General features: G+C 47.5%; 79 protein-coding genes, 1 tRNA gene and 1 pseudogene. 46 read left to right on the top strand and 35 right to left on the bottom strand.

Going from position 1 to position 100,779, the window contains the following annotated elements; genetic code table 11:
- The first annotated feature begins 170 nt into the window (after positions 1-170).
- The 7 genes from M2133_RS04190 to M2133_RS04160 all read left to right on the top strand — a co-directional run bounded on the left by M2133_RS04190 (position 171) and on the right by M2133_RS04160 (position 6,549).
- Positions 171-1,253, top strand: a complete 1,083-nt coding sequence (locus M2133_RS04190; protein WP_277464714.1) for an efflux RND transporter periplasmic adaptor subunit — start codon at positions 171-173, stop codon at positions 1,251-1,253.
- 9 nt (positions 1,254-1,262) lie between these two features.
- Positions 1,263-4,475 carry an efflux RND transporter permease subunit gene (locus M2133_RS04185; RefSeq protein ID WP_277464713.1) on the top strand — a complete coding sequence of 1,071 codons (3,213 nt, stop codon included), beginning with the start codon at positions 1,263-1,265 and terminating at the stop codon, positions 4,473-4,475.
- 1 nt (position 4,476) lies between these two features.
- The gene (locus M2133_RS04180; protein ID WP_277464712.1) at positions 4,477-4,788 is read left to right on the top strand and encodes a hypothetical protein; all 312 of its coding nucleotides are present in this window, start codon (positions 4,477-4,479) and stop codon (positions 4,786-4,788) included.
- A gap of 2 nt (positions 4,789-4,790) precedes the next feature.
- Positions 4,791-4,976 (top strand): DUF2892 domain-containing protein, encoded by a 186-nt coding sequence (locus M2133_RS04175; protein ID WP_277464711.1) that lies wholly within the window; start codon positions 4,791-4,793, stop codon positions 4,974-4,976.
- Positions 4,977-4,986: 10 nt separating this feature from the next.
- Complete coding sequence (locus tag M2133_RS04170) at positions 4,987-5,526, top strand: helix-turn-helix domain-containing protein (protein ID WP_277464710.1); 540 nt, start codon at positions 4,987-4,989, stop codon at positions 5,524-5,526.
- A gap of 368 nt (positions 5,527-5,894) precedes the next feature.
- On the top strand, positions 5,895-6,077 hold the full coding sequence (locus M2133_RS04165; protein WP_277464709.1) for a type II toxin-antitoxin system HicA family toxin: 183 nt from the start codon (positions 5,895-5,897) through the stop codon (positions 6,075-6,077).
- Positions 6,078-6,141: 64 nt separating this feature from the next.
- Positions 6,142-6,549 (top strand): pilus assembly protein HicB, encoded by a 408-nt coding sequence (locus M2133_RS04160; protein ID WP_277464708.1) that lies wholly within the window; start codon positions 6,142-6,144, stop codon positions 6,547-6,549.
- Positions 6,550-6,565: 16 nt separating this feature from the next.
- On the opposite strand, the gene M2133_RS04155 is transcribed toward M2133_RS04160, so the two are convergent.
- Together M2133_RS04155 and M2133_RS04150 are read right to left on the bottom strand one after the other, a co-directional pair.
- Entirely contained in the window at positions 6,566-8,920 is a 2,355-nt protein-coding gene (locus tag M2133_RS04155; RefSeq protein WP_277464707.1) for an FtsX-like permease family protein, read from the bottom strand.
- Positions 8,921-8,943: 23 nt separating this feature from the next.
- Positions 8,944-9,906 (bottom strand): sugar phosphate isomerase/epimerase, encoded by a 963-nt coding sequence (locus M2133_RS04150; RefSeq protein ID WP_277464706.1) that lies wholly within the window; start codon positions 9,904-9,906, stop codon positions 8,944-8,946.
- Between the two features lie 401 nt (positions 9,907-10,307).
- Between M2133_RS04150 and M2133_RS04145 the strand changes: the two genes are divergently transcribed.
- The 8 genes from M2133_RS04145 (at position 10,308) to mobV (ending at position 18,783) form a co-directional block, all read left to right on the top strand.
- Positions 10,308-11,540 carry a site-specific integrase gene (locus M2133_RS04145; RefSeq protein ID WP_277464705.1) on the top strand — a complete coding sequence of 411 codons (1,233 nt, stop codon included), beginning with the start codon at positions 10,308-10,310 and terminating at the stop codon, positions 11,538-11,540.
- Positions 11,541-11,575: 35 nt separating this feature from the next.
- The gene (locus M2133_RS04140; RefSeq protein WP_277464704.1) at positions 11,576-12,178 is read left to right on the top strand and encodes a hypothetical protein; all 603 of its coding nucleotides are present in this window, start codon (positions 11,576-11,578) and stop codon (positions 12,176-12,178) included.
- 44 nt (positions 12,179-12,222) lie between these two features.
- Positions 12,223-13,779, top strand: coding sequence for an ATP-binding protein (locus M2133_RS04135; RefSeq protein ID WP_277464703.1), 1,557 nt, complete (start codon positions 12,223-12,225; stop codon positions 13,777-13,779).
- Between the two features lie 6 nt (positions 13,780-13,785).
- Positions 13,786-14,187, top strand: coding sequence for a hypothetical protein (locus M2133_RS04130; protein ID WP_277464702.1), 402 nt, complete (start codon positions 13,786-13,788; stop codon positions 14,185-14,187).
- Positions 14,188-14,425: 238 nt separating this feature from the next.
- Entirely contained in the window at positions 14,426-14,767 is a 342-nt protein-coding gene (locus M2133_RS04125; protein ID WP_277464701.1) for a DNA-binding protein, read from the top strand.
- Between the two features lie 11 nt (positions 14,768-14,778).
- Positions 14,779-15,981 (top strand): primase-helicase family protein, encoded by a 1,203-nt coding sequence (locus M2133_RS04120; protein ID WP_277464700.1) that lies wholly within the window; start codon positions 14,779-14,781, stop codon positions 15,979-15,981.
- 202 nt (positions 15,982-16,183) lie between these two features.
- Entirely contained in the window at positions 16,184-17,065 is an 882-nt protein-coding gene (locus M2133_RS04115) for a toprim domain-containing protein (protein WP_277464699.1), read from the top strand.
- 257 nt (positions 17,066-17,322) lie between these two features.
- Positions 17,323-18,783: a MobV family relaxase gene (gene mobV / locus M2133_RS04110; protein ID WP_277464698.1), complete on the top strand. Its 1,461-nt coding sequence runs from the start codon at positions 17,323-17,325 to the stop codon at positions 18,781-18,783.
- Between the two features lie 30 nt (positions 18,784-18,813).
- Here the strand turns inward: mobV and M2133_RS04105 are convergent, their stop codons facing one another.
- From M2133_RS04105 to M2133_RS04085, 5 genes are all read right to left on the bottom strand, one after another.
- Complete coding sequence (locus M2133_RS04105; protein ID WP_277464697.1) at positions 18,814-19,626, bottom strand: hypothetical protein; 813 nt, start codon at positions 19,624-19,626, stop codon at positions 18,814-18,816.
- Position 19,627: 1 nt separating this feature from the next.
- On the bottom strand, positions 19,628-21,070 hold the full coding sequence (locus M2133_RS04100) for a DarT ssDNA thymidine ADP-ribosyltransferase family protein (RefSeq protein ID WP_277464696.1): 1,443 nt from the start codon (positions 21,068-21,070) through the stop codon (positions 19,628-19,630).
- Positions 21,071-21,080: 10 nt separating this feature from the next.
- Positions 21,081-21,710 (bottom strand): hypothetical protein, encoded by a 630-nt coding sequence (locus M2133_RS04095; RefSeq protein ID WP_277464695.1) that lies wholly within the window; start codon positions 21,708-21,710, stop codon positions 21,081-21,083.
- Between the two features lie 106 nt (positions 21,711-21,816).
- Positions 21,817-24,390 carry an AarF/UbiB family protein gene (locus M2133_RS04090; RefSeq protein ID WP_277464693.1) on the bottom strand — a complete coding sequence of 858 codons (2,574 nt, stop codon included), beginning with the start codon at positions 24,388-24,390 and terminating at the stop codon, positions 21,817-21,819.
- Between the two features lie 448 nt (positions 24,391-24,838).
- Positions 24,839-24,912: transfer RNA gene (locus M2133_RS04085), tRNA-Ile, on the bottom strand.
- Between the two features lie 184 nt (positions 24,913-25,096).
- Between M2133_RS04085 and M2133_RS04080 the strand changes: the two genes are divergently transcribed.
- Complete coding sequence (locus M2133_RS04080) at positions 25,097-25,831, top strand: lysophospholipid acyltransferase family protein (protein ID WP_277464692.1); 735 nt, start codon at positions 25,097-25,099, stop codon at positions 25,829-25,831.
- Positions 25,832-25,834: 3 nt separating this feature from the next.
- Here M2133_RS04080 and M2133_RS04075 read toward each other — a convergent pair whose 3' ends face one another.
- The 7 genes and pseudogenes from M2133_RS04075 to M2133_RS04045 form a co-directional block, all read right to left on the bottom strand.
- Complete coding sequence (locus tag M2133_RS04075) at positions 25,835-26,305, bottom strand: MaoC family dehydratase (RefSeq protein WP_277464691.1); 471 nt, start codon at positions 26,303-26,305, stop codon at positions 25,835-25,837.
- A gap of 101 nt (positions 26,306-26,406) precedes the next feature.
- Positions 26,407-28,329: a family 43 glycosylhydrolase gene (locus M2133_RS04070; RefSeq protein WP_277464690.1), complete on the bottom strand. Its 1,923-nt coding sequence runs from the start codon at positions 28,327-28,329 to the stop codon at positions 26,407-26,409.
- Positions 28,330-28,338: 9 nt separating this feature from the next.
- On the bottom strand, positions 28,339-29,472 hold the full coding sequence (locus M2133_RS04065; protein WP_277464688.1) for a glycoside hydrolase family 88 protein: 1,134 nt from the start codon (positions 29,470-29,472) through the stop codon (positions 28,339-28,341).
- A 121-nt stretch (positions 29,473-29,593) separates the two neighbouring features.
- Positions 29,594-31,285 carry a RagB/SusD family nutrient uptake outer membrane protein gene (locus tag M2133_RS04060; RefSeq protein ID WP_277464687.1) on the bottom strand — a complete coding sequence of 564 codons (1,692 nt, stop codon included), beginning with the start codon at positions 31,283-31,285 and terminating at the stop codon, positions 29,594-29,596.
- A gap of 13 nt (positions 31,286-31,298) precedes the next feature.
- Entirely contained in the window at positions 31,299-34,268 is a 2,970-nt protein-coding gene (locus tag M2133_RS04055; RefSeq protein ID WP_346843228.1) for a TonB-dependent receptor, read from the bottom strand.
- A gap of 549 nt (positions 34,269-34,817) precedes the next feature.
- Positions 34,818-38,954: a hybrid sensor histidine kinase/response regulator transcription factor gene (locus M2133_RS04050; protein ID WP_277464685.1), complete on the bottom strand. Its 4,137-nt coding sequence runs from the start codon at positions 38,952-38,954 to the stop codon at positions 34,818-34,820.
- Between the two features lie 145 nt (positions 38,955-39,099).
- Positions 39,100-39,204, bottom strand: a pseudogene (locus tag M2133_RS04045) (PLP-dependent transferase); the annotation flags it as partial.
- A gap of 223 nt (positions 39,205-39,427) precedes the next feature.
- Between M2133_RS04045 and M2133_RS04040 the strand changes: the two are divergent.
- Positions 39,428-41,290 (top strand): biotin/lipoyl-containing protein, encoded by a 1,863-nt coding sequence (locus tag M2133_RS04040; RefSeq protein ID WP_277464684.1) that lies wholly within the window; start codon positions 39,428-39,430, stop codon positions 41,288-41,290.
- An 86-nt stretch (positions 41,291-41,376) separates the two neighbouring features.
- Here M2133_RS04040 and M2133_RS04035 read toward each other — a convergent pair whose 3' ends face one another.
- Both M2133_RS04035 and M2133_RS04030 read right to left on the bottom strand, forming a co-directional pair.
- On the bottom strand, positions 41,377-41,880 hold the full coding sequence (locus M2133_RS04035) for an RNA polymerase sigma factor (protein WP_277464683.1): 504 nt from the start codon (positions 41,878-41,880) through the stop codon (positions 41,377-41,379).
- Positions 41,881-42,142: 262 nt separating this feature from the next.
- Positions 42,143-43,087, bottom strand: a complete 945-nt coding sequence (locus tag M2133_RS04030; protein ID WP_277464682.1) for a hypothetical protein — start codon at positions 43,085-43,087, stop codon at positions 42,143-42,145.
- Positions 43,088-43,273: 186 nt separating this feature from the next.
- Between M2133_RS04030 and M2133_RS04025 the strand changes: the two genes are divergently transcribed.
- Positions 43,274-44,266 (top strand): sugar phosphate isomerase/epimerase family protein, encoded by a 993-nt coding sequence (locus tag M2133_RS04025; protein WP_277464681.1) that lies wholly within the window; start codon positions 43,274-43,276, stop codon positions 44,264-44,266.
- Positions 44,267-44,354: 88 nt separating this feature from the next.
- On the opposite strand, the gene M2133_RS04020 is transcribed toward M2133_RS04025, so the two are convergent.
- A complete protein-coding gene (locus M2133_RS04020) occupies positions 44,355-44,777 on the bottom strand; it encodes a DNA-binding protein (protein ID WP_277464680.1) in 423 nt (140 codons plus the stop codon).
- Between the two features lie 327 nt (positions 44,778-45,104).
- Here M2133_RS04020 and M2133_RS04015 point away from each other — a divergent pair, with 327 nt between their 5' ends.
- The 4 genes from M2133_RS04015 (at position 45,105) to nagB (ending at position 49,149) form a co-directional block, all read left to right on the top strand.
- Positions 45,105-46,001 carry a diaminopimelate dehydrogenase gene (locus tag M2133_RS04015; RefSeq protein WP_277464678.1) on the top strand — a complete coding sequence of 299 codons (897 nt, stop codon included), beginning with the start codon at positions 45,105-45,107 and terminating at the stop codon, positions 45,999-46,001.
- 140 nt (positions 46,002-46,141) lie between these two features.
- Positions 46,142-46,963 (top strand): prolipoprotein diacylglyceryl transferase, encoded by an 822-nt coding sequence (gene lgt / locus M2133_RS04010; RefSeq protein WP_277464733.1) that lies wholly within the window; start codon positions 46,142-46,144, stop codon positions 46,961-46,963.
- A gap of 55 nt (positions 46,964-47,018) precedes the next feature.
- A complete protein-coding gene (locus M2133_RS04005; protein WP_277464677.1) occupies positions 47,019-48,212 on the top strand; it encodes an FprA family A-type flavoprotein in 1,194 nt (397 codons plus the stop codon).
- A gap of 121 nt (positions 48,213-48,333) precedes the next feature.
- Positions 48,334-49,149 carry a glucosamine-6-phosphate deaminase gene (nagB, locus tag M2133_RS04000; protein WP_277464676.1) on the top strand — a complete coding sequence of 272 codons (816 nt, stop codon included), beginning with the start codon at positions 48,334-48,336 and terminating at the stop codon, positions 49,147-49,149.
- Between the two features lie 107 nt (positions 49,150-49,256).
- On the opposite strand, the gene gltA is transcribed toward nagB, so the two are convergent.
- The 3 genes from gltA to M2133_RS03985 all read right to left on the bottom strand — a co-directional run bounded on the left by gltA (position 49,257) and on the right by M2133_RS03985 (position 52,097).
- Positions 49,257-50,750, bottom strand: coding sequence for an NADPH-dependent glutamate synthase (gene gltA / locus M2133_RS03995; protein ID WP_277464675.1), 1,494 nt, complete (start codon positions 50,748-50,750; stop codon positions 49,257-49,259).
- A 55-nt stretch (positions 50,751-50,805) separates the two neighbouring features.
- Positions 50,806-51,615, bottom strand: a complete 810-nt coding sequence (locus M2133_RS03990; protein WP_277464674.1) for a sulfide/dihydroorotate dehydrogenase-like FAD/NAD-binding protein — start codon at positions 51,613-51,615, stop codon at positions 50,806-50,808.
- A 95-nt stretch (positions 51,616-51,710) separates the two neighbouring features.
- A complete protein-coding gene (locus M2133_RS03985) occupies positions 51,711-52,097 on the bottom strand; it encodes a co-chaperone GroES family protein (RefSeq protein WP_277464673.1) in 387 nt (128 codons plus the stop codon).
- A gap of 118 nt (positions 52,098-52,215) precedes the next feature.
- Between M2133_RS03985 and M2133_RS03980 the strand changes: the two genes are divergently transcribed.
- From M2133_RS03980 to M2133_RS03930, 11 genes are all read left to right on the top strand, one after another.
- Positions 52,216-52,776: a sigma-70 family RNA polymerase sigma factor gene (locus tag M2133_RS03980; protein ID WP_277464672.1), complete on the top strand. Its 561-nt coding sequence runs from the start codon at positions 52,216-52,218 to the stop codon at positions 52,774-52,776.
- Positions 52,754-54,004: an outer membrane beta-barrel protein gene (locus M2133_RS03975; protein ID WP_277464670.1), complete on the top strand. Its 1,251-nt coding sequence runs from the start codon at positions 52,754-52,756 to the stop codon at positions 54,002-54,004. Before M2133_RS03980 ends, M2133_RS03975 begins: the two co-directional genes overlap by 23 nt.
- Positions 54,005-54,041: 37 nt before the next feature.
- Positions 54,042-55,316 carry a hypothetical protein gene (locus tag M2133_RS03970; protein WP_277464669.1) on the top strand — a complete coding sequence of 425 codons (1,275 nt, stop codon included), beginning with the start codon at positions 54,042-54,044 and terminating at the stop codon, positions 55,314-55,316.
- 288 nt (positions 55,317-55,604) lie between these two features.
- A complete protein-coding gene (locus M2133_RS03965; protein WP_277464668.1) occupies positions 55,605-56,327 on the top strand; it encodes an MBL fold metallo-hydrolase in 723 nt (240 codons plus the stop codon).
- A 5-nt stretch (positions 56,328-56,332) separates the two neighbouring features.
- A complete protein-coding gene (locus M2133_RS03960; protein ID WP_277464667.1) occupies positions 56,333-56,713 on the top strand; it encodes a VOC family protein in 381 nt (126 codons plus the stop codon).
- Between the two features lie 92 nt (positions 56,714-56,805).
- On the top strand, positions 56,806-57,777 hold the full coding sequence (locus M2133_RS03955) for an ROK family protein (RefSeq protein ID WP_277464666.1): 972 nt from the start codon (positions 56,806-56,808) through the stop codon (positions 57,775-57,777).
- Positions 57,778-57,892: 115 nt separating this feature from the next.
- Positions 57,893-58,411: an NUDIX domain-containing protein gene (locus M2133_RS03950; RefSeq protein ID WP_277464665.1), complete on the top strand. Its 519-nt coding sequence runs from the start codon at positions 57,893-57,895 to the stop codon at positions 58,409-58,411.
- Between the two features lie 38 nt (positions 58,412-58,449).
- The gene (locus tag M2133_RS03945; RefSeq protein WP_277464664.1) at positions 58,450-58,698 is read left to right on the top strand and encodes a hypothetical protein; all 249 of its coding nucleotides are present in this window, start codon (positions 58,450-58,452) and stop codon (positions 58,696-58,698) included.
- Positions 58,695-59,009, top strand: a complete 315-nt coding sequence (locus M2133_RS03940) for a type II toxin-antitoxin system RelE/ParE family toxin (protein WP_277464663.1) — start codon at positions 58,695-58,697, stop codon at positions 59,007-59,009. Before M2133_RS03945 ends, M2133_RS03940 begins: the two co-directional genes overlap by 4 nt.
- A gap of 121 nt (positions 59,010-59,130) precedes the next feature.
- Positions 59,131-62,130 (top strand): tetratricopeptide repeat protein, encoded by a 3,000-nt coding sequence (locus M2133_RS03935; protein WP_277464662.1) that lies wholly within the window; start codon positions 59,131-59,133, stop codon positions 62,128-62,130.
- Positions 62,131-62,135: 5 nt separating this feature from the next.
- Entirely contained in the window at positions 62,136-63,878 is a 1,743-nt protein-coding gene (locus tag M2133_RS03930; protein ID WP_277464660.1) for a TonB-dependent receptor, read from the top strand.
- A gap of 1,395 nt (positions 63,879-65,273) precedes the next feature.
- Here M2133_RS03930 and M2133_RS03925 read toward each other — a convergent pair.
- The 7 genes from M2133_RS03925 to M2133_RS03895 form a co-directional block, all read right to left on the bottom strand.
- On the bottom strand, positions 65,274-66,761 hold the full coding sequence (locus tag M2133_RS03925; protein ID WP_277464659.1) for a RagB/SusD family nutrient uptake outer membrane protein: 1,488 nt from the start codon (positions 66,759-66,761) through the stop codon (positions 65,274-65,276).
- Positions 66,762-66,780: 19 nt separating this feature from the next.
- Entirely contained in the window at positions 66,781-69,990 is a 3,210-nt protein-coding gene (locus tag M2133_RS03920; RefSeq protein ID WP_277464657.1) for a TonB-dependent receptor, read from the bottom strand.
- A 463-nt stretch (positions 69,991-70,453) separates the two neighbouring features.
- Entirely contained in the window at positions 70,454-71,803 is a 1,350-nt protein-coding gene (locus M2133_RS03915; RefSeq protein ID WP_277464656.1) for a TolC family protein, read from the bottom strand.
- 39 nt (positions 71,804-71,842) lie between these two features.
- Entirely contained in the window at positions 71,843-72,949 is a 1,107-nt protein-coding gene (locus M2133_RS03910) for an efflux RND transporter periplasmic adaptor subunit (RefSeq protein WP_277464655.1), read from the bottom strand.
- A gap of 79 nt (positions 72,950-73,028) precedes the next feature.
- Positions 73,029-74,291, bottom strand: coding sequence for an ABC transporter permease (locus M2133_RS03905; RefSeq protein WP_277464654.1), 1,263 nt, complete (start codon positions 74,289-74,291; stop codon positions 73,029-73,031).
- A 107-nt stretch (positions 74,292-74,398) separates the two neighbouring features.
- Entirely contained in the window at positions 74,399-75,676 is a 1,278-nt protein-coding gene (locus M2133_RS03900) for an ABC transporter permease (RefSeq protein ID WP_277464653.1), read from the bottom strand.
- The gene (locus tag M2133_RS03895) at positions 75,669-76,355 is read right to left on the bottom strand and encodes an ABC transporter ATP-binding protein (RefSeq protein WP_277464652.1); all 687 of its coding nucleotides are present in this window, start codon (positions 76,353-76,355) and stop codon (positions 75,669-75,671) included. The genes M2133_RS03900 and M2133_RS03895 overlap by 8 nt, the downstream gene beginning before the upstream one ends.
- Before the next feature lie 671 nt (positions 76,356-77,026).
- Between M2133_RS03895 and rplM the strand changes: the two genes are divergently transcribed.
- The 4 genes from rplM to tsf all read left to right on the top strand — a co-directional run bounded on the left by rplM (position 77,027) and on the right by tsf (position 79,725).
- On the top strand, positions 77,027-77,482 hold the full coding sequence (gene rplM, locus M2133_RS03890) for a 50S ribosomal protein L13 (protein ID WP_277464651.1): 456 nt from the start codon (positions 77,027-77,029) through the stop codon (positions 77,480-77,482).
- Between the two features lie 5 nt (positions 77,483-77,487).
- On the top strand, positions 77,488-77,874 hold the full coding sequence (rpsI, locus tag M2133_RS03885; protein WP_277464650.1) for a 30S ribosomal protein S9: 387 nt from the start codon (positions 77,488-77,490) through the stop codon (positions 77,872-77,874).
- A gap of 139 nt (positions 77,875-78,013) precedes the next feature.
- Positions 78,014-78,877: a 30S ribosomal protein S2 gene (rpsB, locus tag M2133_RS03880; RefSeq protein ID WP_277464649.1), complete on the top strand. Its 864-nt coding sequence runs from the start codon at positions 78,014-78,016 to the stop codon at positions 78,875-78,877.
- A gap of 23 nt (positions 78,878-78,900) precedes the next feature.
- On the top strand, positions 78,901-79,725 hold the full coding sequence (tsf, locus tag M2133_RS03875) for a translation elongation factor Ts (RefSeq protein ID WP_277464648.1): 825 nt from the start codon (positions 78,901-78,903) through the stop codon (positions 79,723-79,725).
- A gap of 137 nt (positions 79,726-79,862) precedes the next feature.
- On the opposite strand, the gene M2133_RS03870 is transcribed toward tsf, so the two are convergent.
- Together M2133_RS03870 and M2133_RS03865 are read right to left on the bottom strand one after the other, a co-directional pair.
- The gene (locus tag M2133_RS03870; protein ID WP_277464647.1) at positions 79,863-82,124 is read right to left on the bottom strand and encodes an amino acid permease; all 2,262 of its coding nucleotides are present in this window, start codon (positions 82,122-82,124) and stop codon (positions 79,863-79,865) included.
- Between the two features lie 6 nt (positions 82,125-82,130).
- Positions 82,131-83,405: a serpin family protein gene (locus M2133_RS03865; protein WP_277464646.1), complete on the bottom strand. Its 1,275-nt coding sequence runs from the start codon at positions 83,403-83,405 to the stop codon at positions 82,131-82,133.
- Positions 83,406-83,600: 195 nt separating this feature from the next.
- On the opposite strand from M2133_RS03865, the gene M2133_RS03860 reads away from it, so the two are divergent.
- Positions 83,601-84,545 carry a DUF4421 family protein gene (locus tag M2133_RS03860; RefSeq protein WP_277464645.1) on the top strand — a complete coding sequence of 315 codons (945 nt, stop codon included), beginning with the start codon at positions 83,601-83,603 and terminating at the stop codon, positions 84,543-84,545.
- 11 nt (positions 84,546-84,556) lie between these two features.
- Complete coding sequence (locus M2133_RS03855; protein WP_277464644.1) at positions 84,557-84,688, top strand: hypothetical protein; 132 nt, start codon at positions 84,557-84,559, stop codon at positions 84,686-84,688.
- On the opposite strand, the gene M2133_RS03850 is transcribed toward M2133_RS03855, so the two are convergent.
- Positions 84,682-87,891, bottom strand: a complete 3,210-nt coding sequence (locus M2133_RS03850; protein WP_277464643.1) for a hypothetical protein — start codon at positions 87,889-87,891, stop codon at positions 84,682-84,684. The two genes, M2133_RS03855 and M2133_RS03850, sit on opposite strands and share 7 nt — an antisense overlap.
- 240 nt (positions 87,892-88,131) lie before the next feature.
- Between M2133_RS03850 and M2133_RS03845 the strand changes: the two genes are divergently transcribed.
- The 3 genes from M2133_RS03845 to M2133_RS03835 all read left to right on the top strand — a co-directional run bounded on the left by M2133_RS03845 (position 88,132) and on the right by M2133_RS03835 (position 91,395).
- Positions 88,132-88,389, top strand: a complete 258-nt coding sequence (locus tag M2133_RS03845) for a DUF4160 domain-containing protein (protein ID WP_277464642.1) — start codon at positions 88,132-88,134, stop codon at positions 88,387-88,389.
- 10 nt (positions 88,390-88,399) lie between these two features.
- On the top strand, positions 88,400-88,747 hold the full coding sequence (locus M2133_RS03840; protein WP_277464641.1) for a DUF2442 domain-containing protein: 348 nt from the start codon (positions 88,400-88,402) through the stop codon (positions 88,745-88,747).
- A gap of 209 nt (positions 88,748-88,956) precedes the next feature.
- Positions 88,957-91,395, top strand: a complete 2,439-nt coding sequence (locus M2133_RS03835; protein ID WP_277464640.1) for a glycoside hydrolase family 2 TIM barrel-domain containing protein — start codon at positions 88,957-88,959, stop codon at positions 91,393-91,395.
- A gap of 44 nt (positions 91,396-91,439) precedes the next feature.
- Here the strand turns inward: M2133_RS03835 and M2133_RS03830 are convergent, their stop codons facing one another.
- Positions 91,440-91,787, bottom strand: coding sequence for a DUF4907 domain-containing protein (locus M2133_RS03830; protein WP_277464639.1), 348 nt, complete (start codon positions 91,785-91,787; stop codon positions 91,440-91,442).
- The gene (locus tag M2133_RS03825) at positions 91,774-92,772 is read right to left on the bottom strand and encodes a kelch repeat-containing protein (protein WP_277464638.1); all 999 of its coding nucleotides are present in this window, start codon (positions 92,770-92,772) and stop codon (positions 91,774-91,776) included. Before M2133_RS03825 ends, M2133_RS03830 begins: the two co-directional genes overlap by 14 nt.
- 238 nt (positions 92,773-93,010) lie before the next feature.
- Between M2133_RS03825 and M2133_RS03820 the strand changes: the two genes are divergently transcribed.
- Positions 93,011-94,321 (top strand): DUF4270 family protein, encoded by a 1,311-nt coding sequence (locus tag M2133_RS03820; RefSeq protein WP_277464637.1) that lies wholly within the window; start codon positions 93,011-93,013, stop codon positions 94,319-94,321.
- Positions 94,308-95,519 carry a hypothetical protein gene (locus M2133_RS03815; RefSeq protein WP_277464636.1) on the top strand — a complete coding sequence of 404 codons (1,212 nt, stop codon included), beginning with the start codon at positions 94,308-94,310 and terminating at the stop codon, positions 95,517-95,519. The genes M2133_RS03820 and M2133_RS03815 overlap by 14 nt, the downstream gene beginning before the upstream one ends.
- On the opposite strand, the gene M2133_RS03810 is transcribed toward M2133_RS03815, so the two are convergent.
- The 3 genes from M2133_RS03810 to M2133_RS03800 form a co-directional block, all read right to left on the bottom strand.
- Positions 95,516-95,953 (bottom strand): LytTR family DNA-binding domain-containing protein, encoded by a 438-nt coding sequence (locus tag M2133_RS03810; RefSeq protein ID WP_277464635.1) that lies wholly within the window; start codon positions 95,951-95,953, stop codon positions 95,516-95,518. The two genes, M2133_RS03815 and M2133_RS03810, sit on opposite strands and share 4 nt — an antisense overlap.
- Positions 95,954-96,074: 121 nt before the next feature.
- Complete coding sequence (locus tag M2133_RS03805; protein ID WP_277464634.1) at positions 96,075-96,839, bottom strand: LytTR family DNA-binding domain-containing protein; 765 nt, start codon at positions 96,837-96,839, stop codon at positions 96,075-96,077.
- On the bottom strand, positions 96,836-98,014 hold the full coding sequence (locus M2133_RS03800) for a histidine kinase (protein ID WP_277464633.1): 1,179 nt from the start codon (positions 98,012-98,014) through the stop codon (positions 96,836-96,838). Before M2133_RS03800 ends, M2133_RS03805 begins: the two co-directional genes overlap by 4 nt.
- A gap of 372 nt (positions 98,015-98,386) precedes the next feature.
- On the opposite strand from M2133_RS03800, the gene M2133_RS03795 reads away from it, so the two are divergent.
- Positions 98,387-99,592, top strand: coding sequence for an MFS transporter (locus tag M2133_RS03795; RefSeq protein ID WP_277464632.1), 1,206 nt, complete (start codon positions 98,387-98,389; stop codon positions 99,590-99,592).
- A 106-nt stretch (positions 99,593-99,698) separates the two neighbouring features.
- Positions 99,699-100,595 carry a metallophosphoesterase gene (locus M2133_RS03790; protein ID WP_277464631.1) on the top strand — a complete coding sequence of 299 codons (897 nt, stop codon included), beginning with the start codon at positions 99,699-99,701 and terminating at the stop codon, positions 100,593-100,595.
- Positions 100,596-100,779 lie beyond the last annotated feature (184 nt).

Raw genomic sequence — 100,779 nt, 5'->3', positions numbered from 1 at the left:
AGAGAACTGCTTACCGAATTTCAAGTCAATTCAAAACAAAATGTCAAAGAGCAATTGGATTTATTTAATTCAAATTTTTAACGCATCAGTACTAATTAAGAATTAAGAATCGAAGATCGCTTAGCGAAGCGTAAAATAATAAGTAGTAAACAAAAAAACGATAAACAGATATGAAAATTTCAAGAAACGCAGTATTAGGTATTATCGCAATATCCTTGTTTTATTCCTGCTCATCGGCCGATGGACAGCAAGAGAAAGGGCAGGCGACCGTAAAAGTAGAAACCTACTCCCCTACACAGTCGGGCAACGACGGCTTCTACCTCAGTGGCGAGATCACCGCCCGGCAAACAGCCGTCATCAGCACCCGCATGATGGGCTTTATCCATAAGATACACAGCAAACCGGGCGATAAGGTTTCGGCAGGACAATTATTGGTTTCGATCAGTAGCGATGAGATCCGGGCGAAAAAGGCACAGGTACAGGCGATGATCACCGAAGCCGAAGCAGCGGCTAAAAATGCGGAACGCGACTACGAGCGCTTCCGGACACTGCATGCGCAAAACAGCGTATCGGACAAAGAACTGGAAAACGTCGCCCTGCAACATACCTCCATGCAGGCCAAAGTAGAAATGGCGCATCAGCAGATGAATGAAGTCAACGCCATGTTGGCCTATACCGATATCCGCGCGCCCTTTGCGGGAACGATCACCCAAAAGATGATGGACGAAGGCAGTATGGCCCATCCGGGCATGCCGATCCTGATGATGGAACAAAACGGCGAATGGCAGATCGTAGCTTCTGTACCCGAAAGTTACATCCCGTACGTAAAAGTAGGCGATGCCGCCCGGATAGAAATCAAATCGTTGGGAACCACCCTGACCGGGAAGGTGTCGGAACTTAGCCCTTCGGCTTACCGCGCGGGCGGGCAATACGCTTTGAAACTGGCGATCGATACGCAGGACCAGACGAATATCCATTCGGGTATGTATGTGAATGTATTTATCCCCCATAAAGTCAAAACGGATACGCCCTCAAAGATCCTGATCGATACGAATTCATTGGTGTACCGCGATCAGTTGACGGGGGTGTATGTGGTAAACGATCGCAATGAAGCCAGCCTGCATTGGGTGCGGCTGGGTAAGACGGTCGGCAATCAGATCGAAGTGCTTTCGGGCTTGAATGCCAACGACAAAGTGGTGTTGCGTGCGGAGAGTAAATTGTATAACGGGGTGAAAGTATCGACATCCAAATAAACGAAAACAATGGAAAACGGAATTTCAGGAAAAATAGCCAAGGCATTCCTTCAGTCGAAACTGAGTATCCTGCTCTTTATCGCTTTTATGCTCTTGGGAATCTTCAGCATCTATCTGATCCCGCGTGAAGAGGAACCGCAGATCGATGTGCCGATGGCGGATATTATGGTAGGCTATCCCGGTGCCACGCCGCAGGAGGTAGAGTCGAGAATTATGCAACCGCTCGAAAAGGTGGTATCGAATATCAAAGGCGTCGAACATATCTATTCGACTTCGATGAACGATATGGGCATGTTGACCGTGCAATTCTTTGTCGGCGAAGATGTGGAGCGTTCGTTGGTGAAGCTCTACAACGAGATCATGAAGAATATGGATCGTATGCCGCAAGGAGCGACTATGCCGCTGGTGAAATCGCGTGCCATAGACGATGTCCCCGCCCTGGCGTATACGCTCTGGAGCGAAGAGATGGGTGCTTATCCCCTGCGGCAAGTGGCCGAAGTGGTAGGCGACGAGATCAAGAAGATACCCGATGTCGCCCAGGTAAATATTGTCGGTGGACAAAGTCGCGAATTGAAAGTGATATTCGACAAAGATAAAATGGCGCAGAACAAGCTCGATTTCGGAGCAATTGCCCAAGCCTTGCAAGCGAACAACGCGCAGATGCAGAGCGGCAATATCATCACCAGCGATCAGGTCTACGCCGTGCAAACGGGTAGTTTCTTTACCGACGTGGAAGAAGTTAGAAGTCTGATCGTCGGCACGAACGACAACCAGCCGGTCTACCTCTACCAGATCGCCGAAGTAGAAGATGGTCCCGAACTGCCTAAACAGTATGTTTCGTTTGGTTATGGCGCGGCGGCGAAAGCCAAAAAAGACGCGATGCCCGATGATTATTCGGCGGTAACCCTGTCGATTGCCAAGAAAAAAGGAGCCGATGCCATGCAACTGGCCAAGGTGGTGAACGAGAAAGTGGAACACCTGAAGAAAGAGGTGATCACCAACGATATACAGGTGGAAGTCACCCGTAACTACGGCGAAACGGCCTCCGACAAGGTATTCGAATTGTTGTCGCATCTCTCGATCGCGATCGTTATCGTCACTCTTTTTGTGATGCTGGCGATGGGCTGGCGCGGCGGATTGGTCGTCTTTCTTTCCGTGCCGGTCACCTTTGCCCTGACGTTGTTTGCTTATTATTTCCTGGGGTACACCCTCAACCGCATTACGCTGTTTGCTTTGGTGTTCGTCACGGGTATTGTGACCGACGACTCCATTGTGATTGCCGAGAATATGCACCGGCATTTCAAGATGAAGAAACTGCCGCCGTTGCAAGCGGCCTTGTACGCGATCAACGAGGTGGGTAACCCCACGATCCTGGCAACGCTTACCGTGATTGCCGCCGTACTGCCGATGGCATTTGTTTCGGGCATGATGGGTCCGTATATGAGTCCGATGCCGATCGGCGCATCCATCGCGATGACGTTCTCCTTGATTATCGCCTTGACGCTCACGCCTTATTTCGGTTATTTATTCCTTCGCCATAAAGATAAAAAAGGCAAGAAACAAGAAGAGAAATCCGAAGAAGAAACGTCGGATCTGCGCCAGACGAAGATGTACCGGTTGTACGCCAAGACGATCACTCCGTTTTTGGAAAACAGAAAATACCGCTGGGGCTTTATGCTTGGCCTGACCGTGATCCTGTTGGCCACCTTCTCTTTGTTCTACACCAAAGCGGTGCCCGTAAAGATGCTTCCTTTCGACAATAAAAACGAGTTTCAGGTTGTCATCGACATGCCCGAAGGCACCACATTGGAACGCACGGCTGCCGTGACCAAAGAACTGGCCGTTTACCTGAGCCGGAACGCGATGGTTACGAATTACCAGACCTATGTAGGTACATCGGCCCCGATCAGTTTCAACGGTTTGGTGCGCCATTACGATATGCGCCGGGGGGAGAACGTGGCCGATATACAGGTCAACCTGGTTGGCAAAGGTGAACGCAGCGAACAAAGCCATGATATCGCCTCTTCCGTACGTGCCGATCTGCAAGCTATCGCAAAGAAATACAACGCCAACGTAAAGGTGGTCGAAGTGCCTCCCGGCCCACCGGTGATGTCGACCATCGTTGCCGAGATCTACGGTCCGGACTACGAACAGCAGATCGACGTCGCCCGCCAGGTGAAAGAGATTCTGGCGACGACCGACAATGTGGCCGATGTGGATTGGTCGGTAGAAGACACACAGATCGAATATAAATTCGAGGTGGATAAAGACAAAGCGATGCGGTTGGGCATCCCCAACGCGCAAGTGGTTCAGAACCTGCGCGCCGCGTTGTCGGGCATGCCGGCAGGCGTCTTGCACCTGCCCGCTTCCGTGCAACAGGTAGGCATTGTATTGCAATTGCCCGAAACCGAAAAAGCGAGTCTCGAAGAGGTATTAAGTCTGAAGGTGGTCAACCCGCAGGGAATGGCCGTGCCGATCAGCGATCTGGTGACGGTGACCCAAGGTGAGAAAGCGAAAAGTATCCAGCGCAAAGACCAGAAACGCGTAGTATTTGTTTTGACCGAAGTGGCCGGCGACCTTGAAAGTCCGATCTATCCGATCACTACGGTATCAGACAGATTGTTCGAGGTAAAACTGCCCGAAGGATATACCTTATCGGAAGAATACAGCGAGCAACCGAGATACGAAGACCATTTCGCCTTGAAATGGGATGGCGAATGGCAGATCACCTACGAAGTATTCCGCGACCTGGGTTTGGCGTTTATGTTGGTATTAATCATTATCTACACCTTGATTGTCGGTTGGTTCCAGAACTTTATCACGCCGTTGGTACAGTTGGCCGCCATACCGCTTTCGTTGATCGGGATTATTCTCGGACACTGGGCGTTCGGCGCTTATTTCAGTGCCCCTTCGATGATTGGCTTTATCGCCCTGGCCGGAATTATGGTGCGTAACTCCGTGTTGTTGATCGACTTTATCGATATCCGCCTCAAAGACGGTGTTCCGTTGAAACAGGCGGTGATCGAAGCGGGAGCCGTACGTACGACCCCTATCATACTCACCGCCGGTGGAGTGGTGTTGGGCGCGATCGTGATGCTGTTCGATCCCATCTTCCAAGGCTTGGCGATCTCCCTGTTGGGTGGAACGATCACGTCGACCATCCTGACGCTGATTGTCGTCCCCTTATTGTATTTCAAAATGCTAAAGAAAAAAGTGAACTAATATGAAACTACTGATTGTATTAAGTATCCAAGAATATCAGGAGCAGGTAGCCCGCCTGCTCCAGGATGCCGGCGTGAAGCGCTTTAGCGTAACCGACATCGTAGGTTATAAACAGAAAAAGGAAAATCCGGGCTGGTTCGCTGCCGATTCCACGAGTGCAAAAACCAACTCCATCCTGCTTTTCAGCTTCCTTGAAAAAGAGATTGCCGACAAAGCCGTGGCGGAGATCGATACCTGCAATCTGGAAACGGAGAACCCCTTCCCGGTACACGCCTTTATTCTTGATGTTGAAAACTTCTCTAAATTATTCTAACGATGAAACGTGAATATATTATCCGTATAGTTGCCGGCACGATGGTGCTGGCAGGTATTTCCCTGGCTTATTTTGTAGCCATCGGTTGGCTGTTGTTGCCCGCCTTTGTCGGCGTGAATCTCATTCAATCGTCATTCACCGGCTTTTGCCCGTTGGAGATGATACTCGATAAAATGAATATCAAATAAGCAATAAGACATGGAAATAAATCGGTTAGCCATTCCTCAGGCCCATGAGCCGGATATGAATAATACGGATTTCTGTGTGTTCTGTCATTATTTGTATTCCTCTATCCAGAATAATTTATCTCAGGAAGAGATATTTGAATTCTTCAAGCAAGGACCAAATTATCTGGAGAATCTGATTCTTTCCAAGTACAAACAGACAAAGAATCACCGCAAATCAAGGCCGGAAGAGTTATTCGACAAGTTCATCAATATCTTGCGGAAGCATTGCTCCACCGAACACAGTATCCGCTTTTATGCCGACAAACTGTTTGTCACCTCCCAATACCTCTCCAAAGTGGTAAAAGACGTCAGTGGCAAAACGGCAAGCGCCTGGATCGCAGAATTCGTGTTGTTAGAAGCCAAAGCGCTCCTCATCCACACCAACCTGAGCATCCAGGAGGTCGGCTTCAACGTCGGATTTGCCGATCAGTCCGCCTTCGGCAAATTCTTCAAGAAAAACACAGGAATAACGCCCAAGAGATTTGCAATGAACACACTCCCTCCCAACTAATCCCCGCCACGCGATCGCAGCGCCCTTCCCCCGCCCGTAAGCGGAGGACTATATGGCCGGATTTGCGGGAGTATTTTCATTCTTTGTGCCGGATTTTGAAAGTGCTGATAATTGTCGACACTTGTGCCGATAACTGTCGACACTTGTGCTGATAATTATCGGCACTTGTGCTGATAACTATCGACACTTGTGCTGATAATTATCGGCACTTTTAGGGTCTGGCTTGTATTCATAATCAAGCCTGCTCTCTTTTTAATCAGTTGCAGAATAACCTTACAAAAACGTTAAAGTAGCAAAAATGTTACCGTTTTGTTTGGATTAAAGTAACGATAATGCTACCTTTGTGTTGCCTATAAGTCCTTTGAGACATGAAAACATCTGAATTGAAAAGGATACTAAGAGCCGAGGGGTGTTATTTTTATAGTCATGGCGGTAATCATGATCACTGGTATTCTCCGATAACGGGAAAAAAGTTTCAAGTTCCCAGACATGACAGTCAAGAAATTCCTAACGGCACGCTAAAGAGCATTAAAAGAAGAGCGGGAATTTAATACCCTTTCTTTGATTCGTTTTCTTATGGATAAGAATTTTTAGTTATACATTTAATGTTGGGAGATGAAAGTATTAGCAATCGTAGAAAAGGGGAATGATGGTCTTTATTCTGTCTATACTGATGCAGAAATAGAAGATCATGGATTTGGTGGATTCGGCGAAAGCGTAGAAGATGCTAAGAAAGATTTTTTACAGAGCATCAATGAGGCAAAGGACATGATCCAACAGGAAAAAGGGTTTATTCCGGAAGTGTTCGCCGATCTCAAAGTAGAGTTTAAGTATGATATAGAATCATTCTTCAACTACTTTGATTGGATCAATGTCAGCAAGTTTGCCATCTATGCCGGCGTGAACGAATCTAAGATGAGGCAATATAAGAGCGGTGTTGCTTTTGCTAACGAAAAGACAACAACTAAAATATTGCAAGCCATAAAGAAACTGGGCGCAGAATTAAGTGCTGCATCCTTATAAACAACTCAAATCAACCTCACTCGTTTTTCACCACGTCGCCCGGGTTTTGGCTGGCGGTCCGCCAGACCATAGAGACAATGGACAATACGGTGACCACAAACACAATCAGGATGATCAAGACATACAGCCACGCATCCATCGAAGTCTGTTTGGCATAGCTTTCCAGCCAGCGCTTCATGATCAGATATCCCGCGGGGAAAGCAATAAGTGCCGCCATGCCAAGCAATTGAAGGTATTCCTTGAAGAAGATATTCATGATATCAACCACTTCCGCACCGTTGACTTTCCGGATGGCGATCTCCCTGCGGCGTTGTTCGCACGTCAGGCTCGTCAATGAATACACTCCGAAAATGGCAATCAGGATACAGACAATCGACATCACAGACAAAAGCGAAAGCAGTGCCCGCTCAGACTTTAAGGCATCTTCAAAATAGTCTTCCATATAGTGGAAGCCAATCTCAAACTCGCCATTGCCGGGAAACTCCTTATGCAGCCATTCGGTAATGGCCTGTTGGGTTTGTTCCCGTTGGCCGTCTTCGTATTTGTAGTAGAACGAATAGAAAATGCCGGGATCGGGAGGAGCAACGATGATGACCGGTTTCATTTTGAGCGTCGGCATAATCAAGAAATCTTTTGCCACCCCTACGACGTTCATGTATTTCGCAGCCTCACCAAATTCCCGCACCGCGGTCTCATTGAATACCACCGGACGGCCACGGAAAGGATCATAGGTCGAAGGGTTGGGGTTGGCGGTTTCACCCGGATGGAAACCTCTACCTTCAATAATATGTATGCCAAAGAAATCAAAAAACTGATCTTCCGCATCGATCTGGGAATAGTTGAAGATGACATCTTCGCCATCTTTAGGCAGCGACACATTTTGGGTGGGGATCATCAAGACCCTGAAAAAAGCTTCAGTGGTCGGGATGGCATCAATGATTCCGGGGATTTGCTTGAACTGGTCGATATGCGACGGCATCAACCGGCAACAGCGCACCTGCGAAAACAAACGGACAACGTTCTGGCGGTTGACGCCCATATCGGTATGGTGCAGGTGGTGCATCTGTTTGATAAAGACCGCGGCACAAAACATCATACCCAGGCTGATCGCCAGTTGCAACCACAGGCTGCTCTTCCGGAACAGGTTGCGCGATCCCGGACTGCCCATGCCTTTGATATTATCGTTCAATGCTTGTTTGCGGAAATACAACACGGGGATACTACCGGCAATAAAGCCGGCGATGATCAATAGACCGGCATAGATCGCCATTTCAGAATAAATACTGACATTCGTATGTCCGATATCGGCATAAGCTTTGAAAGTAGGCAATAGACAGGCCATCAATAGGAAACCGACAACGAGCGACAATACGATCGTCAAAAGGAAATCGATATACAGTGTTTCGCCGATTTGCCAGTTGGACGCGCCATTTACCTTATGCAATGCCAATTCGCGTAGCCGCATCCGTACACGGGTGACATAGAGGGTCAGATGGTTGAACAGTGAACACAGAATCACCAACAATCCGGCTACGGCAAAGATCTGTATATAGGTGAATTTGATATCGGCTTCTACATATCCGGCGGTGACACTGGCAAATTTATTCTTCGACTGATTCATATACCGGAAACCGGTCAAGGACGTCAATAGATACGAGGTCGGCACCGACGATTCGGGCAAGGTCACCTTATCCAATTTATCCTGAAGCACCCGTATATCCGCTCCTTCTTTAAGGCGAATATAGACTTCGCAATTGGGGATATTCCAATTCTTCAGGTATTGTTCCGGAGTGGCATGATGTATCGGGATAGCCGCCTGAAACCGAATATTCGTATTGGCCGGCCAATGGTGCAGGATGGGCATAAGTTCCACTTCCCAACCCGTATGCTGTTTGACCATCTCTTCCGTTCCTTCATGTTCCAGTTCAGGCAATACAGCCATAGGCCGGCCCTCTTGGGGGAGCAGAAAAAAGGACTCCGGCAAATTCAGATTAAAAAATTGATTCACCGCATGATCAAGATGCAGGATGGGTAAGTCTTTCGTCGTACTCATAATCACTTTGGAAATCCGAAAGGCGCAGCCCTCTTCCACCTCCGGATAATTCTCTTCAAGCCATTCCGCAAACAGGTACGAAGAATTATAGTATCGTATCTCATTCGACCCGTTAATCCATTTGAATGGCACCCGCTGCACAACGTATATCCGATCGGCATCCTGATGAAAATTATCGTAACTCATCTCATACCTTATCCACAAGGCGGAAAAAGCAAAACAAACAAACCCTATCGCCAGCCCGATAATGCTGATGATGTTTTGGGTCTTATACTTCCGCAGGTTACGAAATGCAATTTTGAGGTAATGTAGAAACATATATGTCAAAGGTATTTACTTGTTTATCTCACAAACGAAGCCTTTTGCAAATAGTCTGCGCAATCCTTTATTCCCTCAAACTGAGTGCGTCCATCGCGCATACGCTCCATCTCAACAAAATACTCTTGAATCCCATTTTTGTACATCTGGTCAAATATCTTCTCAAACTGAAGGAAGCCGCTCTGTCCTAACACACTTGTATCTTTAATATGCATAATCTTAATTCGTTCCGGGTATTTTTTCAAGAAGTCAACAGGATCACTGCCTCCACGGACGGTCCAATACGTGTCTAACTCAAACACAACCAAGCTGGGATCAGTACCGGCAATGAATAAATCAATGATCTGATCGCCCGGTATAGTCCAGGGATTCTTGTTCTTACCCACATCTTCCGGTCGAAGCAAACGTTCGAATTCCATGTGATGATTGTGGTAAGCATATTGCAAGCCGGCATCCTTGCATATTTGGGCTGCCTCATTAAAGAACTCACAAAGCAGAGCCGCTCTTTCATGCGACATACAGGTTGGCATAGTCGCTTGAACCAGGTATTTAACGCCTAATTTAGCATTGTCATCGGCCGCCCGTTTCCAGTATTCCTTTACTTGAGGCATCATCTCTCGTTTATAATCCAACAACAACGGATTGGTGTGGCCTTCAATATAGGGTTCAATATGGGAGCTTTTCAACACCAAACCGGCATCATTAGCCATTTTCTTAAAATCCATCATATCCACAGACCTGATTTTGCCCTGGTCATATCCGCATAATTCCAAATTGACATAGCCCATTTCCTTTAGCTGCGCAAAACGTTTAGGCAGATCATCATACATTTCCTTTTCAACAGAATATATCTGTAAACCTAATGTTTTATTGTTTGCCACTAAAGGATTAACCGGACTGGCCAATACGCTACTGGATTCACTTGCGAGCATTCCACCGAGAGTAAGTACGGATGCTTTCTTCAAGAAATTACGTCTGCTGTTCATAATGATGGGTATTAGATTATTAATATTTCGCAATATACAACTTGTTTCTGGAATTATAATCGCCAAAACCGGATGATCCCAAAACCAAAAGCACCGCCACGTCACGTTTACGTCATGCTAAAATAAAAAAAGCAGCCACCTCGTCGGTAACTGCTTTATTTTTAATGTGGTCCCACCTGGGCTTGAACCAGGGACTCCCTGATTATGAGTATTAAGAAAATAGTTTTCTTTGATTTCTATATATATTCATTTGTTTTCTAATTTGTTGTGATAGAGTAAGGTAAATAACAAATAAACTTTATCTAAAAACTTGTGTTTTGAAATAATTGCTATATTTGTGTGCAAATTGTGTGCAAATATTCGGTTTGCACACGGAGAGAAACAGATCAAATATAGCGCTTATGTTCAACTATTCAAACAATGGGGTGACGGTTTCTTCCTTTTTCGATAATCGGAGAGCAACTAAGGATAATTTGTATCCTATCAAAATACGTGTCACCTATCAGCGTGTGCGTAAATATTACTCAACAGGTAAGTATATGACCACTGAAGACTGGGAGAGATTGCCTGATACCAAAAATAAGAAAATGCTGTCCATACGCTTGGATATACAGAACACATTTGATATAGTTAAGGATACAGTTCAAGGGCTACTGCATGAAGATGGGTTCTCCTTTGATACATTGAATAGTCGCTTAAGCAGAACGACTTCTGATACCTTAAATTCTGGCTTCAAAGTCAAAATACAAGCATTGTTGGATAATGAACAAGTTGGAACTCATCTCTTCTATCAGGATGCATTAAAAAGTGTCGAGTATTTTGCGGGGGAGAATATTCCTTTTACTGCTGTTACAGTAGACTGGTTGAAACGATATGAAAAGTATTTGCTAAATGCGGGCAGAGCATATACAACTATTGGGATGTATTGCCGGGCAATACGTTGTATTATCAATGAAGCAAAGAGAATCGGGGTTATTAAAGAAAATCAGTATCCATTCGGACATGGAAAATATGAGATACCAACGGGTCAGGGGCGTAAGTTGGCTCTTTCCTTACAGCAGATAAAAGCGATAATTACCTACTCTGATGGAACAGAAGCGACAGAAAAGTACCGAGATATGTGGTTTTTCTCTTATCTGTGTAATGGTATAAACTTTGCTGATATGCTGATGCTTAAATACTCTAACATCCGAAATGGGGAGATTTATTTTTTACGTGCGAAAACTGCCCGAACATCTAAGGTGAAAAAGGAAGTGTGTGCTATTGTAACCCCTGAAATGGAGGCTATTATTAAGAAATGGGGTAATAAGTCCAGAAAGCAGGATGATTATATTTTTGGATATCTTAAAGGAGATGAAACACCTTTTGAGGAGAAAGATGTAGTAAAAGCGGTTACTAAGCTATGTAATAAACGACTAAAGAAGATTGGTACAGCATTAGGCATAGACGGTTTAAGTACCTATTCAGCAAGACATTCCTATGCGACTGTTCTGAAACGTTCCGGTGCTAATATTGCCTATATATCTGAAAGTTTAGGGCATAATGACCTAAAAACAACAGAAAACTATCTGGCTTCCTTCGAAAAAGAAGAAAGGGAGAAGAACTCGAAGTTGTTGACTAACTTTGGAGAATAGAACATTGATATGTATCTGAAACGTAAAGTATAAATATGAAAACGAAAGAGGAGATTCCTTATCCTTCCAAGGAAGTTGTAGATTCTTATATATCGGAATGGAATGAACTACCAGACTATGGGGCTCAAGAAAAAAGCTTAAAGAAGTTATTTCATCAAACATATCCTGAGAACAAAGATATAGATGATATCCTCACAAAGGTTTGTACACTAAATACATTTTACAGTACTCATATTTTCAAACCATATGATATAGCTAAACATATTGAGAGATTGGATATTGATGGGCGATTAAAGGAAGGAAATCCTGACCTCGTAAAAGATATCGCTCAAGTAAAGGGACGAAATTACTATTCTTTTGCTTCGAAATATTGTAGTCATCATTATCCAGAGTTGTATCCAATATATGACAGTTATGTAGAGCAAATGCTGGTTCATTTTCTATGCAAGAGGGGTAAAGTAAGTAGCTTTAGAGATAGTCTCAAAGATTATCGTACCTTTTGTCAGACCATTACAATATTTAGAGAAGAGTATGACTTAACGGGTTATACGTTAAAAGATATTGACCGCTATTTATGGTTGTGCGGAAAGAAGTACTTCCCGAAGAAATACTATAAAAAGAGAACAAACACGAACTGAGTATATGAACATTTTGTAAGTTTGTTCAGAAATAAAATAACAACATGGCAATACCTGTTAATATAGAAAAACTGATTTCCGGCCGCATAGTAGAAAGCGAACGGATTGAATATAAGAAAGGTTGGAATCCGGCAGCAATATATCGGACGATATCTGCTTTTGCCAATGATTTTGAAAATATCGGAGGTGGGTATATTATCGTTGGTGCCGAAGAAGAGAACGGTAGAGCCAAGCGACCGGTTGCAGGTATTCCGACAGAACAATTGGATGCTATTCAAAAAGAAATGATTGGTTACAATAATCTGATACGTCCATATTATGCTCCAAAAATCAGTATAGAGACTATAGACGACAAAAATATTCTTGTGATATGGGTGCCGGCAGGTATGAACCGTCCGTATGAAGTACCGGAAGATGTAACAGCGAAAGAAAAGAAACGACAATATTATATCCGAAGGTATGCCAGCACTTGCATTCCCAATAAAGAAGAACGGGAAGAGCTGATAAGTCTGAGTAACCGGACACCCTTTGACGACCGTATTAATACACAAGCGAGTGTTGATGATATTTCTCCCTTACTGGTTAGAGAATATCTATTGAATGTAGGCAGCACATTGGTGGAGCAAATAGAAACTACACCCTTGATCGATATTTACAGGGCAATGGACTTGGTAAGTGGCCCCGATGAGTTGTTGTATCCGAAAAATATCGCATTGATGATGTTTAACTACCACCCTGAAAAGTTTTTCCCATATTCCCGAATTGAAATTGTTGAGTTTCCAAACGGACTGGGTGATCCTACATTTTACGAAAAACCGGCAATTACGGGTCCTGTTTATATTCAAATACAACAAGCTCTTGCTCAATTACGGAGCGTGGTGCTGAAAGAACAAATATACAAGTTGCCGGATAGAGCTGAATCGCAGCGCGTATGGAACTATCCGTTCCGGGCGTTAGAAGAGAGCATTGTGAATAGTCTTTACCATAGAAATTGGGAGGTAAGAGAGCCGGTAGAAATACGGATACTACCAGATTGCATTGAGATTATTAATCAAGGTGGCCCCGATCGGAGTGTAAAGATGGATGAAATTCGTAGTGGGGTTATTCACAATCGTAGGTATCGAAATCGTAGGATAGGCGACTTCCTGAAAGAACTGGATATGACGGAAGGTCGAGGAACGGGCATCCCTATTATCCGTAAGGAAATGATGAAAAACGGTTCTCCTGAACCTCGCTTTGAAACAGATGAAAATTACAGCTATTTTATTACTACGCTTCCGATGCACCCAGCTTTTGTTAAGAATGACGGTGTTGATGACGGTGCAAATGGCGGTGTTGAATCGTCTGATAAACAGTTGAATAAAATAATAAATATAATTACTGGCGGTGTTGATGGCGGTGTTGATGGCGGTGTTAAAGATATAGTAAGTATTCTACTAAATGTTTCCGGCTTAAATGCTGGCGAAATAGCTGTGCGAATAGAAAAAAGTCTGCGTACAACAGAGCGTTATCTTCAATTATTGCGCAAAAAAGGGATTATAGAGTTTAGAGGAAGACCTCGCACCGGTGGTTATCATCTAACAGATGAAGCTAAGAAATAATAGAATATGCCCCGCCGCAAGAAAATAACCATAAAAGCAAAGGATACTGCTATCTTTGGGCAACTTATAGTAGAATTGTCCAAAAACCCGGAGCTGGCAGCAGACTATGACATGGACTCTATCGAGATCACTATAACCAAGAAATACCAACCTTACATACTGGATGTTGACAAAGCTATCTCCAACCTTCAACACTACTATGCAGCTAACAAGCAATTCATAGAACACTTCAACGGTAAGCCGATTATTTCCAAATACCTTTTAGCAAAGATGATGAAGGTTTCACGTCCAACCGTAGATCAATGGTTAGAAAAAGGCTTTATCTCTCAGTATGTTATGCCGAGTATAAAGGTTACCAGCTTCGATCTAGACGAAGTAATCGAGCAGCTTCGCAAACAAAAACAATAAAAAATCACCTTTTTCCTTTTGACTTTACATCGGTAAGACAACCGCAGACAACCGATGTAAAGCGATATCATCTCTCTTCTGGAGTTGTAGCATTTTGCATCGAAATTGTAGTGTTTGTCTACCCTGTGTAAAGCTATTCCTCATTTTATCACTATTTATATCTGTTTTTACTTTGTGCTATCAATTGATAATTAACGCTGTGACGACAGCTAGTTATTCATTTATAAATAGCATAGTTATGACAAACATTATTCTAACCACGTCCGAGGAACTTCGGGCGATCATTAGCGAAGAGGTATCCAAGGCTTTTCCGCTGCTATCTACCCCAAAAGAGATTCCCGATACAATAACATTGGATACTGCTATCCAAGTGCTTGAAGAGTATGGATATCCTACTTCCAAAGCAAAAATCTACAAACTTACATCTACCGGTTCTATGCCTTTTCGTAAGTATGGTAACAAGCTCGTTTTTTCAAGGAAAGAACTCATCCTGTGGGCAGATGGTCAAACCAAGTCTCATCAGGAGCATATAGCATCGGTCAATCTTACACTTGCCAAGAGTGCCAAACGTAAAAGATAGGAGATTGAACTATGAAAGAAAAAGAAAACACAGCGGAGAAGTTTCTACGGGTTGGTACCACGCTGTATAAAACCGTACATCGACCTCTTATCAGTGGCGATTATATCGAGGAAAAGATTCCATGGAGTTATGAAACACTTCGGCAGGACTATGGCAAGAACAACCTACCGGAGATAGATAAGTATGATGGCTTCTGTATTATTCCTGACCATATTGACTATAAACAGGTACATGGGAAATATCTGAACCAGTATGAACCAATTAATCATGTTCCAACTGAAGGAGACTTTCCGTATATACGCTCATTCCTAACACATATTTTCGGAGAACAACTGGAGCTTGGTTTGGATTATCTACAGATCCTCTACATGAGACCCACCCAAATGCTTCCTATTCTGTTATTGGTATCCAACGAACGGAATACCGGCAAAACGACATTCCTTCGTTTCTTAAAGATGATATTCGGAAAGAATGCCACTTTTAATTCAAATGAAGATTTCCGTAGCCAGTTTAACGCAGACTGGGCACACAGGTTATTAGTCTTGGTGGATGAACTTCTATTGAATAAGATGGAAGACACTGAAAAGATAAAGAACCTATCAACAGCAGGGGATTATAAGATAGAAGCCAAAGGGAAAGACCGGAAAGAGATAGAGTTCTTTGCCAAATTTGTCCTTTGCTCTAACAATGAGAAAAATCCGATTATTATTCCAAAGGAAGAGGTAAGGTTCTGGGTACGCAAGATTAATCCGATAGAAAAGGATAATATCTACTTAAGAAGCTATATGATGAAGGAGATTTCTCATTTTCTTCACTTTTTACTAAATAGGGAGCTATCCACAAAGAATGAATCCCGTATGTGGTTTAATCCTGCTCTATTGGAAACATCGGCTCTTCTCAAAATCAAGAAATATAATACCAATAAGATTGAAGCAGAGATAGCCGCTTATTGCTCGGATGTAATGGATAAGCTTGGAGAGGACAAGATGTTTTGTTGTCCTAAAGACTTTATGGATACTATTCGTGATGCCGGTCTTAAAGCTGACATAACTCAAATACGAAACATCCTTAAGGATGGCTGGGGACTTCGATCTGATAAAAACAGTGATTATACTTTCTATTACATAGGAATAGAAGGAAATCTCATTCCTATGAAAAGAAAAGGAAGGTACTTGGAGGTAAAGCGAGGACTTATTGATGAAATTCTGTTGTAATGTGTTGTCTTATTATTTAAGTCAATGATAATCAAAGAGTATACTATTCCAACAACAACACAACAAACGCACAACAAAATAATCGTTGTTGTGAACAGCCTGCAACGGCATTTTGGTTTGTTGTGAATTTGTTGGGCGAGTAAGAATCTATACAACAGCTATTTATTTCTATTTCACCACAAAACAACAACAAATTTTAATTATGGTAAGTAACGATATAATGGGTATAAGTATACGGGAGTATCTTATACGGATGGGACTTAACCCCGTAAGAGAGAATGATCAGAAAGGGATGTTTCTGTCTCCTTTTAGAAAAGAGACAACGGCAAGCCTAAGTGTGAACTATGTAAAGAACCTATGGTTTGATCACGGGCTTAGTCTTGGTGGAAATATAGTTAACCTGGTATCACGTTTAGAGGGTTGTTCTTTTGCAGAAGCTGCCCAAAGACTTGAAGAGGGTTCTTTTTCTTTTCATAGAAAAGATATTTCTATGCCGGAAAAACGAGAATCAGAGATAGTTATTCGTAAGATGCAGCCATTGGCTAATCCAGCTTTACTAGAATACTTGAAAGAGAGAAGAATCTCTATCGACATTGCAAAGGTAAATTGTGAGGAGGTTTATTATTCGGTAAACGATAAGCCTTATTTTGCTATCGGCTTTAAGAACGATACCGGAGGATATGAACTAAGGAGTAAATACTTCAAGGGGTGTACCTCTAAAGATATTACTTCACATATATTCGGGCAAAGCAGTTGCCAACTATTCGAGGGTTTTATGGATTACCTCTCATTCCTGACAATAAAGAACGGGCAACGTTCACCGACAGATGTTATCGTTTTGAACTCGTTGGCGAACCTACCGAAAGTGCGAAACACACTTGCCGACTACAAATCCGTAGCCCTATTCCTTGATAACGATGAAGCCGGAAAGCGAGCTGTTCAGACTTTACGCTCGGTTTGCAAAGAGGTCATCGACCAGTCTGCGCACTATGCAGAACACAAAGACCTGAACGACTATTTATGCAATCGTTCCGTTCCGAAGCAAGCCGTAATAAAGAAGCCAGGCAGAGGTCGAAAAATGTAATCTGCCGCAGCTACCCCAAGGGCTTTTCAAAAAAGCCATAGCTTATTAGGGAATTTTCTTACGCTATCGTTGCACTATCACTAAAAATTCCCGAATAAGCCAAAGGTTTTCCCCCTTTGGAATCTCCCTTAGCGGTCTCTCGACCGCAGTCGCTTTTAGCGACTATTCAATGTGCGAATTATCTCTCTGCCGGAATTATTCTATCGGCAGGAGTGATTCCCACAAACTAAATTTCAAACAATTTAATTGACATTATCATGGGATATGTTGTTTTCCATTTAGATAAGTCGCCCGGAAATGAGTCTGCCATGACAGACCATATCGAGCGAAAAGTAATACATCCAAATGTAGATCCTAAGCGGATACATTTGAATAAAGAACTCGTTGAGTTTCCCGATGGAGTAAAAGACCGCACGGAAGCTATTCAACATAGATTGGACACTGCAGGGCTGAAACGTCAGATAGGCAAGAATCAGGTAAAAGTAATCCGTGTTATGATCTCCGGCAGTCCCGAAGATATGAAACGGATTGAGGGCGAGGGCAAATTAGATGACTGGTGTCGGGATAATATGGACTATCTGAAGAAAGCGTTCGGAGAAGATAATCTGGTTGCCGCCACTTTACACATGGACGAAACCACGCCACACATTCACGCCTCCATCGTTCCAATAGTAACAGGTGAGCGAAGGCAGAAAAAGCCAAGAAAGAAGCAACAAGAGGATAATCAAGCACTGAAACCTAATGAAGAGCAAAAGCCAAAGCGCACGTACAAGAAGAAAGACCCAAACAGACCACGCTTATGTGTTGACGATGTTATGGCAAGAGAGAAGTTGATAGAATATCAAGATACATATGCCGAAGCTATGGTAAAATATGGATTAGAGCGAGGTGTAAAAGGTTCGGATGCCCGACATATAACTCTAACGGAGCACTATCGTAACCAAACGATAGAGAGTAATAACTTGCAGATAAATATAAAACAGCTCTTGGCGGTAGAAGAAGCCAAGCGGCAACGCATTGAGGAACTCAAACAAAAGGAACAGGAAGCCAAACTGAAATCCATTCAAGCAGAGGAACAAAAACAGCAGAAAGAGTCCGAACTGAAAAAGACAGAAGAGAGCCTCGATCAAGTAAAAGGGCAACTTAAAACCGAGGAGTTTAAGAATAAAGCTGCCGATGTTGGTTCTAATATCATTGAGGGCATAGGCTCGCTTGTCGGTACTTCCAAGGTAAAACGGCAACAACAGGAGATTGAGAGCCTGAAACAGGAAAAGTATGAATTACAGCAAGATATTGAAGGTCTTACCCAAACAATCAGTAGGGAACGAAGCGAACGGCAACAGGAAACAATGCGATTAAAAGCGGAAATACACAAAATTCATGACTGGCTACCTGATACACCTACGCTTATTAAATGGGGAGAGTATTGCCAAAAGATAGGTTTCTCAAACGCTCAGGCGAAAGATCTGATTAATATGAGACTAGTCCAGTTCTCCGGCGAACTATATTCCAGTGAACACAATCAACGATTCACAGCCACTGATGCAGAAGTTAGGTTTGATAGGGGCACAGAAAAACCAACTGGATTTCGGTTACTTCTTAATGGAGTCAGTCTTACCCAATGGTTCAGACAGAAGTACGATGAGTTTAGGGAGGCGTTGGGAATAAAACCCAAGCAGAGGCCAGAGGTAGGAAGAAGTAAGGGTTTGGGGATATGAATCTGCGTATTGTACACTTTGCAGATACTATCATTGTAGAGGTTCAAAAATGGAATAGGAAAAATCATCTAAAGCTATAAAATTTTTTCTTAACAAGGCTCCTATATGCTTTTGAAAATTATACTGATGATTTCTACAATTAATCAACTTGCTGATGACATCATTGTAAAAATCTATGTTGTTTTGAGATGCAACACTAATCAAAAGGGAGTTTTTGGAGACAGTCTGTTGAGCTTCATCTAACTCCATTTGGAACCTCTCTGTATGAGATAATTCATACATCATTAAAACATAATGAGATAAAGAGTCAGTTGCACAGAATACTATTGAGTTTTTATTAATTTGGAACTCTCCACATCCAAATCCTTGCTCACTGGGTTCATCCTTACAATTGATTAGATAAGGAAGATTGTTAAAATCCACCAATTTTGTAAAGGAGTGTTCAAGGTTATCGTCCTCTTTATTATAGTGGAATATAACACTATCGCCATAACTGATCCATCTGCATAAATTGTTTGTTTTCCATACGACGGCAAGAGTTGCAAACGAACCTTCATCATAAAACTTTTTCAAAACCATTCCTCCTGCAATTTTCGCTTTTTCTTCACAGCCGACGTAAAAGGGTTCCCAAATATGTTCTGTCCATTTATTCAATTCCGAGAAAGACGTAATAGGGGTTTGGGGAAGGTTGTTTAATAAGTATGCCGACCATAAATCCGCATATACACCTCCACCTCCGGCACCGTCTGAAACAGCAATAAGAGATTCTTGCGCTATTGCGCAGTCTTCGTTTGTCTGATTTTGTCCCGGTTTGGCAATGCTTATATGATATGCTTTTTTCATTTTATTTGTTTTGGCTGATATTGGTGGGAGTCCCAATATCCATCAATTGAATCAGTGTTGACATATCTGCATTGATAGACATTGCTACATAACGACTATCATTAGATGGATCGTTACGCATTTCTGCGACTTTTTCTGAATAGCGAGTGGGTAACAAGCTGGATAGTTCGTACATCGTAGTAGCCAAACTGTTTGAAGCGACTTCCAATTTATCTGGCGGACAAAGTATACTCATGGTATTATCCGCGGAAATATGGATATTGAACAGAATTACATTACCATCATTCGTGAACATTGACTTTAGTTCATTCGCTTGTTGCAATACATGATCTTTCGTAGCTCCATTGAATTCCCCATCCGTGATATTAATGATCGTAGGAGGATAACAATCTTTATCGTGGTGGTCTACCATCCAATTTCCCAATAGTTCTTTAGCTTTATCAAACGCATGATGCACACAAGTCCAACTCTTTGTCGCATCTGCCTCTATCCATTGTATCTCTTCAACTTCTACTATCTTTGTTCCTTTACGCGTACGTGTCTCTTTGCGAGTCGTTATCCTTTTATAGGGATGATCTTTAAGCTCCGAAGGAGTCACAAAATCCCTACCTTCAAGTTCTCCTTTCCATCCGCTGTAGGCATTTTCGCCATAACCAATTACCGCTATATCGTAGTAATTACGGGTATCACTTCCTTTAATACAGCGCAAAACCAATTCGTTGAGTTGATGATTGACAATTCGTGATACTGCTTCCGACATAGGCATCTCCTCACCATATAATTGAGTTTTTTTCTGCATAGAAACAGATTGGTCTATCAGGAAGATAAATGCAGTTGGAGTGTTTCGGGTTATCTGTGCAGTATAAGGCAATTTGCTTTGCATTCCTTGTGTCGGAATACTAATACCGAAGTTTGCAATATTTATTATGTATTGTAGAGGGATAAAATTCTTTACCAACACTTCAGCTTGGTAAAACATTTGCTCTTCTTCCGGAAGATCAAAATGCTTATTCATTTTAAGTGCATCAAAATGTATTCTATTGAAGTCGTCTATTTCCCCTCCTACTTTTGCTCCATTTTTAGTTGCGTTTCGGTCAGCATACAGAGTATTTGACCAATAAGCTACTTCAGGGTCAATTTCAAGAATTACCGGATTGGAGATGCGCCCATCGTTCATGGCAACATACATCATGGGGTGCTGTGTTACAAAACTTACTCTTACGAAATGTTGCAAATTGTCTCTAAAATCTAAGCTTCTGGATGACTGGCTTCCTCCCGGTTTCTGTATGTGAATACCTTTTTCTTCACAATCTGCCCATGAATACAAACCTCCATTTTGGATGATAGATTCCAAATTATCACGATCGGTGAAATGATATAGCTTTGTTACGCCTTGTTGTTCAAGGATTTTCTTGTATTCTTTCCAATTTGTTTTCTTTTCCATATCCGATTACTTAATCAAACAGCGAAAGCTGTATTGGGTTATTGTTAGTAAAATGGTCTGTCTTTACATCAACTGAGTTTATTGAAACATCATCATAAGGATATAAGCCTTCTACATAAGCTTTGATAAGAAAAGCATGCGATAACGGTTTCTTAGCATTGTCCACATCACTATTTGTATCATAATCAAGTAATACGATAGTTCTTGTCTGGCTTGCTTCCCGCAATCGCTCAATAATCTTTTTCACTTTATGCTCCAACACCCACCGATAAGTTGGAATATATATTTGTTTTCGTGCTTCAATATAGCCCAATAGCTCCGTGCCGTTTACCCCCTTTCGATGTCCCAATGGTTTTCCGTATTTTCGCGATGTTCGTTTAATATTTTTCATCGTGTCGTTACGGAATAGTTCTGTATCAATATCTGTCGATTCAAACACTTTCAGCCCTTGCCAAATTGATTCAACGCAAGAGGCTTCCCATCCATCACTGAAGGGCACAGGAATGCCACCATGAGGATAGAATGGGCTAAAGCGTACTAATCCATCTTCAGCTTTGCTGGTTACATCAGCAATTATTGCATTCGGGTTTTTTTTTAGAATACTTTCCTGTTTCTTGCGTTTGGATTCTATTATAATCATAATGGCTTAATTAATATATTCACATATACACTGTTGCTTCTCTTCTGTTTCGTTAGTTTTAGTACTATCGTTATGCTCTGATTTATAGCAGTTTTTATATTTTCGCTTAGGGTATATCCCAAGAGTTTTCTTCTTCTTCAGCTTTTAGATCGTAATCATACGCCATATACTCATCTTTCTCTACACCAATACCATTTCTATAACAACGTGCAAGGTTATATAGTGCATCCAGATAATATTGTCCATCAAATTCTGCGATTGAATATCCTTCTCTCTCTGCTTCAGTGTAGCATTGAAATGCCATAAATTCATCTTTATCTACACCAATACCATTTTCATAACAATTTCCAAGTTTGTTTAGTGCTTGTGAATTCCCTTGTTTCGCAACTTTTGCGTACCATTGAAACGCTTTGTGTTCATCTTTTTTCACACCAGAGCCAGACCTATAACAATCTCCAAGAGTAATTTGCGTATCCAAATCCCCTTGTTCCGCTGCTTTTGTGTACCATTGAAACGCTTTGTGTTCGTCTTTTTCTATGCCAAAGCCAGACATATAATAATCTCCAAGAGTAATTTGCGCATTTAAACATCCTTGTTCTGCCGCTTTTGCATACCATTGAAATGCCTTATGTTCATCTTTTTCAACACCCTCGCCAAACATATAACACTCTCCGAGGTAATATTGTGCTTCCGAATATCCTTGCTCTGCCGCCTTTTTGTACCATTGAACCGCCTTATGTCTATCATTTTTGGGACCCAAATAATACCTATAGCAATCTCCAAGATGGTATTGCGCAATCGTATTTCCTTGCTCCGCTGCTTTTGTGTACCATTCGATCGCCTTTTGTGTATCTATCTTTATACCAGTGCCATTTTTATAACAATGTCCAAGATTGCATTGCGCAACTGAATCGCCTTGCTCTGCAGCTTTTCTCCACCATTTAACAGCTTTTTGTTCATCATTTTCAATAGCATGTCCATTTTTATAATAATTCCCGAGTTTCAATTGGGCCTTGAGAAGTCCTTGCTCTGCGGCTTTTGTAAACCATTCTACAGCCTTATGCTCATCTATCTCTACACCGGTACCATTCTCATAACATACCCCAAGATCATATTGTGCGTTCGAATATCCTTGCTCTGCAGATTTTGTATACCATTCTACTGCTTTTTCTTTTTCTTCATCTGTACTTACAGTTATACTAAAGCAGTTAAGCTTATTAAATCCAAGCATATATTGCGCAAGTGAATTTTCTTGCTCTGCAGCTTTCGTAAACCATTCAAGCCAATTATTATTACTATTCTTTACACCACGACCATTTATATAACAAAATCCAAGTAGCATTTGTGCGTTCGAATTTCCTTGTTCCGCAGCTTTTGTGTACCAGACAACTGCCTTTTGCTCATCTTTATCTACACCAATGCCATTCGCATAACAAAGTCCAAGTTGAATTTGTGCAGTTGAATATCCTTGCCCTGCAGCTTTTTTGTACCATTTTATAGCCTCCTGGGGATTACTATCCTCTAACAGTTGTCCTTTACAGTAGCAAAAATCTACTTCACGATTGGCTAATATATCTATAAAGTCATTTTTTTCATTAGTAAAAAATTCCTCATCATAACAATAACACTGACAGAGTCCATGATTGGCATTAATATTGCCCAAACGCAATGCCAATTCGTACCACTTAAGTGCTCTTGAATAATTTTTAGGAGCATAATAACCTTTATAATACAAATCTGCTAATTGAATCATCGCATTCGTGTCAGCCTTCTTCGCACGAGTTAATAAGTTACTCTCTTTCTCAAAATCATAGTGAGAATTATCTGAAAGAAGTGAATAGACTAATTGGGTATCCATTCGCCCAAAGGAAGATACAAGCAGGTAGGCAGATAATAACGGTGAAATTCTTTTGTCGTTCAAAAGCGAATCAAATTGATGCAGAAAAGAACTCGTGTCATCGGATAGTAATTCTTCAAACTCACAAGGTTGTACAGCAATAACCCGCAATAATAGTAAGATCAAGACTGCGGCATAATCATCTATATGTTCATCAAATGTTTCAACTGTTCGTCCTCGATATCTGTATAAGGGACTGCCTAATTCCCGTGCTTTTTGTCCTTTCATAGAGGATACAAACATTCCGTCATAATCCAATAATACGATAGAGCCATCTTCTAGTACTAATATATTATCAGGCTTTAAGTCACCATGAGCAAACGGTTGAGGCAATAACCAACATACAAGTTTTTGAAACTCATCTGCTAATTTTTCTCGTTTATAAGCATTATTAATAATTGATTTTAGGTACTCATCAAGGGAAATTCCGTCAATCCAGTCCATTAATATGATAGAAAATTCGGAGACGTCTGTTTGCTTAGAGTCAACAAACAATTCATTATCATAATACTTCACAGGAATCAGATAGTCAGTTTTCACATTATCAAGAGCTTCTGATATCAACTGGTAAGCTTCAGCACGCCCTTTTTGCTCCTTTGTAAAGCATTTTATTGCGTAGTTCTTTTCCCCGTCAGTCATTTTAAAGACCACTGCAAAGTTGCCGCTACTCATTATCGGGTTTCCGTCTTCATCCTTTACAGGGCGAAGATTGTTCAACTTGTCAAAGTTGTCCTCTGGTGAGCGAATAGCTTCAATATATTCTGAAATTAACGGATAGTTCATCTTGTACTAAATGGTTGAATATAAGAATTTATATAGAAATAGAGCTCTGTATAAAACATAAGCATCAAAACGCGACGATATTTTAAGATGTTCATACAGCAACAGATTTTCTTTTCCTTTTTACAAAGTTACAAAAGAATTTATTAGTATGTCGCTTTGACTGTTTTAATGTAGTAAAGGTTGCTTCAATTTTTCCGCGTTGTCTATCTGTGTATTATCAAAATCAATATAGAAGCAGATGACATAGTCTTTTCCTGCAACAAGGGAGCTACCTATCTTTGTGATCACAACCAAATGAAAACCTTAGTAAAGTGGAGAAATTCGCATAAATAAAAAGCAGTTTTTTCTAAACTCCCAATCCCACAAAAACAGCTGTGTGCAAATTGTGTGCAAACGCAAAGCAAAAAGCACCTACAGATTCTTCTGTAAGTGCTTTATTTTTAGGCGGTGGTCCCACTTGGGCTTGAACCAAGGACTCCCTGATTATGAGTCAGGTGCTCTAACCAACTGAGCTATAGGACCGGATCAGAAGGTTTTTCTGAAATCGGGTGCAATATTACGACTTTAATTCGGTTTCTGCAAGTGTTCGGGGGAAAAGTTGAGGGCATAAGGATGTCGGAAACAGGATGCGTCTTGGGCTAATCAGGCTGGTTTGCTTCTGTATTTGGCTTTTATTATCTTTGCCTTCAGTTTTAAGAATCTGAATATGCAAAGGATATTGTCTATACCGCTTTCTGTCGTTTATTACTTTCTCTTTTTCTGTACGTTGCTTATTTTTCATCCGATCCAATGGATTTGCCTGAAGGGGTTCGGGTATCAGGCGCATAAGAAGAGTGTGGATCTATTGAATTTCTTCCTGGTGGCGAATACGTATGTGTTGGGAACGCGGTATAGGATTGAAAACTTAGAGCTTCTGCCCGAAGGGGTGCCGGTGATTATCGCGGCAAATCATCAGAGTATGTATGATATTATTACGATGGGCTGGTTTATGCGCAAGGTGCATCCCAAGTATGTGAGTAAGATTGAACTGGCCAAGGGACTGCCGAGTATCTCTTATAATCTGAATCACGGGGGATCGGTGGTGATCAAACGGGATGAACCGAAGCAGGCGCTAACGGCTATCGCGGGGCTGGGAAAATATATTGAGCAGCATAAGCGAGCAGCGGTGATATTCCCGGAGGGGACACGCAGCCGGACCGGCAAACCTCTGCCTTTCGCGGAGAACGGATTGAAGATCCTCTGTAAGTATGCGCCTTCGGCTTGGATGGTTCCGGTGACGATCAATCATTCGTGGAAGATGACGCGCTGGGGTTCGTTCCCGTTAGGATTGGGGAATAAACTGGTGTTTACCATTCATCCCCCGTTTCCTATTCGGGATATGTCTTTTCCGGAAGTGTTTGAAAGGACGGAAAAAGCCGTCGTGGAGCGTATCGTTCAATAGCGATTAGATATACCCCTCTTCGAAATTATACACAAAAACAATGACGCCGTCGAAGGCGCTTTTCTTGCTGTCTTTGATTTCCATCGTAGCCTTCATCTCCGCTTTGGCGATGCCTCGCAGATTGACGATAGACTGCAGGCTGACTTTCAGGCGAACCTCACTGCCGACAATTACCGGTTGGTTGAATTTTAATTTTTCAATCCCGTAGTTAATCAGTGATTTCACATTATTAACCTGTGCGATTTGCCCCCAGAGATGCGGCAGGACCGAGAGTGTCAGGTAACCGTGTGCGATCGTATTATGAAACGGGCTTTCCACTTTCGCTTTTTCCACATCAACATGGATCCATTGATGGTCAAGTGTTGCATCTGCAAACTGATTGATTTGCTCCTGCGTGATGGTCAGGTATTCCGAAACACCGAGTTCTTTCCCTACGTATTGCTCAAATTCTTTGAAACTGTTTATAGCTACCATATTATTTTCTCCTTTTAGATCTTTTGAGGAGACAAAAATACCTCAAATTCTTTATCGGAACTTCTCTATGGTAGTTTACTTGTATAATTTTAACGTATCTCCTACAAAGAAGGCTTTACTTGCTGTATGCTTCCGTCTTCGTTGAATTCCATCTTGTCGATACATACTTCGCGGTATATCCCGGGGTAGGGCATTCGCATGCCGTTCGGGCGGGAGATCCGGTGATAGACGATGTACCATTCATCGGTTCCGGGCACCTGCAATACAGAGTTATGGCCGGCGCCATAGATCTCGTTCGCATCGTCGCGCATGATAACGATATTATTCTCAGGGATGGTCAATGGCCCGAGCGGTGATTGGGCTGTGGCATAACGTACCTTGTAATTCGGGCTGCCGGTATCGTCTTCCGACCAAAGGAAGTAGTAGGTGCCCTTGCGATAGAACACATACACCGCCTCACGGAAAGTACGGTCGGGTGTCATCACCTTGATCGTGTTCTTTTTGATCGACACCATGTCTTTGTTCAGCTCCGCCCCGGCCATATAGCCATTGCCCCAATAGAGGTAGTGCTTTTTGCTTTTCGGATCGAAGAACACATCCGGATCGATCTGCTGCCCGCCTTTTATCCCTTCGGGACGGAAGTCGATCAATGGATTTCCCGAGTCAACAAACGGGCCGGCCGGATCATCGGCTACCGCTACGCCGATCTTTTTCTCCCCTCCGTCTTGTCCGCCACTGAAATAGTAGTAATACTTGTATTTGTCTTTCCCCACTTTCTTTTCAACGATACACGGTGCCCAGGCGTTACCGTTTGCCCACGTAACATCGGTCCGCAGGTTCAGGATAACACCTTCATCCGTCCAGTCTTTCAGGTTGTCCGACGAGAACGTTTTGAAGTAGTATCCACCCCAGCCTTGGAAGCCGTCGCTTGTCGGATACAGATGGTATTTGCCTGTCTTCTCGGAATAGAGGATCTCCGGATCGGCAAAATAGCCGGTCAATACGGGGTTTTTCGCTTCCGGTATATTCATGCCTTCCGGCATTCCCCATTTGTCGGTGGCGGCTTTCAGTTCGTTGCGCGTGATCGGGATGATGGTACCGTGGCGCGGATGGAAGTCCATACTGATCTCATTATCGATCACCTTGAAGTTATCTAAATCGACACTCTCGCAGAATTGGTATTTCCCTTTCCCGTAGACATCATACATCAGGATGTATTTATCCTGGTTGATTAATTTGAACAGGCACGACCCTTCCACCGCGTCGCGAGTCTGTTGCTTATAGCCCGGTTGCTCAATCCAGCATCCGGAAGTCAGGTTGTCGGTCATCGTGTGTTTGATGCCGTTGCCATGTCCTTCGGTCTTGTAAAACATGTGGAATATACCGTTCTTATACACAATATCTCCGTCGATACAAGACTTCCCGTTTTTGGGGAAGAATAATTGTTTCGGTTCTCCCTCCAGATCCGTGAAGTCCTCGTTGGCATAGGCATAATAAATAATATCCGCTCCGCTATCATGCTGCATGGAGAAGTAGATCATATACTTTCCGGCCTGCGGATCGAAGATGGTTTGTGGAGCCCATACCCTTTTCAGTTCTTCCTGTCCGGAATACTTCTTTTGTATATTGATTTTCGAAGAAGTCCAGTCGACTAGGTTATTCGATTTCAGTAAAACTATGCCCCGGTTGGAGTCCCAGCCCTTGGAGGAGGTCATATCGGTAACAACCATATAGAAGGTCTTCCCGTCTTCCGCGCGCAGGATATGCGGATCGCGCACGCCTCCGGTCTCACTGATCTCTTTCGAAGGGATAACCGGTTGGCCGTTGTTCAGTGCCCGATAGGTATAGCCATCGGAACTGATTGCCAAACAGATTTGCTCTTGTTCTACTTTATTGCCGTTGAAATAAGCGAAAAGATAAGCCACGCAGTCTTTCTCTGCCACGTTGGAGGCGAAATCCTGTGCCCCGGCAGGGGAGGCAAACGATAAAAGAACGAACGATAGGATAAAGGATACAGCTCTCATAGGTATTATTTATTTGTGTGTTTTTTCCAGAAAGCGCACATACTCGCTGGTTGCCAGCAGGAAGGCGCCCACGCCGAAATTGGCCGTTGTCTCAGGACCGACATTATTATGCTGGTCGGCCCGCTCACCGATCGGTTGCACATAACCCACAAGCCCGGAGGGCTGAAGGGCTGTCTCTAACAGATATTTCAATCCGTTACGCATTGTTTCTCCGTAGGCCGACTGTTCCAATAAGCCGTTGTTTACTCCCCAAAGGTAACCATAAATAATAAACGCCGTACCACTGGTCTCATATCCGGGTGCCTGTTCTTTGTCCAGAATGCTCCGGCTCCAGAACCCCTCTTCCTGTTGGGAGGCTTTCAGCGCTTCTGCCATATTGCGGTAAACGGTGATGTATTCGTCCCGGTAGCGGTTCTCTTTGGGCAGGTCGGCCAGCACTTTCGCCAGCGCGGCAAAGACCCAGCCATTGCCTCTGGCCCAGAAGTCTTTCCGGTTATTGCGTGTCTGGTGCTTGGGATAGATATATTTCGCGTCGCGATAGAACAGGCCACTTGTATTGTCGTACATCAGATCACGCGCATAGCTGAAATAGACATAGAGTTTCTCCAGATACTCTTCCTGCTGTGTGATCTTATACAGTTTGGTCATGACCGGCATCACCATATAGAGTCCATCGGCCCACCACCAATAATCATTGCGTGAAGTGCTCATCTGGTATTCCATCACCTCTTTGGCCCGCGCGATCTTATGCTGCGCCGGATCCAATAGGTATAAGTCGGCATACGTCTGGAAACAAGTCTGCCAATCGCCAAAAAGCACGTATTCATCGGACTCGCCATAGCTGTATTTCCAGTTCTTCTTATCTTCCGACTTCGCCCCTTTCCACTCGTTCTTTTCCGCCCATCGTTCGGAATATTCCCGGTAGCTTGCTTCGCCGGTCAGCAAATACGCTTCCATATTGCCGGTATGGTACGCCGCGTTTTCCCAGAAAGCCCAGCCGGGTTCCGGATGAGCTGTCTGCCAGTGGTTGTTTACTTTATGGATAATCCGCAATACCTCCTCCTTATCGGTTGTCTGCGCCTGCAATGTGAATGAACAGGCGAGCAGGCTCAGGCAGAGCAGTCTTTTTTGAAATGTTTTCATCTATTCGCGTGTTTTAATGTATTCCCCAAGTGCGACAAAAGAGGGGGGAGTTCTCACCCCGCCCTCTTTCTAAACAATCGTCTTGCCTTAAGGCTAATCTATACTAATTATTTACAAAGAATCAATAACCCGTGTTTTGCTCCAGATTGGCATCTTTATTCAGCTGGATCTCTGTCAGAGGGATCGGCAGCAAAACGTTGAAGTCCTGGAAGCCGGTGATAACCTTATTGTTCGGGGCATAAGGCTCCACATCGCCATTGAGCGCGATACGTTCCTTTAAGGTATTCGTGCGCACCAACGTCATGCGGCGGTTCTCTTCGGCGATCAACTCACGTACGCGTTCGTCCAGGATAAAGTGAATATCGATATCGGCGGCCGACACCTTGCCCAGGTTCGCGTTTCCTGTTTCCGCGCGGGACTGTTTGAATGCCCGGTCGCGAAGCGCGTTGATATCATCGGCAGCCCCCTGGTTGTTTCCTTGGCGGAAACGGGCTTCGGCACGCAATAGGTAGGTCTCACCCAGACGCATCAATGGCCAGTCTTTCACAATCGCATACCCGAAGTCGTCGGTCGGATCGTAGCCGCCCCATTTGGTTGGATGCGGATAGTTCACGGCCAGTGAGTCGGCCTCCGCCGGGATCACCGGATCGCCCGTCTTAACGGTTACATTCCGTACGCCCGCGTCCTTGGCTACCCGGAAACCTTTAGCGTCGACACCAAATGTTTCTTCATATCCCGGACGGTTGTAATACAACTGACGGCGAATATTATAGTTGGAGTTACGGATATCTCCTTCGGCAAACAGCCCGTATTTCACAAAGTTACTGATACGCAAGCGGCCGTTACCCCGTCCACCGATAGAGTCGGCATTCTGCATGCCGGCATATTTATGGAAAGCAGGTACCCAGTTACGGCGTTGCTGCGGGTTGTCGATCGTACCGCCGTTGACATCGCGGTTATACTCCAGCTGGAACGTCCAGATCGTTTCCGTATTCCCCTGTGAGCGACGTTGGTTACCCCAACGGAACATATCCGCGTAATAGTCGCCCCCTTCGCCGGTGAATTTACCGTAACGCTCCTGGATCAGCTTGTAGTTTCCTTCCGTAATCACCGGCGTAACAGCCTCTTCGGCTTTCTTGAAATAAGACGCGTCACGCATCCCCATGCGCAGATAAGCTTCACCGGCCATCTGGCGTGCCATATCTTTATTGATACGGCTTTCGGTTTTTGCCTGTCCGACGGCCGGCAGGTTCGCGATCGCGAATGTCAGGTCGCTATCGATCAAGGCATCTACCTTGGCCACCTCATCCCGCACGTAGTCGGTACGGGGCACGGTGGTCGATTCGGCGATCAGAGGCACATCGCCCCATAGTATCACCAGCATATTATACGCATAGGCACGGAAGAACATCGCTTCCCCTTTAGCCGCCTGGTCGCCGTTATCACCCACGGAAGCAATGATCAGGTTCGCGCTGTTGATGATCTCGTAGAGTCTTTCCCAAAGATGGCTCACGCCGGCATTCTCCGCGTTCAATTCCTGATAACGGTAGAAAGGCACCTCTACCCCTTGCGTATCACCGGGGGCACCCACATCGGTCCCTACCTGCCAGCATCCGGGAAAACCCTGCTGTCCCGACATCCCCCAGGTAGCGGCATATTGACGGTGCAGACCGATTAATTTCGCGTTGATATCTTCTACTTCCGGACCGTATTTGGAATACATCTTCTCATCCAGGAAGCTGTCGCTGCACGATGTGCCCAACACCAGGGCGGAGGCAGCTAAAACCGTTAAACCTATATTTCTTAGTTTCATTGTTCTTGTTTTTTTAGAATGTTACATTAAGACCAAACACAAAGGTTTTAGTCATTGGATAGTTACTGCTGTCGTAAACTGTTTCACCGCGTGTGCCGTCCCATGAGCTATGCCCGCGTGAGAGTTGGCGTGCTTCCGGATCCCAACCGATCCAGTCGGTGAAGGTAAAGAGGTTACGTCCGCTGACATACATCTGCAACGCGTCGATACCGATCTTGCTGACAATCGTACGCGGCAGGTTATAGCTCAACGTAATGTCTTTGATACGGGTAAAGCTGGCATCGCTGGGGAAGCCGTATCCATGTTTGTTGGAGTTCTTACGCAGGGAGCGCCATTCGTTACTTTGGTTCTCCGGTGTCCAGTAACCGATCTCGGTCGTGGAATTGCGGCGTCCCATCTCATCGCCGGCGATACTGATCAGGGTATTGTTTTTCTTCAATCCCTGTACCGTCTGGATGAATACGCTCAGCGAGAAATCTTTGTAAGTGAACGTATTGGTCAACCCACCGATCCACTTCGGCGCGGTCTGTCCGAGGATCTTCCGGTCGTCGTCGTTGATCTTGCCGTCGCCATTCTGGTCTTTCAATTTGATGTCGCCGGCTTCGGCAATCGGATCCCAATTCTCGTGCATTCCGGCGGCGATTTCATCTTCCTGCCAGATACCCACTTTCTCATAATCGTAGATCACACCGATCGGATGGCCGATAAACCAACGGTTACCCAAATCGTCTTTGCCGTCGCCATAGAGGTCTTTGATCTCATTCTCATTCCAGGAGAAGACCAATGTGCTGTTCCAGCTGAAGTCTTTGGTTGTGATATTGCGGGAGTTCAAGGTGATCTCAAGCCCTCTATTGGCTGTTTCCCCCATATTGGAGTACACACTGTTGTAACCGGACACCTTGGGCAGGTTGCGTTTCAGCAGTAAGTCGTTGGTGGTCGACGTATAGAAGTCGATATTCCCCGACAGGCGGTTGTTCCACAAGCCAAAGTCGAGACCGACATTAAACGATTTCGTTGTCTCCCATGTTAGGTCGCTATTCCCCATCAGGTCGTTGGGCCATAAAGCAGCCGAGCTACCACCGTTCATGGTCAACATGCCGGTGTCCATCTTTACCAATGACTGATAAACGCCGATCGCCTCATTCCCTGCCTTACCATAGGAGAGACGCAGTTTCAGGGTATTCAGCCAATCATTGGATTTCTCCATAAAGCTTTCACGGGCGATGTTCCAGCCCAAAGCAACCGACGGGAATACCCCGTATTTATTGTTTGCTCCGAAGACTGAAGAACCGTCGCGACGTACGGTGAAGGTGAACAGATAGCGGCTGTCGTAGGAATAATTGATACGCCCCATCTGCGATATAGTGGTGTAAAGGTCGGTATAAGAGCTCACTTTGTGCGTTTCGGCGCTACCCATATTGTGCCATTGCAGGTCGTCGTTGATAAACTTCTCCGCTTCGGCTGTCGAGCTCTGGTATTTCTTACGTGACGAAGCGTAGAGCGCGGTCAGGTCGATATGGTGCATGCCAAAGTCGCGGGCATAGGAAAGGATATTCTCCACCGTATAGCTCTGTGTCTCATCGTTGAAGATCTTCGCGTATCCGCTGTTTTTGTTTACCGACTTGCCTTCGTACGTATTGCTGCGTTTGGGCATATAAGCGAAACCTCCGTTGAACTTATAACGCAGTCCTTCGAGCGGTTTCCAGATATTTCCGAAGTTCACCTCTGCATATCCGTTTATATTCATATTGTATTGCCGACGTTCCGGATTGGTTGTCGTCCACATCAAGGGGTTGGTGAACAGGGTCTCACTGTACATCGGGTTGATGCAATAGCTGCCATCTTCTTCATACATACGGGCATACGGGCTCATCGCTTCCGCCATCAGGAAGTTCACCCGGCCACCGTCCCGGTTGTGGGCTACGATATACGTGTTGGTCCCCACCGTCAGGTAATCCGTTACGTTCAGGTCCAGGTTCGTACGTACGGAATACCGTTTGTAGTTGAACCCTTTCAACAACCCTTTCTGGTCCATATAGTCGGCCGATACGTAATACTTCACATTCTCGGCGCCACCGGCCACGCTGACGTTATGGTTTTGGATGATACCCGTTTGAGAAGCGGCGTCGATCCAGTCGTTCTCGATCCCGTTCTGGTAGTTCGCCGATTCGTATTCATTCTTTACATGACCGTCGAACAGGGTCTCACCCGGGTTCTGCGCCACATAATCCGCATACCGTTGCAGGATCTGCTTGCCATCGCCAAACTTCAACTTATTGGTAAAGTCTTCGATCCCGACATAACCGTTGTAGCGGATCGTCGGTTTGCTGGAAGTACCCCGTTTGGTCGTGATCAGGATAACCCCGTTGGCCCCGTTCGTCCCGTAGATAGCCGTTGCCGAAGCATCTTTGAGGATCTCCATCGACTCGATATCGTTCGGATTGATGTCGTTCAAGGTACCTCCCGACTTACTGATGGGGATACCGTCGACCACCACATACGGGCCGGAAGAGGCATTGATCGAGTTACGTCCGCGCACCAAAGCATCGGGCGCGTCGCCCGGAATACCCGATGTCTGCGTGATGGTCACCCCGGCAGCAGCGCCCTGAACGGCTTGCAATACGTTGGTTACCGGCAGTTTCGATAAACGCTCTTTCGCGACCGAAGTAACCGAACCGGTCACGTCGGATTTCTTCTGCACCCCGTAACCGACAACGACCACTTCGTCGAGTGTCTGCGTGTCTTCCTGTAACACAATATTAAGCTGTGTTTGATTTTCAATCCGGATCTCCTGACTCAGGTATCCGATATAAGAGATTTGAAGCGTGGCACCAACCGGTACCTGCAGCGAAAATTCACCGTCATAGTTTGTGATTGTTCCGTTCGTCGTACCTTTCACCGACACATTGGCACCGATCACCGGTTCGCCCGTCTGGTCCGTAATGACTCCGGTGAGCTGTCTGGCTTGTTGTTGGACGACCATACGACGCGCGTCTGTCACATCTGTGTCTATCGCATATCCATACGACAATGGATAAGAAGCGAATAGTGCAATAGCAAAGAAAAAGTTTCGTGCTTTCATGCTTGTTTATTAAAGTTAGACAAAGTATTAAATTCTGGGGAGCAAATAAATGGCATAAACGACACTTATAGGTTTAATTCCGGTTCAAAAAAGGAGAAAAGCGGGGATATGACACGTCTATACCCCTCTTTTGAATAATGATTCGACTCTTATGGGGCGAGGGACTCCGGTTGAAGGCTTAGAGAAGGATGGGAGCTTCCCGGAAAAGGCCGCCGGAGTTTTATAAAAGGCCGGCAGGGTTTCCCAAAAGGCCGCCGGAGTTTTATAAAAGGCCGCCGGCCTTTTAACGACCTGAAAGAGACATTCCCAAATCGTTTCAGCCCCCCCTTTTTTCAACTACCGGTACTTTGCACGCAAACTACTAATATTTTGTCGACAAACTACCGGTATTTTGTTCGCAAACTACCGGTAGTTTGCGAACAAAACATTGGTGTTTAATTTGCAAGGGGATTACGCGTTTGAATCCCTGCGGGATACCGCCTCCGGCACGAAGCGTTCCATATATTCGCTGGGTTGCATGCCGAACTCTTTTTTGAAGCAGACGCTGAAGTATTTGGGGTCGTTGAAGCCGACGGCATAGGCGAGTTCGGAGATGCGCAGATGTTTCTTCTCTTCCATGATGCGGCAGGCGGCTTTCATGCGGATATTGCGGATGAAAGCGGAGGTGTTGAGGCCTGTGAGTGACTTGATCTTCCGGTAGAGCGTGGACTTGCTCGTGCCCATCTCCTGCTGGAACAGATGTTGATCGAAGGACGCGTCGTCGAGGTGGAGATGCACCAGGTCGATCGCCCGTTGCAGGAATTCTTCGTCGACCGTGGTGTAGTTCAGTTCATTGGCTTCGAAGACCAGCTGTTTCTTGAAATCGCGGTTGTTGCGTTCTTTCGCTTTCAACAGGTTGTTGATGCGGGCATGCAGGATACTCAGGTTGAACGGTTTGTTCAGGAAACCATCGGCTCCCGATTCGTAGGCCTCCACCCGGTCTTCTTCCCGGTTTTTGGCAGTCAATAGGATAACCGGTATATGGCTGATCTCCAGCTTGCTCTTTACCTGCTTGCAGAAGTCGATGCCATCCATTTCGGGCATCATAATATCGGAGACGACCAGGTCGATCTCTTCCTTTTCCATCATTTCCAAGCCCTCTTTCCCGGTCTGCGCGGTGAAGATATGGTATTCGACGCTCAAGAGCCTGACCATCAACCGCAACAGATCCTCGTTGTCTTCGATCAACAGTAACGCGTATTTCTTCTCCGCGGTAGGAGCGATGGGCGAAACCGTATCTCCCGGTTCCTCCTCCGCGGCATACGAATAGGTATCGATCTGTTGATCTTCATCGATCTCCTCCGCCTGGTAGTGGTCTCTATGGACCGGGAGGGTGACAATAAACGCCGTGCCTTCGCCCAGAGCGCTCTCAACCACGATCTCGCCGTGATGCAAAACAACCAGGTCGCGCGTCAAGGAGAGCCCGATGCCTGTGCCGATCGTATTGAACTTCCGGTAATCGCCTTCGTAGAAACGTTTGAACAGGTTTTTAGTCTCTTCCGGCGACATGCCCTTGCCGTTGTCTCTGACCGAAAGCACCACCTCGCCGGACGCTTCACGGTAGGCGAGCGAGATCCCGACATTCGAACCGGGCGTATTGTATTTCGCGGCGTTCGACAACAGATTGTAAAGGATCTTATCCCATTTGTCCGGATCGAAATAGACCGGTGGCATTGGATCGTTCTCGAACCGGAAAGTCATCTGCTTCTTTTTAATCAACGGCTGGAAACTCTCGATACTGTTGCGGACGAATTGCACCAGGTCGCCTTGTGATACCTTCAAGCGCAGGTTGCCGCTCTCCGCCTTGCGGAATTCAAGGATCTGCTGCAATAGGCGGATCAACCGGTTGATATGGGCGGTCATTACCTTATACTGTTCATTCAGGGCAGGACTCAACAACTTCACCTCATCCACCGACGCGGAGAGAATGGTCAGCGGTGTGAGAAGCTCGTGGGTGATATTGGTAAAGAACATCAGTTTCGAATGGTTGATCTCATCGCGCTTGGCCTGTTCCATCTCCGCCAGGTGAAGCGCCTGGGTCAGTTTCAGGCGGTAACGGATAAAACGGTAAATGGCATAGAGAAGCAATAATACGATACAGGTGTACAACAGATAAGCCCATCCGGTCTTCCAGGGAGGCGGCAGGATCTCCACGCGGATTGTCCGGATGTGTTCCTCGTCCCAGATGCCGTTGCGGTTGGTCGCTTTCAGCTGGAACGTGTACTCTCCCGGTTCCAGGTTGTTGTAGTAGGCAAACCGCCGGGAAGCATCCGTATATTGCCAGCCCGGATCGAACCCTTCCAGCCGATAAGCATATTTGATCTGCGCCGGAGCGGCATAACCCAGGGCGGCAAACTCGATATTGAAATTGTTCCGTTTGTACGACAGCCGGATCTGCTCGGTGAAATCCGGGGCATGCGGAGAGATTTCCTGTCGCGCTTGGGCAGGCAGCTGATCCCAGGGTTGATTGTATATCTTTATATCGGTCACCCGGACGGGAGGGAAGGCCTCATCGCCCGACATCCGGTCGGGGAAGAAGAAATTGTATCCGTGGTGCCCACCGAAGAACATCTCACCGTTAATGTCGGTAAAAGCGGAATTGCGGTTGAACTCATTGTCCTGCAGCCCGTCGGAAAGGGTGTACAGATGGTGTGTCGCCTCTTCAATCCTGTCGGGGACAGCCAAACGGATCAAGCCGGCGTTCGAAGCCAGCCACAGATTCCCTTTGGTATCCTGCTGGATACTCATAATCGCATCGCCGGGAAGAGATAATGCCTGGTGGACCGGACGGAAGCCATCCGCCTCGGTGTCATACAAGCTCAGGCCGCCGCCTTCCGCCCCTGCCCAGAGGCGTTGCTGTTTGTCGATAAACAGGCAGGAGACCGTGACACTGTTCAGGTTATTCTTCTCCGGGATATATTTCTTAAACTGCAGTTCATCCGCTTTTGCCGGGTCGCCGGTGATGCGGATGATGCCGCCATTGCTGGTCGCTGCCCATATATTTCCCTGCCGGTCTTCCTGCATCGCCACGATAGAGAGGTTGAAAAGCAGGGTGGATTCGGCGTACAGATTACTTAGGTTGATGCCTTCCCCGTCGGCTTTCAATATGCTGATCCCGTTGCGGGTACCAAACCAGGTGTTGCCCTTCGAATCTTCCAGGATAGAGAAGATACACTGGTTGTTGACCCAAGGACAGGCATCGCGGTTCAACAGCCGGGCGCGTTTCCCGCGGGGAGCCGTCTCGTCGTATTCCACAATGCCCCAGTCGTAGGTGCCGATCCAGATCTTGCCCGTCGTGGGCGATTGCACAATGGTATTGACCGTAGGGATACGCCCGATAAAACCGAACTCCTCAGATTCCATATTATAGACGTACTTCCCGGTGATGCGGTTATAGATCAGGAACCCCAGGTTGCCGAGCCCCAGCCATATCAATCCGTTCTTGGCCACCAATACACTGCGGATAGAGGGGTTGTGTACAAACTCATGGGAGAAATCGCTTAATGTATTGATCCCGAAATCATAGTTCTCCGTAACGACATAGTTCACCCCGCCGCCCAGGGTGGCGATCCACATCAGTCCCTGCCTATCCCTCAACAGGAATTGCACTACATTATAAGATATCGCGCTCGCCGAGTTGTCGGGAACATAATTGCGGAATCGGCCCGTTGCCTCATCTTCCAGAATGCTCAAACCGTTGCGGGTGCCCACCCATATCATGCCCGTGTTCAGGTCTTCCGAGATGGAGAATACATACCGATCGGCTAAGCTTTGCGGATTATCCTTGGCGTAGGTGTACGACCGGATGTCGAGCTTTTCCGGTTCGTACGGATTCTGGATGCAGTACAAACCGTTATCCCAGGTGCCTACCCAGATGCGTTGCCGGCTGTCTTCAAATACCGCTTGCGAGGAATTCTCCTTGCTCAGCTGGGGATACGTATAAAGCTGATCAGTGGCGGGGTCATAGCGATGCAATCCCTCCGCCCAGGTGCCGAACCATATATTCCCCCGCGAATCTTCCATCAGTTCTTTGATAGAAGCCCTAACCAACCGGTCGGGTAGGAAAGGCGTACAGGTGTTTGTCGCCGGATCGTATTGCTCGACACCGCCTTCGGTAGCGATCAACATACCTCCCGATCGCGGGAAAAGGATACGGGTGATCAGGCTTTCGCGCAACGATTCGTTCACGATCTTTCGCATCGTGCCCGTGCGTTTATCCAATACATTCAATCCATTGGACGTGCCGATCCAGAGTTGTTTGTCCGCGTCTTCCGTCAGGCTGTAGACATTGTTGTTGTTGAGTAAACCGGGAGTATAGAGATTGGACTTGAAGGTGCGGATCGAATAGCCGTCGTACTGGCAAAGCCCTCCCCGGGTGGCCAGCCAGATAAACCCGTCGCTGTCCTGGAAGATCGAGTTCACCTCGTTGGTCGGCAAGCCGTCCTGGATGGACAGCTGTTCGAAGGTATATGAAAGCGACTGCCCTGCCGATAGCTTAAAGCTTATCAGGCAAAGAACCGCCAGCGTATTCCATAATAGTTTGCGCACACACATAGAAACCGTTTTACCTCTCAATCGTTGGATTCAGACGCAAATATACGGATTAAATGGGATTCTCCGGCCTGTAAGTGTTCAATATACATTAAGGATATGCTGCAGAACATGCGGCATAAGTTTTCGCGGAGCTGACATTCTATTGCAACGCCTGCTTCAGATCCGCCAGGAGATCCTCGATATGCTCCGTTCCGATAGAAAGGCGGACGGTTGCCGATGCAATTGACAGCTTGGGCTCGTTGACCAGTACTTTTGTGATGGCGGAGATCAAACAGGGTTACGGGATATCGATATAAGCCAGTATTGCTCTCGTATTTCAAACAAAAAACTCTACGGCAAGGTAATAAAGATCAGGCAAATATAGTTCTTTTAGTCGTATGTTTAAGATCATTGAAGAAATAATTCTTTAATTAAACTTAATCGATACATTTACACCGTTTAAAACATCTAAACTAAACGACACGAAAATGAAGCCAAGATTGAAAATCAGGGACTTGACCCTCCGCGACGGTCAACAGTCCGCTTTCGCGACACGCATGACTCAACAACAGATTGATCGGGTGTTGCCTTTTTATCAAAATGCCGGTTTTTACGCAATGGAAGTCTGGGGCGGAGCTGTTCCGGACTCAGTCATGCGGTATCTGCATGAGAACCCATGGGATCGACTGGAAAAAATAAAAGCAGCCGTAGGGGAGAGTTCCAAACTGACCGCTTTATCCCGCGGGCGAAATCTCTTTGGTTACAATCCCTATCCCGACAGTGTAATCGACGGATTTTGCCGGGAAGCGATAGACTCCGGTCTGGGTATCATGCGTATTTTCGATGCGCTGAATGATATCAACAACATCAAATCGACCATTAAGTCGGTCAAGAAATACGGAGGCATTGCCGATTGCGCCGTCTGCTACACCATTGACCCGCATTTCTCCACAACAGAACGGTTGAAAGCCCAGCTGAAAGGGAAGAAGCTTCCCCATAAGATCTTCACCGACGACTATTTCCTTACGAAAGCGAAACAGATGGAGGCATTAGGCGCCGATATGATCACGATCAAAGATATGAGCGGATTGATTCCCCCGAGTCGCGTTGCCGCCTTGATCCGGCTTTTCAAGAAAAACCTGTCGATACCTATTGATTTTCACACCCATTGCACACCCGGATATGGTTTAGCCTCCGTTCTTTCCGCAATCGTAAACGGGGTTGATATAATTGATACCAATATCTGGTATTTCGCTGGTGGTCCGGCAGCCCCTCCAATTGAACTGATCTACGTTTTCTGTCAGAAATTAGGCATTGACCTCGATCTGGATATGGAGGCGATAGAAAAGATAAACGGGGAGTTACTCTATATCCGGAAAGAGCTGGAAGCGTATGATGTCATCAAACAATACCCCAACAAGTTCTCCCCATTGAGGGATCAGCTACCCGAAGCCGTTGATAAATTATTCGATACGGCCATCAAAGCCGCCCAACAAAACAACGAAGAGGTGTTGATCCAGGCTTGCCACGGCATTGAAGCTCATTTTGGATTTCCCAAACCCGACGAATTGGTGAAGAAAGCCGAAATACCCGGCGGGATGTACACCAATATGGTCGCCCAGCTCAAGCAATTGAAAAGTGAATTCATCCTGCAACGTGCAATGGAATTGATCCCGCGTGTCCGGCTGGATGCAGGCCTGCCTCCCTTGGTCACGCCGACCAGCCAGATTGTCGGCGTACAAGCAGTGAACTGCGCGCTCGATGAGAAAAACGGGAAACCCCAATACACGAATGTATCCAACCAGTTCCGGAACCTGGTCAAAGGCGAATACGGCGAAACACCCGTGCCCGTCGATCCGGAATTCCGGTTTAAGATTGCCGGTGTACGGGAAGAAACCCCTTACGACACCTCCGCATACGAGATGCAACCCAATCCGCTATTGGCTGATTGCGGCAATACTCCATTGGCAGAAAATAATAAGGAACAATTGTTACTGGAATTATTCCCGACCGTAGCAAAAGATTATCTGATGAAGTTCAAAAAGGAACAGTATCAGAAGATTCATGCTAAAGAAACAGGGATAAACGGGCACGACAACCTGCCGGATACGGATAAAAAGCAGGCGGAAAAGATCACCGGACAGATCATTGCCGCCCCAATGCCGGGACGTATATTTCAGTTATTGGTAAAACCCGGGGATACACTTGCCAGCGGAGAGAATGTTTTAATTCTTGAAGCGATGAAGATGGAGAACAATATCTCTTCACCCTACTCCGGCAAAGTGAAGCAAATACTGGTCAATATCGGCGATTTCGTTCCGGAGGGAACGCCCATGCTGGAAGTTGAATAAATCAAAAAAGGCTATAGATAAACAAAATCTATAGCCTTTTAAAAAACATTTGTATGCCATGTCCTTATCATCGGAGTCGTATTTTCTTATTTATATGCTTTCAACTTCTCTTGTAATTCTTTACGGGCAAAGAAAATACGGCTCTTAATCGTGCCCAAAGGCAGAGCCAGCTGATCCGCAATCTCCTGATATTTATAGCCGCTCAAATAGAGAGAGAAGGGTATGCGTAATTCACCATCCAGATTTTCAATAGCCTGATTGATCTCTCCCAGTTGGTAAGACCCTTCCGGACTATCAAAACCGGATTCGCTCATCATCTCCAAATTGTACAAATCCGCATTTTGATCTATAATCGTTTGCGTACGTACCACTTTATGGTAGTTATTGATAAAAATATTACGCATAACCGTCAACACCCACCCTTTGAAATTGATGTTGTCAACATACTTGTCCTGATTGCCGAGAACCTTAAGAGTCGTATCCTGCAATAAGTCCTGTGCATCATCCCTGTTCGCCGTCAACGTCAGGGCAAAGTTCATCATGTTCTCCTGTAAACCTAATAGGTTTTTTTGAAATTTAAGTGCATTCATTTTATATATATATTTTAATTTATTCCATTTAAGATTATGTATCTTTCTTTTTAAGCACATAACAAATGTATTTATTAATTTCGTAATTAACATTTTAATAAGTATAAAATTTATTAAAATAAAAATATAACGACTTTATTTGCACTTATTCAACAAATGAATAGTTTTTACAACACCTTTTAATCGAGCATTTCACTTTTTACAACATTTCGATCACTTATTACAAGTTTTCCCCCGCGGATATTCAACAGATAGCCTCATTTCAATCCCCCAATTCATTTTCGATCGTCTCACTCCATTCGCCATTTTCATCCAGAATGATTGTAAATTCATCATCCGAATGAGAAGAGTTGTATAATCTCCCGGTATACCGCAAGATCTTATTCACAACCGGTTGTATATTCTCAACCGTACGCTCACGCAGAATGTCATCGGTCGTATTTATCGCTTTCAGATGGGCGGTTAAAGACACACCCTCTTCCGGCACAAACGTAAAGAAGGCATGGGTGACATCCGTACTGCCGATATATTCGGTCAGCGAATAAGTGAAAAGAGGCTCCTGCTCTTCCGGGGCCAGACCGTGGCCGGTCGATAAATTCAAGAGGCAAGGATGTTTGTCCAGCCGGATACTAAACTCTTTTGCATCGTCGGGTACGATATCCGTCGAGACAAATTCAATCTTACTGACTACACGGTAGAGCGTGATCGTTTCTTCATGTATATCCCCCGGCTCTACTTCCAGGAAGAAAGCATGATGAAATGTATCCGTCACCCGGTCGAACGCCAGCGCATTTCCCTGGAGCGACACCGAAGAAGAGTTGTGGGCAATCACCACAAATTCATACGCTCCACGGGGCAATTCATCCGACAGCACTCCGAAATCCAAGTCCTCCCGGGTATAGGTAAGATTCCGGTAGGGCGTTGTTTCACCATCTTTGAATACAATATATTCAATCTGGCAACAAAGGTCTTCGAGCGTTTTGGGATCTTCGCCACGCACCACAGCAATAGGTTCCGGGATATTCAAGGGCGGGATACCACGGGTTTCCGGAAAGGAGTACACTTCTTCTTTCAGCAACAAGGAGAACTTCACGGGGAAAACCTCTTCCTCCGGATCAACAAATCGCGGATCAACCGGATCGGGAGAGGAGTTACAACTAAGGAGAGCCAGAGTGCTCATCCAAACCAAATAGCTTTTTACTTTCATAGCATTGGTATTTGAGTTAAACCTAAAAATATCACCTTAAAGAAAATACTTTTTTTGGAATTTAAAAAATATTAAGCAAGAAAAAGTGAGGCGCAAATGTATTTTTTTTAGCTTTGTAAAGCGGCTTCTGAAGCTAGCTTTTGAATATCAAAGCATACATATATCTAATACCTAAAAATAAAAATTATGGCACGTCCTGTTACCTTGTATTCCCTCCAGTGGGGTGATTTATCATTAGAAACTGTCTGTGTAAAAGCTAAAGAATTCGGTTACGACGGTATTGAAATCGGCCTTCCCGACCATCTGGATGTACGGCAAACCGATCCAGCCTATTACCAGGGCATCAAAGATCTGTTGGCTCAACACGGTATGCAATTACACACCATCTCGACCCACCTCATCGGTCAGGCCGTATGCGACCCGATCGACGCCCGCCACAAAGGCATCCTTCCCGCGTATATCTGGGGCGACGGTGATCCGGAAGGCGTTCGCTCCCGCGCCACCGAAGAGTTGATCCGCACAGCCAAAGCCGCTAAAGCCTTGGGTGTAAAGACGGTTGTCGGCTTCACCGGTAGCCCGATCTGGCACCTGCTTTACTCGTTCCCTCCTTTTGTCAACCAAATGATCGACGAAGGTTATGTGGAATTTGCCCGTCGCTTTACGCCGATCCTCGATGAGTTCCAGAAACTGGGTATCCGCTTTGCCCTCGAGGTGCATCCGACGGAGATCGCTTTCGACACATTCTCGGCCCGCCGGGCATTGGAAGCGGTAAACAATCATCCGGCGTTCGGATTCAACTACGACCCGAGCCACCTGGGTTATCAGGGTGTCGACTATGTTGATTTCATTTATCAGTTCCCCGACCGCATTTTCCATGTGCACATGAAAGACGTTTGGTGGAGCGATACGCCCCGTCAAGTCGGTGTATTCGGCGGCCATGTGCCGTTCGGCGATCCGCGTCGGTATTGGAACTTCCGCAGCGTCGGCCGTGGAAAGATCAATTTCGAAGAGATTATCCGCGCCCTGAACTCCATCGGTTATCAAGGCCCGCTCTCCGTGGAATGGGAAGACAGCGCCATGGATCGCGAACACGGTGCCCGGGAATCCTGCGCATTCACCAAACGCATCGATTTCCAGCCTTCCGCGCATGCCTTCGACGCGTTCTTCGCGAAAGAATAAAGAATAACTACTCAGCGTGATTTTTTTTGTAGCCGGGCATGGTCGACAATCCGTCGATCATGCCCGGTAATTATATGCGACCTCTATCTTAACTCTGTTCCAGCGCATTAATTTCCATTTCATATAGCTTTTGCGATTTGAAGGTGGTTTTCTGAATACTCTTTCGGAGTGTTTTTCCCGGACTAAAGACTAAGCGGGGAGGTCGGATCTGGGTTATGTCAAAATCTTCTTCGGAGGCAAAACCGGGCGAACCGATGCAATAACGGAAATTGCCGAAGTCGTCGAACTGCACAATCCGTCCCTCGCTCATGTGTTTGCGCATCAGATGACTCATGCGGTCCAATACGGCTTTTACCTGATTGGAAGGGGTTCCCGCTTCCGCGATTTCATGGATCAGCTCGTCGAAAAGAACGGTTTCGCTATACACTTCCCGGGCGTGATACTTATAAGGATAGAGTTTTTTGTCCTGTCCCAGGTTATTACACTTGACTAATTTGAATTTTATTGCCATACATTATATAGTTTAAGATTTTTTACGCCATCTATAGTTCAAGATTCTGCTATCGCTACAAAGATAAAAAAGTATTTGTTTTACACACACACACAAAGTATAGGGAGAAAAAACGACTATCCGCGCGAGTAATTTAAGTTACCCGCGTGGGTAACTTAAATTACTCGCGCGGATAGTTTCTTATACTATAGCTATTTCGTGTTCAAAATAGAGATAAACCTCGTCATTCATATACCTGCGGAAGGGCAGAAATCCAAACGATAGATTTTCAGTATAAGTTAATACAAAAATGATTACCTTTGCATTTGGTATAAATTTTAAGACAAAATGAAAAAATTCAGAGCGGCCATCGTAGGATATGGCAACATTGGAAAGTACGTTTTAGAGGCAATTGAGGCAGCACCCGATTTTGAGTGCGCAGGTGTGATTCGTCGAAACCCGGTAGATATTCCGGAAGAACTGAAAAAATATACCGTTACTGACAGTATAACGAAGTTAGAAAATGTAGATGTGGCCGTGTTGGCAACGCCGACGCGCAGCGTGGAAACATTTGCAAAAGAGATATTGGCAATGGGCATTAACACCGTCGATAGCTATGATATCCATGGGGGTATTGTAGATCTTCGCCGGTCATTGGATGCTGTGGCCAAAACGCATAAGGCGGTGGCCGTCGTTTCTGCCGGATGGGATCCGGGAAGCGACTCGGTGGTGCGTACCCTGTTGGAAGCGATGGTTCCCAAAGGGGTGACCTATACCAACTTCGGACCGGGCATGAGCATGGGCCATACGGTGGCTGTCAAAGCGATCAAAGGAGTGAAAGCGGCCTTGAGCATGACTATTCCGCTGGGCACCGGTATTCATCGCCGCATGGTGTATATCGAAGTAGAAGAAGGCTATAACTTCAAAGAGGTAGCCGCCGCGATCAAAGCGGATGATTATTTTGCGCACGATGAAACGCATGTGATGCAGGTCGAATGTGTAGACAATCTGTTGGATATGGGTCACGGGGTAAACCTGGTACGTAAAGGTGTTTCCGGCAAGACACAAAATCAATTGATCGAGTTCGATATGAAGATCAACAATCCGGCATTGACTGCCCAGGTGCTTATCGCTGTGGCACGCGCCAGCTTCCGCCAACAGCCGGGTGCCTATACGATGATCGAACTGCCGGTGATCGATATGGTCTATGGAGAAAAAGAAGACTTGATCAAACGGCTCGTTTAATCAAATCTTCTTTTTCTAATTGACAATTGACAATTGACAATTGACAATTGATAATTATTACCTGTGTTAGAAGATAAGAATTACATAATAAAAAGAACAAAAATATGGTAGCTTCATTCCTTGTCAATTGTCAATTGTCAATTGTCAATTATATAACCTGGACATTCGATCCGGCCATTTTCACGATCGGCAGTCGGGAGATTCGTTGGTATGCCCTGATGTTTATTATCGGTTTTATGATCGGGATATGGATCGTCGGCAAGATGTGGAAACAGGAGAAGCTGCCGGAGAAATGGCTGGAGTCGTTGGGATATTATACGTTCTTCGGCATGCTGATCGGTGCCCGCCTGGGGCATTGCCTGTTTTATAATCCGGGGTATTACCTGGCCAACCCGATAGAGATCCTGAAGATGTGGGAAGGCGGACTGGCCAGTCATGGCGGTACGCTGGGCATTATTATTGCGATCTATTTCTATTCGCGTCGGGTGAGTCATCATACGATGTTGTGGGCTTTCGATAAATTGGTGGTACCGACCGGCTTGGTCGCCGCCTTGATCCGTTTGGGCAACCTGTTCAACCATGAGATCTACGGTCATCCGACCGATCTGCCCTGGGGGTTCCGTTTTGTGCGCAACCTGCACGCCTGGATGAATGGTGCCGAACCGATATTCACTGTTCCCTGCCATCCGACTCAATTATACGAAGCAATCTGTTACCTATTAACCTTCGCCCTTTGTATGTGGCTTTACTTCCGAAAAGAAGCCTGGAAGAAAGAAGGACTGATCTTCGGGATCTTTATGATCTGTATCTTCGGATCACGTATCCTGATCGAGTTCCTGAAAAACGTACAGGAAGATTTCGAAGTCGGTATGACACTCAATATGGGACAGTGGCTGAGTGTGCCTTTTGTACTTGCCGGGATCTATTTTATCTGGCGGGCACTTAGACCCAAAAAATTATGAATTATGAATTATGAGAATGAGGAGAAATCCTTCATTTTCAATTTTCAACTAAATTATGTATAAACTTAAAGAAATCGCCAAAGATGTATTTTATGTCGGTGTGAACGACCGGCAGAAACAATTGTTTGAGAATTTATGGCCCCTGCCTTATGGGGTGTCTTATAATGCCTACCTGATTATGGACGAGAAAACGGTGTTGATGGATACGGTCGATGCCTGTTTCGCGGACATCTTCCTGAAGAAGATCAGTGACGCGCTGGATGGACGGACATTGGACTATCTGGTGGTCAACCACATGGAACCCGATCATGCCGGAAGTATCCGCCTGTTGCGCCAGCAATATCCGGAAGTTCAGATCGTGGGCAACAGCAAAACCTTCGGCATGCTTGAAGGCTTTCACGGCATTACGGAAGGACTACACGAGGTCAAAGAAGGCGATACGCTTTCGATTGGCCGTCGGCAGTTGCAATTCTATATGGCACCGATGGTGCATTGGCCGGAAGTGATGGTCACCTATGAAACGACCGATAAGATCCTGTTCTCCGCCGATGCTTTCGGAACCTTCGGCACATTGGACGGGGGCATTCTCGACGATGAGATGAATATCGAGCCCTACTGGGAAGAGATGATGCGCTACTATTCCAATATCGTGGGCAAATACGGTAGCCCGGTACAACGTGCCTTGCAAAAGCTCGCCGCCCTGGAGATCGAGACGATCTGCTCGTTGCACGGTCCCGTCTGGCGGACGCACAAAGAAAAAACGATCGCCCTCTACGACCGCCTGAGCCGGTACGAAGGCGAAGACGGTGTGGTGATTATCTACGGCAGCATGTATGGGAATACCGAACAGATGGCGGAAGTGATCGCCTCTTCCCTGGCGGCCAACGGGGTGAAGAACATCGTGATGCACAATGTGAGCAAAAGCCATGCGTCGTACATCATCAAAGACGTGTTCAAATACAAAGGAGTGATTATCGGTAGCCCGACCTATTCCAACCAGCTCTATCCGGAAGTGGAGTCTATCCTGAGTAAAATCCAGATCCGGGAAGTCAAGAACCGCCTCTTCGGCTATTTCGGCTCCTTCACCTGGGCCGGTGCCGCTGTCAAACGGCTGACCGCGTTCGGCGAAGAGATGAAATGGGAAGTGGTAGGAGTTCCTGCCGAGCAAAAGCAATCGATGAAACCCGACAATTACGACGCTTGCTGGGCGTTGGGCGAGGCGATGGCGGAGAGAATAATAAACAAGTAGTTAGTAGTTGGTAGCTGGTAGTTAGTAGGCGCAAGCGATATCATTCTTGCTAATCGCTGGATATTGTTTCCGTCTACCAACTACTAACTACTAACTACCAACTACTATAAAATAAAATGCTATGAGACTGATTATCGAACCGAATTACGAGCAGCTGTCGCAATGGGCAGCGAATTATGTGGCTTCCAAGATCAAGAAAGCCAATCCGACAGCGGAGAAACCTTTTGTATTGGGATTGCCGACGGGCTCTTCCCCGTTAGGGATGTATAAGAACCTGATCGAGTTGCACAAGAAAGGGGTGATCTCTTTCCAACACGTCGTGACATTCAATATGGATGAGTATGTCGGCTTGCCGCAGGACCATGCGGAAAGCTACCATACGTTTATGTGGAAGAATTTCTTCAGCCATGTGGATATCCGGAAAGAGAATGTACATATCCTGAACGGAAATGCCGAAGACCTCGAAGCCGAATGCGAAGCCTACGAAGCCCAGATGAAAGCCGTAGGTGGCGTCGATCTGTTCCTGGGCGGTATCGGTCCCGACGGGCATATCGCGTTCAACGAGCCGGGCTCATCCCTGAGTTCACGCACCCGTATCAAGACATTGACCACGGATACGATCATTGCCAACTCCCGTTTCTTCGATAACGATGTGAATAAGGTGCCCAAGACGGCGGTTACCGTAGGGGTCGGCACGGTCTTGGATGCGAAAGAAGTGTTGATCATGGTCAATGGGCACAACAAAGCCCGGGCTTTGCAACAGGCTGTAGAAGGATCGATCAATCAGATGTGGACGATTACCGCCCTGCAACTGCATCCGAAAGGAATCATCGTCGCCGACGAAGCTGCCTGCGCCGATATAAAGGTAGGGACTTACAACTACTTTAAGGATATTGAGAAGGATAATCTTTGCCCGGAGGGGTTGTTGAAGGATTAGAGGAGAAGGGGGGTAAGGGGCCTAAAGGGCTTAAGGGATCCAAGGGGTCCAAGGGGCTTAAGGATCCTTACCTTAAACCCCTTGTACCCCTTAAACCCCTTAACTCCTTATCCTCTCAGGCTATTATCCATCGCCGCAGCCGCTTTGCGTCCATCGCCCATGGCCAGGATCACAGTGGCACCGCCACGAACGATATCTCCGCCGGCATAAACATCCGGCAGATCAGACCGCATCGTTTCCTGATCGACAATGATCGTTCCCCATTTGCTGACCTGCAAGCCTTTGAAAGCACTCGGCACCAGCGGGTTCGGCGATACACCGACACTGACAATCACCTCATCGACATCGATCGTTTCAATCGCTCCTTCGACAGGCACCGGACGACGACGACCCGAAGCATCCGGTTCGCCCAGTTCCATCTTCTGCAGACGCATCTGACGGACACGGCCAAATTCATCACCGATATATTCAACCGGGTTATGCAACGTCATAAACTCGATACCCTCTTCTTTGGCATGTTTCACCTCTTCCACGCGGGCGGGCATTTCTTCTTCGCTCCGGCGATAGATAATCATCGCCCGGTCGGCACCCAAGCGGCGTGCCGTACGTACAGAGTCCATCGCCGTATTGCCGCCACCGATCACCGCGACGTTCTTACCGATCCAGACCGGCGTATCGCTTTCAGGATTCGCCGCATCCATCAGGTTGACGCGCGTCAGGTATTCATTCGACGACATCACCCCGACCAGGTTCTCCCCCGGGATATTCATAAAGTTAGGCAAGCCGGCGCCGCTGGCAACAAAGATACCTTTGAAGCCGTCCGTGTGCAGGTCTTCATAACTGATTGTTTTGCCCACGATGCAGTTGTTCAGGAACTTCACACCCATCTTACGCAGGATATCGATCTCGACATCCACGATCGTATTGGGCAGACGGAATTCCGGAATCCCATATTTCAATACGCCACCTATCTCATGCAGGGCTTCGAAGACCGTCACGTCATACCCCAGTTTCGCCATATCACCGGCAAAAGAGAGTCCGGCAGGACCCGAACCGACCACGGCGATCTTCACACCGTTCGGCGCAGCCACCTCCGGGATGGAGATATTGCCGCTCTCGCGTTCGTAGTCGGCCGCAAAACGTTCGAGGTAACCGATCGCAACCGGTTCCTTTTTCATTTTCAGATGGATACATTGCGCTTCACACTGCTTCTCCTGCGGACATACGCGGCCGCAAACCGCCGGCAGGGCACTGGTTTCTTTCAGTGTCTTCGCCGCATCGAGGAATTGTCCTTTCTCGATGTATTTAATAAATGTAGGGATATTGATGTTCACCGGGCACCCTTGCATACAGGTCGGATTGGCACAGTCCAGGCAGCGTTGCGCTTCCAATAGTGCCTGCTCCGTGGTAAGTCCCAGGTTTACTTCTTCATTGCGTACCCGACTGCGGTAGGTTGGATCCAGTTCGGGCATGTGCACGCGGGCGATATCTGCCCGTTCTTTATTTTTTTTGCTTTTACGAAGCTCTTCACGCCAGGTTTCGGAACGACGTTCCGAAACAGTTGAAAGTTGAGAGTTGAAAGCTGAAAGTTCTTTTTCCATATTCTTGTTTATTCTTTATCGTTTAATCAATGTATTTCCTGTTTCACGATCACTTTCAACTTTCAACTTTCAACTGTTCTTGTTCCTTGTAAGCGCCCAGTCGCATGATCATCTCATCGAAGTCCACTTCGTGCGCATTGAACTCGGGCCCATCGACACAGACAAACTTCGTCTTGCCACCCACCGTCACCCGGCAGGCGCCACACATACCGGTACCATCCACCATGATCGTGTTCAGGGAAGAAACGGTCGGGATCTCATACTTCTTTGTCAGTGCGGCTACGAACTTCATCATGATAGCCGGGCCGATCGTGACACAGAGATCCACTTTCTCCCGGTTGATTACGCTCTCGACACCGTTCGTCACCAGCCCTTTATTGCCATACGAACCGTCATCGGTCATAATGATTACCTCATCCGAATTCGCTTTCATCTGCTCTTCCAGAATGATCAGGTCTTTGGTGCGAGCCGCCAAGACGACAATGACCCGGTTTCCCGCTTCATGAAACGCTTTGACGATCGGCATCAACGGGGCAACTCCTACTCCCCCTCCGGCGCAAACTACCGTACCGACTTTCTCAATGTGCGTGGCCTGTCCCAACGGACCGACCAGATCGGTAATCTCATCTCCTACATTCAAGGCACAAATCTTTTTGGAAGAATTGCCGACCGCCTGGATCACCAATGTGATCGTACCTTTTGCCACATCGGCATCTGCGATCGTAAGAGGAATACGTTCTCCTCTCTCTCCCACCTTGACGATCACGAAATGTCCTGCCTTACGGGAACGCGCGATCAGGGGCGCTTCCACTTCGAGTTTGACTACGTTGGCGGAGAATTGCTCTTTACTTACAATTTTGTTCATCTAGTAAAATTATTGTGTGATTGTTTACCTGTATTTTCGGCGCAAAAATACATTATTTAAAGATATTATTAGTCATTTTGTCATATAAAGACGCGTTAATCGAACAATCCCTCATCGCGAACAAGCATCAGTATGGCCGAATGGGGGACGATCAGGTACTTTTCTTCGTTGAACTGGATCTCGAAAGAGGCGCTGGGCAAATACACCGCCAGATCCCCTTCGCGAGCCTGCAAAGGAAGATAATGCACTTGTTCGTCTTTTTTCTTTTTCCACACCTCGTCTTCTTCCACCTGGGATGGCAAGGGATAACCCGGACCTGTCTTTATGATATATCCGGCTTGTATCTTCTCGCCTTCCTGCACGGAAGGGGGCAGATACAGTCCTGATTTGGTTTGGCTTTGCGGATTCTTTGGTTTAATCAGTACTTTGTCCCCGATCATCAGGAACTTCTCGATGTCTTTCTGGTCAATAGATAATTGCATAATCGCTTGTTCTTAAGTCTTTCGGGGCAAATGTAATCATTTTTGTGTAATTTTACTTTCGAATGCAACTTCCTGAAAGCGCTTTTCATCATAGAAATCAGAGAGCATAAGTACGTATATGAAGGAACAACTGTTAATTGCCGCATGTAAACGGGGCGAGTCGTGGGCTTGTAAAGAGATTTACGAGACTTATGCTCCTCTCATGATGAGCGTCTGTTTACGGTACGTGAATAACAGGGAGACCGCACGTGATTTATTGCAGGATGGATTTATCAAAGTGTTTACTAAAATCGATTCCTATAGCGGTGCGGGAGCGTTCGGCGGGTGGATACGCCGGGTGTTTGTGACGACGGCACTCGAATATCTCCGCACGACGAACGCTCTGAAACTTAGTGTAGATATGGAAGCCTCCGGCATCGAGCCGGCCTATTGGGATGAGTCCGCCCTGGAGCGGCTTACGACCGATGAGCTGATGGAATGTGTGGGAAGATTACCCAACGGATACCGGACCATATTTAATCTATATGCCATCGAAGGCTATTCGCATAAAGAGATAGCCGGGATACTCAAGATTAGCGAAATAACGTCGCGTACCCAGTTCATACGGGCCCGCAATGCGTTACAGAAAAGTGTACTTTCCTTAATGGAGAAAGAGGATGTCAGACGAAACAGCACATAAAGAATCTTTGGATCACTTCAGCAGCTACCTCAAGGGGCGGTTGGAGAATCATCCGACCCCGGTCGATCCGGGAAGCTGGGATAAGATCGCCGGGCAGTTGCAACGGAGGAAGCGTTCCCATCTGGGATGGATCGCTTCAGGCATTGCTGCGGCTATCCTGTTGGCTGTTTTCTGGCTGTCTTACCCATTCGATGCGGAGGATGTACAGCGGCAACTGGCCGAACAGGAAATCCTTCCCCGACCGGAAGAAGAGAAACCCGTGCCCGAAACAACGAAACCCGTTGTGGAAACACTGGCTCTCCAGACTCCGCCTGCGACTCCGGAGCGCCCCCCCGTTCCGGAGGCAAAGGCGCCGGTCGAAGAAGTTGAAGAGAGAGTTATGGAAACCATTCGTGCACAGGAAGAAAACGAACAGCAGGAAGAAAACGAACAACCCGCCGAAAGCAGGAAGCAGCCCGCCGAAAGCAGGGAACAATCCCAAAGCCCCAAGCGCGAATCGTTCACGCCATCCGAGCCTTCCCGCTTCGCCGATCTGCCGCAAAAGAAAAAGAGCGGGAAGTGGCTGTTGGCCGTGGCGCTGGGTACCGGTGGCGGGGATCCTTCTTTTTTCTCTCTTTCTTCAAACGACTATGCCGTTCTTGAACCGTCGCATAATGACCCCGGTTATAATCTTCCTTCCGTTCCATCGGAAGAAATAGGCAATGAACACCTGGCGGAGAAGCAGTATGTGGATATCTCCCACGCCATCCCACTGTCGGTGGGAATAAGCGTTCGGAAAGAGATCAATCCGGTCTTTGCCGTTGAAAGCGGATTGATCTATACGTATCTCGCTTCGGACCTGAAGAAAAGCAGGATCAGCAAAAACGACAGATTACAGCTCCACTATCTGGGGATTCCCCTGAACGCGGTGGCTTACCTGGTGAATAAACCGCGGTGGAATATGTATCTCTCCGGTGGGGTTATGCTGGAAAAAGGGTTGAAGTCCGTCCTGACGGTAAGAGAATTCGATGCCGGTGTATTTGTTTCGAATGCAGAGAAGAGCTCGATCCCGGGTGTTCAGTTCTCGCTGCACGGAGCTGTCGGTATCGCCTACCGCCTCTTCGACCATTGGAGCCTCTATGCCGAGCCCAAGATCTATTATTATTTTGATGCGGATCAACCGCCAAGTATCCGGACCGAACATCCTTTCGGATTTGGTGTCAACGGCGGAATCCGGTATCATTTTTAGTTCAAATCATCTCATGTAAACATTAAATTCAGTTATTATGAAACGAATTATACCCTTGTTCCTCGCCTTTACGGCTCTTTTTCTCTCTGGTTGTTTCGAGAGTAGAGTAGAAAAAGTTGAATACACCATCAATGAGCCGGTCACCCTGTCGGTCACTGAGTTCCGAAACTCCGTAAAGGTCAACACCACGCCCCGTACGATAGAAGAAAGGGGGAAGTTGTGTCTCTATAACGGCTACCTGTATATCTCCGAGCCGGAAGTGGGCATTCATATTATCGACAACCGCAATCCGGCCAATCCCCAATCCGTCGGTTTTATCGAATTGATGGGCAATGCCGACGTAAGCATTAGAAACGATCGTTTGTATGCCGACTCGTATATCGACCTGGTGTGGTTCGATCTGACTAATCCGGCCAAGCCCCAATTGATCAACCGTCTGGAAGGGGTCTTCCCGTTTGCCCTGCCGCCTACTGAGAATGATTACGGGTGCAACTATAATGCCTGTCATACCGCCTTTGCGGAAAACCAGGTCGTTGTAGGTTGGAAACCGAAGAAGCGGGTCGAATGGGTGGAGCGTTATAACGGGGAAGACATGATGATGCCCGAAGCCAGCCAGTCAGGCGATTTCTTGTCGAACTCCTCGGGTGGCATGTCGACGGGTGTGGTCGGTTCGATGTCGCGTTTCGGACTGTACGACAGTTATTTGTATGTGGTGATGAACAGTCAGATGACCATCTTCAATCTGGCAGGCGACGAGCCGGTCAAAGTCAGGGAAAGCTTTTATGTAAATCAGGATGTGGAGACCATCTTCCCGTATAAAGACTATCTCTTTCTGGGCACGCCGACGGGCATGGCGATCTACTCGGTGGCCAATCCCGAAGAGCCGGGTTATATCTCCACCGTATGGCATATCTTCGGCTGCGACCCGGTGGTGGTCGAAAACGATCTGGCGTATGTGACCATCCATTCCGACAACTGGTGCGGGCAGAACGTCAATCAACTGTTGATTATCGACGTCAGCGATGTCTATTCGCCCAATCACCTGGTCACCTATTCGATGAAAAAACCCAAAGGCCTGGGCATCGACAACGGCACGCTCTTTGTCTGCGACGACGGACTGCAGGTGTTCAAAGTAGGCGACCCGCAGCAACTGATGGCCAACCGGCTGGTGCACTACTCCGGCATGGAAGGCTACGACTGTATCCCCTATAATAATGTATTGATGATGATCGCCGACGACGGTCTCTACCAATACGACTATACCGATCTCTCCCGGATCTCCAAGCTCAGCCACCTGAAGATCGGCAAATAAGCCTCAGCCATGACCAAACCTGAAACTTACCACATAAAAGTTTTTACCCCGGTCTTCACCTTTCACCCTTCATCGAGATCCCTGTATTAATCAGCCTTTCGGGTGAAGGCAAAAAAGGCCGGCAGGGTTTTCCAAAAGGCCGGCGGAGTTTTCCAAAAGGCCGGCGGCCTTTTGGAAAACCCTGCCGGCCTTTTGGGCACTCAAACAGTCCACTTTTTTAACCTTTCATCTGTAGGCTTGCAAAAAGGGCTGTGCGGGTTTCAAATAAATAATAAATATATTTGCACCATGAGACTGATCTATATTTTTCATAGCGGATTCCTGATCGAAGCCGAAGGTTTCGCGATCCTGATCGATTATTATAAGGATACCGGAGTCGCGCCCCGGGAAGGATATGTGCATCAGACCTTGCTTGGCAAGCCGGGCAGGCTTTATGTCTTATCGTCCCATGCCCATCCCGATCATTTCAACAAAGAGATACTGCAATGGCGGGAAGAGAAAGAAGATATGCAATATCTCTTTTCGCGGGATATCCTGCGGGCAAGGAAGGCCGGAGAAGAGGATGCGGTTTACCTGATGAAAGGGGAGGAGTATACCGATGAATACCTGTCCGTCAAAGCATTGGGATCGACCGATATCGGCATCTCTTTCCTGATCCGGGCGGAAGGGAAAACGATCTTTCATGCCGGCGACCTCAATAACTGGCACTGGAAAGACGAATCGAATCCGGAGGAAATCGCCGTTGCCGAGCGAGATTACCTGAAAGAACTGGAATTATTGGCCGACACGACCGATCACCTGGATGTCGCCCTCTTCCCTGTCGATCCCCGCCTGGGTACCGACTTTGCCCGGGGAGCGGAGCAGTTGATCGACCGCATACCGGTCGATTTGTTCGCTCCGATGCACTTCGGGGAGAATTACGATAAGCTCAAGCCGTTCTATATCTATGCTCAATCCAAAGGGGTAGCCGTGATGGAACTGACCGAAAAAGCACAATCTATAAATATATGAATCGTATGGAAATAAAAGCAAGATTTGATCATTTCAACATCAATGTCGTTGATCTCAACAAGAGTATAGCCTTCTACGAAGAGGCTTTAGGACTGAAAGAACACCACCGCAAAGAGGCGGAAGACGGTTCTTTTATCCTGGTTTATATGGGCGACCGGCAGACCGGCTTTCTGTTGGAGCTGACCTGGCTACGCGACCGGCAGGAAGCGTACGAATTGGGCGATAACGAAAGCCACCTGTGTTTCCGGGTGGATGGCGACTACGACCAGATCCGCGCCTACCATAAAGAAAAAGGATGGGTCTGCTTTGAAAATCATTCCATGGGACTTTACTTCATCAACGATCCGGATGACTATTGGATTGAAGTCTTGCCCTTAAATAAATGAAAAACTTCAGGAGATAGACTTTCGGGTATCAACTATTTCCCTATATTTACAACCCAATAAAAGGACATTATTAATCCAATAAAAATAAAATCATGGAGAAACCTTATGTAATAGGTATAGATATTGGTGGCACCAATACGGTATTTGGAGTTGTTGATGCAAGAGGAACGATCTTGTACAGCGGGTCGATCAAGACCAGCAAACATGCTGATATTAAAGATTATATAACAGAACTGGCTAAAGGCTTGGATATCGTGATCGATCAGGCCGGCGGATACGACAAGATCAAAGGTATCGGTGTAGGCGCTCCGAACGGAAACTACTTCAGCGGTTGCATCGAATTTGCGCCGAACTTGCCCTGGAAAGGCCAGATTCCTTTGGCCCAGCTGATCAGTGAAGCCGTCAGAGGTATTCCGGTTACATTGACTAACGACGCCAATGCCGCCGCTATCGGGGAAATGACCTATGGCGCGGCACGCGGGATGAAAGACTTTATCGTGATCACACTGGGCACCGGCGTAGGTAGCGGTATCGTTGTCGGGGGTAACCTCGTCTACGGACATGATGGCTTTGCCGGCGAATTGGGTCACACGATTATCCGCCGGAAGAACGGACGGAAATGTGGCTGCGGCCGTGAAGGTTGCCTGGAAGCGTACACTTCGGCAACCGGCGTAGCCCGTACAGCCCGTGAAATCCTGGAACTCCGCAGCGACGAGAGCATCCTTCGCGATGTCGATCCGGATGAGATCACCTCCAAAGACGTCTACGACGCAGCCATGAAAGGTGACAAGGTAGCACTGGAAATATTCGAATTCACCGGACACATGCTGGGCGAAGCCTTTGCCGACTTTGTGGCCTTCTCAAGCCCGGAAGCGATTATTCTTTTCGGCGGTCTGACCAAAGCAGGCGACCTGATCATGAATCCGATCCGGGAAGCGATGGAACAGAACATGCTCAAAGTGTTCGCCGGCAAAACGAAACTGATCTTCTCCCAACTCAAAGAAAGCGATGCCGCCGTATTGGGCGCCAGCGCCTTGGGATGGGAATCGAAAGACATTGACTAATTCAGTTGAAAGTTGAAAGTTGAAAGCTAAAGGTGAAATTAGTTTTCACTTTCAACTTTCAACTTTGCTTTACGCTTCGCTAAGCGATTTGCAATTCAACTTTCAACTATTCACCATGCCCCATCCTTTAGACTTATTCAATTACTGTCCGATCTGCGGGCAGAAAACGTTTATCGAGACCAACGAAAAGGCCAAACGCTGTGCCAGTTGCGGTTTCGTCTATTACTTCAATCCTTCGGCAGCCGTAGCCTGTTTTATAAAGAACGCAAAAGGAGAATTGCTGGTCGTACGCCGGGGAACGCCACCGGCCGAGAACACACTGGATCTGCCGGGTGGGTTTGTCGATATGCACGAAACGGGGGAAGACTCCGCCCGCAGGGAAGTGAAAGAAGAAACCCATTTAGACGTAAAAGAATGCCGTTATCTCTTCTCCATCCCCAATATCTATCCGTATTCCGGCTTTAAGGTGCACACGCTGGACCTGTTCTATGAATGCGAAGTAGAATCTTTCGACACAGCCGCCGCCGACGATGACGCGGAAGAAATCCTGATCCTTCGTCCCGAAGAAATAGACCCCGAAGACTTCGGACTCACCTCTGTTAAAGAAGCCGTCAAACGCTATATCTCGAAATAAATCACTATCTTTATCGGATGATAAAAGACAAAAGCCTTATGGAAAATATATCTTTTTATGATCGTAAATTGAAAATCATAGAAACTCTCCTCAAAATAGACGATGATAAAGCTATCCAGGAGGTAGATGATTATGTAACCTCTGTCTATCACAACAGAAGGCTATCTCCTTTCCAGCGCACCCATGAGGAATTAATCGAAGAACTAAACATCTCATTGGATCAAATGGAGAAAGGCTTAACAGTTGGGCCAGAAGAAGTATCCAAATTACTTAAACGCTATCAATGACCTATAGCTTAACAACATTTGCTGAACAGCGACTAACCGATATCCTTGACTATACTTTTTCTGAATACGGAGAAAACGCAGTCAATAAGCTTTCCCGTGCAATTGATAAAGATATTTTACTACTTACCTTAAACCCTTATATGGGGAAAAAAGAAGATAAACGTTACCGAACCCGGTATGAAGTTCGTTCCTTAGTTGAATTATTCTTTAAAATACTCTATGTGGTAGATGAAAAGAATGAATGCATCGTCATACTTGATTTCTTTGACTGCCGTCAAGCACCTTCCCGAATGGAAGAAGATATTAACTAAGCGCTGGGTTTTAATTCTTTTTGTAATTTACTTCGCCTGTCTTTGTTTCTTAATACATATCTTTGCCCTTTGAACTTAGAGGTATTGTTGCGTGTTGTGTACGTATAAAAGTTAAGTAAGAATGAGAAAAAGACTAATTCCGTTATGTCTGGTATTGATCAGCCAACTGACGATCGCTCAACGGTCGTATCAGCATGAATCGCCGGACGGATTATTGTTAGAAGGCAAAGCGTTATTTGAGTTAAAGAACTATCCGGGGACAATCGACAAACTGAATACGTATAAGCTGCAATCCCGCGATGCCGACGGCATTCAGGAAGCAGATTATCTGATTGCCTGTGCTGTTTTCGAACAAGGACAGAAGAATGCGGATATCGTATTAAAGGAGTATCTGGATACGTATCCCGATTCCCGTCATGCGGATGAGATCAGTTATCGGATCGGATCGGTACATTTCGGACGGGGAGAATATCAAAAAGCGATCTTCTGGTTTCAGGAAGCTGATATCGACCTGTTAAGTACCGAACAACAAGAGACTTGTTCTTTCCGCCTGGCCTATTCCCTGTTGCAACAGGGAGAGATGGAGCGTGCCAGAGGATACTTCCAGCGCATCCAACAGATCGGTTCTTCCTATCGGGAAGCAGCGGCTTATTATGTGGCTTATATCGACTATGCGACAGAGAAATACGACAACGCACTGACGGAGTTCTCCCGCCTGAAAGAGTTTGCCGCCTACCGGGAACAATCGCTCTACTTTATCACACAGATCTATTTCATCCAAAACAAATACGAACGCGTGATCAGCGAAGGAGAAGCGCTTTTGAGCTCCTACTCCGACAGCCAAAACAACGCGGAGATCCATCGCATTGTGGGTAACTCGTATTACAATCGGGGTGATGAAGTCAAAGCGATTAATCATTTAAGCCAATACGTAAAAGAGACAGACTCGCCACTTCGGGGTGATCTCTATATCCTTGGGGTTTGCTATTTCAATCAGGCGGACTACAAGAACGCGGTGAACGGCCTCGGACGTGTCGTGCGCGAGAATGATTCACTGACACAGAACGCTTACCTTTATCTGGGACAGGCTTACCTGAAACAAAACGATAAGAATAATGCACGCATGGCTTTCGAGGCAGCGGCAACGGCACGGTTCGACGAGCAGGTGCGCGAGGTAGCCTTGTACAACTATGCCTTATTGATTCACGAGACAAACTTCACCGGTTTTGGCGAATCGGTCACCCTGTTCGAAGACTTCCTGAATGATTTCCCGAATTCCAAATACGCCGATAAGGTAAACGATTACCTGGTGGAAGTCTATCTGACCACAAAGAATTACAACGCGGCTCTGGCTTCGATCGAGAAGATCCGCCAGCCCAACACGAAGATATTGGAAGCGAAACAGGATATTCTTTTCCAACTGGGGACGCAGTCGTTCACCAATGTGAAGATGGATGAAGCCATTCAGTATTTCACCCGTGCGATCGAATTGGGGACTTACAACCAGCAGGCACGCAACAACGCCTACTTCTGGCGCGGGGAGTCGTACTACCGAAAAGAGGATTTCCAAAAGTCGATAAGCGACTACCGCACGTACCTCAACAATTCCCGCCAGCGGAATACCGACTCATACGCTTTAGCCCATTACAACCTGGGTTATGGTTATTTCAAACTACAGAATTACAATGAGGCATTAAGCCGATTCCGTCAATACGCCGACCTGGAGAAAGACCAGAAAGCGGCAACGCTGGCTGATGCGTACAACCGGATTGGCGACTGCCTGTTCTATAACCGTCAGTTTGCCCAGGCGGAAGAGAACTACAACCGGGCGGCTCAGGTACAGCCTTCCGCCGGCGATTATTCGATCTTCCAGAAAGGATTTGTCTTGGGCTTGCAGAAAGACTATCAGGGAAAGATCCGGGAGATGGATCGCCTGGTGCGCGACTTCCCCGAATCGCAATATGTGGATGATGCCTTGTTTGAGAAAGGACGTACCTATGTCCTCCTGGAAAAGAATACGGAAGCGACTTCGACCTTTGAAACCCTGGTCCGCCAGTTCCCGAACAGCAGCCTGGCCCGTAAAGCCGGCGTGCAGTTGGGCTTGATCTATTTCAATGAAGACCAACCGCAGAAAGCAGCCGATGCCTATAAGAAGGTGATCAGTAATTACCCGGGAAGCGAAGAAGCCCGCGTGGCCCTGGTCGACCTCAAATCGGTTTATATCGAACTGAATGATATCAATGCCTATACCAACTACGTCAACTCCCTGGGCGGCAATATCCGCATCGAGGTGAGCGAACAGGATTCCCTGACGTATATGGCTGCCGAACGGCTCTTTATGCGTGGCGATAACGAAGCGGCGCGACAGAGCCTGGTTCGCTATCTGCAGACTTTCCCCGAAGGGGCGTTCAATTCGAATGCCAACTACTATCTGGCCAGCATCGCTTTTGGCAAGAAAGACTATAACGATGCCAAGCAGTATTACGTACGCGTATTGGATAGCGGCGACCTGAAGTTCCGCGAAGAGGCGTTGGCTCGCAAGGCAGAGATCGAATACCTCGCTCAGGATTACGCCACGGCTTTGGAAACCTTCAAACAACTGCAACTGATCGCCGACAACCCGGCAAACAAAGAAGCGGCCAAACTCGGTATCATGCGTTGCGCACAATACACCGACAAGCAACAGGATGCGTTGATTGCCGCCAACGAGCTATTGAAAGACTCCAAACTCTCTCCCGAACTGATTGCCGAAGCCCGCTATGTCCGCGCCAAAGCTTATATCGCTGCCGGACAAGAGAAAGAAGCGTTGGAAGACCTGAAAGAGATCAGCAAAGATACCCGTACGGTGCATGGAGCCGAGGCGAAATACCTGCTTGCCCAATTGTATTACAACACGAACGAAGACAGTAAAGCAACCGAAGTACTGGAAGACTTCGCCAAGAACGGTACGCCTCACCAATACTGGCTCGCCCGAGGATTTATCCTTTGGGCTGATGTCTATATCCGCCAGGGTGATGACGTGCAGGCACGTGTTTACCTGAATAGCTTACAGAACAACTACAAAGGCAACGATGATATTGCCGGTATGATTGAAGATCGATTGAGTAAATTAAAGAACTAAGCCAGATGAAGAAGATCAATTATATAAAAGCAATTACTGTCGTCACCCTTCTATTTGCCTCCCTGGGAGTACAAGCGCAACAGGAAGAGACGAAAAACCTGAATCGCGAAATGACATTGGAGCGGGAGTACGACCCTTCCGTGCAAGATGCCAATAAAGTGAATACACTGCCGGAGATCAAAGAACCGGAAGTCCGCAAGATCCCTATCGACTACGCGGGCATTACGCTGCCGGCCTTCCCGACGAAAGAGATCTGGCAACTGCCTTCGGGAAATATCCTGACCGAGATGGAATACAACAAACGCCGGGGCTATCTGAACCTGGCGGGCGGAACGTATACGAACCTGAACGGCGACTTCGGATACCATATCCTGAACACGGATAAAGACCGCTTGAATATCTTCTTCACTCACCGCTCCTCGAACGGGAAAGTCAAATACCTCGACGCTCCCGAAGGATTGGAAGATAAGATCAAAGCAAAAGACAATAACAACCTGGGCGGCCTGCAGTTTGCTCATGCTTTCGAAGGAGCAACCATGCACCTGGGTGGGACGTACGGTTACCGCGCGTACAACTATTATGGGCTTCCTTATGGTTACTGGACTTCATCAGTCTTACCTCAGATCGACCGGGAGACGAACCAGGTCGACCAGGCCATCCGCATCAACGCCGGCGTCGCTTCGCATCCCGGAGCTTCTGCGATCGGTTATAGAGTAGCTGTAGATTATACTAATTTCTCACAGAAATACGCTTATCATAAAGAGCTCGATGGCATCACGGAACATACCATTCATGGTGTGATCGATATAAACAAAGCGGTAGGCACCTCGCAGCTCCTCGGTATTGCCGCCGATCTCAATTATTTCGCGATCTCTTCGCCGATGGTGACATACGAAAACAAAGCCGTCGGAACCCTTTCGCCCTACTACCGGATGGAAGGCGGCAATTGGAACCTGCAGCTCGGCGCGAATATGATGTTTACGACCGGCAATTTCAAAAAAGTATTCTTCTCGCCCAATGTGGCGGCCAACGTGGAGATTGCGGACAAGACCGTCTTCTACGCGAACGCCGGTGGGCAAGTGCGCAACAACAGCTTCTTTGAGCTTTCACAGGTCAACCGCTTTGCCAACCCCTACGGCTCAGGTCCGGTATCCAGGAATTGGCTCAACTCGCGCGTGGGTGTGAAGAGTGGCGTGGCTCCCGGATTCTGGTTTGATGTCTTCGGCGGCTATGAGATCACGGATGATTATATCTTCTTCCTGCCTTCCAACGATTTGACCGAGGACTTCAGCCATACGATGCGCAACTGGGGCCTGGAAGCCAAGCGATTATTGTTTGGTGCTTCCTTGAAATATGCTTATCAGAACCTGATGGAGTTTACGCTCAAGGGCGTTTACAACAGTTGGGATGTTGATCCTGGCGCATGGGACGGTGGCCCGACACCCGAAGCGTATGCCTTTGGCAATCCGGAGTTTGAACTGAATGCCGGCATTACGCTTCGTCCGATAGAGAAGTTAGCTTTCGCCCTCGATTACAACTATGCCGGCGGGCGTTACATCTCTTTCCAGATGGGCGACGAGAAGATGAAAGACATCAACGAACTGAACCTGACGGCAACCTACGCATTGAATAAAACCTTCGGTGCCTACGTCAAACTCAACAACCTATTGTTCCAGGAATATGAATTGTTCTATGGCATCCCCACTCAGAAGTTCAATGCGATGGTAGGAATTAATTTGAATTTCTAAAAACAAGATTGCGGCATCTCTCCGGCTCTCCTCCTTTTGGCTAAGGCCGATCTACGATTCAAAAGAGGAGAGCCGAGATAGCAGCAGTCGCAAATCTTCACTTCTCAAACGATTGGAACGTTTGAAGTAGCGAGTGCAGAATCCGTGCTTGCATGGATTATGCCGAGTCACGCCAAACGACTAATTTTAATGAACCCCGCCAGACCCCCCTTTTTCAAACTACCGGTACTTTGCGCGCAAACTACTAATACTTTGTCGCCAAACTACCGGTAGTTGGTACGCAAACTACCGGTAGTTTCTGAAGAGAATATTAATCCTTCATTTTCAATGGTTTAGAAATCCGTGAAGTCCATTCGCATCGAAGAGAATGTGAAGGTACAGGATAATAGCAAGTGGACTATCTTGGCTCCCCTCCTTTGAAAAGGAGGGGGTGGACCAGAGCCGTAGGCGATGGTGGGGTAGTTTGATCCTAATTTTGTATGAGATAGGTATTTATGATTTGTCAGAAGATCAAACTGCTCCACCACGGCAAGCCGTGGTCCCCCTCTTCTTGTCTAAGAAGAGGAGCCGAGATACCGATATCGTAAACCTTCACTTCTCAAAAAAATTGAAGATCCGAAAGAACAAAAACCCCAAAAACACCCCCGAACAGCGTTTTTCGTTTTTTTACTTACATCATACAGGATTTTCTTTTGCGTCTGTATATCAGTCGTATAGCCATTTTGTACAATAAAAAAGGTAATAGAAACCCTGTAAGTAACTCTCCGATACCTGCGGGAGAGCCCAGCAGTGATTCGTTTAACATTGTCGCCTGCCCCGGCTGTATGATGGTAGTAAAAAAATGAACGTTTGAAGTAGCGAGTGCAGAATCCGTGCTTGCATGGATTATGCCGAGTCACGCCAAACGACTAATTTTAATGAACATTTGAGGTAGCGAGCGCAGAAACCAAGTTTACTTGGATTATGCCGAGTCACGCCAAATGACTAATTTTAATGAACATTTGAAGTAGCGAGCGCAGAAACCAAGTTTACTTGGATTATGCCGAGTCACGCCAAATGACTAATTTTAATGAAAAACTATGTTTGGAATGATAGGTTTACCCCTATTTGCTGTTTACATTTGTTGACATCTGCTATTTGACTTCAAAAAGCTGCCTCTTTCGCCGAAAAGGCCGGCAGGGTTTTCCAAAAGGCTGCCGGAGTTTTCCAAAAGGCCGGCAGGGTTGTGCAAAAGTCCGGCAGGGTTTTTGAAAAGTAAGGGAAGAATTTCAAAAAGTAAGGGATGAGTTTTAGAGACGAAGGGGCACTTCACGGTTAGGGATTGTATCGAAACAAAAAAAGAGGTTCCGGGATGGAACCTCTTCTTATTGTTGTGTTAATCGTTAACCGATATTCTTAATGATTCTTCTTACAAAGCGGGTTGTAAGCTGTTTCAGCACGTGGGATTTCCCATACCCAACCGGGATGGTCTGCTTCTCTTTCGACAAAGGTACAGAAAGCTATATCGAAGTTACGTCCGCGTTTGATCGGTTGGTTCAGACGTTTCAAGTCGTAGAAACGGAAACCTTCTGCCCAGAGTTCTACCCGGCGGCTGTTCATAATCTCTTCAATCAGAGCATCGCCTGTATTTCCTTTGGAAACGTAAGACGGGTCGCGTGTAACCTGGAATTTAGTAAACACATCCTGAGCGGCAGCATCCTGTCCTGAGCGAGCCAAGGCTTCAGCCTGTATCAGATAGAGTTCAGCCAGACGCATAAAGGCTACTTCACCCACTGCATTAGAAGTAGAACGAGCCGTAAATTTACGGTTCTGATACGGGTTCTTTACAAAGTTGGAAGCCGGAACATCCATTTCACCTGTTGGATCCCACCAAGCACGACGAATATCCGTTTCAGACATTGTATCGTAGGTATCGGCATTGATAGATTTTACACCTTGACGGATAGCCGTAGCGTTAAAGTTCCAAGCCCAGTTTGCATAGAACGAATAGAAATAAACCGTTTTATCATCCGGCGTACGGGCGGCGTACATCGCTTCTTTGGTATCACTTGTAATATTTACAAATCCACACATAAATTGGTCGCCTTCCATTAATGCGTTGCCGTCTTCTAAGGCTAAAGCGATCGCTTTGCCCGCGTAGTTAGCCGCATTGGCGTAATCATGCATCGCTAAAGCCGTACGAGCTCTTAATCCATAAGCTACCTTTTCGCTATAATGCGTTACGCCTGGTGACATACCTGCCAATAATTTAATGGCTTCATCCAGGTCGGCATTAATCAAACGGTAAGTTTCTTCTACAGTGCTACGGGCTAATTCGCCACCGGCTGAGTTGGTGCGATAAGGGATACCGTCATGTGTATTCCCACTTCCCGGTACATAACGTTGGGCGTACAATTGCAACACATTGAAATGTGCCCAGGCGCGGATACAAAGTGCTTCACCTTTGATTTGGTCAAACAATTCCGGATCATCGTTTTCCACAATTTCCAAAGACTCCAATACTTTATTTGCATTCAGAATCCATTGGTAATATACACGCCAGAATAAAACATTATCCGTAGCTACTTCATTCAGGTTAGCCTCCCATCCCAGATGGCTGGTTTTCAGCCAGGTATTGGTAACCCAGGTGACATCGTCACCTTCGCAATCGCGAGCTCCCATAAAGCCGGGTTCCCCTCCGAAAGCTTGGCGTCCGGACTCTTGTGAAACCATTTCTTTATGAATCCCGTTTAAGGCCATATAGATATTTTCCAAAGAGGTAGAAATCGTCACTTCGGACACTGAACCTGTCGGTGTCGTTTCCAGATAATCAGACGAACAGCTGGTGAATGCGATAATGCCTAACATCGCCAGCCCTGTTTTGATATGTTTCATGTATTTCATAACGTCAATTGTTTTAATATTAGAATGATACATTCAAGCCGAAAGTAATATTACGTGCCGGGTTATACACATTGCTGGTTGTACCGGCATAGTTCGCCATCGGGTTCAGACCCTGGCGGGCTTTGAGCATAAAGAGGTTTTCAGCGGATACGCTTAAACGAGCGCTCTTCAGTGTCAACGGACTTAATACAGTGCGCGGGATAGACCAACCCAAGGTGACGGAGCGCAGGTTCAGATAATCTGAACTAATCAACCAACGGGTTGAATAACTTTGTCCGATATTCGTATTATGTGTTGCGTTATTATCCAAACGAGGCACATCGGTGATATCACCCGGTTGTTTCCAGGACTCCTTAATATCGCTTGCCATCGCAGAACCATAAGAAGTGCCACTCATCAAACCGGCATACGAAGTATCTAACATCTTACCACCTAATTGATAAGAGAATACAGCGCCTAAGTCAAATCCTTTGTATGAAACATCGAAGTTAAAACCTCCAATAAATTTAGGTGCGGCATCACCGGCGAAATCATACTTCGCATAGGTGTAGCTATTGGTCAGCTGTTTGCCGTCGATTTCCACAATGGTCTTTTGTACAGCAGCAGTGATGGCATCTCCAGTGTATTTTTCTGTGTCCAAAAGGTATAAACCGTCTCCGTTTGCCGGGTTAACCCCGTACCATTGGCGCAGCCAGAATTCATAGCGAGGCTTACCCTCCATCCACTTTTTAGATCCGTTGACATAACCGTTTTCTTTCATTTCTTCCGGTAATTCTTTAATGGTGTTCTTTGTGTACGTCCAGTTCACACCTACATTCACACTCCAATCGCGGTTTCTAAACGCGTTGTAATGAAGATCTACTTCAATCCCTGAGTTAGAAACTTTACCAATATTTTGAGCGATAGAACTTACCCCTGAGGAAGTCGGCTGAGATACCGAGAAAAGCAGGTCGCGTGATCTCTTGTCGAAATATTCGATTGTACCGGTCAAACGGTCGAATAAGCCAAATTCAATAGCTACGTCAGTAGAAACCTGGGTTTCCCATTTCAACTTCGAATTAGCAATGCTGGTGAAATAGACACCTGCTTCGTTCCAGTTTTTATAACCCAAACCATAGAGTGTCTGGTAGGGGTAGTAGTCGGTATAACCATCAGAGTCTAAGATCATATCATTCCCTGTTTCCCCATAAGAAGCACGGAGTTTCAAGTTGTTAATCCAAGTGTATTCTTTCATGAAATCTTCTTCACTCAAGCGCCAGCTGGCACCAAACGACCAGAAGTTACCCCAGCGGCTGTCTTTATGGAAACGAGAAGAACCATCCCGGCGGAAGATCACAGATCCGTAATACTTATTCGCATAATCATAGTTCAAACGACCAAAATAACTTTCCTTATTGTATGTATTGGTGTACGAGTTTAGATTTGCGACAGTTACAAAGTTGCCAAATTCATAGATACCATTGATACTTTCTTCAGTCTTCATGCCATACAGGTATTCATATTTGTATGAATAGTTTTCATGTCCGACCATCGCGTCGAAAGAGTGATCTCCAAATTTCTTACTGTAATTTACAATCTGGTTTAAGGTTTGCACCAAACGACGGATCGAGGTTATATTCAGACGGCCCGGTCCGGCAGTACCATCACCTACCCAGGGGTTTTCGTATATCTTTTGGCGATAATCCATATTGTCCAAAGAGTAATTAAGCGTCATATTCAGACCTTCGAGCGGAGTAATAGTCATATAGGTACGGGCATTCTGCGACGTACGGGCAAATTCGCGGGTATTAAACTCGGTTTCAGCCAAAGCGTCACGTCCCGGATCTGAAAGGCGGTCGCCTTTATAGTCGTAGACATACTTGCTGGGATCGGTCGTTGGATTACCATTGGCATCCAGGTAAGCACCGGTTTCTTTATCGTGACTATGCACCGGATAAATCGGAGCCATACCGCGGGTATAACGCACCAGATTATTATAGCTACTGCTATTGTCAGCGTCGTCAGTCGGAGAGTAATCACTCATTACACGGGTCATAGCCAGATTCAATCCGGTCTTCATCCATTTTACCGGGTAGATATTGTAATTGATACGTCCGGTATAGCGTTCAAAATTGGTTTTTGCCATGTATCCTGAATCATCCAGATAACCGACAGAAGCGTACGTATCGCTCTTCGCTGTTTTTGTATTGTAACTAACAGTATATTCCTGACGATAACCGGTACCATAAGCCGCATCTTCCCAATCCAGGTCATCTCCCCATTTCAGGGCTTTCGCACTCGGATTTAGTCTACCATCGACACCTACGATCGCGTCATCGGTAACACCGACAAACGGATTGTATTTCAATGTACTTCCAATATTGGCAGTCGCAAGAGCCGCCGCTTCTGAAGCATCCTTACCGCTGGTAATATGGGCGTTTTTCATCATTTCCCATTGCAAGGGATAGTATTCATATACATTCACGCGGTCATAGTCGGCATACGCACGTTGTGAGAATCCCTGACGGACATTCAGGTTTACACCGGTAGAACCATCGGTACCTGAACCCTTTTTAGTAGTGATCATCACGATACCGTTACCGGCACTCGCTCCATAGATCGCTGTGGAGTTCGCGTCTTTCAATACCGTCATTGACTCGATGTCAGCCGGGTTAAGGTCCGCGATAGAGGCGTTATAAACCGCTCCATCGACCACGTACAACGGCTCACTGGAGGCGTTCATCGAACCGAAACCACGGATACGGATTTCGGGTGTAGATCCCGGCTGTCCCATTCCTGAAGTAACCTGTACCCCCGGAGTATTACCTTCCAAAGCACTGGCCACGTTGGTGATCGGACGTTTCTCGATTTTTTTCGCATCCACTACGGTAGCCGATCCGGTAAACGAACTTCTTTTCGCCGTACCGTAACCGATTACAATCACTTCGTCCAACGCTTGCGAGTCGGAGATCATAACGATGCGCATATTGGCTTGGGCAGCCAATTCCTGGCTTATCATACCCACATAAGATACTTGTAGCCGGGCGTTCCGGTCTACTTCCAGATTGAACTCACCGTCGTAGTTGGTGATTGTTCCCTGAGTTGTTCCTTTTACAACGATGGAAGCCCCGATAACCGGTTCGCCATCTTCTTCACTGACAACAACACCTGTCACCCGGATGTTCTGGGCAACCATGCACTGTAGTCCAAATAAGAAGGTCAGTAGTAAAAATGCTAATTTTCGCTTCATAATAACAGTATTATTAGTTAGAAATAATTGGGTAGATGTTAAATAACACATTCATTTTATGTTATATTTTGTCATATTTAACTTTAGCGTTTTTCCATCTCTCGCCGACAAATATAATAATAATTTGAAGAGAAACGCAATTTGGCATAAAAAAAGGCTGAGGAGAATAGAAATATTTCTTTTTCTGGCGGGTTTGGAGGGTAAGCACGGTTGACTTTATTTCTTTTTGATATTTTCGGAGGTGCGGATTTAGAACCTGTAGCGGGTTAAATTGTGTTTTTTTTAAGTAAGATAGTTAAAATCGAGGAAGATAGGAGGAGGGAGGAGATGGGGGATAGGAGATAGGAGGGGGAAAGCGCAGGCGCTCACAGATAATTATTGCATAATGAATAAACTATCTGCGAGCGTCTGCGCTTTCTGCGTTGTTCGCGTTCCCTTTATTAGAGGCGAGTATAATTTTGTATTACAATTGAATATCCACTCCGCGGTAGAAGTCGAGGATTTTGGCGCGGAGGATGAAGTTGAATTTGGCCTGGGTCTGTTCGGAGAGGCTGCGGGCGTATTTGGTTTTCGCTTCGTTGTATTCGAAGACGGTGCTTTTGCCTGCGTTGTAGCGTTCTTCCGAGTAGGTGAAGGCTTCCCGGCTGGCTTCGACGGATTTGTCGGAAGCGATGTATTTCTCCTGGGCAGCGGTCGCGTTATGATAGGCTTGCTGGATTTCTTTATACAAGGCTTTCTTGGTGTTCTCCATCATCAACTGACGGTTTTCGATGCCTACCCGGGCGGTGCGCACGCTGTTGCGTACCTGAAAGCGGTTGAAGATCGGGATGCTCAGGCTGAATCCTACCGTTTTGCGTTCGTTTTGCTTGATCTGGTCGCTGAAAGCGGTATTGACGATATCGCCATCGCCGCCACTGTAGCGGTAGTAGCCGTTGCTGTAGCTGGCATTCAGATTGAGCTTGGGGTAATAACCGGCCTGGGCGATGCGGAGCGTTTTCTTCTGGCTCTCGAACAGGTATTCCTGTTCGCGGATCTGGGGTTTGAAGGTGACTGCTTCGTTATAGATCAGGTCGGGCGGCAGGATGCTGCCCATATATTGCACCAAAGCATCTTCCATGACCGGGTTTTCGATATCGAAAGTGGTATTGCCGCGTTCGAGTTCGAGGCTTTGTGCCAGGTCCAACAGGGCGAGGTCGACATTGTTGCGTGCTTCCGTCAGGGTCACTTCATCCGTGGCAACCTGTGCTTTCATATCGTAGAGCTGGGAGAGGGGCACCTTGCCCGCCTGTACCAATGCTTCGGTGCGCTGCACCTGTTCCTGTGACAATTCGACCTGTAACCGGGCGATCTTTTCTATTTCTTTATTATATAATACCTGTATATAATAGGAAGCCACATTGACTGCCAGGTCTTCTTTGGCTTTGTTCAGGTTTTCCGTTGCCGCCTTCAGGTTGAGCTTCTTTGCCGCGATATCATTCGCGATTTGCATGCCGTCGAAGATTGGCATACTCAGTTGCAGGTAAAGAGAGGAGTTGGCGGAATTCCGGTCGACAATCACCCCGTCTTTTGAAGGCGAGCGTCCGAAGTCGAAGTTCTGCCCCAGGTTGGCATTCAGGTCGGGCAGCCAACTGTGACGGCTGGTATGCAGTTCGATATTCCGGGTTTCTTCCGTCTGCTCCCTTTGCTTCAGGTCGATATTGTTTTCCAAGGCATACCGGATGCACTCTTCCAAGGTCCATACCTTTGCCGGCTGCTGTGCCGGTAGGATGGAAGGCACAAGCGCTAATATAAATATGTATAGTAAGTGTTTCATCCTCTTCAATTAATAATTAACAATTAATAATTAACAATTCTACTTCGCTGCCCCACGAATCCGGTCGCTTTCCGTCAGTCCTTCTTTCACTTCGATCTTGATGCCATCCGAGAGTCCCACCTTGATCGGGTGTTTCTCGAAGAGCTGCTCAGGTTTCTCCTGTTTGAGGAGTTGCACAAAGACGGAGTCGCCCTGGAACTCTACCGTGCTTTCCGGCACGGTCAACACATCTTCGGCACGCTTCAATACAATCTCCGCGTTGGCACTGTATCCGGCACGGATAAAGGCATCTTCGGGGATGGTGACGGCGGCTTTGATCTCGAACTGGATCGCACCGTTTTTCTCTACCCCTTTGGGCGACACATATTCGAGCATGGCGTCGAACACACGGCTTTCCATCGCACCGACGGTCAGTTTGATCGGCATGCCTTCGTTGATGCGTCCGATCTCGGTCTCATCCACATTGCCGCGGAAGATCATATCGTTCATATCCGCTACGGTGGCAATGGTCGTGCCGTCGTTGAAGTTGTTCGACTGGATCACGGAGTTACCCACCTTGACCGGCACATCGAGGATCATACCAGTGATGGTGCTTCGGATCTGTGTCGTACTGGCCACTTTGGAGTTGCGGGCAATCCCGTCGCGGATAATCTCCAGGGCGCTCTGGGCGTTGTCGCGTTCTTCTTTCGCCCGGAGGTAATTGGCCTGCGACACTTCGAAGTCTTCGCGGGCAACGATGCCTTGTTTGAATAAGGCTTCATCGCGCTTGAAGGTTTCTTCCACTTGTTTGAGGGAGATCTCCGATACATTCACCCGCGACTCGGCGCTGTTCAACTGTACCATCTCCGGGATCACCTTGATACGCGCGATGATCTCGCCTTCTTTCACCATCTGTCCCGCCTCTTTCAACAACTCGGAGATGATACCCGAGATCTGCGGTTTGATAAGCACTTCGTAGCGCGGTTCGACATTGCCGGTGGCTACCGTTTTGGTGGCTACCGTATCTCTTGCCGGTGTTACAATCTCATATACCGTAATTACCGGTTGCGCTTTCTTCCACAGGAAATAGAAAGTGCCGATTACCGCGCCTCCTACCAATACCAATAGGATGATACGCATGATCTTTTTCCAAATACGATTCTTCATGACTCTTTTTTTTAAATTATGAATTATGAATCCTATTCTCATAATTCATAATTCACAATTCATAATTATTTTAATGTGTTTACTCTTCCCGTATCGCATCGATCGCTTTGATCTGCATGGCACGCCAGGCGGGAATCAAGCCGGCGATCAGTCCGCAGAACAATAATACGACCGTGGCGGCAACCGCCGTCTGGATGCTCACCTCCGGATTCTGAAAGAACGTGCCTTCATCGGATGGCGGCTGGGCGGATAATACCTTATTGACCACATCCAATAGGAATACCCCCAGGCTCAGCCCCATCAGTCCCGCCATGGCTGTCAAGACCAGGCTTTCGCTCATAACCTGCGATATGATATTGAATGGCTTTGCGCCTAAAGCACGGCGTACGCCAATCTCTTTCGTGCGTTCTTTGACCGTTACCATCATGATATTACTCACCCCGATAATACCCGCCAAGAGTGTGCCCAGGCCCACCAGCCACACCAGGATATCAATGCCGGTAAAGAGCATATTGAAGGTCGCAAACTGTGCCGCCAGATTCGCGATGCCGACGGCTTGCGGATCGGTCGGCGCGATCTCGTTCTGTGATTTGAGGATCGCCGTCACCTCGTCGATCACCTCCTGTACCGGGTAGGTCAACTTGATGCTCATGCAGAGGAAATGCAGGATATCGCCCTGGTTGAGCGTCTGTTGCATGGTGCTGAACGGCAGGAATACCGTCTCTTCCGAGCGTCCGCCGATATTGATATTCGACGATTTGGCCTTGATCACACCCACGACCTGGTAGTAGAGCCCATTCACGCGGATATATTTCCCCGTCGGGTCGGCGTTGTGGAAAAGACTTTCGTTCACCTTGTCGCCGATCAGGCATACCTTGCGTTTCTCTTTGATATCGATCTCGTTGAAGAGGCGTCCGTGGAGCAGGTGCTGGCTCTCGATATTGAAATAACCCGGCAATACCCCTTTCACGCCGAACGAGCCGGTGAGTTGTCCGTAGACAATATTCTTATCGCCGCTGTTTCCCCAGATGATCGGAGAGATATCTTCTACGCCGGCGACCTCGCGGCTGATCGTTTCTACGTCGCGGTTGCGCATATTCCAAAAGCGCCCTTTGTTGAAACCCTTATAGGGCTCGCTGGTGCGGTCGGTGTACACGAATATCGAGTTGGTGGCGAACCCGTCGAAGTTCCCCAATATCCCGTTTTTCATGCCGGTACCCGATCCCAATAGGATCACCAGCATCAGGATGCCCCAGAAGACCCCGAAGCAGGTCAATAGGCTCCGTGTCTTATTGCGGGTGATGGTCACCCATATTTCTACCCATCTGTCTAAGTCGAACACTTCTTTAATGATTAATTGTTAATGATTAATTGTTAATTGCTTCGCAAGCGATCTGCAGCTGTTAATCGTTAATTAATAATTAACAATTAGCAATTAACAATTAGTATCTACTCCTGTCTCATCGCCTCTATCGCTGTAATCTTCACTGCTTTGCGGGCAGGGAAGTAACCGGCCAGTACACCGGCGACAATCAATACGCCGGTCGCGGCCAGGGCGATACCCAGGTCGACCGTCGGGTTGCGAAACACCGTCGTGTTCTGTTCCGGATTGGCGCTGCCTCCACTGCCTACACCGGCCATCTCCATGCCGTAATTGATCAATTCGGTCAGCCCAATGCCCGTCACCATACCGATATAACCGAAGACGGCGGTGACCAGTACGGACTCCACAATGATCAAGCGCAGGATCGAGGACGGTTTGGCGCCGATCGCTTTGCGGATGCCAAATTCCTTGGTGCGTTCCCGCACGGTGATCAGCATGATATTGCTCACTCCGACGATGCCGGCCATCAATGTGCCGATACCTACGATCCAGATAAAGAGCGCGATGCCGTTATTCATCCCTTGCCACATGCGGAACTCACTGCCGGTGGTCCACCATCCGATCGCGTTCTTGTCGTCCGGATCAAACTGATGGCGGCGTGCCATCGTCAGGCGGTAACGTTCCATAAAAGCATCTTCCGCCTCCTGCGAGTTGATGCCCCGCAGGGTGAAGCGGATGCGCTGCACCGGATTGTCGTTGGCATACAATAAACGCCCGGTGGTAAACGGGATATACGCCGGTGAGTCCGAACTGTTGTTCTCGTCTTTGTAGATACCGATCACCTGAAACATCAGGTTGCCGATCTTTACGTGGCTGCCGACCGCCTGTACCGAGTCGCGAAAAAGGATCTCGGCGATACGTGGGCTGATCACCACCACCTTGCGTCGCTCCTGGAGGTCGACCTCATTGATAAATCGTCCGTTGCCGGCCAGGACCGGGATATAGATAATCGAAGCGAAATCGGGATAGACCGACTGGATACCTCCGGTGAAATATTCCTGACCGAAAGAAATGGTATCGTTGCGGTAGTTATCGGGCGAGATCCGATCGATTTCGGGATGGAGCTGCTTGAGTGCGTGAACGTCTTCTTCCGTGAAACGAATCCGGCGGTTGGGCAGAAACCCTTTATAGGGCAGGGTGGTATAGCGCGACCAGCAGGTGACGGTGTTCTCCGCCATGTTCCGGAAGTTATGCGCGATCCCGTTGCCCAGGCCGTTGCCTGCCCCCAATAATACGATCAGCATAAAGATACCCCAGGCGACGGAGAATCCGGTCAGGAACGTGCGGAGCTTGTTCTTTTTCATCGTGCTCCATATCTCGCGCAGGCTATCGAAATCAAACATGATGGATTACTTTTTCTATATTTTCTATCACTCCGTCTTTGAGGCGGATAATGCGGTCGGTTACGGCAGCAACCGACGGTTCGTGGGTGACGATGATCATGGTCATGCCTTCATCGTTTACCTTGCGCAAGAGTTCCATCACCTCGACAGTGGTCACCGAGTCGAGCGCCCCGGTGGGTTCGTCGGCGAGGATCACTTCCGGCTGGGCGATCAGGGCGCGGGCAATGGCTACACGCTGTTTCTGTCCGCCGGAGAGCTCGTTGGGCATATGCTCCGCCCAGTCAGCCAACCCCACCATATCGAGGTATTCCATGGCGATGGCATTGCGCTTTTTCCGTTTGATACCCTGGTAGTAGAGGGGAAGGGCGACATTCTCCATGGCATTCTTGAAAGAGATCAGGTTGAACGACTGAAAAATAAAGCCGATCATCTTATTGCGCAATTCGGCGGCTTGGCTCTCGCTCAGGTCGCGGATCAGGTGGCCGCCCAGCGTGTACGCTCCCGTATCGTAGGTATCCAATATACCTAATATATTCAGTAAGGTCGATTTGCCCGAGCCGGAAGCCCCCATGATGGAGACCATTTCCCCTTTCTCTATCTCCAGATCGATGCCTTTCAAAACATGGAGCGGCGCCGCGCTATAATATGTTTTGTTAATATCCTTGAGTTGAATGATCATGCCGTATCGTCGTTTGTTTATATGCTTGTTGTTTGAATTGCTACTTTCTGCCTTTCTCCTTATTAGACGCTTGTCTCTTGAAATTGTTACAATAGGGAGTAATTTTTTTTGCCTGCCCCAAATGTATGGGATTGAATGATACCTTGTATCGCAAGGTACTAATAATTATAGAAAATTAACACGCAAAGGCTGGCCACTCACTCAAAAGTCAGCCCCGGCCGAGAGAATAGCCCTCGCAAATCGCGGGACTATTTCTTCTTTTTCGAAGGAGCATTTATTTGTTGATAACCGTCAACACATTTGTTGACAATTGTCAACAGATCTGTTGATAACTATCAACAAACTTGTTGATAATTATCAACAAGTGAATACTCCCTCGAAAAGACTCAAATACTGTGGCTGTTTCTTCTCTCCGGCTTCAGTCCATTCAAAGAATAGATGAAAGAGATAATGCCCTCGAAACCTTAGCGGAAGAAGCTTTATAAAATCGTTTTCTGCCCTCAAATGTTTTTTATTTCGAAGAAAACCCGTACCTTTGCCAGCCGATTATTATCCAAAATGTACTAAGAGTTTAGTTCTTAGCCTGTTATTGTATCATGTGTCCGAGGCAATAACGATTAAAAGGGCGAAAACTCGATTAACAGATTTATTAATTAATTAAATTAAAAGCAGTGGATACTTTAAGTTTTAAGACCATTTCTGCAAACAAAGCAACTGTAAACAAAGAATGGGTGGTTGTAGACGCAACCGATCAGACTTTGGGACGTCTTTGCTCAAAAGTTGCGAAACTTTTGCGCGGTAAGTACAAACCCAACTTCACCCCGCACGTTGATTGTGGTGATAATGTGATCATTATCAATGCAGAGAAAATCGTTCTGACTGGTAACAAGTGGAACGACCGTGTTTATTTGAGATATACCGGATATCCCGGTGGACAGCGTGAGTTTACTCCCCAGGATCTGATGAACAAGGGAGCCGAACAGTTGTTCCGTAAAGTAGTAAAAGGTATGTTGCCGAAAAACCGTCTGGGTGCGAAGATTCTGAAGAATCTGCACGTATACGAAGGTGCTGAGCATCTGCATGAAGCGCAACAACCGAAAACAATCGATATCAATCAATACAAATAAGCCCTATGGAAGTTGTAAATGCATTAGGAAGACGTAAAGCGGCAGTAGCTCGCGTATATGTCAGCGAAGGTAGCGGTAAAATTACAATCAACAAGCGTGATCTGGAGACTTACTTCCCTTCTACTATCCTTCAGTATGTGGTGAAACAACCGCTGAACAAATTGGATGTAGCTGAAAAGTATGACATCAAGATCAACCTGACCGGTGGTGGTTACAAAGGACAGTCGGAAGCAGCTCGTTTGGCTATTGCTCGCGCATTGGTGAAAATCAACGCCGAAGACAAGCCTGCATTGCGTTCGGAAGGTTTCATGACCCGCGACCCGCGTGAGGTGGAACGGAAGAAACCGGGACAACCGAAAGCACGTAAGAGATTCCAGTTCAGTAAACGTTAATGTTGTTGTTTGTGAGTGTCTTACAAGAGCAAAGCGTTTAGTATCTAAACCGACAGGATTTCCTTTACATGTGGTATGTGGATGAACTACCTGAAGGTTGAACTAACAAAAGAAAGTAAACGATTTTAAAAAAGAAACCATGTCAAGAGTAAATTTTGATCAATTATTAGAAGCGGGTGTTCACTTCGGACACTTAAAAAGAAAGTGGAACCCGGCAATGGCTCCTTATATTTTCATGGAGCGCAATGGTATTCATATCATTGACTTATATAAAACAGTTGCTAAAGTAGATGAAGCTGCAGAAGTAATGAAAAACCTGGCCCGTCAGGGAAAGAAAGTGCTTTTCGTTGCGACTAAGAAACAAGCGAAACAGGTTGTTGCCGACAAGGCTTCTTCCGTAGGTATGCCTTACGTGATTGAACGCTGGCCGGGTGGGATGTTGACCAACTTCCCGACGATCCGTAAAGCCATCAAGAAGATGACGACGATCGACAAGATGACCAAAGACGGTACATTTGATAATCTTTCGAAGAGAGAAAAACTGCAAATCACGCGTCAACGGGCGAAACTGGAAAAGAACTTAGGTTCTATCGTAGACCTGACCCGTCTGCCTTCCGCTTTGTTCGTGATCGACGTGATGAAAGAACATATTGCTGTTCGGGAAGCCAATCGTTTAGGTATTCCTGTCTTTGCGATGGTGGATACCAACTCTGATCCGCACAATATCGACTACGTAATTCCGGCTAACGATGATGCTACGAAATCCGTAGAAGTGATCCTGGGCGCGATTTGCGAAGCGATGCGTGAAGGACTGGAAGAGCGTAAAGCGGAAAAGATCGACACCGAAGGAGCTGAAGAAGCTGCTCCGCGTCGGGAACGCCGCACCCGCGCTGCTGCCAAGAAAGTGCAAACGGAAGACGCTGCCGATGAGGTAGAAGAAACGGAAGAAGAAGTTGTAGAAGCTCCGGTTGTAGACCAAGCGGCTGACGCAACAGAAGAATAATAAATTAAAAAAAAGAAAATATTATGGCTGTAACAATGGCTGATATTTCCCACCTGCGCAAAATGAGCGGTGCCGGAATGATGGATTGTAAGAATGCTTTGACAGAAGCAGAAGGTGATTTCGACAAAGCGATGGAAATCATCCGTAAAAAAGGACAGGCTGTCGCTGCTAAACGTTCAGACCGTGAAGCGGCTGAAGGTTGTGTATTGGCAAGTGATAACGGTGGATTCGCTGCTATCGTGGCGTTGAAATGTGAAACCGACTTCGTGGCTAAAGGTGCTGAATTCATTGCTTTGACCCAGAATATGCTGGATGCGGCAATGGCGAAGAAACCGGCAAGTCTGGAAGATCTGCAGGCTGCTGCCCTGGCGGATGGCCGTGCGATCCAGGATCATATCACCGACCGTATCGGGGTGACCGGCGAAAAGATGGAACTGGGATTCTATGAATTCGTGGAAGGCACTGCTGCTGTTTCTTATATCCATCCGGGAAACAAACTGGCGACTATCGTTGCGTTCAATCAGGAAGTCGACCGTCAGGTGGCTCGTGATATCGCAATGCAGGTGGCTGCTATGAATCCGGTGGCTATCACTCCGGCGGAAGTGGATCCGAAGATCATCGATCAGGAAATGACTATCGCTCGTGAGAAAGCACGTGAGGCAGGCAAACCGGAAAACCTGTTGGATCGTATCGCAGAAGGTGCGATACAGAAATTCTACAAAGAAAACACGTTGCTGCTGCAGGAGTTTGTGAAAGACAACAAACTGACAATCGACCAGTATCTGAAACAACAGAACAAAGAATTGACAGTTACTGCTTTCAAACGTGTCACATTGAATGTAGACTAATTGAGATTAGTATATAATAAGGAAAGGCTGCCCAGGGGGGTGGCCTTTTTTTGTGGGGTCTTATGAGTTCTTAGGAGTTCTTAGGAATTCATAAGAATTCATAAGAGCTCATAGGAACTCATAGGAGCTCATAGGAATTAGTTGATTTCCTTCGAATGCGAAGCATTCACAAAGAGGATATCCCCAATCTCCGGGAAGGCGGTAAAGAATTGCTCGCCATTGTGCTTGATGGTTTCTTCGCGGAAGCCGATTAATGTCAATCCGGCCTGTTTGGAACGTTGCACGATGGCATCGCGGATGGTCTGGTGTTCGGAGAGGATGACGATCTCGATATTGGTCAGCGTGATGGGCAGGCGGCCGTCGTCGATCCGTTTCTTCAATACTCTCTTCAGGTCTTCCGTATCGGTCGAGGTCGAGGTGATGAAGATCTTGATCTGGCTCTTCTTCCAATCGGGATGGGAGATGATGATATAACCCAGGAGGATCATCAGGTTGGTGTTTTTCTCGTCGGTAGCCCGTATCCATACGTGGATATCGTTGCGCGTACGCAAGGGATAGGTGGAGCCGGCGAAGATACAGATATCGAAATTGCCCGCTTTGGTCAGGTTGATATTGTCGATGATGCGTTGGAGTTCCTCCGGATGGGTCTTGTCGTATTCGAACACCACCATATTGTTCTCCATGCCTGAGATCGACGGCGTCTGGATCACCTGCGCGATCGCCGAGGTGTAGGAGGGTGAGATCATCGTATCGATATACAAGGCGCTGTTGTGCTCTTTCTGATTTTCGATAAGCATCCGCAGGATCTCCCGCGACTCGCCATAGGTATGCTTGCTATAATAGCCTTCGATAAAGTGAAAATACATGCCGAACCCATGCTGGTGGCTGATCCATTTCATCAGTTCTAATACCTTATCCCGCTCGAACGAGTTGGGGGAGATGCAGATCGCTGAAGGTCGCCATTCTTCGTTCTCAATCTCTTTCTGGTGTTTCTGCATAAAGACACGCAACCGCCGGTTGAGTTGGAAGAGCGCCCCTTCGAACAGGTCGCCCAAACCTTTCTCGTCCTTATTGTAATGCTCCAGAAAGAGATAGATCGTCGCGATCACCACCATCGCCAGGACCGTGTATAACGAATTGATCCTGAACATCACCCAGATCGCCAAGAGAAAGCCTCCCAGGGAGAAATACCATTTCGAGCGGAACCGCGGTCGGTAGGAGGGAGGCGAGCCGAAGTGGTTCAGGAAAGAGATCAGGCATAAGGCGCCGTAGGTGATCAGGAAAAACATCGAGATGATCTCGGCCACCGTATTGATGTTACCGATCAAGACAAAGACCAGCGCGATCAGGAAAGCCACGATCGTGGCATTGAACGGCTCCCGGTTCTCTCCTTTCCCGCGGGAGAGGAACGCGTTCATGCGGGGGAAAGGGAAATTGCCGTCCGCCGCCAGCGCCTGCAGCGTGCGCGGGGCCACCAGGATAGAACCCAGGGCGGACGAATAGGTACAGGCTGCCAGCCCGAGCGGGATGACAATCGGCCCGTAGACCGCGATGCGCGACATGATCAATTGATCGGCTACCAACTCTTCCGGCGAAGCGGAGACCGCCAGTTTCCATACAATTAATATATAGACAACCAATCCGGTCAGCGTCGCGCCCATCGTGCCCAGGGGAATGGATTTGCCCGGATCTTTCAGGTCGCCGCTCAGTCCTACCCCGGCGGTCATGCCGGTGAAGGCAGGGAAACAAATGGCAAAGACAATGAAAAGCAGGTTCCCGTTGGTGAAACCGAAGTTACTGTTTACGATCGGTTCAGCCACTCCTTCGGCCACTTCGACCGGTGCAATCGGCTGGCCCAGAAAGAAAAGGCCGAGAGCCAGGAAAAGAATGATATTCACCGCATAGAGCATCTTCATGCCCGAGCCGGTCCCTTTCCACAGGATCGAGGCTGCCAGGAAGAGCAGTGTCGGCACACTGACTACCTGCCGGGGCAGTGCAAACCCGAAATGTCCTTCCCACCACTGGAAAAAAGGCACGAAGGCTTCCGCGAACGCGATGATATAGAAAGCAATGCTGATAGCCTGGGAAAAGAAAAGCGTGATACCGATCGTCGAGCCGATCTTCAAACCGAAGGAGCGGGAGATAATGAAATATTCCCCTCCACCTTCCACCCGCGTATTGGTAGCGATCTCCGACAGGGCCAGTGCCGTGGGAATGGTGATCAGATGCCCGAGCAGGATAATCAACAGCGCACCCCAAAAGCCCAGGGTACCTACGGCATAACCGAAACGCAGGAAAAGGATCGCGCCCAGGATGGTCGAGATCGCGGTGAAATAGACCGGGGCAGCCCCAAAGCCCCCTGACCTTGATGTTGTGATCTTCTGCTTTGTCTCCTTCATGATCGATTAGAGTTCCGTCACTTCTCCCATAAAGAAGATGGCGTTCGAGCTGACCTCTTTGATCTGGAAGAGGAACGGACGGTTGACGTGGAAGTCGCAAGGCACGATCGGATCTCCTGAGGCTGTTGTCTCCATGCCGATTACAGTCACGGCCGCCGCTTCCGATCCTTTCTCATTGACGGTGATCGACGCTTTTTGTTTGACAAAAGAGATGACGGTGGGTATCTCGGACATCCTGGAAAAGTCTGCTTTCGTCGGATCGAAAGGCGCTTCCATACCTAATTCTTGCAGGATAAGCTTCAGGTCGGCATCGAAGTCGATCTCAAACTTCGGCAATTGCAGGGAGATCTTTGCGCCGACCCCTCGCAGGTCGGAGGTGTCCCAGTTGAGTTTCTTCTCCAGGTCTTGACTGACTTCTTCGAGCGTAACCCCTTCGTGCGGCAGGATCAGTTGCAAATAGAAAGCGCCGTTGCCATAGGGCAGTTGAATCATGGCAAATTGATCGTTCTGGTAATAGGTGCCGTGTTCTGTCTTGTGCATCATATCGACCTTCGCCGTCTGGCCGTTGGCGTTGGTGAAAACAGCTTCCCGGGTCTCTTCTTTTTCGAAAGGATTCTTCCAGTCGCCCAGGAAATAGAGCGCGTTCATCAGGATCACGACCGTTGCCGGATCGAGTTCATCCAGGATGGTCGGGATCTTGCCGTGGGTCTTCTCCGACGCCCAGTCGTTGATCATTTTCAACACCTCGGGATTGTTGAAATCCTCATTCCGGATCTCCGCTTCGAACGCTTCCTGGTTGACCGTCACAAATTCGGTTCGAACGGGGAAGCCGTTATTGATCCAGATTGAATTGGCGGTTTCGAGTATGACCATCGGGTCGATCGTTGCCGCCGCTTCGAGCATTTTTTTGTAGTAACTGTTGATATCGGCTGCCGTATAGCCTTCGAAGCCCAGCACTTTCTGGATCTCCTCCTGCGTCGTTCCGTACGCCCCGTTGTTCAGCATCGAGAACGCCAGGCTGACGCTGAGCGGCGAAACCACCACATTGGGCGTTTCTTTGGCTTCCTGTACTTTGGCGTATAGATCGTAAGCAAAGGAATTGCCGATAAGGGCCAGTTCCTTTTCGTTTTGTGTCAGTGGGATATCCACACGGATATTGTAGATCGGTTCTTCCGGAGTCTCAGGCTCCGGCACGGGTGTTACGATCTCGGGCAGCGGCGCGTTCGAAGTGCAGGCTGCCAGAAGAAAGAATAGGCATAGGGTAAGACTTAGATTTTTCATTGCAGTGAGAATAAAATATTTATACTTGTTTCAAAGATAGCAATTTTGATTGCTTCTTTCTATATGAATGCAGAAAAGAAGTAAAATGTTGCATGCTGCCCCCTTAATCTTTGAAGAATAGAGGCCGGACAATACTATTTTGTGAAATATGCCGTTGGGTATTGTAGTTTTGCAGCAATTAAAACAGTTGGGTGTGTGAAGAATTTTGGGTGTATACTATTTCTATTCGTGTTGTCGGTTCAGGCTTCGGCACAGATCGATAGCGCCTATATCCGTCCTTACGACAATAAGTTTATGTTTCTGGGTTTTATGACTAAGGATATGCTGATGCTGGTGTCCGAGACGCCCGAAAAGGAATTCTCTTACATGCCTAACAACCCTGTTGAATTGGGGTTGGGCTTCGGTTGGAACAATACGATCCTGTATGCGGCTTATGGTTATGGTTTCGACTTTATGCGGGATAAAGCGCTGGGCAAGACGAAGTCTTTCGATTTCCAATGGCATACCTACGGGCGGAAGTATGCGTTCGACCTGTTTGTGCAGCGCTATAAAGGGTTTTATATGGAAAACGAGAAAGTGAAAACCGACTTTGTCTTGTGTCCCGACCTGCAGGTCCACCAATACGGCGTAAATGCCGAGTATATCTTCAATCACAAGCGCTTCTCTTATAAGGCGGCATTCAATCAGAGCGAACGGCAACTGCGCTCAGCCGGTAGCCTGTTGCTGGGAGGTGGTATCTACCTTTCGGATATCCGTTCCGACAGCTCTTTTGTTTATGGCGAACGCCACGACTTGAAGAATTTCCAGTTCGGCGTAAATATCGGTTATGCCTATACCTGGGTACTGGGCAAACACTGGCATATCACCGGGGCGACCACGGTAGGCATTCACTTCGGCAGCGAGACGATCGGCCGATTCGGCAAAGACCGGTTGGAAGTCTACCCGACGGTCTTGCCCCGTATCGGTGCGGCCTACAACCAGCGCGACTGGGCGTTGGCGTTCTTCTTTGTCGGCAGTATGAACTACTCCAAACTGACCGACGACGATGCCGTCGGTCTCTTTGCCGGTACCTTCCAACTGACTTATTTCAAGCGCATTGCCGATATCCCTTTTCTCTCTTCTCTGCTCTCGCGCCGGTAAGCTGGGAAGGTGTGAAAAAGACGTATTTTTATTCCCCAAAAAAGGCCGCCGGAGTTTTGGAAAAGGCCGTCGGAGTTTTGAAAAAGGCCGGCGGCCTTTTTTTAAAAGCTGCCGGCCTTTTTCAGAAAGCTGTCGGCTATTGAGTCTTTGAGATCTTTTGTCCGGTTTCCAAGACGGTGATTTCGATCACATCGCCTTCTTCCAATGGCCAGTTCAGGTAGAATGTGACCGTCTGCGCATCACTGGCAAAGTAGCGGAAACCTAATTTCTTTCCATTTACCTTTACGGCGAAACTGGTCTGCGCGTTATCCACGGTGATCTTTGCCGCATTATCGAATGTCAGGACCGGCAGGATCGGAGTCTTAAGCGTCAGCTTTCCGGCCACACCGCTTACCGGGTGCAACAACGCCTCCTCTTCCGCCGTCCGCACGGGGCGCTTCACCCCACCAGGGCGAAGGAAAGGATTGAGGAAGCTCTTCGGTTCCGCCGCATCCGGATAATAGAGCACGCCGCCTTTGAAGCCCATATTATTATGGGGGAATTGCGGATTTCCGGAGGGCTTGACCGTGATGTCATAGATCATGGGCGTAGACCAGGATACCCAGTTTATCAATGGATTATGGTAGTCGTTGAAAGCGTCGTCGCGCAGGTTCTCAAACACCGTACAGCCCCAGGCGATCAAGGCATTCTCGCTATCGATCTTCACCGTCTCGCCATTGCCGTAGAGGCCGGAACGCAAGGTCAGGTAGCGGTTCAATTCGGCATCGTGTTGCAGGTATTTCCAGTCGCCCGGCAATACGCGATACATCGGATCGCCGACGCGGTTCTCGTACCACAGCCCCAGGTCGCCGCTCCAGAACAACCGCTTGAGCGCTTCGAAGCCCCAGGGGTCGTAGCGGTAGAACTCCCAGCGGTTGCAGACCGGTGTCCAGGTGCCGTCGTTGGTGCCGTCTTTCGATTCGCGCATCGTGCCGTGCCAGTAGGTCGATCCGGTGGAGACATACTCGTCGCGCATGGACAGGTAAGCGCCGACATTGTTCTCGTCGTAATAGCGGCGGCCGTTCGCATCGCTTCGCGCGGTATTATGCGCCGAAGTGATATGGGCTTCCACCCAGGGGGCATAACTCTCCGGGCGGGTATAACTGTCGATCCCATGGCCTCCTTCGTGGTAAAGCAGAAATTCGTTCTTGTAACGGGTCATACTGTAGTCGCGGGTGATGTTATTCGCCTGGTCCTGGAAGATATTGCCTCCCCAGCCTTCTACGTAGAGTCCCCCGTGGTAGCTCCGCGCCTGCTGGCCCCGGCGCTCGGGATGCTGATTGGCATGCTGCCCTTCGGCGGCGATCAACAGGCCACCGCCCTGGCGGACGGCATAGTCGGCCACCCGCTGTCCGGGACGGTCGAATACCGAAGAGGCAAGCCGTTCAGCTTCGGTAAAGGGTTTGCCGCTGGGCCATTTGTCGTAGGTGGTGTATCGGTTATTGGCAAAGCCCAGGTCGTAATACATCCCGGAGAGGATCATCACCTCTTTGGGCACCTCCGTATCGCCATAGACATAGACACCCGTTAGCGGCGCGCGGTAGACATTGCCGACCCAGGGACGGAAAGCGGCGTCGTACGCCTTATGGGCCGGAAGCAGATTGCCCGCCCAGTCGCGTACCGGCTTGTCGCCCAGATACGTCACCCGGATCAGGCCGTTCATCGCTGCGCCATAGTCGTTTATCGCCTCGTCGATGCCGACGTATTGTCCGAACTCCAATGCCGTAGGACTGACCGCCTGGTCGTCGGCGATCCATCCGCCGGCAGAAACACTGCGCTCCTGAATATCTTCCCGGTTGAATCCACGGAAGCTACGCCCGAATGCCCCCGTCGTAAAGCTGAAGTCCGACTCCCGGGGAAGCTGCAGGGTGATCGCCCGCCACAGGTACCCGCCGGCCATGGTGTGTTCGACCGTGTTCCACGTCTTGCCTTCGTCGGCGCTGTGTTCGATCTTCCAGTTTGCGGAATGATAGAGAGCGCTCATATCTTTTACCTCGCGGTTGAACTTGATCTCAATCTGATTTTCGGCGATCACCCATACATGCTCCACGTCCAAGGCCGGATAGGGACGGGTATCGCTCCGGTAATTATCCACCTGAGTGTGCCAGAACCAGGGCATGGCCGAACGCACGCCGTCGCGTCCGTTGTCGAAGCCCGTACTGTTCTCGCTCGAGAAATATTCCCACTCGCCGAAGATGCCACATAAGGCACGGTACAACGCCGGATCGTAGGCTTTCAACTCCTCGCGGGTGTTCACCGGCCCACCGTCCATTCTCCATTGGCCATCTGCCGATTCGGGAATGAATTCATAAAAAATCATCGTACCGTAAACGAAATAGTCCTCCGCACTTTGCATCATCCGAAAACCCGGATAGCGGTTGGCGCGCCGGGCTTCGCCATAAGCCTCCACGATATGTTTATCATAACGATAATCGTCGGGTGCATTGTACACGCTGATCGGCGTACGCCGGCAACCCAGGGTGGCGCCGTTCGCCGAACCGTCTACCCCCACACGCCAGAACAAGCGGGCAAAGGCTTCGCCCAGGAAAAAGAAATCACTTCGGGCACGCTCCATCGCGCCGGCACTTTGCTGTCGCATCACATCGTCGGCAGTGCCCACGATGATCGGTTTCTCCAAAGTGCCTTCAATCACACGCCGGGTTTTGTAATCCGCCGGATCGAAGAGCTCGCGCCATTCCGGTGCCTCGTAGACCGATTGATCCGAACCGACCAAGCGGATCTTCACTCCATAATCTACGGCATTTTGCGTGATCAGTTCCGCACGGCCGGTCATCCGGTGGATTCCTCCGGCGGCATAATCGATCACGTGTTCGTTGGAATAGGCCACGCCCAGGTACTTATCATTCTCTGCCGCGGTAGCGCATGCCTTGGTGCCGGTCGCCGTCAGTTTGGACTTCGAACCGATATTCATATAATCGTAGAAAGGCACCCATTGGGCGGTAACCGTTTGCTTTCGGAGGCTTATTTTCACGCTGGCCGCGGCCTGTGGACCCAATACAGCCTGTGTATCTTCCCCGGGTGTGCGGGCATTGCCGGTCTTACCCCGCAATGTGCCTACGTTCAAGGGCTCCGCCAAACGGATATTGATTACCGGACGGGTGGCATACGGTCCGAAATCGAAATAAGACAGATAGGTATAGTCCACCTTATTCCCGTCGACCGTCACCGTGAAGGACTTGTACACCTCCTGCGCATTCGCCGGCTTGCGCGCGGAAACAATTTCGATTTCCTGATCCGTAATCAGATGAACGACCGACAAACTAAACTCTTTTTGTGTTTGTTGCACATCCTTTCCCTCATTCCCTTTCACTTGGCAAAAACAGAGAATAAGTGCTGTGCTGAATAGAAGTAGCTTTCTCATGGCATTAAATATATGTATTACACTTATCGAGCAAATGTAAACATAATTCCCCCAAAGACAAATACAAAAGTGGTGTAATTAATGTAATTTTCAATAGACCTTCTTCAGCATATTGGTTTACACACAGGATATTATTATCTTTGTAAAGGAAAAAGAAGAAAGATTATGCCTGAAATCAGTCGCTTCTACGGGATAGTTATCTATATGTATATAAACGAGCACAATCCTCCACATATACATGTATGGTATCAGAATTATAAAGCCGTTATCAATATTGAAAATGGAGTTATACGTGGAACATTCCCACGACGCGCACTGACGCTGGTGTACGAATGGCTCGACTTGCATAAACCGGAATTATTGAATAATTGGGAGAAACTCAGCCGGTTTGAGGCCCCTGATAGAATAGCACCCTTAGAATAGAAAAAACATTATGGATACGCAAGACATCATCACCATTACCCACGCCGATTATGCAGGCGAATATAAAATCAAGGCTACTTTCAGCAATGGCATCGAGAAGGTTATTGATTTTGCCCCCCTTATATCCGATGGTCGCGGATTGTTGGCTAAATTGAAGGATCAAAATTACTTCCGGCAGTTCAGCCTCGACCCTTTTACTATCGAATGGGCAGGAGAGATCGGGTTCGATCCTGAATATCTGTTGCATTTCGGTTCGAAAGAGAAAGAAGAAGATTACCTTCTCGGGCGTTGTATTGTTGCAGAAGAGACTGGCGAGTATGTTACGCGTGAAGAAGTAATGAAAAGCCTTGGACTGTGAATGTTCGATATACCACCCGGCAGTAGGTCTTTTTCATTTTCCACCAAAAACAATGCAAACCAGACGCTTCTATTCCCTTCTTTTTTCGTAGGTTTGTCCAGACTAAATAATTTAATACTTCGAGAACCATGAGAAAGCACGCCATTTTATCCATCGTAGCGGGGATACTCCTGTTATGCCCATCTGTGAATGCGACAAACGAAAGAGACATGAAAACATTACTGAATGCCGACTGGCAATTCCATCTGGGCGAACTGCCCGCACAAGAGATTCCCAAGAAGTTGACTACAAAGGCCGGATTCACCGGAGGAGCCTCTATCCTTACGCGTGCCGAGGGCGTGCGGTTGACGCCTCCGGGCATATTTGCCCAGATCATAGGCGGAGATCCTGAGTTCCTTTATAGTTTTTATAACGTGGTGCCGACCCTTTCCGCGGGTTGGGAGAAGGTTGACCTGCCGCACGACTGGATGTTTCGCCAGCCTTACCAGGCTCCGGCTAACATGCCGGCGGGATTCAATATGGATACCCCGGCAGGCAACGGCTATCTGCCCGATAACGTGGGGTATTACCGCAAACAACTCACCGTGCCCGCCGAGGCCGAAGGGAAAAGGGTCAGTATCGAGTTTGAAGGTGTGATGCACGACTGCGATATCTGGATCAACGGGCATTATATCGGCAATCATTACTCGGGTTATACTGGTTTTGACTTTGATGTGACCGAGTATCTGGAATATGGCTCCGACCAGAACGTGATACTGGTCAAGACCGCCTCGAAAGGCCGCGAAGGTTGGTGGTACGACGGTGCCGGTATCTACCGCAACGTCTGGATGGCCGTTCATGGCACGCTCGGATTCAAGAGAGAGGGTATCTTTGCCAAGATCAATCCGGCAGCCAACCGGACATTCGACCTGGAATTGATCTCCGAACTGATTAATAACTACCCGGAAGACAAATCGTTCACCCTATATTATGAGATACTCGATCCGCAGGGGAAATCCGTAGAGAAAGGCAATAAAGATTTCACGATCCCGGCCTTGGCCGAAGAAAACTTCGCCCACAAGATCCATCTGGACCAGCCCGTCCTCTGGGATCTGGATCAGCCCAACCTGTACACCGCCCAGGTGCGCATCGTATGCGACGGAACGACGGAAGAGGAGATGCAGACCCGCTTCGGCCTGCGTACGATCGAGTACACCCAGGAGGGCTTGTTCCTGAACGGGCGCTGGGTCGAACTGAAAGGTGTCTGTGAGCACCAGGATTTCGCCGGTGTAGGCATTGCTCTGACCGAAGACATTATGGAGTATAAGGTGAAGCGCCTGAAAGATATGGGTGTCAACGCCTATCGCTCGTCACACCACCCCGCCACCCGCGCGTTTCTGGACATTTGCGACCGCGAAGGCATTCTGGTGTTGAATGAGAACCGGAACTTTATGGTCAACCCCGTCACCCTTGCCGACCTACGCGACCTGGTGGTCTCCAGCCGCAACCACCCTTCGGTCTTTATGTACTGCCTGGAAAACGAAGAGATGATCACGCCCACCAAACAAGGCAAAGCGATCCTGAGACGAATCAAGGACCTGGTCAAACACATGGATCCGACGCGCATGATTACCATGGCGGGCATGGCTGCCAAGGAAGATCCGGAATATGTGACCATCCCCGATGTCGCCGGCTTCAACTATGACGATCAGGATGCCGCTATGCACGTGCGCAATATCCCCGGTATCCGGGTGATGGGCACGGAAGATGCCAGCTTCCTGTCGACGCGCGGCGTCTACATCGACGATCTGAAGCAAGGCTGGTGCTCGGCTTACGACAGCGGATCGTATATGTGGGCCATCATGGCGAAAGATGAAGAGAAAGATGTCGACAAAGGCACCTTCGGCGGCATGACCAGCCACGGCTCATTGGAATATGCCTGGAAGCACAACCGGGTCGACGTGCCCCAGCTGGGTGGTCTCTTCCTCTGGACGGCTTTCGACTACCGCGGCGAGCCTTCGCCTACGTACTGGCCACAGATCGGTGCCAACTTCGGGGCGATGGATATGTGCGGCTTTGAAAAAGATGCGTTCTACTACTGGAAAGGCGTCTGGAGCGATGAGCCTCTGGCGCATGTCCTGCCCTATTGGACGTTCCCCGGTAAAGAGGGACAAAAGATCAAGGTAGAGACCTACAGCAACTGCGAAGAAGTGGAGCTTTTCGTCAATAACGTTTCCCAGGGCAAGAAGAAAAACAACCGGGGCGACATCGGCAAATGGGAAGTAATCTATCAGCCGGGAGAAATCAAGTTGGTCGCCTACAACCGGGGCAAAGCGGTAGCCGAATCGGTCCGCAAGACCTTCGGAACGATCGCCGAACTGCGGTTGGAGACCGTTTGGCAGGGCAAAGAAATGACATTGGTCAAGGTCGCTGCCTACGATAAGAACGGCCTGTTGTGTGAGAACTGCAACGAAGAGGTGAAGTTCACGGTGACCGGCGGCGAGTTTGTCGGCGTAGCCAACGGTAACCCATCGAGCCATGAACCTGATTACCTGCCGCAGCGCAAGCTATTCAACGGACTGGCAATGATCATCATCCGTCACGACGCGCAAGGCAAAGCCGGCGTGACCGCCACGATCGACAATCGCTTCGAAGCGGTCCTGCGCTAGAAGGATCAAATGACTTTGTCAGGTAGTGAAAGGCGGGTTTAGAGTCAGATCCCGGATGGACAGGTTTGAGCCAATATACGGTTCACCTCTTCTTCCGTGACACTGAACTCTTTTCCGGCCTTTACTTTTTTCATAACAAGTAGGCCGGTCTCGCGGGCGCTATCCTCATTAGGGAAAGACCGGTTGGACGATAGGGCGGGGATAGTGGGTTGATAGATCAGGACTTTCGAATCGACCCGTATCTGATAGCCCCACCCGTCGGCGGTCTCGAACACTTCCAATTCCGCCCGCTTCGGGGGTGGGGTGGTGCGGTAGTAGATCAGGGAAAAAGAAAACAGGGACAGTACGAACAGTATGCCCCATTTCTTTCTTCCGGATTTAATATTCATCATCGTCATATTCATAAGGCTTGAGTTCCCAAACATCATCAAAGCAGGAGGTTCCGCTTCGCCCGGTCACCACAAAACCTCTTTCTCCCGTAGAGAAACTGACGGCTTCCGTCCGCGCTGATCCTTTGAAAGCCCGCACATGATCCCAGAGGTCGAGATTCGGGTAGTATTTCCAGACGTTGCTTCGGAGCGATCCCACATCGCCGCAGCAGTAATAGGCTACATCGTCGATCACGAACGTATTGCCGTATTTCCGGGCGATATCGTATTCGTCGTCATAGTCCTCGTCCGAATCATCTTTTATCTCGCGCAATTCGGTCCAGCTGTCGGCCTGAGCATCGTATTTCCAGAAGTCGGTGACATACGATCCGTTATTCTCGCCGCCTACCACATAGGCGATATCGTTGATCACGAAGCTATTTGCACCCATGCGTTTGGAGCCTCCGATGCTGACGATCTGTGTCCAACTATCCGCCGAGGGGTTGTAGGCATAGAAGTCCTTGAGGTAATTGCCGTCATATCCGCCTCCCATAAAGCCTTTTCCTCCAACCGTAAAAGAGACGGAACCGTAACGTCCGGAGCCCGGGAAACTGGCTTTTTGTGTCCAGTTGTTCGTCGCCGGATCGTATTCCCAGAAGTCATTATAATAGGTCGAGCTATAGTAGCCGGTACCATAATACCCTTTGTCGTTGATGGTGAAAGCATCTGCCGAATGCCGTGCTTCGCCGGGGAAATGGGCTTTCTGCGTCCAGGCGTCGCGGTCGATATCGTATGCCCATACGTCGGTCAAGGGGTTTGTTCCGTCGTATCCCCCGACTACATATCCTTTGTTGCCGATCGTGAATCCGGATGCGCTCCGGCGGGCCTTACCATCGAAATCCGACCTCTTATGCCATTTCCCATCATACTCATCATCTTCATCACTACAGGAACAGATGACCAACGGGAGTGACAAAAATAAAGACAAATACCATTTTTTACCTTTCATAATTTACAATCATTTTTGCCGCAAAAGAACAGGTGCCGGACTTCTCCTGCAAATCTAATCGCTCAATGGAGACTTCCGGTCGGTGAAACCGTCGCTTATCGAGGTAAGGCTCTGATACTCTACCGGAAGATGTTCTTACCCTGTTTTCTTTGCCTTTCAACGACCTAAACCGGGTGTTGGCAGTTTGTTTTTGCCGGGACAGAATGGAATTTATTCTTTTGCCCAAAAATAAAAATCGATGAATAAATCTTTTTCTTTATTCCTAATGTCGGTTATCCTCTGTTTGATTTGCTCCTGCTACGACACAGAAAATAACTATGGCGATCATCTGGTCGACTCCGTTTTTCGTAATGTCACGACGGATACCAGTACGGTATTGGTCTCTACCATGCGGATCGACTCGCTCGAGACATCCGGCCAGTCTATCCTCTTATTGGGAGAATATACCCATGCGTTATGGGGCACCACCCTTGCACAGAGTTATATCGCTTACGAATGTCCTTCCTATGGGACGGATGCCGAATCCACGGTGGCATTGGATTCGCTGGTGTTGACCCTTTCGCACAGCGGTTACTTCCTGGGTGATACAACCAAAGCTTTGCGTTTCAATGTGCATCTGTTGACTGAGAAGGTAGTCTTGCATGATAATGGCTACTTGTACAATAAAGATAAGTTCAGCTATGATCCGGAGCCCATCGGCTCGTATGAATATAAACCGGAACCGGGTGACACCTCCCGTTTTGAGATTCGCCTGTCTGACACACTGGGGGAAGACCTGCTCACCCGGTTCCATGCCCGCGACCCGTTCGTGACCGAAACCGATTGGTTTGAAGACTATTTCCGGGGCATCACCCTGATACCGGAAACCGGCTCTAACCATTCCATCATCGCGTATGCGGTCAGAGATACATTTGCGACCCTGACCTTGCGCTACCATGAGATGGATGCGTTTGAGACGGCACATGAACTGATGTTTACGCCCAAGACCAGTACGCAATTCAATCACCTGGAGCAGGATTACAGCCAAACCCCATTGGACCCTTCCCAGACAGTGATCCCTTCGGAGGATATGGAAAACAAAGGACTTCTTATGGCAGGCATAGGCTGGTACACTACGCTTGAGTTTCCGCATTTGAACGAGATTCTGCAAATGGGTGAGCGGGTCGATATACAGCAGGCCATCCTGCAAGTCTATCCCGACTTCGATACCTATGGGGGATACAATCTGCTTCCGGACAGTACCTATCTTTATATCGCCGATGAGAACAATGTGGTGACCGATGCCGTAAAGGATTACCTGGGTGAAGAAGTACAGTCGGGCACCCTGGTGGAAGACGAGCTCTTTTGGGAGAATACCTGTTATTATTTTGATGTGACCAGTTTCATGCAAGACGAGCTCGGCACGCTGGGGCAAAATAAACATAAGCTGCAACTGGTTTTCGATGCGACCGACTATACCTCGACAGTCAAAAACCTGACGATATATGATCAGAAGGGAAAGAAGCCTATTGTTTTACAACTTACTTATTCGATCTATGAAACATATTAAATCCGTATGTTGTCTTTTATCAGGAATGGCTCTTTCCGTATCGGCTCAGAACGTGATGACCTCTTCGCCCTACTCTATGTTTGGCGTGGGGGAGATCAGTCAGGGACTGAATGGGCAGAATGTGGGTATGGGCGGAGTCTCCTACGGGATGCGGGGTCTTTCATTGATCAATATCGATAATCCGGCGGGGCTGACCGGTATGGATAGTTGCAAATTGATGATGGATATCTCCGTCTTTGCCCGGAATGAGAATTACCGTTCGAAAGGGGATAAGAACAATGCTTTTACCGGCAACTTCTCGGGCCTTGTACTCGGCGGGCGCATCATGAGGCCCTGGTATCTGGCTGTAGGTATTACGCCGTATAGTTCGGTGGGTTATTACTTTAAGAGCGACCAGGCATTGGAGGGAACTGCCGGAGAGACCGTCAGCAGTACGTTTGAAGGGAGCGGAGGCTTGTCGAAAGCAAGCCTTTCGAATGCGCTCTTATTGCCTTTCAATCTCTCCATCGGGGCAAACGTACATTATCTGTTTGGCTCTATCACGCAGAAAGAAACCCAATCCAGTATCTACTATCAACAGGATTTGGATGCGCGGACTTTTTATGCCGACTTCGGTTTGCAGTATCACCGGCTGTTGGGGAAACATACCCACCTGTCGTTGGGAACAGTCTACGGCATGAAGCAAAAGTTGTCGTTCAACCGGACGACAACCATTACCTCGTCGTCGGGCACGTCGCAAGAGAAAGAGCGAAGCATCACACAGTATGTGCCCATGTACCTGGGCGGTGGTCTGTCGCTGCAACATCGTACCCTGACTTACGCCCTGGACTATACTTTCCGCCAATACAGTGTGGTCGGTTCGGATAACGGAACGGTCAAGTTTAAGGATACGCACGAGCTGCGCACCGGGATCTGTTATTTCCCTTCCGCTATTGAGACCTACTCCCGGTCGTATGTGCAAAAGATGCATTATAAACTCGGATTCAATCTCTCTACCCCTTATATGCAGATCAGCGGAAAGTCGGGATTGAACTGGCGGGTGAGTGCCGGATTGGCCTTCCCGGTCATGAACGGACTACTCAATACGGCATTCTACTATGAACATACACAATATTCCGGAAATGCTTTTCAACGGAGTGTGATCGGGATGACCCTCTCTTTCTCTATCGAAGAGCATTTCCGCAAGATAAAGCTTTAATCTTGTAACATCAATTTCCCCATCAACGAGGAGAAATAAGAATCACTGATCGGCAATAAAGCCCCACCGATACGTATGCGTTTCTTCTCAATGTAATTGATTTTTGAGATGGCCACGATATACGACCGGTGTACCCTGCAAAAATCATCCCCGCACAGGATCTCTTCAAATTTCCGCAGACTCACCTGCGACAGGAGCGCTCTCCCCTCGGCACGGTGTATCTTTACATAATCTCCATACCCTTCCAGGTAAAGGATCTCTTCTCTGCGGATGGAGATAATCTTACCTCCGTCTTTCACAAAAAGCACTTGTTCGTTCGTGCCTTTGTTGAGCACTTCACTCACCTCTGCCAATGTCCTGTCCAACTTCTCAAAATAACCGGCCAGGGAATTCAACATCACAGCATCTTCTCTTAAACTGATACTTCTCAACATACTCTGAATTATTTTTTTTGATTACAGTACAAAAGAGCTGATTTATTCTGCATAAAAACGTTAACTCCCGGTCAAAAGTCAACATTCGGGGTTGAAACGCCCTATCGAAACGGCGAAATGATTAGAAATTATCTTCCAGTGTAAGCCACTTTTTGAAGCCGGAAGTCTTTGCTTTACTGATAATGATCCGCTCGGGTGCGGGAACGATCAGGTTGACCGCCAGGCGGCTGCCAAACCAATATTCGATATCGGCAATGGCATGACGGGAGATGATAAATTGCCGGTTGGCCCGGAAGAACTGTTGCTCGTCCAGGCGCTCGGTCAGTTGATCCAGCGTTTGTTCCACCGGATGCTCTTTGCCGTCGGTGGTGAAGGTGGTGACTTTCTCTTTGTTGGTGTAGAAATACAACGCGTCAGCTACCTGCACGGGATAGAACTTGTCTCCTTTTTTGATCAATAATACTTTCAGGATATGGCGTTCCTGTATGGTTTGGTTGGTTTGCCGGATATGTGCGTTGCGTTCGTCCTGGCTGAAGAGTTTCAGTTTGTTGAGTGCCCGCTCGAGCGAATCCGACGTGATGGGTTTTAACAGGTAGTCGATGCTGCTTACCTGGAAGGCCTGTAAGGCGTAATCATCATAGGCGGTTGTGAAGATCACCGGGGCTTTGACTTCTACCTGTTCGAAGATCTTGAACGCGCTACCGTCGGCCAGGTGGATATCCATAAAGATAATATCCGGCGTCCCCTCTTTATGAAAATAGGCGACAGACTCTTCGATGCTTTCCAGTTCGGCAATGACCTGTATGGGTGTGACCGGATTCTTTGACAAGAGCGATTTCAGGTTGTTTACTGCTGCCGTTTCATCTTCTATAATAATTGCATTCATGATTTCATCTGATTTTTCTGTAGTGGCAGGAATACCTTAAAATAGCCTTTGGTATTCGTTATGCGTATATCCTTTCCGGTGAGAAGCTGATAGCGTCCCCACAGGTTTTTCAATCCGACACCATTACTGTTTATTTCATCCACCCGAGGTTGTATGTTGTTGGATACGACCAATTCTTTCTCTGCAGTCGTGTAGATATCGACCTGTAAAGGGTATTGTTTGCTGATCACATTGTGCTTGACGGCGTTTTCGACAAGCGGCAAGATACTCAATATGGGGAGAAACATCAACAGGTAGTCCGTATCGACCTGCAAGGAAAAGAATAATTTCCCTTCATACCGCACCTCCAACAGATAGAGATAAGCCCGGACAAATTCCAACTCCTCATTTAGTTCCACCAACTCTTTCCGGTTGCTTTGCAGGATATACCGGAACACACCCGAAAGCTTATCGATATAAATTAATGTTTTTTCTTTTTCATCATTGCGGATCAACGAACTCAATCCATTCAGAGAGTTGAAGAAGAAATGCGGATTCACCTGTCCCATCAGGGCATTGTAGGAGGATTGGATGCTTTCGGTCTTCAACTTCTCATATTCCAAGGCGATCTGCTGACGACTATTCAACATACGAAGCAAAACCGTAATAAAGATCGCCGTGACCAGAATAAAAAGATGCTCGGTTATCAGCGGACGGGGATAAAACCGGGGTGGCGATATATACCTGTCGAAGAAGGGTGAACCTGCCGCTCCGGGCATGAAATCTTCTTCGATCAAAGGCGCCTTTCGTTGCCAGGGTGCAGGGCGTTCGCCGGGAACAAACTGCGACATAAAGAGATAAGAAGCCACCGGATACAATAATACCATGCCCAAGGCAACGACTACATTGACCCCGATGGCAAAAAGAAATACTTTATATTCTTTCCGCCGGAAGATCCGGTCTCCAAGCCGAAACATAAACATCAGTCCGGCAAACAGGATAAAAGCCAACAGGAAGAACCACCCCAACGAAAAGTAAAGGTAATAATCGACCGAGGGCAATAGCTCCTCAGGGAATCTCATATTCCCCCTCAGCCTGTCATAGATTCGCATCAATAAGCTGAAATTCACAAAAAGGCTCAGAAGCACCGACAGGATAAATCCGATAAATACATACCTTTTACCTGATAACTGCATAAACCATTCTTTTTGCCCTAAAAATACCTCCGCCTTCTCTTCCCCGAAAATATAATCGACGAATAAGGCAAAAACAACGGCAGATCACGAAAACCACCCTTTAGTACACGCAAACAGCATGATGGATAAATAAAGTGGGGAGCTTCGCGTAGGTGTCAGGGATTTATATACTTTTGTGGCGTATCAAATCACTATTATGGCAGGCATGACTAAAATTGCTGTAGTGAATCGGATGAGGTAATCCGGTTTCCGACACCTACTTCCTCTCTTGGTGTTGCTGGGATATGTACCGTTACTACATATATCCCCGTTTCTCTGTTTCTTTTTATATTTACCACCGGTACGCTTGCGTATCTTCTATTTATCTGTCTTATGGAAAATTGGAAAAAAGTTTTTGCGATTATATGGACGGGGCAGTTCCTGTCTGTTCTTACGAGTATTATTGTCAACTTCGCGGTGATCCTTTGGATCAGTATGGAGACGGGGTCGGCCGAGATGCTGGCTTGGGCGGCTATCGCGGCGATCTTGCCGCAGGCGTTGTTGGGACCGGTCACCGGGGTGTTTATCGACCGGTGGAACCGGAAAGCAATTATGATCCTTGCGGATAGTTTTATTGCTTTCTGCACCCTGATTCTGGCGGTTCTCTTCTGGCTGGAGGTGGCCGAGATGTGGCATATCTTTATCCTGTTGGCTTTCCGTTCGGTCGGTTCGGCCTTTCACATGCCGGCGATGCAGGCTTCGATCCCTTTGTTGGCTCCCGAAGATCAGCTGACGCGCATCGCGGGCATCAGCCAGATCATCAACTCGGTGGGCAGTATTGCCGGGCCGGCTTTGGGTGCGTTGTTTATCACGATCTGGGATATGCAATATGTGTTGTTACTCGATGTCGTGGGGGCGGTGATCGCCTGCACGAGCCTGTTGTTTGTTCATATCCCCAACCCCGAGCGGGCGGAAGCGGTGATCCCTAATGTCTTGCGCGAGATGAAAGAAGGCATCCAGGTGGTTTTGCAGAACCGGGGGCTGAGCTGGGTGTTTCTTTTCTCGATCTTGGTGATGCTCTTCCTTATGCCCGTCAGTGTGTTGTTCCCTTTGATGACCTTGGATCATTTTGGAGGTGATGCGTTTCAGGTCAGCCTGATCGAGGTGGTCTGGGGCGTTGGGGCGTTACTGGGTGGTGCGATTATGGGTGCCCGGGTGTATAAGGTGAACCGGGTGGTTCTGGTCAATGCGATGAATGTGGTGATCGGGCTGACGTTTCTACTCTCGGGTGTCTTGTCGCCGGAAGGCTTTGTCTTTTTTGCCGTATTGACAACGATCGCGGGCATCTGCGGATCGGTGTTCAACTCGGCATTCACCGGATTGGTGCAAACCTATATTCGTCCGGATGCGCTCGGAAGGGTCTTTTCGATGTTCTACACTTTGAACCTCTTGCCTTCGATGATCGGATTGATCGGTATCGGTTTCTTTGCCGACCAACTGGGTGTCGCCACCTCTTTTATTGTCTGCGGCGCCGTGATCATCGCCATCGGCCTGTTTGCCTTCTTTGTGCCCTCCGCCATGCGGATGGATCGGGGGTAGAATAAGTAACAAAAAAGTTAGTAACAAAAAAGTTAGTGCATCAAACTCAAGATTAAGGCGTATATTTGCTCCGTAATTTTTAATTCGTAATTCGTAATTGATCTAAATGGACCGTCGAATATTCCTCAAAAAAGCCTGTGGCGGCTTGCTTTTCCTGTCGGCTTCTTCGCTGATCGCTTGTGGCGATAAGAAGCATCTGCGTTTTGGAGTGATCACCGATTTGCATTATGCAGGCAAAGCGCCTCGCGGCACACGCTATTACAATCAGTCGATCGAGAAACTGCAAATGGCTTTGGATGTGTTTAAAAAGGCGGATCTCGATTTTATCATCGAACTGGGCGACCTCAAAGACCAGGACGATGAACCCCGGAAAGAAACCACACTGGCACATCTCGATGCGGTAGAGAATGTCTTTCAATCGTATCCCGGCCCCGTCTATCATGTCTTGGGCAATCACGATATGGACAGCATCTCCAAGACCGATTTCCTGAGCCATATCCACAATCATGGCCCGGCGGCTCATAAACCGTATTACGCTTTCGTCAACCAGGGCATCAAATTCATTGTTCTGGATGCCAATAACAATGAAGACGGCTCGGATTACGACAGTGGGAACTTCGATTGGAAGAAAGCCTATATCACCGCCCCGCAAAAGGAATGGCTCAAGGGGGAATTGACGGGACATACCTATCCGGTCATTGTATTTGTGCACCAGATGCTTGATTCATTCTCGGATATCAGCCCATTGCTTTGTGTGGCGAATGCCGAAGAGATTGTCGACCTGTTGGAAGAGAGCGGCAATGTCCTGGCTGTCTTCCAGGGACACCATCATCCGGGGCATTACAGCTTCCGTCGCGGCATCCATTACTGGACCATGCCCGGAGCCATTGAAGAAAGCCTGCCGGAGAACAATAGCTTCGCCATTGTCGATATTGATCAAGACCGGAATATCTATATCGACGGATACTATAACTGCCAGGATAAAGAACTGATCCGCGAATAGCCGTCAGAAGATGGGGAAAATCTACACATAAAAGTTTCTTCCCCCCTTCCACCTTTCACCCGGTTATCAGATCCCTGTATTGATCAGCGTTTTGGGTGAAGGCTTGGAGGAGGATGGAGGTTTCCCGAAAAAGGCCGCCGGAGTTTTGCAAAAGGCTGCCGGAGTTTTCTAAAAGGCCGGCAGG

The organism is Parabacteroides sp. PF5-6 (assembly GCF_029504695.1).
Classification (GTDB): domain Bacteria; phylum Bacteroidota; class Bacteroidia; order Bacteroidales; family Tannerellaceae; genus QVMG01.
The sequence above is the reverse complement of the archived record's forward strand: the minus strand, read 5'-3'. Positions and strand labels throughout refer to the sequence as shown.

Bases quoted from the DNA above. Each gene is read 5' to 3' on its own strand.
- M2133_RS04190 (WP_277464714.1), top strand. From the start codon at position 171: ATGAAAATTTCAAGAAACGCAGTATTAGGTATTATCGCAATATCCTTG.
- M2133_RS04185 (WP_277464713.1), top strand. From the start codon at position 1,263: ATGGAAAACGGAATTTCAGGAAAAATAGCCAAGGCATTCCTTCAGTCG.
- M2133_RS04180 (WP_277464712.1), top strand. From the start codon at position 4,477: ATGAAACTACTGATTGTATTAAGTATCCAAGAATATCAGGAGCAGGTA.
- M2133_RS04175 (WP_277464711.1), top strand. From the start codon at position 4,791: ATGAAACGTGAATATATTATCCGTATAGTTGCCGGCACGATGGTGCTG.
- M2133_RS04170 (WP_277464710.1), top strand. From the start codon at position 4,987: ATGGAAATAAATCGGTTAGCCATTCCTCAGGCCCATGAGCCGGATATG.
- M2133_RS04165 (WP_277464709.1), top strand. From the start codon at position 5,895: ATGAAAACATCTGAATTGAAAAGGATACTAAGAGCCGAGGGGTGTTAT.
- M2133_RS04160 (WP_277464708.1), top strand. From the start codon at position 6,142: ATGAAAGTATTAGCAATCGTAGAAAAGGGGAATGATGGTCTTTATTCT.
- M2133_RS04155 (WP_277464707.1), bottom strand. From the start codon at position 8,920: ATGTTTCTACATTACCTCAAAATTGCATTTCGTAACCTGCGGAAGTAT.
- M2133_RS04150 (WP_277464706.1), bottom strand. From the start codon at position 9,906: ATGAACAGCAGACGTAATTTCTTGAAGAAAGCATCCGTACTTACTCTC.
- M2133_RS04145 (WP_277464705.1), top strand. From the start codon at position 10,308: ATGTTCAACTATTCAAACAATGGGGTGACGGTTTCTTCCTTTTTCGAT.
- M2133_RS04140 (WP_277464704.1), top strand. From the start codon at position 11,576: ATGAAAACGAAAGAGGAGATTCCTTATCCTTCCAAGGAAGTTGTAGAT.
- M2133_RS04135 (WP_277464703.1), top strand. From the start codon at position 12,223: ATGGCAATACCTGTTAATATAGAAAAACTGATTTCCGGCCGCATAGTA.
- M2133_RS04130 (WP_277464702.1), top strand. From the start codon at position 13,786: ATGCCCCGCCGCAAGAAAATAACCATAAAAGCAAAGGATACTGCTATC.
- M2133_RS04125 (WP_277464701.1), top strand. From the start codon at position 14,426: ATGACAAACATTATTCTAACCACGTCCGAGGAACTTCGGGCGATCATT.
- M2133_RS04120 (WP_277464700.1), top strand. From the start codon at position 14,779: ATGAAAGAAAAAGAAAACACAGCGGAGAAGTTTCTACGGGTTGGTACC.
- M2133_RS04115 (WP_277464699.1), top strand. From the start codon at position 16,184: ATGGTAAGTAACGATATAATGGGTATAAGTATACGGGAGTATCTTATA.
- mobV (WP_277464698.1), top strand. From the start codon at position 17,323: ATGGGATATGTTGTTTTCCATTTAGATAAGTCGCCCGGAAATGAGTCT.
- M2133_RS04105 (WP_277464697.1), bottom strand. From the start codon at position 19,626: ATGAAAAAAGCATATCATATAAGCATTGCCAAACCGGGACAAAATCAG.
- M2133_RS04100 (WP_277464696.1), bottom strand. From the start codon at position 21,070: ATGGAAAAGAAAACAAATTGGAAAGAATACAAGAAAATCCTTGAACAA.
- M2133_RS04095 (WP_277464695.1), bottom strand. From the start codon at position 21,710: ATGATTATAATAGAATCCAAACGCAAGAAACAGGAAAGTATTCTAAAA.
- M2133_RS04090 (WP_277464693.1), bottom strand. From the start codon at position 24,390: ATGAACTATCCGTTAATTTCAGAATATATTGAAGCTATTCGCTCACCA.
- M2133_RS04080 (WP_277464692.1), top strand. From the start codon at position 25,097: ATGCAAAGGATATTGTCTATACCGCTTTCTGTCGTTTATTACTTTCTC.
- M2133_RS04075 (WP_277464691.1), bottom strand. From the start codon at position 26,305: ATGGTAGCTATAAACAGTTTCAAAGAATTTGAGCAATACGTAGGGAAA.
- M2133_RS04070 (WP_277464690.1), bottom strand. From the start codon at position 28,329: ATGAGAGCTGTATCCTTTATCCTATCGTTCGTTCTTTTATCGTTTGCC.
- M2133_RS04065 (WP_277464688.1), bottom strand. From the start codon at position 29,472: ATGAAAACATTTCAAAAAAGACTGCTCTGCCTGAGCCTGCTCGCCTGT.
- M2133_RS04060 (WP_277464687.1), bottom strand. From the start codon at position 31,285: ATGAAACTAAGAAATATAGGTTTAACGGTTTTAGCTGCCTCCGCCCTG.
- M2133_RS04055 (WP_346843228.1), bottom strand. From the start codon at position 34,268: ATGGTCGTCCAACAACAAGCCAGACAGCTCACCGGAGTCATTACGGAC.
- M2133_RS04040 (WP_277464684.1), top strand. From the start codon at position 39,428: ATGAAGCCAAGATTGAAAATCAGGGACTTGACCCTCCGCGACGGTCAA.
- M2133_RS04035 (WP_277464683.1), bottom strand. From the start codon at position 41,880: ATGAATGCACTTAAATTTCAAAAAAACCTATTAGGTTTACAGGAGAAC.
- M2133_RS04030 (WP_277464682.1), bottom strand. From the start codon at position 43,087: ATGAAAGTAAAAAGCTATTTGGTTTGGATGAGCACTCTGGCTCTCCTT.
- M2133_RS04025 (WP_277464681.1), top strand. From the start codon at position 43,274: ATGGCACGTCCTGTTACCTTGTATTCCCTCCAGTGGGGTGATTTATCA.
- M2133_RS04020 (WP_277464680.1), bottom strand. From the start codon at position 44,777: ATGGCAATAAAATTCAAATTAGTCAAGTGTAATAACCTGGGACAGGAC.
- M2133_RS04015 (WP_277464678.1), top strand. From the start codon at position 45,105: ATGAAAAAATTCAGAGCGGCCATCGTAGGATATGGCAACATTGGAAAG.
- M2133_RS04005 (WP_277464677.1), top strand. From the start codon at position 47,019: ATGTATAAACTTAAAGAAATCGCCAAAGATGTATTTTATGTCGGTGTG.
- nagB (WP_277464676.1), top strand. From the start codon at position 48,334: ATGAGACTGATTATCGAACCGAATTACGAGCAGCTGTCGCAATGGGCA.
- gltA (WP_277464675.1), bottom strand. From the start codon at position 50,750: ATGGAAAAAGAACTTTCAGCTTTCAACTCTCAACTTTCAACTGTTTCG.
- M2133_RS03990 (WP_277464674.1), bottom strand. From the start codon at position 51,615: ATGAACAAAATTGTAAGTAAAGAGCAATTCTCCGCCAACGTAGTCAAA.
- M2133_RS03985 (WP_277464673.1), bottom strand. From the start codon at position 52,097: ATGCAATTATCTATTGACCAGAAAGACATCGAGAAGTTCCTGATGATC.
- M2133_RS03980 (WP_277464672.1), top strand. From the start codon at position 52,216: ATGAAGGAACAACTGTTAATTGCCGCATGTAAACGGGGCGAGTCGTGG.
- M2133_RS03975 (WP_277464670.1), top strand. From the start codon at position 52,754: ATGTCAGACGAAACAGCACATAAAGAATCTTTGGATCACTTCAGCAGC.
- M2133_RS03970 (WP_277464669.1), top strand. From the start codon at position 54,042: ATGAAACGAATTATACCCTTGTTCCTCGCCTTTACGGCTCTTTTTCTC.
- M2133_RS03965 (WP_277464668.1), top strand. From the start codon at position 55,605: ATGAGACTGATCTATATTTTTCATAGCGGATTCCTGATCGAAGCCGAA.
- M2133_RS03960 (WP_277464667.1), top strand. From the start codon at position 56,333: ATGGAAATAAAAGCAAGATTTGATCATTTCAACATCAATGTCGTTGAT.
- M2133_RS03955 (WP_277464666.1), top strand. From the start codon at position 56,806: ATGGAGAAACCTTATGTAATAGGTATAGATATTGGTGGCACCAATACG.
- M2133_RS03950 (WP_277464665.1), top strand. From the start codon at position 57,893: ATGCCCCATCCTTTAGACTTATTCAATTACTGTCCGATCTGCGGGCAG.
- M2133_RS03945 (WP_277464664.1), top strand. From the start codon at position 58,450: ATGGAAAATATATCTTTTTATGATCGTAAATTGAAAATCATAGAAACT.
- M2133_RS03940 (WP_277464663.1), top strand. From the start codon at position 58,695: ATGACCTATAGCTTAACAACATTTGCTGAACAGCGACTAACCGATATC.
- M2133_RS03935 (WP_277464662.1), top strand. From the start codon at position 59,131: ATGAGAAAAAGACTAATTCCGTTATGTCTGGTATTGATCAGCCAACTG.
- M2133_RS03930 (WP_277464660.1), top strand. From the start codon at position 62,136: ATGAAGAAGATCAATTATATAAAAGCAATTACTGTCGTCACCCTTCTA.
- M2133_RS03925 (WP_277464659.1), bottom strand. From the start codon at position 66,761: ATGAAATACATGAAACATATCAAAACAGGGCTGGCGATGTTAGGCATT.
- M2133_RS03920 (WP_277464657.1), bottom strand. From the start codon at position 69,990: ATGAAGCGAAAATTAGCATTTTTACTACTGACCTTCTTATTTGGACTA.
- M2133_RS03915 (WP_277464656.1), bottom strand. From the start codon at position 71,803: ATGAAACACTTACTATACATATTTATATTAGCGCTTGTGCCTTCCATC.
- M2133_RS03910 (WP_277464655.1), bottom strand. From the start codon at position 72,949: ATGAAGAATCGTATTTGGAAAAAGATCATGCGTATCATCCTATTGGTA.
- M2133_RS03900 (WP_277464653.1), bottom strand. From the start codon at position 75,676: ATGTTTGATTTCGATAGCCTGCGCGAGATATGGAGCACGATGAAAAAG.
- M2133_RS03895 (WP_277464652.1), bottom strand. From the start codon at position 76,355: ATGATCATTCAACTCAAGGATATTAACAAAACATATTATAGCGCGGCG.
- rpsI (WP_277464650.1), top strand. From the start codon at position 77,488: ATGGAAGTTGTAAATGCATTAGGAAGACGTAAAGCGGCAGTAGCTCGC.
- rpsB (WP_277464649.1), top strand. From the start codon at position 78,014: ATGTCAAGAGTAAATTTTGATCAATTATTAGAAGCGGGTGTTCACTTC.
- tsf (WP_277464648.1), top strand. From the start codon at position 78,901: ATGGCTGTAACAATGGCTGATATTTCCCACCTGCGCAAAATGAGCGGT.
- M2133_RS03870 (WP_277464647.1), bottom strand. From the start codon at position 82,124: ATGAAGGAGACAAAGCAGAAGATCACAACATCAAGGTCAGGGGGCTTT.
- M2133_RS03865 (WP_277464646.1), bottom strand. From the start codon at position 83,405: ATGAAAAATCTAAGTCTTACCCTATGCCTATTCTTTCTTCTGGCAGCC.
- M2133_RS03845 (WP_277464642.1), top strand. From the start codon at position 88,132: ATGCCTGAAATCAGTCGCTTCTACGGGATAGTTATCTATATGTATATA.
- M2133_RS03840 (WP_277464641.1), top strand. From the start codon at position 88,400: ATGGATACGCAAGACATCATCACCATTACCCACGCCGATTATGCAGGC.
- M2133_RS03835 (WP_277464640.1), top strand. From the start codon at position 88,957: ATGAAAACATTACTGAATGCCGACTGGCAATTCCATCTGGGCGAACTG.
- M2133_RS03830 (WP_277464639.1), bottom strand. From the start codon at position 91,787: ATGATGAATATTAAATCCGGAAGAAAGAAATGGGGCATACTGTTCGTA.
- M2133_RS03825 (WP_277464638.1), bottom strand. From the start codon at position 92,772: ATGAAAGGTAAAAAATGGTATTTGTCTTTATTTTTGTCACTCCCGTTG.
- M2133_RS03820 (WP_277464637.1), top strand. From the start codon at position 93,011: ATGAATAAATCTTTTTCTTTATTCCTAATGTCGGTTATCCTCTGTTTG.
- M2133_RS03815 (WP_277464636.1), top strand. From the start codon at position 94,308: ATGAAACATATTAAATCCGTATGTTGTCTTTTATCAGGAATGGCTCTT.
- M2133_RS03810 (WP_277464635.1), bottom strand. From the start codon at position 95,953: ATGTTGAGAAGTATCAGTTTAAGAGAAGATGCTGTGATGTTGAATTCC.
- M2133_RS03805 (WP_277464634.1), bottom strand. From the start codon at position 96,839: ATGAATGCAATTATTATAGAAGATGAAACGGCAGCAGTAAACAACCTG.
- M2133_RS03800 (WP_277464633.1), bottom strand. From the start codon at position 98,014: ATGCAGTTATCAGGTAAAAGGTATGTATTTATCGGATTTATCCTGTCG.
- M2133_RS03795 (WP_277464632.1), top strand. From the start codon at position 98,387: ATGGAAAATTGGAAAAAAGTTTTTGCGATTATATGGACGGGGCAGTTC.
- M2133_RS03790 (WP_277464631.1), top strand. From the start codon at position 99,699: ATGGACCGTCGAATATTCCTCAAAAAAGCCTGTGGCGGCTTGCTTTTC.